This window comes from Streptomyces sp. ISL-99 (assembly GCF_018614005.1).
GTDB classification, from domain to species: domain Bacteria; phylum Actinomycetota; class Actinomycetes; order Streptomycetales; family Streptomycetaceae; genus Streptomyces; species Streptomyces flavidovirens.
On the sequence record NZ_JAGGPC010000038.1, the window covers coordinates 113595 to 228576 of the forward strand.

The window sequence follows — 114982 nt, forward strand, 5'->3', positions numbered from 1 at the left end:
GCGTGGAGATCCTCTACCCGGTGCAGGCCAACGCCGTCTTCGCGCGGCTGCCGCACGAGGTCAGCGAGCGGCTGCAGAAGCAGTACCGCTTCTACTTCTGGAACGAGGCCGCCGGCGACGTCCGCTGGATGTGCTCCTACGACACCACCGAGGACGACGTGGACGGCTTCGTGCAGGCGCTCAAGGAAGAGATGGCCAGGTAGCGCACAGCAGCGCTGGGCGCAAAGGTGCGGCCGACCGGAAAGTCACTTCCGGTCGGCCGCACCTTTGCGCTCTGCTGCCACCCGCTGACCCGCCAGGTCAGCCGGCCTCGCGCACCTGCGCCGGGGTCGGTGCCGTACCGCCGAGGTGCGCCGGGACCCACCAGGTGTCCTCGGCGTTCTTCGGGCGTACGGGATACGCGCGCTGGGCGGCTTCGAGCAGCTCCTGCACGTGGCCGCGCAGCCGGCGCGTGAGGGCGCCCGCGTACTCGTCCGTGGGCGCTTCCATCGGCTCGCCGACCCGTATCGTCACGGGGATGTGGTTGCGGCCGAAGTTGCGCGGCCTGCCCTTGGTCCAGATGCGCTGGGTGCCCCACAGCGCCATCGGGATCAGCGGAACGCCGGCCTCCTGGGCCATGCGCGCCGCACCCGACTTGAAGCTCTTGAGCGTGAACGACTCGGAGATCGTCGCCTCGGGGAAGACCCCGATGATCTCGCCGGAGCGCAGGGAGTCGAGGGCGTGCGCGTACGCCGCCTCACCGCGCTTGCGGTCCACGGGGATGTGCTTCATGCCGCGCATCAGCGGTCCGGAGATCTTGTGGCGGAAGACCGAGTCCTTCGCCATGAAACGCACCAGCCGCTTCTGCGGCAGTGCGCCGAGTCCCGAGAAGATGAAGTCCAGGTAGCTGATGTGATTGCTCACCAGTACGGCGCCACCGGTGCGGGGGATGTTCTCAGAACCCTGCGTGTCGATCTTCAGGTCCAGCGCCTTGAACAGGGTGAGTGCGGCACCGATGACCGGTCGATAGACGAGTTCTGCCATGTCAGGGGGACCCTTCTGTGCCCGGGGAGGGCTCTCCCGGCGGAGGTTACGCGGCCGTAGGTTTAGCCGCGTTGGGCAGATCGTGCCCCATGAGCGGCCGAGTAGCCAGTCCTGGCGGCGTTCATGCGCGAGATTCTCGTCACGTACGGAAACATAAGGAATCGTCTCTGTGTGGTGAACGCTGGAAACGAAGATGGAGGAAGCGGCGGAGATCAACGGGAGGACGAAGGTGTCAGGGCACGACGGCGGTACGCGACTGAGCGCGGAAGAACTGGGCGCGGAGCCGGGGGAGCGGGCGACGCTCGTGCAGTTCTCCAGCGCGTTCTGCCAGCCCTGCCGCGCGACCCGCAGAACCCTCGCCGAAGTGGCGGACATGGTCGACGGCGTCGCCCACGTGGAGATCGACGCGGAGGCGCGACTCGACCTCGTACGCGAACTCGGCATCCTCGCCACGCCCACCGTGCTCGTGCTCGACGGGAACGGCCGGGTCGTGCGCAGGGCCTCTGGCCAGCCGCGCCGGGCCGACGTCATCGCCGCCCTCGGCCGCGCCGTATGACCGGGGCGGTCCAGGTGGCCTCTCCGGAGCTGCTGCGCTCGGTCTTCAGGCAGCACGCCGCCGGCGTCGCGGTGATCACCGCGCACGGCCTGCGCCCCGTCGGCTTCACCGCCACCTCGCTCAACTCCGTCGCCGCCGATCCGCCGATGATCTCCTTCGGGGTGGGCACCGGCTCGTCCAGCTGGCCCGTGCTGGCCGAGGCCGAGCACATCGGCGTCCACATACTCGCCGAGGAACAGCGCGACCTGGCGGCCACGTTCGCCCGCAGTGGCGCCGACCGTTTCGCGCCGCCCACCCGGTGGCGTACGGGACCCGAGGGGGTGCCCGTGCTCGACGGCGTACTGGCGTGGCTGGTGTGCCGTGTGGTGGCGCGCGTGCCCGCGGGGGATCATCGGATCGTGCTCGGCCAGGTCGTCGCCGGAGACCCCGCGGGACAGGGCCGGCCGCTGCTCTATCACCAAGGACGCTTCAACGCGCTGAGGGACTGAGAGTTCCCGTGTCCGCCGATTACCGCTGATTACACAGAGTTGGCAAGGTCACAGTTCAAAGCGCTTGCTTACTGGGAACGCTCTGGATGTACTGACGAGTAATATTCCAGTCGGAGCGGGGTTGGCCCCGACCGGGATCCGCCCCTTCAGGCGCCTATGCTGCCTGCAACGAGGCAGTCAAGAAATAGACGATGCAGTAGGAGAGCCGGCGTGAGCTTGAGGATCGTTGTCTGTGTGAAGTACGTGCCCGACGCCACCGGCGACCGGCACTTCGCCGATGACCTGACCGTCGACCGCGACGACGTCGACGGCCTGCTGTCGGAGCTTGACGAGTACGCCGTCGAGCAGGCGCTGCAGATCGCCGACGAGGCCGACGACGCGGAGATCACCGTGCTGACCGTCGGCCCCGAGGACGCCAAGGACGCCCTGCGCAAGGCGCTGTCCATGGGCGCCGACAAGGCCGTCCACGTCGAGGACGACGACCTGCACGGCTCCGACGTCATGGGCACCTCGCTGGTGCTCGCCAAGGCCATCGAGAAGACCGGTTACGACCTGGTCATCTGCGGCATGGCGTCGACGGACGGCGCCATGGGCGTGCTCCCGGCGATCCTGGCCGAGCGCCTGGGCGTCCCGCAGGTGACGTTGCTCTCCGAGGTCTCCGTCGAGGACGGCACCGTCAAGGGCCGTCGTGACGGTGACGCCGCGAGCGAGCAGCTGGAGGCCTCCCTGCCGGCCGTCGTGTCCGTGACGGACCAGTCGGGCGAGGCCCGCTACCCGTCCTTCAAGGGCATCATGGCCGCCAAGAAGAAGCCGGTGGAGTCCCTGGACCTGGACGACCTGGAGATCGACGCCGACGAGGTCGGCCTCGAGGGCTCCTGGACGAAGGTCGACTCCGCCACCGAGCGCCCGGCGCGCACCGCGGGCACGATCGTCAAGGACGAGGGCGAGGGCGGCAAGCAGCTGGCCGAGTTCCTCGCGGGCCAGAAGTTCATCTGATCCCGCGCGCCCCCAGAGCTGCCCCCATTCGTCTTTTCGCACTCGCAGGAGAGCATTTCCATGGCTGAAGTTCTCGTCTACGTCGACCACGTGGACGGCGCCGTCCGCAAGCCCACCCTTGAGCTGCTGACGCTCGCCCGCCGCATCGGCGAGCCCGTCGCGGTCGCGCTCGGCAACGGCGCCGAGGCCACCGCCGGTGTGCTCGCCGAGCACGGCGCCGTCAAGGTCCTCACCGCCGACGCCCCCGAGTTCGCCGACTACCTCGTCGTACCGAAGGTCGACGCGCTCCAGGCCGCGTACGACGCCGTGTCCCCGGTCGCGGTGCTCGTGCCGTCCTCCGCCGAGGCCAAGGAGATCGCGGCCCGCCTCGCGGTCCGTATCGGCTCCGGCATCATCACGGACGCCGTCGACCTGGAAGCCGGTGAGGAGGGCCCGGTGGCCACGCAGGCCGTGTTCGCCGCCTCGTACACCACCAAGTCCCGCGTCTCCAAGGGCACCCCGGTCATCACCGTCAAGCCGAACTCGGCGCCGGTCGAGGCCGCTCCGGCCGCGGGCACCGTCGAGGCGCTCGCCGTCTCCTTCGGTGAGAACGCGACCGGCACCAAGGTCGTCTCCCGCACCCCGCGCGAGTCCACCGGCCGCCCCGAGCTGACCGAGGCCGCGATCGTGGTCTCCGGCGGCCGCGGCGTCAACGGCGCCGAGAACTTCCACGTCATCGAGGCGCTCGCCGACTCGCTCGGCGCGGCTGTCGGCGCCTCGCGCGCCGCGGTGGACGCCGGCTGGTACCCGCACTCCAACCAGGTCGGCCAGACCGGCAAGTCGGTCTCCCCGCAGCTGTACATCGCGTCCGGCATCTCCGGCGCGATCCAGCACCGGGCCGGCATGCAGACCTCGAAGACGATCGTCGCCATCAACAAGGACGCCGAGGCCCCGATCTTCGACCTCGTCGACTACGGCGTGGTCGGCGACCTCTTCGCGGTCGTCCCGCAGCTGACCGACGAGGTCAACGCGCGCAAGGGCTGACCTCCGCAGCGGCGAAGCCGTCGGGCGCCGGGGCCGTGTGGTGATCTTCACCGCGCGGCCCCGGCCGCTTTCCGGAGACCATTGACGCAGGTCACGACCGGCCGTTAACTTCGCCATGCGGATTGTTGATTCCGTGCAGCGGAAAACTGGAGGGTTGGAATGGGTCAGCAGGAGAAGGTGGCGACAAGCCTCACGGGCGCGGTCAGCGAGGACATCAGCGCCTCCCTCGTACCGGTCGACGAGGAGCTTGCCCGCCGCTACCCGGGAGACCCGGGCACCCGCCAGCCCGTACACACCGTCTACGTACCCGGTGACGCCTTCGCCGCCGACACCGTCCGCTCGTGGGGCGACCAGGCCCTGGCGGCGCTCGACGAGCACGCCCCGGACGCCAAGTCCTTCGCCTCGGTCCTCGGTCTGTCCGACGAGCTCGCGGACGACGTGTACGGCCGGGTGCGCGCCAAGCTGGAGCGCGAGCCGATCGAGGACCTGCGGGTCGACTTCGAGGACGGCTACAGCGGCAAGGACGAGGATGCCGACGCCGCCCGCGCCGCGCGGCTGATCTCGCAGGCGTACGCAGACGGCACGGCCGCCCCGTACATGGGCATCCGCATGAAGTGCATGGAGGCCGCCGTACGTGACCGCGGCATCCGCACCACCGACATCTTCCTGACCGGCCTCATGGAGCACGGCGGTCTGCCCGACGGACTGGTGCTGACGCTGCCGAAGGTCACCTACGCCGAGCAGGTCACGGCGTTCGTCCGGCTGCTCGAAGCGTTCGAGAAGGCGCGCGGCCTGGACGCCGGGCGGATCGGCTTCGAGATCCAGATCGAGACCAGCCAGTCCATCCTCGCCGCCGACGGCACCGCCGCCGTGGCCCGCATGATCGACGCCGCCGAGGGGCGCGCCACCGGACTGCACTACGGCACCTTCGACTACAGCGCCTGCCTCGGCGTCTCCGCCGCCTACCAGGCCAGCGACCACCCGGCGGCCGATCACGCGAAGGCGGTCATGCAGGTCGCCGCCGCGGGCACCGGCGTACGCGTCTCGGACGGCTCCACCAACGTCCTGCCCGTCGGTACGACGCGGAACGTGCACGAGGCCTGGCGGCTGCACTACGGCCTCACCCGCCGCGCCCTGGCCCGCGCCTACTACCAGGGCTGGGACATGCACCCCGGCCACCTGCCGACCCGTTACGCCGCCGTCTTCGCCTTCTACCGCGAGGGCTTCGAGCAGGCCGCGGCCCGTCTCGCCGCCTACGCCGGCCAGGCGGCCGGCGGCGACATCGCCGACGAGCCCGCCAGCGCCAAGGCGCTCGCCTCCTACCTGCTGCGCGGCATCGACTGCGGCGCCCTCGACACCACCGAGGTCGCCCGCCTCACCGGGCTGACCCGCGCGGACCTCGACGGCTTCGCGTCGCCGCGCCGGGGAGACCTCACGGCAACGGCCAAGTAACAGCCGAGGACAGCTCCGTCGCTGTCACCGTTGCCCCGTACTCTGTACCCGATCTCAGTCGGGAACACAGGGAACGGGGCAGCGGTGGCTACGGGGGAGAACGAGCGGCTGGCCGGCCGCTACCGGGTGGTCGAACAGCTCGGACGCGGCGGCATGGGCGTCGTCTGGCGCGCCGTCGACGAGGTGCTCGGCCGCGAGGTCGCGGTCAAGGAACTGCGTACGTACAACGACTCGTCGGGGCCCGAACTGGACGGCCTGCGGATCCGGATGCAGCGCGAGGCGCGGGCCGCCGCGCGCGTGCGCCACCCCGGAGTCGTCGCCGTGCACGACGTCACCGAGCACGACGGCCGCCCGGTCATCGTCATGGAACTCGTCGACGGCCCCTCCCTGGACGACGTACTGAGCGAGCGCGGACTTCTGGACCCGCGTGAAGCCGCGGCCATCGGCGCCAGGGTGCTCGAGGCGCTCGGCGCTGCGCACGCCGTCGGGGTGCTGCACCGCGACGTCAAGCCGGGCAATGTGCTGCTCGACCGCAACGGGCGGGTGGTTCTCACCGACTTCGGGATCGCCGCGATGGACGACCCGGGCGACGGCTCCACGACGCACCTCACACGCAGTGGCGAACTGGTCGGCTCCCTCGACTACTTGGCGCCCGAGCGCGCCCAGGGGCACGAACCGGGCCCGGCGTCGGACGTATGGGCGCTCGGCGCGACGCTGTACGCAGCGGTGGAGGGCGGCTCTCCGTTCCGCCGTACGTCGGCCTGGTCGACGCTTACCGCGATCGTCGTGGACCCGCTGCCGGAGCCGCGCCGGTCGGGGGCGCTGGGACCCGTACTCCAGCAGCTGATGGACAAGGACCCGGCGCGGCGGCCCGGCGCCCAGGAAGCGGCACGGCTGCTCGCGGCGGTCGCCGCCGGCGAGGACACGGCGGCGGGTGGCGGTGTCGGGGGCGGCGGTGCGCCCCGGGAGGCGACCGTGCGCGACGTGCTGCCGCACCGGCCGCAGGGGTTCGGCCCCGTGGTGAGCCCGCCGCCCGCACAGTTCGCGCCGCCCGCACAGTCCACACACCCGCCACAGCAGCCCGCCACGGCCGCGGTGCAGGCGGCCCCGCACGGGTCCGCGCCGGAGCGCAGGCCGGACCGGGGCAGGGCGGCCCTGGTGGCGGCCGGCGTCGCGGCGGTCCTGCTGGCCGGTGGCGGCGTGACGTACGTCCTCACCGACCGTACGGAAAAGACGTCCGGCGAGCTGGCGAAGGGGCCGGGGGAGAGCGCGTCGCCCCGTGGCCTCGACCGCACACCGGCGGCGGGCGAGCCGTCCACCACGAAGCAGCCTGACGGAACCAAGCCCTCCGGGCAGGGCCCAGAGAAGACCTCGCGACCGGACGCGAAGCCCGCGGCGGGCGGCAGCGACGGCGGCAAGGACGCGGGCGGCAAGGGGACCGGCGGCGAGGACTCCAGCGGCTCGGACGGCGGCGCTTCCGGTACGTCGGGCTCGTCCGGCGGTTCGGACGCGTCGGGTGTTCCGGGCGGTTCGGCAGCCGGCGGGTCAGGGAGCGGCGGCTCGACGACCACGGCCGGCGGCGGGAGCGGCCCCGGCGACCCGGCTCCCGAGCCCGCCTGCCACAGCATCGGCGGCGGCAAGTACAACTGCACGGTCTGGAAGACCGCGAAGTCGTACACGGCGTCCGGCGCCGAGGCCGGTGTGCTGAACGCGGGCACCAACTACTTCTACTGCCAGCAGAACCTGGGCCGCAGGGAGACGTCCGGCGAGTGGACGAACGTCTGGTGGGCCAAAACCGACGACGACAGCGGCAACACCGACGTCTTCGTCAGCGACGTCTACATCAAGGGCGGCGACAACGACCAGCCGGTGCCCGGCCTGCCCGTCTGCTGAGGCGGTGCGCCGGCCCTCAGCGCGTGTACGGCGGGATCTCGCCCGAGCCGCGCGCGATGAGACGGGTCGGCAGTTCCACGCGCGCGGGAGCGTCGTTCACGCCGTCGAGGCGGCGGAAGAGACGGTCGGCCGCGGCGCGGCCCAGCAGGGCGGCGTCCTGCGCGACGACGGTGAGACCGGGCTGGAGCAGGTCGGCGAGTTCGATGTCGTCGAACCCGACGAGCGCGACGGGGTGTTCCCGGCCCGCGAGGACCCGTACCACCGTCACCGTCACCCGGTTGTTGCCCGCGAAGATCGCGGTGACGGGCTCGGGAGCGTCCAGCATCGCGGTGACCGCCTCCCGCACCCGCTCGGGAGCCGTGCTGCCGAGCGACACCCAGGCGTCGTCGGCAGGCAGCCCGGCCGCCTCCATCGCGGCGTAGTAGCCGCGGAGGCGCTCGCCCGCCGTGTGGATGCTCGGCTGGTCACCGATGAAGCCGATACGCCGGTGGCCGTGCCCGATCAGATGCGCCACGCCCTCACGCGCGCCGCCGAAGCTGTCGGAGAGCACCACGTCGGCGTCGATCTTCCCGGCGGGGCGGTCCACGAAGACGGTGGCGACGCCCGCCGCGATCTCCGGCTCCAGATAGCGGTGGTCGTCCCCGGCCGGGATCACGATCAGCCCGTCGACGCGCCGGGCGCAGAGCGCGAGCACCAACTCCTGCTCACGGGCCGGGTCTTCGGCACTCGACCCGTTGATGAGGAGGGCGCCGTGGGCGCGGGCCACTTCCTCGACGGCGCGGTTCAGCGGCCCGTAGAACGGGTCCGCGAGGTCTTCCAGTACCAGGCCGATGCTGGCGGTGCGGCCCTTGCGCAGTACGCGCGCGCTGTCGTTGCGGCGGAAGCCCAGCGCCTCGATCGCCTCCTGGACACGCTGTTCGGTATCGGGAGTGACGCCCGGTTCGCCGTTCACGACGCGTGAGACCGTCTTGAGGCCGACCCCGGCGCGGGCGGCGACGTCCTTCATGGTCGGCCGGTTGCCGTAACGGAGCTCGGGGCGGCTTTCGGTCTCGGCCACAGTTGCGATGTCCTGTCGTAGTCGGGTGCGGTCGGTGTTCGAACGGTGTGGCGTCGAGCATAGGGCCTGGACAACGTTGTCAACTGAATAGAGACTGGCTCTGACCTGCTGCCCCCCTGCCCCGCCTGGAGATCCGACACCGATGCACACCGACCTCGTCGCCGCTCTCGACATCGGCGGCACCAAGATCGCCGGCGCGCTGGTGGACGGTGACGGCCGGATTCTCCTGCGCGCGCAGCGGCCGACGCCCGCCCGGGAGGACGGCGAGAGCGTGATGCGCGCCGTCGGCGCGGTCTTCGCGCAACTGACCGCCTCCCCTCTGTGGGAGCGCGCCACGGCCGTCGGCATCGGCAGCGCGGGCCCCGTGGACGCTTCCGCCGGCACGGTCAGCCCCGTCAACGTCCCCGGCTGGCGCGACTTTCCGCTCGTCGAGCGGGTGCACCGGGCAGCGGGCGGCCGACCGGTCACCCTCGTCGGAGACGGTGTGGCGATGACGGCCGCCGAGCACTGGCAGGGCGCGGCCCGCGGTTACGACAACGCGCTGTGCCTGGTCGTCTCCACGGGTGTCGGCGGCGGCCTGGTCCTGGACGGCCGGCTCCATCCGGGGCCGACGGGCAACGCGGGCCACATCGGTCACATCAGTGTCGACCTGGACGGCGACCCGTGCCCGTGCGGATCGCGGGGCTGCGTCGAACGGATCGCCAGCGGACCCAACATCGCGCGCCGGGCGCTCGACCAGGGCTGGCGCCCGGGACCGGACGGGGACGCCTCCGCCGCCGCGGTGGCGGCGGCCGCCCGCGCCGGGGACCCCGTCGCCGTCGCGTCGTACCGGCGGGCCGCCCAGGCCCTGGCCGCCGGCATCGCCGCCACCGCTACGCTCGTCGAGATCGAGATCGCCGTCATCGGCGGGGGAGTGGCGGGCGCGGGCGACGTACTTTTCACGCCACTGCGCCGCGCGCTGCGCGACTACGCCACGCTCTCCTTCGCGCAGCGCGTCAAGGTGGCCCCGGCCCTGACAGGAACCGACGCGGGCCTGGTCGGCGCGGCAGCCGCCGCCTCCCTCGGCGGGAAGCCGGACGAGGCGGCGACGTACGTCGGCCGGCCTCACGGCTGACGTCACGGCTGACCTCGCGTCAGGGGACTTGCGTACGGAGACACAGGACCTTGCCCGGGTCGTCCACGCCGTGCGAGCGTGTGCGCATGAACGGTGATCATGAGCGGGACGCGGCCCTGTCACAGGCCGTACGGCTGCGCGAGGACGGCCGGGCCGCCGAGGCCCGCGGACGCCTGGTGGCGCTGGCCGAGCGGTATCCGCAGGACGCCGAGATCGCCTACCAGACCGCGTGGGCGCACGACGTGCTCGGCCTGGAGAGTGAGGCCGTCCCCTTCTACGAACGCGCCCTGAGCGTCCCCGGCCTGCCCGCCGAGGACCGTCACGGCGTCTTCCTCGGCCTGGGCAGCACCTACCGCGTGCTGGGCCGCTACGAACCCGCTCTGCGGACCCTGCGCCGCGGCCTGGAGGAGTTCCCGCACGACCCGGCCCTGGAGGCCTTCCTGGCCATGGCCCTGTACAACACCGGCGAAGGCCGCGAAGCCGTACGGACGCTGCTCAGGGCACTCGCGGCCACCAGCGGCGACCCACGGGTGCGGGAATACCGCCGCGCGATCGAGCAGTACGCGGACGACCTCGACGCCATCGAGCAGCCCTAGCCAAAGCTAGCCCCGCCCCTGCGAGCCCGCTTCCGTCGCGCGCTGCACCACGACCACCAGGAAGGCGTCCGCCTCCAGGTCCATCACTACCTCCGCCGGGCACCCCTCCGCGCGCCGTGCCATGGCGAATTCCTCGGCCGGCCAGCTGCCCCTCGGGCCGCCGGCCGGGAACTGTTCCAACACCATGCGACTCATGCCGCACCCCGCTCCCATGCCTGTCGAACTCTTGCTCCCGTTGCCCCAACGAGACTCCGCGCACGGGCGTCACGGTTCCCGGATCCCGTCGGGGCACCCTCTCCTGTGGTTCGACGCCACCTGTGCCCCGCACCGTTGCCCCTGGCATGCAACAGCATCGGCACGGTTGTGTGCCCAAACGGTCGCGGGCACGATGCGGTGACCCCGGGTTTCCGCGGCAGGGTGTCGCGGGCAGGCCACAGGGGGCGACGGAAGAGGGGGAACCGTGATCGTCTGGATCAACGGTGCGTTCAGTGCGGGCAAGACCAGCGCCGCGCGCGAACTGATCGATCTGATCCCGAACAGCACCTTCTACGACCCCGAACTGATCGGCGGGGAACTGCGCAATCTGCTGCCGCAGAAGCGGCTCGCGGAGGTCACCGACTACCAGGACCTGCCCATCTGGCGCCGTCTGGTCGTGGACACCGCGGCCGCGCTGCTCGCGGAAGTGGGCGGCGTACTGGTGGTGCCCATGACGCTTCTGCGCCAGGAGTACCGGGACGAGATATTCGGCGGGCTCGCCGCGCGACGTATCCCGGTGTGCCATGTCCTGCTGTCGGCGGACGAAACGATCCTTCGCGGGCGGATCGACGCCCGCGAGGAGCTGCCTGACGACCCCGAAGGCAACGAGCGGGTACGGCAATGGGCGTACGAGCACATCGAGCCGTATCGCGCCGCGCTCTCCTGGCTCGCGGCCGACGCGCACGTCATCGACACCAGCGCGCTGACACCCGCCGAGACGGCCCTGCGGATCGCCGACGCCGCACGGGCGGGGGCCGCCGGCAGCTGCGAGATCGTGCAGACGCCCGAGCCGACCGCCGAGACCGTCGCGGCGGGTGTCCTGCTCTTCGACGAGGCCGACAGGGTGCTGCTCGTCGACCCCACCTACAAGCCGGGCTGGGAGTTCCCCGGCGGGGTCGTGGAGCAGGGGGAGGCGCCCGCGCGGGCGGGGATGCGTGAGGTGGAGGAGGAGACAGGGATAGAACTCGTCGATGTGCCGAGGCTGCTGGTCGTCGACTGGGAGCCGCCGCGGCCGCCCGCGTACGGCGGTCTGCGCCTGATCTTCGACGGCGGCAGGCTCGACAGCACGACGGCCGGCCGGCTGGTGCTGCCCGGCTCCGAACTGCGGGGCTGGCGGTTCGTCACCGAAGAGGAGGCCGCCGGGCTGCTGCCGCCGAACCGGTACGAACGGCTGCGCTGGGCGCTGCGGGCCCGCGAGCGGTCAGCCGTGCTCAACCTGGAGGCCGGAGTCCCGGTCGGCTGATGCCCGCAGAACGGCGGCCGTGCCGTCCGTCAGGGGATCACCGTGGCCGAAGCAGGCGATGGCGGGAGCGAGCGCCGCCAGCCGGCGGAACGTTTCCAGGGCGCGCTCACGGTCGGTGTTGAACACGCCCAGCATGACCTGGCCGACGCCCGCCACGCAGTCGCCCGTGAACAGCACACCGTGGCGCGGGAGATGGACGGCGATACTGCCGTCCGTGTGGCCGGGGGCGTGAACCACCCGCGCGCCGTCACCGAAGCCCAGCAGGTCGCCGTCCTCGGCCTCCCGGTCCACCCGGGTGGGCGGGGCCGGCGGCACGGTCAGCCCGTGGGCGTACAGCGGACGCTCCCAGTCCAGCAGCACGGGCTCGGGCACCGGCTGATCGCCGCGGATCACGGGCGCGTCGAGCCGGTGCGCGACCACTTCGGCGCCGTACCGCCCGGCCAGTTCCCCGGCGGCGCCGACGTGGTCGCGGTGGCAGTGGGTGAGAACGATCCGGCGGATGTTCTCCGGGCGCAGGCCCAGGCTCCGTATCGCCTCTTCGATGTCAGCGGCCGCATCCTTGTCGCCCGCGTCGATCAGGGTCAGCTCCTCACCGTCGCGCCAGAGATACGCCTGGCCGATGGGGAAGCGGAACATGTGCAGTCGTCCGGGAAGTACTTCCACGAGATCCATGCGGCGAACGTACGACGGGCCGGCCGCTCGCCGCCAACATCTACGCTGTCGGCGATCTCCGCTCAGCGCTTAACTTCCGTCGTACTACTCCTGCTTGGAGCGCGCGTAGTTGGCGAGGAACAGCGCCTCGGCGACGGACAGCCGCTCCAGCTCCTCGGGCGAGACGCTCTCGTTCACCGCGTGGATCTGCGCCTCGGGCTCGCTCAGCCCGATGAGAAGTATCTCGGCCTTCGGGTAGAGCGTGGCGAGCGTGTTGCACAGCGGGATCGAGCCGCCCATGCCGGACGTCTGCATCTCCTGGCCCGGGTACGCCACGCGCATCGCCTCGGCCATCGAGGTGTACGCCGGGCTGCTGACGTCCGCCTTGAACGGCTGGCCCTGGCCCACCTGCTCCACCGAAACCCGCGCCCCCCAGGGGGTGTGCGCCAGCAGGTGCGCGGTGAGCAGCTTCGTCGCCTCGGCGGCGTCCTGGCCCGGCGGCACCCGCAGGCTGATCTGCGCCCGCGCGCTCGCCTGGAGCGACGGCGTCGCGCCGACCACCGGCGGGCAGTCGATGCCGATGACGGTGACGGCGGGGCGGGCCCAGATGCGGTCGGCGACCGTGCCCCGGCCGATCAGGCCGACACCGTCGAGGACCCGCGCGTCCTTGCGGAACTCCTCCTCGGGGTACTGGAGGCCGTCCCACGAGGAGTCCGCCGTAAGCCCGTCCACGGTCGTCGAACCGTCTTCGGCGCGCAGCGAGGCCAGCAGCTGGATGAGCGCCGCCAGCGCGTCCGGGGCGGCGCCGCCGAACTGGCCGGAGTGCAGGTTGCCTTCCAGGGTGTCGACGCGCACGCGCAGCATGGTCATGCCGCGCAGCGTCGCGGTGACGGTCGGCAGGCCGACGCGGAAGTTTCCGGTGTCGCCGATGACGACCGTGTCGGCGGCGAGCAGCTCGGGGTGCGCCTCGGCGTACTGCTCCAGGCCACCCGTGCCCTGCTCCTCCGAGCCCTCGGCGATGACCTTCACCGAGACCGGGACGCCGCCGTTCGCCCTGAGGGCGCGCAGCGCGAGCAGGTGCATGATGAAGCCGCCCTTGCAGTCGGCGGCGCCGCGCCCGTACCAGCGGCCGTCGCGCTCGGTCAGCTCGAAGGGCGGCGAGAGCCACGCGGACTCGTCCAGCGGCGGCTGCACGTCGTAGTGCGCGTACAGCAGAACGGTCGGCGCGCCCACCGGTCCCGGCAGGAAGCCGTACACTGACTGGGTGCCGTCAGGAGTGTCGAGCAGCGCGACATCCTCGAACCCCTCCGCGCGCAGCGTGTCGGCGCACCAGAGCGCGGCCGCCTCGCACTCGCTCCTGGGGAACTGGGCGGGGTCCGCCACCGACTGGAAGGCCACCAGCTCGGCCAGCTCCGTCTTCGCGCGGGGCATCAGCGAGGCGATGGTCTCGGCGATCGGATGGGCGGTCATGGGCACGCTCCTCGTGAGTGCGACGTTGGGTTGTACGTGTACGTGCATGTGTTCGTACGGGGTGGCCGACAAGCACCGCCCGATCCTCCCACAGCGAGATCGGCGGCTCCTGCGCCGTAGGATGCGTCAGCAGTACGGACCACCGGGCGGATCAGGAGCAGAAGCACATCGTGAGCAGCGAGAACGCAGACGCCGGACGTGAGCGTGAAGAGCCGGTGTGGGACGTGGTCGTGGTCGGTGCCGGGCCCGCCGGGTCGTCGGCGGCATATGCGGCCGCGGTCGCGGGACGGCGTGTACTCCTCCTGGAGAAGGCGGAGCTGCCCCGCTACAAGACCTGTGGCGGCGGCATCATCGGGCCTTCGCGCGACGCGCTGCCGCCCGGTTTCGAACTGCCGTTCAGGGACCGGGTGCACGCCGTGACGTTCTCGCTGGGCGGGAAGCTGACGCGGACGCGCCGTTCGAAGCAGATGCTCTTCGGGCTCATCAACCGGCCGGAGTTCGACGCCGCGCTGGTCGAGGAGGCTCAGAAGGCGGGCGCCGTGGTCCGTACCGGAGTGACCGTGGCGCGCGTCGAGCAGCACGGCGCGGCCGTGCCGGACCGGCGCACGGTGGCCGTTGTCCTGGCGGGCGGCGAGACGGTGCTGGCGCGGGCGGTGGTCGGCGCGGACGGCAGCGCGAGCCGGATAGGGGCACATGTCGGCGTGAAGCTCGACCAGGTGGATCTCGGCCTGGAGGCCGAGATCCCGGTGCCGGAGACGGTCGCCGAGGACTGGGCGGGGCGGGTGCTCATCGACTGGGGGCCGATTCCGGGCAGTTACGGCTGGGTGTTCCCCAAGGGCGAGACGCTGACGGTCGGGGTGATCTCGGCGCGCGGCGACGGCGCGGCCACCAAGCGGTACCTGGAGGACTTCATCGCCCGGCTGGGGCTGGCCGGCTTCGAACCGGCGGTCTCCTCGGGGCATCTGACGCGCTGCCGCAGCGACGACTCGCCGCTGTCGCGCGGCCGGGTGCTGGTGTGCGGGGACGCGGCGGGTCTGCTGGAGCCGTGGACCCGCGAAGGGATTTCCTTCGCGCTGCGGTCCGGGCGGCTCGCGGGGGAGTGGGCGGTGCGGATCGCGGAGGCGCAGGACGCCGTGGACGCGCGTCGGCAGGCGCTGAACTACGCCTTCGCCATCAAGGCCGGACTGGGCGTGGAGATGGGTGTCGGGCGGCGGATGCTCGCGCTGTTCGAGCGGCGGCCGGGACTGTTGCATGCGGCCATAACCGGATTCCGGCCGGCCTGGAAGATGTTCGCCGGGATCACGCGCGGCTCGACGACGCTGGGCGAGATCGTACGTACGCGCCCTGTTGTCCAGCGCGCGCTCAGTGCGCTGGACAGGCCGTAGCCGGCCACTTCGCGCTCAGCCCTTGGCGGCGACGCTGATGCGGAAGACGGGGTGGTCGGGGGCGGCCGCCAGGAGTTCCTCGTCGGAGGATTTGGCGGTCACACCCTTGAAGTACTGGTTGACCTCCCAGCCCCAGCGCTCCAGGTAGGTGCGGAGCACCGGCAGCTTCTCGGTGTCGGGGATCTCCGTGGCGGTGAAGCTGCGGACCTGGCGGCCCACCTTGAGTTCGCCCCGGCCGGCGGCCCGCATGTTGCGGACCCACTGGGAGTGGCCGCGGGCGGAGACCAGGTACTGGGCGCCGTCGTGGGTGTGCGGGTTCACAGGGATGCGCTGCGTCCGGCCGCTCTTGCGGCCGCGGACGGACAGTTCGGCGGAGCCGAGCAGGCTGACGCCGTGGCGGGCGAGCCAGCCCACGGCGTTACGGCCTCCACCGGTCTGGGACTGGGACTGAGACTGAGATTGCGATTGCGAGAGCAGTGCTCTCGCTCGAGAGCAGTGTGCACGGAATCGGTGCTCCAAAGCAAGAGCAGTGCTCTCGTTGTTGGTCAGTGCTCTCCGACATGGCAAAATGCTCTTCCATGAGCACCACGCGCGGAGCCAGAGAACGAGCCCGGACCGAAGTGACGGCGGCCATCAAGGAAGAGGCCCGTCGGCAACTCGCCGCCGAAGGCGCCGCGAAGCTCTCGCTGCGCGCCGTCGCCCGCGAGCTCGGCATGGTCTCCTCCGCGCTCTACCGCTACTTCCCCAGCCGCGACGATCTCCTGACCGCCCTGATCGTCGACGCGTACGACGCCGTGGGCGCCGCCGCCGAGACCGCCCTCGCCCGCCGGCCCGCCCGAACCGTCGCCCACCCCGCCCGCTGGACTGCCGTCTGCCGGGCCGTACGGGCCTGGGCGCTGGCGCACCCCCACGAGTACGCCCTGATCTACGGCTCGCCCGTCCCCGGCTACACCGCCCCCACGACAACCGTCGGCCCCGCCTCCCGCGTCGGCCGGACCCTCATCTCCGTTGCACGCGACGCCCACCGGGACAACGGCCTCGCCGTCCCGCCCCTCGCCGCCGCCCTGCGCCCCGAGGCCGAGCGGCTCGCGGCCGATGTCGCCCCCGACCTGCCCCCACCCGTTGCCGCCGCCCTGGTCGCCGCCTGGTCGCAGCTCTTCGGGCTGATCTCCTTCGAGGTCTTCGGCCAGTTCAACCGGATCGTCGAGGACCGCGACAGGTTCTTCGACCACTCCGCCCTGACCCTCGCCCACGCCGTGGGCCTGATGGGCGGTCAGACCACGGGCGCCGTCCCCTTCGCCGCCCCCGACAGCAACGACGGATCCTGACGCAGCACCCGCTGGTGCGGTGAGCGCGGCGCCGGTCCCGGAGCTGGTCGTACCGGCCTACGCGTCGGAGCTGGTGCGTCCCGGCTGGCTGGGCCGAGTACCGGGCGCGCCGCGGTAACCCCACAGCACGTGCGCGACCCGCAGCACGAACACGACCGCCGCCAGTACGCAACCGGCCACCAGCATGACCTTGTTGAGGCCGGGCGGCGCGCCGAGGAGGTACCAGGGGGCGGCGACGGCGGCGAAGGTGACACCCGCGAGAACCGCCGCGCTCAGCACGGCGTAACCGATCTCGATCGTCATCGCGTCGCGCTGGGCCTGCGTCCTTGTCGCCATGCCACGAAGTGTCACAGCGTGTGCGGCCGACGGGCAAGAGACGACGGTCAGACGGCTGACTCCTCCCGCCACAGGCGGGCGAGCGCCTCGTCACCGGACACCGTGACCTCGGAGAGCGGGAGCCGGTTCCACAGCGCCAGATACAGCTGCTCGGCGGTGCCGCTCATCTCGCAGTCCGCGGTGTCGTGCGAGGTGCGGTCCGTGCGCGGCGGCCCGTCCGAGAGCCGCACCGTCCACACGTCGTCCGCGCCTGTCGCCCGTACGCGCAGGACGCGCGGCACCTCGGTGCGCACCCGGCTGCGGTCGCGGGCATGGAACCCGCGCAGCAGCTCGTCGATGCCGTCCGCCGCGAACTCCTGAGGCAGCGCCGAGAATCCGGTGCCGAGCGCCGACTCGGCGTCCACGCGGTGGATCGCCGTCTCGTGCGCCTGCCGCCGCGCCCAGAAGGCGAGCGGCGAGGGCGCGGGCATGAAGGTCCAGCACTCCAGATCCCCGGGTGCGGCCTTCAGCGCGGCCACCAGCAGGGCGTGCCCCTCCCGGAACCAGTGGAGCAGCGCGTCCGTGTCCAGGTCCGGCTCGCTGCCGAGGGCATGGGGCTCCACAAGCCCGCCCGCGATGTACGTCGTCGCCCACCGGTGGACCACGCCCGTGTGCCGCAGCAGGTCGCGCACGTGCCAGCCGGGGCAGGTCGGTACTTCGGCGCCGGTGCCCGCCTTTTCGGCGGCGGCGGCCATCAACTGGCCCTGTTCGTCGAGCGATTCAATGAATCCGGCTATCTCCATGCGGGAGATTGTGCCAGCCGCGTACGGCAACGGCCGGGCGCGTGCGGCGACGTATCAGGCCTGTACGGCGACGAGTCAGGCGTTACGGCGGCGGTCAGGCGCCCTTCGGGTGGGCGGGACCGGGCGACGCGCCGCGGAGCAGCCGGACGAACCAGCCGAGCGCGAAGGCCTGGATGAGCACGGAGAGCGGCAGGGCGGCGTACAGGAACCAGGCGGACTCGGTTACGCCCTCCCCGAACAGGTCGCCGCCGATGAAGAAGGCGAAGATCGTCGGCGCGCTGAGGAGGATCAGCCACAGCCCGGCGAACGAGGCGTCCTCGTGGGCCACGAAGAGGGTGTCGACCGTGACGAACACCGCGGCCGCCGCGACCAGTGCGAGGTAGACCAGTGAGGCGGGATTGCGGAACGTCAGGTGCGCGATGTCGCGCAGTCGTCGAGCGGTCATCGTGAACTCCCGTCCTGTGTGGTGCCTCCAGAGTGCGCCCGGGGAGCCGGGCGCCGCCTGAGTACGCCTACTCAGGTGCGTCCGTGGGACGACGCGTTGCGGGCCGAGTACCCCAGCAGCGCGGCGGCCGCGGCCAGCATCGCCACCGTCGTCAGCGCGACGGGCAGCGAGAGCCAGTCGGCGAGGAAGCCGATGGCGGGCGGCCCGATCAGCATGCCGCCGTAACCGAGCGTGGACGCCGCCGCGACACCGCTCGGGCCGGCCAGCGCGCCCGCCCTGGCGACCGCGACGGGGAAGATGTTCGCGAGGCCGAGCCCGGTCACGGCGAAGCCGAGGAGTGCGGCCCAGGTGGCGGGCGCGAGTGCCCCGAGCAGCATGCCCGCGGCCGCGAGCGAGCCGCCCGTGACGAGGGTGCGGGTCTGGCCGAGCCGTTCAAGCAGTGTGGTCCCGCTCAGCCGGCCCACCGCCATGGCCAGTGCGAAGAGGGAGTATCCGGTCGCGGCGACGCCCGGATGGGCGTGGAGGTCCTCCTGGAGGTGCAGGGTGCCCCACTCGGCGAGTGCCCCTTCGCCGTACGCCGTGCACAGCGCGATCGCGCCGAAGAGTGCGACGGCTTTACGTGCCGTTCCGGGGAGCGGTCGCGGACCGTTCCCCGGTGCCTCTGGGGAACGGTCCCGCGAACGTTCCGGGGTGGGCGCCGGGTGGCGGAGCAGCGTGGGACCCGCCGCGGCGGTGACGACGAGCCCGATGCCCGTCAGAGCCATCAGATGGGCGGGGGCGGGAAGGTGCGCCGCGACCAGGCCCCCGAGGCCGGCCCCCGTCATGCCGCCGAGGCTGAAGGCGGCGTGGAAACTCGGCATCACCGGGCGCCGCATGGCCCCGACCAGGTCCACGGCGGCGCTGTTCATCGCGACGTTGATGCCGCCGTACGCGACGCCGAACAACAGCAGCACGAGGCCGAGCGCGAGCGTCGAGTGTGTCTGTGCGGGCAGCGCGATGCTCAACGACAGCAGCACGCCGCAGGCCACGGTCACCGGGTGGCTGCCGAAGCGCCGGCACAACCGCCCGGTCAGCATCATCGTGATCACCGCGCCTCCGGACACCCCGAGCAGGGCGAGGCCGAGGTCGCTCGCGGAGGCCCCGGTCTGTTCCTTGATGGCGGGGATACGGACCACCCAGCCGGCGAAGAGGAAGCCGTCGAGGGCGAAGAACACGGTCAGCGCGGTGCGGAGGCGGGACAGGGAGGCTGCGGCGGTGTCTGCGCCCTGACCCCCCGGAACGGCCGTCCCTAGTTTGTTTAGTTGCGGCGCAAAGTCAGCATAGAGGCCACCCGGGATCCGTACAAGGCAGGTGGTCAGCGCCACGGGCGACCGGAGCCGGACCCGGACGATCTTCCCCGGCGTGGGAGACTCGGCCCCATGAACGGGAAGGCGACCACCATCAAAACGAGGCTGGAGAGGGGCCGGGGCGCGCTCGGGCCCGCCCTGGAACTGGTGCACACGGGACGGGCGCCCACCCGCGCCGTCCTCACCGCCGAGCTCGGCGTCACCAGGGCCACCGCCGGCGCGGTCGCCGCCGAACTGGAAGCCCTCGGGCTGATCCAGGTCGACTCCCGGCCGGGAGCGGCGGCCGGTTCGCAGGGCCGCCCCTCGCACCGGCTGGCCGTCAACGACTCGGGCCCCGTCGTCCTGGCCGCGCAGATCCACGCCGACGGTTACCGAGCGGCGCTGGTGGGCCTCGGCGGCCGTACCGTCGCGACCGCGCCCGGCTGTGAGACGGTCTCCGCCGACCCGGCGCAGGTCCTCGGAGCGGTGGTGGAGGCCGGCGCCGTACTGCTGCGCGAGAGCGGCCGCCGTTGCGTGGGCGCGGGTCTCGCCGTGCCGTCCGCCGTGGCAGAGCCGGAGGGCACGGCCCTCAACCCGCTACACGTCGCCTGGCCCGCCGGCTCCCCGGTCCGCGACATCTTCGCCGAGCAGGTACGCGCCGCCGGCATCGCGGGCCCCGCCTTCGCGGGCAACGATGTCAACCTCGCCGCACTCGCCGAGCACCGCCACGGCGCCGGCCGCGGCGCCCAGCACCTCCTCTGCGTCGCCACGGGCCACCGCGGCGTCGGCGGTGCACTGGTGGTCGACGGCCGCCTGCACACGGGCAGTTCGGGCCTCGCGCTCGAAGTCGGCCACCTCACGGTCAACCCCGACGGCCGCCCCTGCTACTGCGGCGGCCGCGGCTGCCTCGACGTCGAAACCGACCCGCTGGCCTTCCTCACCGCGGCCGGCCGCGACCCCGGCCCCGAGGTCTCGCTGCTCCAGCAGTCCCGCGAGCTGCTGCGCGGACAGTACGACGACCCTGCGATCCGGACCGCGGGCGAGGAGCTGATCGACCGCCTGGGCCTAGGCCTCGCCGGACTTGTGAACATCCTCAACCCCGACCGCATCATCCTCGGCGGCCTCCACCGCGAGCTGCTCGACGCCGACCCCGAACGGCTGCGCGCCGTCGTCGCCGACCGCAGCCTGTGGGGACGAAGTGGCGGCGTACCCATCCTGCCGTGCACGCTGGACCACAACAGCCTCGTGGGAGCAGCCGAGTTGGCCTGGCAGCCGGTACTCGACGACCCGCTCGGCGCGCTCGCGCTCTCGCAGGAGCCCGCATGACCGCGACGTACCCGCCCATCGAGCCCCGCGACGGCGCTCTCGCCCGGTTCACCCGGCCGCCGGTCAGCCGCTGAGCCACTGCACGCCGAACGCGCGCTCCGCGTAGCCCACGGCAATGCCATACCGCGCATCCCGTCGCGTGCTCTTGCGCCGTACGGGTGGGAACAGGTCCGCCGTTGCCTGCGGCTTGCGCCGCGGGCAACGGCCCCTGGTGGCGAGGCCCCCGCCTTCCCGTCAGCCCACTACGGCGGACCGGGCGGCGGTGGGCGCGTGCGTCTCCGGGATGACCTCGTGATCCGTCCCGGCGTGCGAGAACGGTCCGTCGGTCGTCGCTCCGTACACGGGGTACGGCGGCAGATCCGCGGCGGGAGCCGGCGTGGGCAGCGTGAACCACACGACCTTCCCGGCGTCGCCCTGCGGGCGTACACCCCAGCTCTCGCTGACCGCCTCGATCAGAGCGAGACCGCGCCCGCTCGTCTCGGACGCGCCGGCCGCACGGACTGTGGGCAGACGCGGATCGTGGTCGTGGACGGACACCGTCAGGCGGTCGAGCAGCAGCTCGATCTCCACGGTGCACATCTTGTCCGGCTCTGCGTGCCGGTGGACGTTGGTCAGCAATTCGGTGACGCCGAGCGCCGCCGGGTCTATCAAGGGATCCAAATGCCAGTAGCGCAATTGCGCCGAGATGATTCTGCGGACCTGACCGATCCGCGACGGCAGGGCCTGGAGCTCCACCGTGCAGTGCCTGCTTGGCTCGCTGATCACGGCTGCGACTCCCCGAATAGGTCCGGAAGAAGACGAAGAACGGATCCAGCAGTGGCTGTCTGCTGTTTGGTCCGGCGGGACTGGTTCTCAGCGTTACCGCCGGTGCACCCTGAGTGATGTGAGACCAGGGTCACCCGGCGAGTACGGCTCCGCAACTCGCATTCCATCAGTCCAGCGAATCCTGTACGCCGTGCACGTGGCGTACATCCTGTGCGCTGCGAACCGCTTCCAGGAACCGCCCGGCCAGTTCCTCGCCGTCCTTGCCGGGCCCGCGCTGACCCATGGTCAGCCGGTACCGGGTGCCATTGACCGTGGCCACCGTGCTGTCGTCCCCGGCGAACCACGGCCTCCCCGCGGTCACGGAGCCCAGGGGCGCACTGTCGATCTCCCGCCCGGTGCTCGTCAGCAGGACCAGCCTGCCGTCCTTGACCAGCACCTGGCCGGCCTTGGTCAGTGAGCGGGGCCAGCGCCCTATCCGTACGCCCGTAGCGCTGAACTCGGGCTCCGCCATTCCACTTCGCCCCCTTCGCGCAGGTGTCCTCTTCGCGCAGGTGTCCTGGTGGGCAGTCTGCACAAGGCCGGGCCCGCGCACCAGAGGCCCTCGATGATCGGCTGACGAGGCGGCGGGCCGCACCGCCCTCGGGTACCACCCCGTACCGCCCCGTCCCACAAGCGATCCCTATGGCTGCCCAAAGTCAACGTTTGTGCAGGTGAGAGGCTTAAGGTGGCAGCTGGGGGACCGGAGTCTCCGGGGCAGAACCAGACGGCTGCCCGGAGGCGCTACGACGAGGAGTGGCCCGCATGAGCACCACTGACCAGGCACGGACCGGCAGCAACGCCATGGCGACGATCGACGTGGACCGCAGCGATCCGGAATACCGGGCCTGGCTGAAGGAAGCCGTCCGCAAGGTCCAGGCGGACGCCAACCGCTCCGCCGACACGCACCTGCTGCGCTTCCCGCTGCCCGAGGCGTGGGGGATCGACCTGTACCTCAAGGACGAGTCCACCCACCCCACCGGTAGCCTCAAGCACCGGCTCGCCCGCTCGCTCTTCCTCTACGGCCTGTGCAACGGCTGGATCAGGCCCGGCAAGCCCGTGATCGAGGCGTCCAGCGGCTCGACCGCCGTCTCGGAGGCGTACTTCGCGATGCTGATCGGCGTGCCCTTCATCGCGGTGATGCCGCGCACCACCAGCCCCGAGAAGATCCGGCTGATCCAATTCCACGGCGGGCAGTGCCACTTCGTCGACGACTCCCGGAAGATGTACGAGGAGTCGGCCGCCCTCGCCGCCAGGACCGGCGGCCACTACATGGACCAGTTCACCTATGCGGAACGTGCCACCGACTGGCGCGGCAACAACAACATCGCCGAATCCGTCTACCAGCAGCTGAGGCTGGAGCGGTACCCGGAACCGGCCTGGATCGTCGCCACCGCCGGGACGGGAGGCACCTCGGCGACCATCGCGCGCTACGTCCATTACATGCAGTACGACACGCGCATCTGCGTACCCGACCCGGAGAACTCGTGTTTCTTCGACGGCTGGACCCGGAGCGACCCGGGTGCCACGAGCGATTGCGGTTCGCGCATCGAGGGCATCGGCAGGCCGCGCATGGAGCCGAGCTTCGTACCCGGCGCGGTCGACCGGATGATGAAGGTGCCGGACGCGGCGAGCGTGGCGGCCGTACGGGCGCTGGACCGGGCCATCGGCCGCAAGGCGGGCGGTTCCACCGGGACGGGGCTGTGGAGCGCGTTGAAGATCATCGCGGGCATGGTCGCGGAGGGGCACAAGGGCAGCGTCGTCACGCTGATCTGCGACCCGGGCGACCGCTACCTCGACAAGTACTACTCGGACGCCTGGCTCGCCGAACAGGGCCTGGACATCGCGCCGTACAGCGCCGCGATCGACCAGTTCCTGACGACCGGAGAATGGCCCTGCTGACTGTTACGCGGGCGTGGAAGCGAGCCGCCGGTCGAGGGCGCGCACCGCGTCGCGGAAGGCTCGTCCCAGGCCCGGCCGGCCGAGGCGCAGCGCCAGCCTGAGCGGCGCCGGTCCCGCCGCCGCGAAAGTCCACCGCACCCGTGTGCCCGGACCGGCAGGACCGGCCGGAGTGAGCCGCCACTCCTCCAGCAGCGCCCGTATCGCGGGAGCGTTGGTCACGTCGACACGGTAGGCGTACCGCTCGCCGGGCTCCGAGGCCAGGATCGTCTCCTGGAAGCGGACGCCGCCCTTGAGGCGCACTTCGCGCCCGGCGCCGCCCGCCGTGGGCCGGCACATCGTCACCGCGCCGAACCAGCCGGGCCAGCCGGTGACGTCCTCGGCGAGGGCCCGGTAGACGGCTTCCGGTGGGGCGGAGAGGCCGGCCGTGAAGACGAGGCGCGTCGGAGCGGTCCCGACGAAGTCGAGTTCCACAGGGCGGAGTCGGCGTGCCATGGGACGTGTACCCCCAGCGGTTCGGTGATGGACCGGGTCGTACACGGTAACTGACGCGCTGTCAGGTGTCTGCTGTCAGACGTCTGCGGAGCCGGCGTCCTCGGACCGGGACTCGCCCGCGACCACCAGGCCCGGCAGGTGTTCTGCCATCTCGTCACGGGCCTCGGCGGACAGCCCGCCGTCCGTCACCAGGGTGTCGACCTCGTCGAGCGTCGCGAACGAACTCAGGCCCACCGTGCCCCACTTGGTGTGATCCGCGACCACGACCACCCGCCGCGCGGACCGCACGAGACGACGGTTCGTCTCCGCCTCCGCCAGATTCGGGGTCGAGAGCCCCGCCTCGACCGAGATGCCGTGCACCCCCAGGAACAGCACATCGAAGTGGAGTGTGCGGATCGCCTGGTCGGCGACCGGACCCACCAGCGAGTCCGACGGTGTCCGTACGCCGCCGGTGAGCACCACCGTGGCCGCCCCGGGACGCGGCCCCTTCCCGCCGCCCGCCCGCTGCGCGGTGTGGAACACGTCGGCGACCCGCACCGAGTTGGTCACCACCGTCAGGTCCGGCACCTCCAGCAGGTGCTGGGCGAGCGCGTACGTCGTCGTACCGCCGGACAGTGCGATCGCGCTGCCCGGCACCGCCATCGCCGCGGCCGCCCGCGCGATGTCCTCCTTGGCGCTCAGCTCCAGGGCCGACTTCGCCTCGAAGCCGGGCTCGTGCGTACTCGCCTCGACCACCGGCACCGCGCCGCCGTGCACCTTCTCCACGACACCCTGCCGCGCCAGCGCGTCCAGGTCCCGGCGGACCGTCATGTCGGAGACGTTGAGCTGCCTGGTGAGCTCTTGGACCCTGACACCGCCGCGGCGTCTGACTTCGTCGAGGATCAAGGCACGACGCTGCTCCGCGAGCAGGTTCTGACTGTCGGTCACGGGCGGTCCGGTCCCTTCGTTCCGTGGTACGGGCCTGGGGATTGCTCATCCTCGCACGGGTGCGCGGAAGCCGGACCTCGGGGAGATTCCGTGAGATTCGGCGAGTGCCGTGTCGCGGCCGCCCATGATCCGGGATCCTTGAGCGGCCGCGCCGTGCGCGGAAGACGATTCTCCCGATCCTCCCACCACGAGAGCGAGCCACAGAAGTGCCCCCTGTCACACCGCCTCGCGACGACGACGGAGGAGCCGCGCTCGAACTTCTGGTCCACGGCGTCGGCGGCACCACCCCCCAGGACATGCTCGGCGATCCGCGTACGGTCCGGGTCACCGGCGACGAGACCGCTGCCGTGTACCGCCGTGCCGATGACGCCGAAGCGGAAGAAAACGCCGAGGGGGGCGGTGCCGAGCCCCGCGACCGGCCCGTCCCCGAGGCGTACGTCTGGTGCAACCTCACCTCCGGCAACGGCGCCCGCGCCCTGTGGCTGCTCCTGCTGCCCTTCATGGTCGCCAACCTCGCCCACTGGATGCAGCCCACCACCCGCGGCCTCACCAGGACCGTGCGCCTGTACGGAGTGCTGGTGCGGCTCCTCGCCCTCAGCCTCACCGTGCTGCTGATCGCCGCCGCCTGCGAGGTCGCGCTCGACCTCACCGCGTGGCAGTGCGCGGGCTCCCCCGGCTGCTCCGGCGACAGGTCGTGGCTCGGCTTCCTCTCCACCGCACAGGGCGGCTGGTGGGCCCAGCCGGGCCGGCGCCTCGCCCTGGCCGCCGTCGTACCCGCCGCGCTGACCGGCCTGCTCTGGTACCTGTCCAACCGCACCTGGAGCGCGTACGAGTCCCAGCGTCCCCTGCCCGCCGGCGCCGAGCCCGATCCCGACGAGCCGACGGCCCGCCCCGCCCTCGGCATGCCCGGCTTCTGGTACGGCCGCCGCCTCGTCGCCCGGCTGCGCGCCGCCCACACCGCCGCCGGGTTCCTCACCGTCGCCGCCGCCGTCGCCGTAGCGGTCGCCCGTTACGACCGGCGCGACTCGGGACCGCTCCCCGAAGCGATCGGCCGGCTGCTCGAACTGTCCCTGCTCGCCGGGGCCGCCCTGGTGGTGTGGGTGGTCTGCCGCAGGGGCCGCTGCGAAAGCCGCCTCGACGTGAAGCTCGACCGGGCCGTCACCACCCTGCTGCCCGGCTCCGCGTTCGCCCTGCTGGCCCTGACCTTGCTGTACGCCGCCTGGTCCCGCCCCGGCTGGGTCTCCGAAGGCCGGCTCCCGGGCGACCGTACCTTCGGCATCATCGCCCTCACCCAGGGCGGCCTGGTCGTCGCGCTCGCCGCCGTCGCGCTCGCCATGTACCGGAGGGTTCCCGACGCGCGTACGGCGATGCGCGGACTCGGCGGTCCCGCCACCGCCATGCTCGCCTGCGCGCTCGGCGGCGTCATGACCGGCGGCGTCGCCCAGCGCGTCGCCGACTGGCTCGACGGAGCGGGCACACCTGGGGAGCCCGGCGGCACCATCGCGGGGCCCCCGGTGCTGCTCACGTGGCAGGCCTCCGTCATCCCGCCCCTGCTCGTCGTCCTGCTGGTGATGGGAGCCTTCTTCGCCGTACGCACCTGGCGCTCCCGGCGGGCGATGGCCGACGACATCGAGGCGGAGTACCCGGACGCGGAGCCCGACATCGTACGCACGCGTCGTATCGCGAGGATCCGCGCCATGGCCGCACTCACCGACCGGGGGCCCGCGATCCTCGGTGTCACCTCGGGTGCCACCTTTCTGCTCGGAGCCGCCGCGCTCCTCGGTGCCTGGGTGACGGGGAAGGTGCCGGGCAGGGCCGCGTCGGGCACTGCCGACTTCGTCGCCTCGGCGGCGCAGGCCGCACAGGCGCTCGGCTCCTGGCTGATCGGCTTCGGCTTCATACTGTTCGTCACGTGGGGCCGCCGGGCCTACCGCGACCCCGCGGCCCGGCGGACCATCGGCATCCTCTGGGACGTCGGCACCTTCTGGCCGCGGGCCTCCCACCCCTTCGCGCCGCCCTGTTACGCCGAGCGGGCCGTGCCCGATCTGACCTGGCGGATGGCAAGCTGGACCGACCGTACCGGCGGACGGCTCGTCATCTCCGGCCACTCACAGGGCAGCGTGCTGTCGGCGGCAGCGGTCTGGCAGCTGCCGCAGCGCACCAGGCGCCGGGTCGCACTGCTCACGTACGGCTCACCGCTGGAGCGGCTGTACGGGCGGTGGTTTCCGGCGTTCTTCGGTCCCGCCTGTCTCGAAGCCCTGAGCCACGAGGTGCGGTGCTGGCGGAACCTGTGGCGCCGTACCGACCCCATAGGCGGACCCGTGCGCGTGAAGGGCACACAGGGGCCGGACGTGGACCGGGCGCCGCTCAAGGACCCGCTCGCTTACGGACGTACCAGGGAACAGCCGCTGCCCGCTCCCGTGCTCGGCCATTCCGAGTACCAGGCCGATCCCGCGTTCGACGAGGAAAGGACCGCGCTGCTCGACCGGCTGTCGCCGTGCGGGGTGCCCCGGCAGCGGCCCGACACGCCGCTTGATCAGGGAAGTTCCGGCAGGTCCTCGGGGTAGAGGAGGGTGAGGTCGTCCGTGTTCATCTCGGTGAGCCGGGCGACCCGTCCGGCATGCCGCTCCACCATCGACTCGAAGGTCTGGCGGGCGGTACGGCCGTTGCCGAACGCGGGTCCCTTGGGCAGCACGGTGAAGTACTTCAACAGCGCTTCGGCCGTTCCCGTACCGAGCCGGTACTCGTGCTCCTCGGCCTGCTGCTCGACGATCCGCAGCAGCTCCTCCGGCGCGTAGTCGGAGAACCTGATCGTGCGCGAGAAGCGCGAGGCGACACCGGGGTTCACGTTGAGGAAGCGCTCCATCTCCGCCGTGTACCCGGCGACGATGACGACGACCGCCTCCCGGTGGTCCTCCATCAGCTTCACCAGCGTGTCGATGGCCTCCCGGCCGAAGTCGCGCCCCGAGTCCTCCGGGGACAGGGCGTACGCCTCGTCGATGAACAGCACACCGCCGCGCGCCCGGTCGAACGCCTCCTGCGTACGGATGGCCGTCGAGCCGATGTGCTCGCCGACCAGGTCCACCCGGGACACCTCGACGAGATGACCGCGCTCCAGCACCGACAGCGAGGCGAGGATCTCGCCGTACAGCCGCGCGACCGTGGTCTTCCCGGTGCCGGGCGAACCGGTGAAGACCAGATGCCGGCGGACCGAGGCGGCCTTGAAGCCGGCTTCCTGGCGGCGCCGGCCGATCTCGATCATGTCGGTGAGGGCGCGCACCTCGCGCTTGACGCTCTCCAGGCCCACCAGAGCGTCCAGTTCGCCGAGCACGGCGTTCGGTGTACGGACCGGCTCCGCGTCCGGCAGAGGGGCCGTCACGGGCTCTGTGGCGCGTTGCCCGGGGACCGCGCCGAGCAGCCCGGTGGTCTGCGTCGCGGTCAGCACGGCGGCGGTCTGCGGAACCGACGCCCGTACGCCGCTCTCGTCGCTGGTGCAGTCCTCGACGAGCGGCCCGTCCTCGGCGAACTCGTAACCCCCGCGCGCGCAGCGCTCCGTACGGCAACGGGTGAGCGTCGTACGGCAGCCGTCGATCACATGGAAGCCGTAACCGCTGCTCCCCGTCACCCGGCAGCCGTGGAAGGTGCCGCGGCCCTCCGCGGAGACGTAGAAACCGGCCTCGGCGGGCGAGGTGACCGTGCAGCGTTCTATGCGCGGGTCGGCGCCCTTGGTGACGATGACACCGGTCTGCGCCCCGTCGATGGTGCAGCCGGAGAGTGTGCCGCCGCTGCCGTGGTCGCGGAACCACGCGCCGGTCGACGCCTCGCGGATCCGGCAGTCGTCGAGCTGCGCCGTCGCACCGTCGCTCACGGACACCGCCGTGTTGCGCACTTGGGACAGGTCGCTGTCGACGACATCGGCGCGCGAGCCCCGGTCGAGGACGAACAGCGCGTCCGGTACGTCGTGCACCCGGCAGCCCTCCAGAACCGCCGTCGCACCGTCGCTGATCCAGACGGCCGGATAGTCGCCCGTGCTGTCGTGGATCTCGCACTGGTTGGCGTCCACGCGCGTGCCGGGGTCCCACACGGACAGTCCGTTGCGGCCGAACCGGCGCACCGTGGAACGCGTGAGGGTGAGGACCGCACGCGAACGCAGGTCGATCGCGTTCTCCGGGATGTCGTGGATGTCGCAGTCGGAGAGCGTCAGTACGGCGTCGGTGTCGAGGGTGACACCGTCGGCCGAAGTGCGGTGCACGGAGCAGTCAGTGAGATGGGCCGAGGCCCGCGCGGCGACCTGTACGCCGGTGCCCTTGACCTCGTACACCTCGCAACCGATGGCCTCCAGGCCGCTGCCCTCGCCGTTCACGGACAGGCCCGCTCCCGAGGTGTGGTGGATACGGCACCGGTCCAGACGCGGGTGCGCGCCGCCGCGCACCGAGACGCCCGACTGGCCGGCCGCGACCACCTCGCACTCCTCGAACACCCCGCCCGCGCCCTCCAGTACGCCGATGCCGACGCCCGCCGGATTGTCGACGGTGCAGCGCCGCACGGTCGGCCGGGCCGCACCACGCACCTCGATGCCGACGGCGGAACGGGTCACGATGCGCAGATCGACGAGCTCGGGGGTGCCGTCCTCGACGAGCAGGGCGGGGGCGGCCGTGTCCTGTCCCTCGATGTGGAGGTCCTGGACCACGGCGGAGGCGCGCACGGTCAGCGCCACACCGTCGACGGGGGCGATCCGCACCGAGCCGGCCGTCCCCTCGGGGCCGCGCAGGGTCACGGCGCGCTCGACGACGAGGTTCTCCCGGTACGTACCAGGGGCGACGGTGAGCACATCACCGTCCCCCGCGGCCTCCAGGGCTGCGGCGAGGGAGGCGTACTCGCCTGTGCGGCGCCGCCACCGCGATGTGCCGGTGTGCGTCACCTGGACCGTGCCCTGTGCCATGGCGTTGCTGTGCCCCCACCCTGTGCAGACGTGCTGATGAACTGGCTGCTCCACCGTAGCGCGCGTGGGGCGGGGGAGTTGACCGGTCAGCCGTGCTCACGAACCTGCCGTGGACCCGCGCCGGGGCCGATTCCCCGACCGGGCTTTCAGCTCCCCGCGCCCGTACGTCCCCAGTCGGGGCCCGCCTTGGCCCATGCCTGGTCGAGCCGGGCGTACCGACGCAGTGTGAGCCGCCATACGACCAGGCGCCTGCCGCCCTCGAAGAGCGCCGCCGTCGCCGCTGCCGCACCGATGCCCGCGATGGCGGCGTGGGTGGAGGCCGTGGCGTCGTCCATGGGGCGGCTCACGACGGCGCCCCGTTCGTCGGTCCACACCTCGAAGCGGTCGCCGGGCCGTGCGGCCCGCTGGGTCGTCGTCACCGTCCCGGTGTGCCGCGTGCCGTCGTACGCCGTCCAGTTGGCCACGACCCGGGTGTGCGTCGCGCGCTCCGTGGAGATCTCGGGATCGGGAATCACGGTCGGCTCGGGAGCGGCCCGGACCACGAACGCCGTCGTCCGGTGGCGCTGCTCGTGCTGGACGCGCACCGACTCGCGCAGTGCCGCATGGGTGAGCGTGCCGCAGAGCCACCCCGCGGCCGGGGCGGCGAAGATGATCAGCAGCGCGACGGCGAAGGTCACCCACGCCTCGACAAGGTCGGTTGTGCGGCACAGGGGGCTGTGCCGTCGGCGCCACACCGCGACTGCCGTCCGCACCGTCCCGCACCCCCTTCCGCGTCAGCCTCTCCAACGCGTCGGCCGCCCCGGCGGGTTCCCACCGTCAGGAGGCCTATTCGAGGATTCTCACCGGATCGCCGACCTGGATGGTTCCGGTCGTCTCCGGTACGAGATTCTGTCCGAAGAGCAGCTTGTCGCCGGAGCGCCGGTGCCTGGCGAGCGTACGCAGAGGCTCCTTGCCGCGCTGGGCCGTCCGCTGATCGGTGGTGGTGACGACACAGCGGGCGCATGGCTCGGTGATCCGGAAGGTGACGTCGCCGATCGCGATCCGCTTCCAGCCGTCCTCCGCCCAGGGAGCCGTGCCGTCCAGGACGGCGTTCGGCCGGAAACGGGTCATCGGGAGCGGGCCCTCGTCGGCGTGGTCGCCCTGCGCGATGAGGGAGTTCAGGGCGTCGAGCGACGAGAGGGTGGTGACCAGCAGGGGATAGGCGTCGGCGAAGCTCACGGTCTCGCCGGGCCTGCCGTGCTTCGGGGCGACGGGACGGCGGCGCGCCGGGTCGTCGAGATGGACGAGACGCACCTCGGTGCCCAGAAAATCGCTGAACCAGGCGTGCGCTCCCGCGTCCGCCTCGACCGCCTCCACCTTGTCTTTCGGGAACTGCGCAACCGCCGTGCCCACCGGCTCGGGCACTGTCACGCTCCGCGGCTCGCGTCCGGGGGCGGACAGCCGTATCCCGCCGTCCGGCAGCGGCTCGGCGCGCGTGAGCGCGAGGCGCGGCTGCTGACGCTGCGTGACCACCTTGCCGGCCGGGTCGACCAGCATCCATCTGCGGTCCCCGGCCGGACCCCACGGCTCGACCCTCACCTCGCCCGGCGCGCACCCCGCCGCCGACTTGACCGGATAGACATGGACCGCGTGCAGCAGGTAATTCGGCATGCGGCCAATCCTGCCAGCCGGGTCGGACAGTCGTACGCCCGGTCAGTACCCCGGGCCCTGGTACTGCTGGTTGTACGGGTCGTCGTACGGGGTGGCCGCGGGCATCGGACGCGGCGCCGCGGGGCGCATCGCCTCGTACCCGGTGGCGGCGGCCTGGCGCGGCTGCTGCTGCTGGTACTGCTGCGGGCCGGGGTAGCCGCGCGGGCCCGATGCCTGCTGCGGGATGTACGGAGCGGGCGCGTGCTGGAGCGGCGCCGGCTGGGGCGCGGCCTGCTGCGGGTAGCCGTACGAAGGAGCGGGGGCGTAGTAGGAGGGCGCCGGGGGAAGTGCGGGAAGCGCCGCTGGGAGAGCCGGCAGATAGCTGTTTCCGGTGTCGTACGCCGCGGGCACCCGGATAGGAGCGATCTGGGGTGTGCCCCGCTCTGCGACGAGGGAGTCGTAGATCGGGGTGTCCGGGAAGGACGGGGCGGAGTAGTAACCGCCGCCGTAGGTGGCGCGGGGGGAGGTCATGGCACCTAAGTTAAGCCGAAGATGTTCTGGTTGGGGAGCCCGATAAGAGGGTTGTTTCACGAGTTAGGAGTGACGGCGGATCCCTAATCCGAGCGAACTTGGGAAAAACGGTCGCCGCGCGGCGTTGGGATCGTGTAAGGAGCGCGCTGGCCATGGGTTACCCGGGGTCGGTGGGTGATCTTGAGCCCGTCGTCGCGGGGCCCCGGAACGCGGGGGAATACGTTGGCCGTACACAAATCCTCGGACACCCGCAGTCGCGATGGGGGCGATCATGTCCATGCTTAAAGGAACCAATGTGCCGGTGCCGGCGCAGGCTGTGCGTATCGAATTGGGATGGCGTTCAGGTGCCGGTGTACCGGACGTCGACGCCTCCGCTCTCCTGCTGGTGTCGGGAAAGGTCCGTAACGACGCCGACTTCGTCTTCTACAACCAGCCCGCGCACGCGTCGGGCGCGGTACGGCACGACGGGAAGACGCCTGCCGGTGACGGTGTAACGGACACGCTTTCCGTCGACCTCGCGCGGGTGGAGGCCGCCGTGGAGACCGTGGTGGTGGCGGCCTCGGCGGACGGCGGCAACTTCGGGCAGGTGCCGGGCCTTTACGTCCGGGTGCTGGACGCGGCGAACGGCACGGAGATCGCACGCTTCGACAGCCAGGACGCGAGCGCCGAAACGGCCTTCGTCCTCGGCGAGCTCTACCGGCGGCAGGGCGCCTGGAAGTTCCGCGCCGTGGGGCAGGGCTACGACAGCGGACTCCAGGGGCTGGCCACGGACTTCGGCATCAGCGTCGACGAGCCCCAGCAGCAGGCTGCGGCAGCGGCACCGGCACCGCCCCCGGTCGCGGCTGCGGCGCCGGCCGCGCCCCCGGTCCCGCCGCCGTCCGCTCCCGTAAGCCTCAGCAAGATCACGCTCACCAAGGAAGCGCCGGCCGTCTCCCTGACCAAGCGGGGCGGCACCACGGGCATGATGCGCGTGAACCTCAACTGGGAGGTGCGCAAGCAGTTCAAGGGCTGGGCGGCCAAGCTCGGCAGGGCCGTCGCCATGCACGGCGACCTCGACCTCGACCTGTGCGCCCTCTACGAACTCACCGACGGGCGCAAGGGAGTCGTCCAGGCGCTCGGCAACGCCTTCGGCTCGCTGCAGCAGCCGCCGTACATCCAGCTCGACGGTGACGACCGCACCGGATCCGTGCGGACCGGCGAGAACCTGACCATCAACCTCGACCACCAGGACAAGCTCCGTCGCGTCGTCATCTTCGTCGCTGTCTACGAAGGGGCGCGTTCCTTCGCCGACCTGCACGCCACGGTCAACCTCACGCCGCAGAACGGAGCACCCATCGACTTCTCGCTCGACGAGTGCACCGTGCCGTCCACCGTCGCGGCGCTCGCCCTCATCACCAACGAGGGCGGCGATCTGACCGTGCGCCGCGAAGCGCGCTATCTCGTACCCGAACGCGGTGTCAGCCCCCAGCGCACCATCGACCACGCCTACGGGTGGGGCATGAACTGGTCGCCCGGCAGGAAGTGACCTCCGGCGGCCGGCTCAGCGCTCGGGCGCGGCTTCAGGACGTGCGTACGTACGCCCTTTCCAGGCCGCGCCCCGCCCCCGGTAGTGCTGTACGGCGGAATCGACAGTCATCAGCAGATAGAGGACAGCGGTGAACGGCAGCAGCGGAGCGAGCCACAGCGGCTGCCGGTAGTAGCGCAGCACAGGAAGGTACGTAGCGGTCATTACCGCCCATGCCAGGCCGCCCGCCCATGCCGCCACACCGTCAACCGACAGCACACCGGCGCAGAGCGTGAGTGGGGGCGCGAGATACACCAGCGCGAGCCCCACGACCGTTCCCGCGAGCAGCGGCGGGCTGTGCCGCAGTTGCGCGTACGCGCTGCGCGACACCATCCGCCACAGGTCGCCGAGCCGCGGATACGGGCGCACGCTGTCCACGCCTTCGGCGAGCCCCAGCCAGATCCTGCCCCCACTGCGCCGCACCGCTCCGGCGAGTGACACATCGTCGATCACCGCCTGGCGGATCGAGTCGGGCACGCGCGCGCGTACCGCGGCCTCCGTGCGCAGCAGCACACAGCCGCCGGCGGCCGCCGCGGTCCGTGCCCCTGTTCTGTTGACCCACCGGAAGGGATAGAGCTGCCCGAAGAAGTACACGAACGCGGGAACGACCAACCGCTCCCACGCGCTGACGACGCGCAGCCGCGCCATCTGGGAGACCAGGTCGAGGTGGTTGGTGCGGGCCGCGGCCACCAGTTCGCGCAGGCTCCCTGGCGCGTGCGCGATGTCGGCGTCCGTAAGGAGCAGGTACTCCGGTTCGCGCCCGTCCTCGCGGCCCCGCTCGCGGGCCAGCGCGATGCCGTGCCGCAGGGCCCAGAGCTTCCCGGTCCAGCCCGGCTCCGGATCGCCGGGGGAGATCACCGTCAGCGGCAGCCCGCCGCGCAGGCCGGCCAGCTCCCGCGCCAGTGCGCCCGTACCGTCCTCGCTGCCGTCGTCGACCAGAATGATCTCCGCACGGCCCGGATAGTCCTGTGCAAGCAGCGACGGCAGGCTCAGGGGAAGCACTTGCGCCTCGTCGCGCGCCGGGACGACCACGGCGACATCCGGCCATACATCCGGCTCCTCGCGGCGCGGCAGACGCTGGTCGGTACGCCAGAAGAACCCGTGGCCCAGCAGCAGCCACCCCCACGCGGCCAGCGATCCCACGGCAATCCACGCAACAGCGCTCATTCGCCGCAGTCTGCACCACCCCGGCGGCCGCGCGAGGCCGGTCGACTATGGTGACCGGGTGAAGATCGCGCTAATGGACTCGGGAATCGGCCTGCTGCCGACGGCCGCCGCGGTGCGCCGGCTGCGGCCCGACGCCGATCTGGTCCTCTCCTCCGACCCCGACAACATGCCCTGGGGGCCGCGTACGCCGGCCGATGTCACCGAGCGCGCGCTCACCGTGGCACGCGCCGCCGCCGCGCACCGGCCCGACGCGCTGATCGTGGCCTGCAACACCGCCTCCGTGCACGCACTGCCCGCGCTCCGCGCGGCGCTGGAGCCCGGCATCCCGGTCATCGGCACCGTGCCCGCGATCAAGCCGGCTGCCGCGGGCGGCGGGTCCGTCGCCATCTGGGCCACGCCTGTCACCACGGGCAGCCCCTACCAGCGCGGCCTCATCCGTGACTTCGCCGACGGCGCGGCCGTCACCGAGGTGCCCTGCCCCGGTCTCGCCGACGCCGTGCAGCACGCCGACGAGGAGGCCATCGACCGCGCCGTCGCTGCTGCCGCCGCCCTCACTCCGCGCGATGTAAGGGCCGTCGTCCTGGGCTGCACCCATTACGAACTGGTCGTCGAGCGCATCCGCGCCGCTGTCCAGCCGCACGGGCTGCCGCCCGTCGTGCTCCACGGCTCCGCCGAAGCCGTTGCCGCCCAGGCACTGCGCCGCATCGGCGCCCGGCCCGCCCCGGCGGCCGCACCCGGCGCCGGTCTCACCGTGCTGCTCAGCGGCCGGGACGCCGCGCTGCCCGCCGCCGCGCTCGCGTACGCCGAGGGCCGCCTGCTGGACACGGTCGACGCCGCGCGCTGATCACCGTCCGGCCGGGGGCGGCCCTGCCTGGCGCTGCCCGCCATGCGGAACGTGAGTACGCTGCTGCGCATGAGGGACCACCCCCACAGCGAGGGGCGTCGTACCACGGAGCCTCTTCCCGCGATCTGGACCGGGCGCGCGACCAACCGCGCACAGTGGCTGCTCGCAGCCGCCGGCGCCGGCTGCCTCGCGCTCGGTATCAAGCTGGCCGTCGACTCGACCTGGACCTCCGGCCTCGCGCCGCTGGTGATGTCGGTCGTCGGCTGCCTGGCGGCCGGCCTGCTCATCCTTTTCGGGACGCTCGCCTTCGTTCACGTGGCGGTCAAGCTGGACAGCGACGCGCTCGAGGTCCGCTGCGGCCACATGGGCCTGCCGCGTCGCCGCATCCCGCTGGCCCACGTGGTGCGGGCGGAGTTCGCGCCCAGCGTCACGCCACGGCAGTGGGGCGGCTGGGGCTATCGCTGGCGTCCCGGAAAAGGGATGGCCGTGATCGTGCGCAGAGGCGAGGGATTCGTCCTGCGTCTGGGCGACGGCCGGATCTTCACGGTGACCGTGGACGACGCCGAGACGGCGGTACGCATCATCCGCGCCCACCTGCACGCCGCCACAACGGGCCCAACCCCCGGAAGCTGATCCCCCGGCTGCGGGCACCCGCGTACGGTGGGCCTCTCGAACGGGTCGGCGTTTACGTACGGGTCCGTGCCCGCGTACGGGTCGGCGTTCGCGAACGGGTCCGTGCCCGCCGTACGGGCCCGCGCCCGCGTGCGGGTCGGCGCCCGCGTACGGGTCGGGGTCCGCCGTACGGGCCCGCGCACGTGCTGCGTGTCGCAGGACGCCACCGTGCTTACGGCGAATGCAGCCCGTCCGGCGTTTGAGGACCGGGGTCCGGGGCGGAGCCCCGGTTTCGGGAAGGGGCGGGGTGGGGAAAAGCCGTCGGCCGCACCGCTGGTCTAACGGCTGCGCACCCGCGCCCCCGTCTCCGCCTGGGAAGGGCCCACACCGCCGCCCACACCACCGCCACCCCCGTCGTCCGACAGCCGCCGCGCCGTGGCCAGCCCTGCCAGCACCCCTGCGCCCGCCGTCACCGCCGTGAAGCTGAGCGCGTTGCAGACGCCCGCCAGGGCCGCGACGGCCGTGAGCGCCGCCGCCGCGGTCAGGACCACCGGAGTGTCGCGGGGCGAGCGCCACAGCCCGTACAGCAGCCAGCCGAAGGCGGCGCCCAGCAGAGCGACCCCGGCAACGCCCTGCTCGGCGGCCAGCTGCAGCGGCGCCGAGTGGGGTTTGCCGTCGGACTGCGGCGTCTGCTGCGCGGTCGGGCTGAGCCTGCCGAACCGGTCGGGGCCCGCGCCGCGCGCCGGGTGCTCCTTGGCGAGGTCGAGCGCGTCCCGCCACAGCAGTACCCGGTTCACCGTCAGCTGCCCCTCCAGCGAGACGGTGAGACCGCGCGGCAGCGCGTCCTCGGTCACCGCCCACGAACCACCCACCACGAGCCCCGCCGCCAGGGCAAGGCCCGCCAGGCCCGCGCCCCGGCGGGGCACCCGGCCCGCCGCCAGCGAACACAGCAGTACACCCAGCGCCGCCGCGAACCCGGCGACGGAACCGAGCACCAGCGCCGTCACGGCGACCCCGAGCGCCAGCAGCCTGAGCGCGAGCCGCAGCGGATACGGCCGCGCCGCCCACGCCGCACAGCAGGCCGCGCCCGAGGCCAGCGCCAGAAGCGCGGCACTCGCGCCCGTACTCCCGAACCGCTGCCCGGCGGCGGCCGCGCCCGCCAAGTCCCCCGGTAAGCCATGGCCCGCACGCAGCGGGACCGCCAGGGCGAGCGCGGCGAGGGCGGCGGCCGAGGCGGCGGCGACCGGCAGCAGCGAGCCGCAGATCCGACCGCAGGCGTAAGCCCCGGCGACGGCGAGCACGGCCAGCAGGACGCCTTCGGGCCTGGCCTCCCGCCCCGCCGCGGCGACCAGCGACCAGACCGCGCAGCCGCCGAGGATCACGACTCCGGCGGCATCGGTGAGAGCGCCGCGTTCGCGCGCGCCGGACCGTACGGCCGGTACAGCCATCCCGTCGACCCCCCGACCTGAGACGGGCCCCGCCCACCACGGCCGGACCGGGCCGGGTGTCAGGGGCTGGCGCACACGGTAATGGCAGGGGCGATGATTTGTGTACAGATCGCGCAGGAACGTGCTTCAGACGCGCAGGAACGTGCTTCAGACGCCCGGACCGCCCTCTCGATACCCCGCCCGGCCACCGTAGACTCCGCCTGGTGAGCGCCACCCCCACTGCCATGAACCAGCCCGCAGAACAGCTGGCCCCGCACTCCGATGCCACCCCGCGCGGGAGAAGAATGCTGACCCGGCTCGTGGCCCCGGCCGCCGCCGCTCTCTCCGGTCTGCTCCTGTACGCGAGCTTCCCGCCCCGCCCGCTGTGGTGGCTGGCGCTGCCCGGCTTCGCGCTGCTCGCCTGGTGTCTTTACGGGCGCAGGGCGCGGGCCGCGTTCGCGCTGGGTCTCCTCGCGGGACTCGGCTTCCTGCTGCCGCTGCTCAGCTGGACCGGCGAAGAGGTCGGCCCGGTGCCCTGGCTGGCGCTCGCCGCCGCCGAGGCGCTGTTCGTCGCGGTGTGCTGTGCCGGCATCGCCATGGTGACGCGACTGCCGCTGTGGCCGGTGTGGGGCGCGGCCGTGTGGATCCTGGGTGAGGCGGTCCGGGCGCGCGTACCGTTCGGCGGGTTCCCCTGGGGCAAGATCGCTTTCGGGCAGGCGGACAGCGTTTTCCTGCCCCTCGCCGCGGTCGGTGGCACCCCGGTGCTCGGGTTCGCGGTCGTACTGTGCGGCTTCGGACTCTACGAAGCGGTGCGCCAGTTCCGCACGTACCGCTCGACCGGCGAACTGCCCCGCAGGGGTGCTGCCGTCGCCGCTCTGACGATCGTCGTGCCGGTCACGGCTGCCCTGGCCGCCCTGCCGCTCGTCGACGACTCCGCGCAGGACGGCACCGCGACGGCCGCCGCGATCCAGGGCAACGTGCCGCGCCTCGGCCTCGACTTCAACGCACAGCGCCGGGCCGTACTGGACAATCACGCACGCCGCACGGAACAGCTCGCCGCCGACGTCGAGGCCGGCAAGGTGTCCCGGCCGGACTTCGTCCTGTGGCCGGAGAACTCCTCCGACCTCGACCCCTACCGCAACAGCGACGCCCGCATGGTGATCGACCGGGCCGTTCGCGCGATCGGCGCACCGACGGTCGTGGGAGCGGTACTCACACCGGAGACGGGAAAGCTGCGTAACACGCTCATCGAGTGGGACCCGGAGCGCGGCCCTGTCGCGACGTACGACAAGCGGCATGTCCAGCCGTTCGGCGAGTACATCCCGATGCGTTCCTTCGTACGGCTCTTCAGCTCCGACGTCGACCGGGTACGCAGGGACTTCGGCCCGGGAAACAAGGTGGGTGTCTTCGACCTCGCGGGCACCAAGGTGGGGCTCGCCACCTGCTACGAGGCGGCCTTCGACTGGGCGGTGCGGGACACCGTCACGGGCGGGGCCCAGCTCATCGGCGTACCCAGCAACAACGCCACCTTCGGGCGCAGCGAGATGACGTACCAGCAGCTCGCGATGTCCAGGGTGCGGGCCGTCGAGCACAGCCGGGCCGTTGTCGTTCCCGTGACCAGTGGAGTCAGTGCCGTCATCCAGCCGGACGGCGAGGTCGTCCAGAAGACACGGATGTTCACGCCGGACGCACTGGTCGCCGAGGTGCCGCTGCGCTCCTCGCTGACCCCCGCGACGCGTCTCGGTACGATCCCCGAGGGCGTACTGGTGGTGCTCGCCGGGGCCGGTCTCGGGTGGGCCGTGTTCCGCGGTGTACGGGCCCGCCGGGGTACGTCCGTGTGAGCCCCCCCTGTGAGTTCCGGCTGAGTTCCGGGTGAGTTCTCCGTCAGGGAGGGCCCGTTAGGGTCGGGCCATGGCAACTCCCGAATTCATCCGCGAGCTCCGGGCCACCGCGGGTCACCAGCTCCTCTTCCTGCCGGGCGTCAGCGCCATCGTCTTCGACGAGGCGGGCAGAGTGCTGCTCGGCCGTCGCGCCGACACAGGCAAGTGGTCGGTCATCGGCGGCATCCCGGAGCCGGGGGAGCAGCCGGCGGCCGCGGTCGTGCGCGAGGTGTACGAGGAGACCGCCGTGGAGTGCGTGGCGGAACGCGTCGTTCTCGTACAGGCGCTGAAGCCGGTCGAGTACCCGAACGGCGACCGGTGCCAGTACATGGACATCACTTTCCGGTGCCGGGCGGTCGGCGGTGAGGCACGCGTCAACGACGACGAGTCGCTGGACGTGGCCTGGTTCTCGGTGGACTCCCTGCCGGACCTGCACGAGTTCGCTCTCCTGAGGATCAAGCAGGCCCTCACCGACGAACCCACATGGTTCGAGCCCACCGCTCAGGTCTGAAGTATGGGCTGCGACCACATCGGTGCCGGCGGGAGCGCTGCCTAGGGTCGTGGGCATGACCGCGCCCACCACACACTCCACCGCACACCCCGCGCACCACCCCGGACCCGACCTCGACGGCCGCACCGCGCTCGTCACCGGCGCGGCGGGCGGCATCGGCCGTGCCTGCGTGCTGCGGCTCGCCGCCGCCGGAGCCGAGGTCAGAGCCGTCGACCGGGACGCGGAAGGGCTCGAGGCCCTCACCGGGCAGGCCCAGGGCCTCGCCGGAGTGGTGGAGCCGCAGATCCTCGACCTCACCGACCTCGACGCGGCGGAGCAGGCGGCGGCGGGCACGGACATTCTGGTGAACAACGCGGGGCTGCAACTGGTCCGCCCCATCGAGGAATTCCCACCCGACGTCTTCCACACTGTCCTGACCGTGATGCTGGAGGCGCCGTTCCGGCTGATCCGGGGAGCGCTTCCGCACATGTACGGGCAGGGCTGGGGGCGTATCGTCAACATCTCCTCCGTGCACGGACTGCGCGCCTCCGCGTACAAGTCGGCGTACGTCGCCGCCAAGCACGGGCTCGAAGGGCTCTCCAAGACCGCCGCGCTCGAGGGCGCCGAGCACGGCGTCACATCGAACTGCGTCAATCCCGGATACGTCCGCACCCCGCTCGTGGAGCGCCAGATCGCCGACCAGGCGGCCGCCCACGGGCTGCCGGAGGAACGCGTACTGGCCGACGTACTGCTCAAGGACTCGGCGCTCAAGCGCCTCCTCGAACCGGACGAGGTCGCCGAGGCGGTCGCGTACCTGTGCGGCCCGCAGGCGTCGTTCATTACGGGAACTTCACTGCCCCTCGACGGCGGCTGGACCGCTCACTAGCTGGTTGAGTATGTCCATGTCCCACGATCAGCCACCCAGCGGCAGCGAAGTCCCGTACCTGGAACTTCTCGCGCGCGGGGCCGCCGCCGACGCCTACGAGCGGCCCGTGCTGGTCGCCCGCGCGGACGGCGCGCCGCCCGGGACGCTCGCCGCCCTGGAAACCGCGAAGACGCACGCCCTGCGGGTACGCGCCGAACTGGAGGGGCGCAGACGGCGCGAAGCCGAGCTGTCCGCGCTCTACGAGACCGCCCACGACCTTGCGGGGCTGCGCGACCTGGGCGCCGTACTGGCGGCGATCGTGCAGCGGGCGCGGTCACTGCTGGGCACGGAGGTCGCGTATCTGAGCCTCAACGACCCGGTCGCGGGCGACACGTACATGCGGGTCACCGAAGGGTCGGTGTCGGCGCGCTTCCAGCAGCTGAGGCTCGGCATGGGGGAGGGGCTCGGCGGACTCGTCGCCCAGACCGCCCGCCCCTACGCGACCGAGAGCTACTTCGACGACCCCCGCTTCCAGCACACCTGGACCATCGATTCGGGCGTACGCGACGAAGGCCTGGTCGCGATCCTCGGCGTACCGCTCACGCTCGGCAGCCAGGTCATCGGCGTCCTCTTCGCCGCCGACCGCCGCGCCCGCGTCTTCGAGCGCGAACAGATCGCGCTGCTCGGCTCGTTCGCCGCCCACGCGGCTGTCGCCATTGACACCGCGAACCTGCTGGCGGAGACGCGCTCGGCGCTCGCCGAACTGGAGAAGGCCAACGAGATCATCCGCGACCGCAGCGGCGTCATCGAGCGCGCCTCGGAGGTGCACGACAGGCTCACCGAACTGGTGCTGCGCGGCGGTGGCGTCCACGACGTGGCCGGCGCGGTGTCGGAAGTGCTGGACGGGAACGTCGAGTTCACGGAGGCCGACGGGGAACCCGCGGGCACGGACGGCCATGCGGTACGGCGCGGCGACGACTGGGTCGTCAGCGTCGCGGCCGGTGGTGAACTCCTCGGCGCGCTCGTCCTGCACGGCCACCCCGACCTGGACCCCGTCGATCAGCGAACGCTCGAACGTGCCGCCATGGTGACGTCATTGCTGCTGCTGGCCAGGCGCTCGGCGGGCGAGGCGGAGCAACGCGTACGGGGCGAACTCCTCGACGATCTCCTCGACGCCCCGGACCGCGACCCCCGCCTGCTGCGCGAACGCGCCGCCCGGCTGAGCGCCGACCTCGACGCCCCTCATGTGGTGCTCGCCGCCCGCATCGAAGCGCCTCGGGCGGCCACCGTGGAGCGGGAGAGCGCGGACCGCAGGCGGCTCTGGTCCGCGGCCTCGCACCTCGCGGCGACCGGGCACGGCCTCGCCGCGGCCCGCGGCGGCGGCACCGTGCTGCTGCTGCCGCTGGGCAGTGGCGACAGCGCCGCGGCCCTCGCGCGCCGGACGGCGAAGCACCTGGGCGGCGCCCTGCGCGAGCCGGTCACGGTCGGAGCCTCGGGGCCGGTGGACGCACCCGCGGCGCACCCCGGTGCGGTGGCGGGGGCGTACGAGGAAGCACGCCGTTGTGTCGACGCGCTGCGGCTGCTGGGCCGCTGCGGGGAAGGAGCGGCGGCGGAGGACTTCGGGTTCCTCGGCCTGCTGCTCGCGGACAGCCGGGACGGGCGTTCCGGAGGCGCCATCGAAGGGTTCGTACGCCGCACGATCGGCGAGGTGATCGAGTACGACCGGCGCCGGGGAACCGACCTGGTGCGCACCCTGGACGCGTACTTCGCGTGCGGCATGAGCCCCGCCCGAACGAAGGACGCACTGCACGTCCACGTCAACACGGTGGCGCAGCGCCTGGAGCGGATCGGCAGACTGCTCGGCGCGGACTGGCAGTCGCCGGAGCGCGCACTGGAGGTGCAGCTGGCGCTGCGGCTGCATGGACTGTCGGGGGCGATCACGCGCTGAAAAACGGCCGTGTACGGGAACGCTCTTCGGGCGTTCCCGTACACGGCCGTTCGCGTAGTACGTGCACGTGTACGTGCGCCTCCGCTCAGACGCTGCGAGTGCCGGCGGCCCGTACGGCAGCGTCTTCTTCCCCGCTCGGCTTCGCCTCGATGTCCCCCAGGTCCCGGTGCCGGGTCTCCTTGGCGCATCCGACCGCGACCACCGTGATGAGCGCGGCGGCGATGACATACAGGGCGATCGGCGTGGAGGAGCCGTAGTCGGCGAGGAGGGCGGTAGCGATCAGCGGCGCCGGGGCGCCGGCCGCCACGGAGGAGAACTGCGCGCCGATCGAAGCGCCGGAGTAACGCATACGGGTGGCGAACATCTCCGAGAAGAAGGCTGCCTGCGGTGCGTACATCGCGCCGTGGAAGACCAGTCCGACCGTCACGGCGAGGAGCAGGTTCCCGAAGGTCTTGGTGTCGATGAGCATGAAGAACGGGAACATCCACAGGCCGACGCCGACCGCACCGAGCAGATAGACGGGCCGGCGCCCGACCCGGTCCGACAGGGCGCCCCACGCGGGGATCACCGCGAAGTGGACGGCCGAGGCGATCAGTACCGCGTTGAGAGCGGTCTGCTTGCTGAGCTGTGCCTCTGTCGTCGCGTAGACGAGGATGAAGGCGGTGATGACGTAGTAGCTGATGTTCTCCGCCATGCGGGCACCCATCGCGACCAGCACATCGCGCCAGTGGTGACGAAGGACGGCGACCAGCGGCATCTTCTCGGCGACGGCCGACGCGCTCTTACGGGCCTCTGCCTGGGCCAACGCGGCCTTGAAGACCGGCGATTCATCGACAGAGAGACGAATCCACAGACCGACGATCACCAGCACACCGGACAGCAGGAAGGGTATGCGCCAGCCCCACGCGAGGAAGGCGGAGTCCGACAGCAGCGCGGTCAGAGCGGACAGCACCCCGGTGGCGAGCAACTGCCCGGCGGGCGCCCCGGTCTGCGGCCACGAAGCCCAGAAACCACGCCGCTCGGCGTCCCCGTGCTCCGACACCAGCAGAACCGCCCCGCCCCACTCGCCCCCGAGCGCGAAGCCCTGGACGAGCCGCAGCACGGTGAGCAGGACGGGCGCGGCGGAGCCGATGGCGGAGTGCGTCGGCAGCAGACCGATGGCGAAGGTGGCGCCCCCCATCAACAGCAGGCTCAGCACCAACAGCTTCTTGCGGCCGAGCCGGTCGCCGTAATGCCCGAAGACGAGCGCCCCGAGCGGCCTGGCCGCGAAGCCGACCGCGTAGGTCAGGAAGGAGAGCAGGGTCCCGACGAGGGGGTCGGAGTCGGGAAAGAACAGCTTGTTGAAGACCAGCGCGGCGGCAGATCCGTACAAGAAGAAGTCGTACCACTCGATGGTCGTGCCGATGAGGCTGGCTGCGACGATGCGCTTGAGCGAGCTCGGCGCTGGTGGAGCGGATGCGGGGGCGGCCATGAACACCACTTCCGGACGGTTGGCGGGGACGTTTCCGTGTCGCCATACCGTAGAAACGCGCAGGTCAGCGGCACATGTGGTGGGACACCATAGTTCCGGGGACGGCTGTGCGCCCGGCCACCATGACAGGCACCTGGGCGCTGCTCCGAGCACCTTGTGCAAGGCCGGCAGGCGCCTGCCTGAGTTTGCGCGCTTCACCGGATCAAGAGGTCGGCGCGCGCACTCGTTCGCGACTGTCTACGCGCCGCCGGGCGCCCGGTCTCTGCGGCGGCGTGGCAGCGACGAGTCCCGCACCACCAGCTCCGGCTGGAGCACGATCCGCTGGTGCTCGTGCGTGTCCGCCGCGTCGCCGGTCTCCTCGATGAGCAGGTCGGCGGCCATCCGCCCCATCTGGAAGGCCGGCTGGCGTACGGAGGTCAGCGGCACAGCGGCCGCCGAGGCGAACTCGATGTCGTCATAGCCGACCAGGGCGACGTCGTCGGGCACGCTCACCCCGGCCCCGTACAGCGCCTGCAGCACCCCCAGTGCGAGCAGATCGTTCGCGCAGAACACCGCGGTCGGGCGGGACGACATGCCCAGCAGCCGGGCACCCGAGTCGCGACCCGCCGCCACGTCGAGCCGCTCGGCCTCGATCAGCCGCAGCCGGTCGGCCGGCAGACCGGCCTCGGCCAGCGCCTGGAGGGCTCCGGCCTGCCGGTCCCGGCACTGGTCCAGGTGCAGAGGGCCGCTGACGTACGCGATCTCGGTGTGGCCCCCGGCGATGAGATGGCGTACGGCCAGGGCTCCGCCCGTGACGTCGTCGACGGAGACGGAACACCCCTCCGTGCTGGGGGCCACCCGGTCGACGAGCACGTACGGGATGCCCTGCCGTCTGAAGGCGCGCAGGTTACGGCCGGTGGGGTCCACCGGAGTGATCAGTACGCCCCGCACCCGCTGCTCACTGAAGAGGCCGAGGTACTCGCTCTCCTCCGTGGCACTCTGGCCGCTGTTGCACAGCATCACCCCGAGCCCGGCCTCCCGCGCGGACCGTTCGGCGCCGGAGGCGACGTCCACGAAGAACGGGTTGGCCATGTCGAGCACCAGCAGGGAGATGATCCGGCTGCGGCCCGCCCGCAACTGGCGGGCGGACTCGCTGCGTACATAGCCCAGCTGGTCGATGGTGGCCAGGACACGCGCCCGGGTCTCCTCGGTCACCGACTCCGGCCGGTTGATCACGTTCGAGACCGTGCCGACGGACACCCCGGCGAGCCGGGCGACGTCCTTGATACCCACCGACTGTGCCATCAGGCAGAGACCTCCACGAGCTCCAGTCCGGTCAGACCGGCCAGCGCGCGCAGGTCGGGCAGCAGGCTCCCCGTGGCGAGCGCCCAGTGGTGGGCGACACCGCTCGCACTCCACGCGTCGGTCCATTCACCGGGGTCGCAGCCGAAGTCGACGCGTGACGTCGTGTTGCCGATCTTCAGCAGCGGGCCGCCGACCACTTTACCTTCGGAGGCGACGAGCTTGTACCTTCCGTCCCGGGTCTGCCCCAGCCCGACCAGCGTCACCGGACCGTGCCTGACGTCGAACTCCACCGATACGCCCCAGCCGCGCTTGCCGTGGTAGGCGCCGAGTCCGCCTGCCACGAGCCCGATGCGGGGCTTGCGGGCGACGGCGGGGGTGCGTACGAAGGTCATGACGTCCTTCCTTCACGGATTCGGTCACTGAGGCAGGCTGAAGTCCACGACGCGGATCGGCGAGGGCGTCGTACCGCTCGACTTCTGCTGGTACATGATCGACAGCACGTTGTCCTGCTTGAGCCGCATCTCGTCGATGACGACCTCGCCGAAGGCGTTCAGGCCGCTGCCGTCGTACAGGGTCTTCCAGTCCGTGTAGTTGGAGGCCTTCGACGCGGCGGCGATACGGCCGAAGGGGAAGACCGCGTAGGCGTTGTCGTACTTGTCCAGGACCAGCTTGGTGCGCTGGCTGGAGTTCAGCGGCACCGGGATCTCGGTCTTCTTCCAGGCGCCGGTCGTGATGTCCTTGCGGACGTGGAAGACGCGGCCGTTGGCCGTGCGGTCGTTGACGTAGTTGGTGGTGCACGGGGTGAACCGGCCCGGGACGTAGCTGATGAGCGCGTGCGGGCGGCTCGCCGAGTCGGTGTCCTGGCTCTCCTGGTTCATCAGGGAGTGGTCGGGGCCGAGCGGATCGGCGACCAGCCCGGCGTCGGTGACGGCGACCTTGTCGCTGCCCCCGGTGGTGCCTACGACAGCGCCGGCGTTGTTGCGCCAGGTGCGGCCGCGGTCGGTGGAGTAGACGTAGCCGGTGTCGTGGTTGGTGATGCCTCCGCCGTTGCACATCACGGCGCCGTTCTGCTCCCGCCAGGTGAAGAAGGCGTGCAGCCTGCCGTCGGCGCTGTAGTCGATGCCGTGCAGGTACATGTTGCGGGCGGTGCTGGAGCCGTGCTCGCTGGTGTACGTGCCGGTGGAGCTGGACCACTCGCCGAGCGCCGTCCACTTCGTACCGTCGTATTCGGCGAGCGCGTTGCGCCCGTTGCCGGAGACGGCGACGCGGTAGCTGAGCTGGAGGCGCCCCTCGGGCGTGGCGACGAACTGCGGATAGGTGAACTGCGAGGTGAGGCCGAGTCCGTCGAGGGTGGTCTGCACGCCGCCGAACTCGGTTGCCGTCCAGGCCCGTCCGGCCGGGTTGTCGAGCAGACCGGCGGCCGACTTCACATAGAAGAAGCCGTCGCTGTGCGAGTCCATGTTGAGGTGCAGGCGGCCGTCTGTCTTCGACACGCCCATGGATATGACGTTGTGCGAGTCGTTGTAGCGCAGCTTGTGGGCGAGCTTGACGGTCTGCCAGCTCGACGAGCCGAGCGCCCGGCGGGCGACGACCGCACTGCGGTCGGCGGTGTACCAGGTGGCGTACTGGTAGCTCTTGTAGGTCAGCAGACCGTTCTTCTGGAAGGAGTTGTTGTTGACCAGGCCGTTGTACGACACGAAGTACAGGGCCTGGGAGTCGAGTGCGGTGTCGGCGACCTTACTGACCGCCGGGGCGGGATCGGCTGCCTGTGCCGCCGTACCGGGCAGGGACACAGCGGTGAACATGGCGGCGCCGAACACCGCGACGGCCAGGGGTCGTCTCATCGGGGTCTCTCCGTCTTCTCGGTTCTCTGACTTATCGGGGTTCTCTGACTTCTCGGGTTCTGCTGAGCAAGGTGGAACACTTCGGTGAGCGGTTTCATCGCCTCGTCCGGCCGGTCGCCGTCGAGCGCCTCGAAGAACTCACCCATCTCGGCCTGCCAGCGGGCGTTGACCTCGGTGGCGGCCATGGCGGCCTGGGCCCTGGCGAAGTCCTCGGTCTCCAGATAGCCGACGAGCAGACCGTCGTCGCGCAGGAAGAGCGAGTAGTTGTGCCAGCCGGTGGCCGAGAGAGCTTCGAGCATGTCGGGCTGGTTCATGGGGGACTCCTCAGCGGCCGCGGTCGATGACCAGCAATGCCGTGAAAGGTTTCAACGAGGTTTCACGGAAGCTAGGCGGCGTAACCCGGGTCAGTCAATGGTTCAACAGCTGAAGCTTGCACAGCTTGCCCTTTTCGCAATGTGCGCACGGCCGCCCCGCCTCGGCCCTTGACAGCGCCTGCGGCCCCCCATAGCTTCCCCTCGATGAAACGATTCACGAGCCGATCCATGCACCCGCATGGCATACAGGAGCGCTGACGATGACGAGCCGATCCGACGTCCCAGCCGTGAAGGCAGCTCTCGAGACCCAGGCCGTCGAGACGCCGTCCTGGGCCTACGGGAACTCGGGCACACGTTTCAAGGTGTTCGCCCAGCAGGGAGTCCCGCGCACGCCGCAGGAGAAGCTGGACGACGCCGCCCGCGTCCATGAGCACACGGGCGTCGCCCCGACCGTCGCCCTGCACATCCCCTGGGACAAGGTCGACGACTACGGGGCCCTCGCGACGTACGCGAAGGAGCGGGGCGTACGCCTCGGCACCATCAACTCCAACGTCTTCCAGGACGACGACTACAAGCTCGGCAGCGTCTGCCACCCCGACGCCGCAGTGCGCCGCAAGGCCGTGGCCCACCTGCTGGAGTGCGTCGACATCATGGACGCCACCGGCTCCCGCGATCTCAAACTCTGGTTCTCCGACGGCACCAACTACCCGGGCCAGGACGACATCCGCTCGCGCCAGGACCGGCTCGCGGAGGCCCTGGCCGCCGTCTACGAGCGGCTCGGCGACGACCAGCGGATGCTGCTGGAGTACAAGTTCTTCGAGCCCGCCTTCTACACCACGGACGTGCCCGACTGGGGAACCGCCTACGCGCACTGCCTGAAGCTCGGCGACAAGGCGCAGGTCGTCGTGGACACCGGGCACCACGCGCCCGGCACCAACATCGAGTTCATCGTGGCGCTGCTGCTGCGCGAGGGGAAGCTCGGCGGCTTCGACTTCAACTCCCGCTTCTACGCCGACGACGACCTGATGGTCGGCGCCGCTGACCCGTTCCAGCTGTTCCGCATCATGTACGAGGTGATCCGCGGCGGCGGTCTCGCGTCCGACGTGGCCTTCATGCTCGACCAGTGCCACAACATCGAGGCGAAGATCCCGGCGATCATCCGGTCCGTGATGAACGTCCAGGAAGCCACGGCCAAGGCGCTGCTGGTGGACGGTACGGCGCTGGCCGAGGCACAGGTCTCCGGCGATGTGCTGGCCGCCAACGCCGTCCTGATGGACGCGTACAACACCGATGTGCGGCCGCTGCTCGCCGAGGTGCGCGAGGAGATCGGCATCGACCCGGACCCGATCGCGGCGTACCACCGCTCGGGCTGGGCACAGAAGATCACCGAAGAGCGCGTGGGCGGGACCCAGGCCGGATGGGGAGCTTGATCGACATGGCACAGCACGAAGCGGTGGACGCGCTGCTGGAGCGTTCACACCGGCTGGGCGCCGACCCGCGCAACACCAACTACGCGGGCGGCAACACCTCGGCCAAGGGCACCGCTGTCGACCCGGTGACCGGCGACGGCGTGGAGCTGATGTGGGTCAAGGGGTCCGGCGGCGACCTGGGCACCCTCAAGGCGGAGGGCCTCGCCGCCCTGCGCCTGGACCGGCTGCGGGCGCTGACCGACGTCTACCCCGGGGTGGAGCGCGAGGACGAGATGGTCGCCGCGTTCGACTACTGCCTGCACGGCAAGGGCGGGGCTGCGCCTTCGATCGACACCGCCATGCACGGACTCGTGGACGCCGCCCACGTCGACCACCTCCACCCCGACTCGGGGATCGCGCTGGCCTGCGCGGCCGACGGCGAGAAGCTGACCGCCGAGTGCTTCGGCGACCGGGTGGTGTGGGTTCCCTGGCGGCGCCCCGGCTTCCAGCTGGGCCTGGACATCGCCGCGATCAAGGACGCCAACCCGCAGGCCATCGGCTGCGTCCTGGGCGGGCACGGCGTCACCGCGTGGGGCGCGACCTCCGAGGAGTGCGAGGCCAACTCGCTGCACATCATCCGTACCGCCGAGGCGTTCCTCGCCGAGCGCGGCCGCCCTGAGCCCTTCGGGCCGGTGCTGGAGGGGTACGAGCCGCCGGCCGAGACCGAGCGCCGCGCGCGGGCGGCCGCGCTCGCCCCCTTCATCCGGGGCCTGGCGTCCCAGGACCGGCCCCAGGTCGGGCACTTCAACGACTCCGACGCCGTCCTGGACTTCCTGGCCCGCGCCGAACACCCCCGGCTCGCCGCCCTGGGCACGTCCTGCCCGGACCATTTCCTGCGTACGAAGGTACGGCCGCTGGTCCTCGACCTTCCGCCGTCCGCGCCCCTGGAGGAGGCGGTGGCCCGGCTGAAGGAGCTGCACACCGCGTACCGCGAGGAGTACGCCGCCTACTACCAGCGGCACGCGGACACCGACTCGCCCGCGATGCGCGGCGCCGACCCGGCGATCGTCCTGGTGCCGGGCGTGGGGATGTTCTCCTTCGGCAAGGACAAGCAGACCGCGCGGGTCGCGGGCGAGTTCTACGTCAACGCCATCAACGTGATGCGCGGCGCCGAGGCCGTGTCGGTGTACGCGCCGATCGAGGAGCGCGAGAAGTTTGGAATCGAGTACTGGGCGCTGGAGGAGGCCAAGCTCCAGCGGATGCCCCGGCCCAAGCCGCTGGCGACGCGGGTGGCGCTGGTGACGGGCGCCGGCTCGGGCATCGGCAAGGCGATCGCACACCGGCTGGTAGCCGAGGGCGCCTGCGTGGTCGTCGCCGACCTGAACGCCGAGGCGGCCGCGGCCGTCGCCGAGGAACTGGGCGGCGCCGACAAGGCGGTGGCGGTCACCGTCGACGTGACCTCCGAAGAGCGGATCGCGGAGTCGTTCCAGGCCGCGCTGCTCGCCTTCGGCGGGGTCGACCTGGTCGTCAACAACGCCGGAATCTCCATCTCCAAGCCGCTCCTGGAGACCACGGCCAAGGACTGGGACCTCCAGCACGACATCATGGCCCGCGGCTCCTTCCTGGTCTCCCGGGAGGCCGCGCGCGTGATGACCGCCCAGGGCATGGGCGGCGACATCATCTACATCGCCTCGAAGAACGCCGTCTTCGCAGGCCCCAACAACATCGCGTACTCCGCCACCAAGGCCGACCAGGCCCACCAGGTGCGGCTGCTCGCCGCCGAACTGGGCGAGCACGGCATTCGCGTCAACGGCGTCAACCCGGACGGTGTGGTGCGCGGGTCCGGCATCTTCGCGGCCGGCTGGGGTGCGAAGCGGGCCGCGGTGTACGGGGTCGAGGAGGAGAAACTCGGTGAGTTCTACGCGCAGCGGACCCTGCTGAAGCGGGAGGTGCTGCCGGAGCACGTCGCGAACGCGGTGTTCGCGCTGACGGGTGGTGAGCTCACGCATACGACGGGGCTGCACGTGCCGGTGGACGCGGGCGTGGCGGCGGCGTTCCTGAGGTAGGGGGCGCGGTCGCCTGCGGGGCGGGGAGAAGCCCCGCAGGCGACCCACCCGCCCGCCCTCGCCCGTCACCACCCCACCCGACCCGCACCACTACGAGGACTCCATGCGCCCCACCCACACCTTCGCCGCCATCGACCTCGGCGCCTCCAGCGGACGCGTCATGGTCGCCAGGGTCGGCACTGAATCCCTGCACCTGGAAGAGGTGCACCGCTTCCCGAACAGACCCGTGAGGGTCGGCGGCACCCTGCACTGGGACATCCTCGCGCTGTACCGCGGCGTGCTGGACGGCCTGCGGGCGGCCGGGGCGGCGGCGGGCGGACGGCTCGCGGGGATCGGGATCGACAGCTGGGCCGTCGACTACGGGCTGCTCGACGCTGACGGCGCGCTGCTCGGCAACCCCGTGCACTACCGGGACACCCGTACGGAAGGCGCACCGGAGAAGGTCGCCGCCGTGCTGCCGCCCGAGGAGCTGTACGCCGCCACCGGGCTCCAGCACCTGCCCTTCAACACCGTCTACCAGCTCGTCGCCGCCCAGGGCACGCCCCTGCTCGCGGCGGCGGACCGGCTGTTGATGGTCCCCGACCTGATCTCGTACTGGCTCACGGGCCGAACCGGCACCGAGATCACCAACGCCTCCACCACCCAGCTCGTCGACCCGCGCACCCGTGACTGGTCACCGGTCGTCGCCGCCCGCCTCGGACTCGACCTCGGGCTGTTCCCGCCGCTGCGCAGCCCCGGCGACCCTGCCGGGCTCCTGCGGGCGGAGGTGCTGGCGGAGACGGGGCTGACCGGGCCGGTGCCGGTGACGGCCGTCGGGTCGCACGACACGGCCTCGGCGGTGGTCGGGGTACCGGCGGCGGGTGACGACTTCGCGTACATCGCCACCGGCACCTGGTCGCTGGCCGGCCTGGAACTCGACCGGCCCGTGCTCACCGAGGAGTCCAGGGCGGCGAACTTCACCAACGAGCTCGGCGTGGACGGCACCGTCCGCTACCTCCGCAACATCATGGGCCTGTGGCTCCTCCAGGAGTGCCTGCGCGCCTGGGAAGCGCAGGGCGACCCGCAGGATCTCCCCGCACTGCTCGACGATGCCGCACGGGCGGCGCCGCTGCGCTCCGTCGTGGACGCGGGCGATCCGGCGTTCCTCGCCCCGGACGACATGCCGCGCCGTATCGCGGACGCCTGCGCCCGCACCGGGCAGCCCGAGCCGCGTACGCCCGCCGAGATCACGCGCTGTGTGCTGGACTCCCTCGCGCTGGCCCACCGCCGGGCCGTCGAGGACGCCCGGGCGCTCTCGGGCCGGGAGGTCAACGCCGTACACATCGTCGGCGGGGGCGCGCACAACACTCTCCTGTGCCAGTTGACGGCGGACGCCATCGGGCTGCCGGTGGTCGCGGGCCCCGCGGAGGCCGCGGCTCTCGGCAACGTGCTGGTCCAGGCCCGCGCCGCCGGGTTGATCAGCGGCGGACTGGCCCGGTTGCGGGCGCTGCTGCGCGCCACCCAGACCCTGCGGTACTACGATCCGGCGGGCGACCGTACGGCCTGGGACGAGGCCGCGGACCGCATCGCCACAGGCCGAGGGAAGGAGGACGGGACATGCGCGTAGCTCTCTTCGTCACCTGCGTCAACGACACGCTCTATCCGCACACCGGGCAGGCCGTCGTACGGCTGCTGGAACGGCTGGGCGTGGAGGTCGGCTTCCCGCAGGCCCAGAGCTGTTGCGGGCAACCGCAGTTCAACACCGGCTACCGGCACGAGACCGAGCCGCTGGTACGGCGCTTCGACGCGGCCTTCCAGGAGTACGAGTACGTCGTCACCCCGTCCGGTTCGTGCGCCGCGATGGTGCGCGACAACTACCCGCGGATCGGGGCCAGGTCCGCCGCCGAGGGACGCGGCCAGGCGCTCGCGGAAGCTGCGGCACGGTCGGTGCCCAAGACGTACGAACTGACCGAGTTCCTGGTCGACGTGCTGGGCGTCACCGATGTCGGGGCGTACTTTCCGCACTCCGTGACCTATCACCCCACTTGTCACGGCCTGCGCATGCTGGGCCTGCGCGACCGGCCCCGCAGGCTGCTGGAACAGGTGAAAGGCCTCGAACTGCGCGAGCTGCCGGGCGCCGAGGAGTGCTGCGGCTTCGGCGGCACCTTCGCCGTGAAGAACCCCGCCGTATCGGCGGCGATGGGCGCGGACAAGGTACGCGACATCGAAGGCACCGGAGCCGAGGCGGTGTGCACGGTCGACAACTCCTGCCTGATGCACATCGGAGGCACGCTCGCCAAGCTGGGCTCCACGGTCCGGCCCGTGCACATCGCGGAGATTCTCGCCGCGACCGAGGAGGAGCCCTACGCATGAGCGGTACCTATCTGGGAATGCCCGCGTTCCCCAAGGCGGCCGAGGATGCCGTACGCAACGTGACGCTGCGCGGCAATCTCCGGCACGCCACGCACACCATCCGCGACAAGCGCGCCAAGGCCGTGGCCGAGCTGGAGGACTGGGACCGGCTGCGGACGGCGGGCAAGGACATCAAGGACCGGACGCTGCGTCACCTCGACGGCTACCTCCTTCAGTTGGAGGAGGCGGTCACGGCGGCGGGCGGGACCGTGCACTGGGCCGCCGACGCCGAGGAGGCCAACCGGATCGTCACCTATCTGGTGAAGGCGGCCGTCGGCAGTGACATCGAGAAGTGTGAGGTCGTCAAGGTCAAGTCGATGGCCACGCAGGAGATCGGGCTGAACGAGGCGCTGGAGGCCGAGGGCATCGCGGCGTACGAGACGGATCTCGCCGAGCTCATCGTGCAGCTCGGCGACGACCGGCCGTCGCACATCCTGGTGCCCGCCATCCACCGCAACCGGGGCGAGATCCGCGACATCTTCGAGGAGAAGATGGGGAGTTGGGGCAGGGCTGCCCCGGCCGGGCTGACCGACAACCCGTCCGAACTGGCCGAGGCGGCCCGCGTCCATCTGCGGGAGAAGTTCCTGCGTGCCAAGGTCGGCGTCTCCGGCGCCAACTTCATGGTGGCGGAGACCGGCACCCTCGTCGTGGTCGAGTCCGAGGGCAACGGGCGGATGTGCCTGACCCTCCCCGAGACGCTGATCTCTGTCGTGAGCATCGAGAAGGTTGTTCCGACCTGGCAGGACCTCGAAGTGTTTCTGCAGACCCTCCCGCGCTCCTCGACGGCGGAGCGGATGAACCCGTACACGAGCATGTGGACGGGTACGACGGACAGTGACGGGCCGCAGACCTTCCACCTGGTGCTGCTCGACAACGGCCGTACGGACACACTGGCCGACGAGGTCGGGCGGCAGGCGCTGCGCTGCATCCGCTGCTCGGCCTGCCTGAACGTGTGCCCGGTGTACGAGCGGGCGGGCGGCCACGCGTACGGCTCGGTCTACCCGGGGCCGATCGGCGCGATCCTGAGCCCGCAGCTGCGCGGCACGGGCAGCGAGGTCGACGCCTCGCTGCCGTACGCGTCCTCGCTGTGCGGGGCCTGCTACGACGTGTGCCCTGTCGCCATCGACATCCCGGAGGTGCTTGTGCATCTGCGGGAGCGGGTGGTGGAGGGCGGCGAGGTGACCAGGAACGGGGAGCGGGTCACCATCAAGCCGGCGAAGGGGCACGCGGTCGAGCGTGCGGCGATGCGCGCGGCACGCTGGACACTGGACCACCCGGGCGCGCTGCGGGCCGGGCAGCGGCTGGCGTCCCGTACCCGCCGCATCCATCCGAAGCGGCTGCCGGGACCGGGGCGCGCGTGGAGCGACACGCGCACGCTGCCCGAGATGCCCGCGGAATCGTTCAGGGACTGGTGGCAGCGCACGCGTGGAGGATCCCAGTGAGCAGCAGTAGCGGCAGCAGTAGCAGGGGTAACAGCGGTAGCAGGGAACGGGTGCTGGCGCGGGTACGCAGGGCGCTGACGGATGTGCCGCGCGACGAGCGGCCGCAGGATGTCCGGGTGGAGCGCGGCTATCTGCGCGTGCACGGCGACCGGACGACCGAGCAGACGGTCGAACTGCTCGCGGAGAACCTGGCGGACTACCGGGCTCTTGTGCACCGGGTGGACGCCGCAGGGCTGCCCCAGCTCCTGAAGCGGCTCCTGGCCGCACACGGCTCGCAGTCGGTGCTCGTACCGCCGGGGCTCCCGCCCCGTTGGTTGGCCGCCGCCGACCCGGCCCTGGTGCACGACCGGGAGGCGGACACGGCGTACGAACTCGACGCCGTGGACAGCGTGGTGACGGGCTGCGCGGTCGCGATCGCCGAGACCGGCACGATCGTCCTGGACGGCGGTCCCGATCAGGGCAGGCGCCGGATCACTCTGGTGCCCGACCACCACATCTGCGTCGTACGGGTGCCGGACCAGGTCGTCGGGTCCGTACCGGAAGCGCTCGAACGGCTGGACCCCCGGCGGCCGCAGACCTGGATTTCGGGTCCCTCCGCCACCAGCGACATCGAGCTGAACCGGGTCGAGGGCATCCACGGCCCGCGCATGCTTGAGGTGGTCCTGGTCGACGACAGGGCCGAGGGGCAGGCCCCTGCATGACGGCCCCGGCGCCTCCCGGCGCCGGGGCCGTCATCGGCAGTGGGCCGTCGGCCGGTCAGCGCCCGAGCAGGCGCTTCATCTTCTTGCCCTTGGGCGACTCGTCCAGCGTCTTCCACAGCTTGGCGGAGCCGGTGTAGGTGTAGACGCCCGGGGCTCCCTGCTCGGCGCAGCCGTCTCCGTACGACACGACGCCTATCTGATAGACGCCCTGACGGCCGGGCAGCTTGCGGAACAGCGGGCCGCCGCTGTCACCCTGGCACGAGTCCCTGCCCTCGACGCCGGCGCAGACGTTGACCTTCTTGTCGTAGCCGGGGTAACTGGCTTTGCACTCGATGTGCGAGAGCACCGGCACGTTCACCGCACGCAGCCGGTCGGGGTACTTGGGGACCTCGGTGTCGGTGTTGCCCCAGCCCGCGACCGTGGCCGAGGCGCCGGGCCGGATCAGGGCGTCGGTCCCGACGGTCGGCAGGTGGACCGGAGCCGTGCCCCGGACCGGCTTGTCCAGCGTCAGCAGCGCCATGTCGTACGCCTCGTCGCCCTTGGCGTACCGGGGGTGGACGACGATGTCGGCCACGTTGCGCAGCGATCCCTGACGCTTGTCCGACAGCAGGGTACGGCCGACCGTGACCTCGATGGTCTTGGCCTTGGTGCCCTCGACGCAGTGCGCGGCGGTCATCACGACGTCCTGCGAGAGCAGGCTGCCGCCGCAGAACTGCCGGTCCACGGCGCTGCCCCTGCCCTTGTTCAGCAGCGCGGTCATGAACGGGTACGAACCGTTGGGCTTCTCAACGCCGCCGATGATGTAGGCGCTGGGCCGGTCGCCGTCTTTCGCCACCGGCGCCGGCGCCGCCTGGGCCGTACTCGCGCCCGATATGAAAAGGGTGAGCGCCGTGCCGGCCGCGAGACCGGCGACGGTCGTCCGCCCGGAGCGGCGGAGGAATGGAATTCGCATGGGGGGTTTCTCCGATTCGGTGAAATGACACCACGCGGCATACGGGCGCATGACGACCGACGGGTCGTCAGAAGCCCTGCGCAGAGCGGGTGTTGTGACGCCGACCTACATTAGAAGCCCCATATGAGCACGTCAAAGAATCAGTGCGGAATTCGTCGACGACATCTCGCGCTCTGTTTCCCGCACATGTTCCCGTACATGGTTCCCGCCTCTCTCAGACGGAAAAAGGAAGGGCCGGGTTCACTCGTCGGCCAGATTTCTTATCTGCCGTGGTCGGTCATCGGCCGTGTCGGACTGCGCAACGACGGGCTCCTCGAATTCTTCGAGGCCGGAATGACCTGGGCCGGCTCTCGCTGCCCTACTCGTCAGCGTTCGCCGGTACCGGTCCGGTGGTCCGCTGGTAGATGTCGGGGATGCCGTCGTGGTCGTCGTCCCGGTTCTCTTCCTCGTACAGGCGGCGGTAGATCCCGTTGCGGCGCTTGATCAGCAATGCGGCCAGGCCCGCCGCGATGAGTGATCCGATGAGGACTGCGGCCTTGATGTGTTCAGCCGCGGACGGGTCGGGGAAGGCCAGTTCACCGATCAGCAGGGCGACGGTGAATCCGATCCCGGCGAGCACAGCGAGGGCGAAGACGTCGGCCCAGGCCAGGTCCGGGTTCAGCCGGGCTCGCGTGTAGCGGGCGGCCAGGTACGTGCCGGCGAAGATGCCCAGGGTCTTGCCGACGACCAGTCCCAGCACCACTCCGAGCGGCTCCGGCTGGGTGAAGACCTCTCCGAGCGACGCGGCGGAGACTCCGACGCCTGCGGCGAAGAGAGCGAACAGCGGCACCGCGACTCCCGCCGACACCGGGTGCAGGAGGTGGGAGGTCCGCTCGGCCGGCGTGGACGTCTCGTCCTTGTCGCGGGTGGTGCGCAGGATCAGGCCCATGGCGACACCGGCGACGGTGGCATGGACGCCGCCGTTGTACATCAGGGCCCAGGTGGTGATGCCGAGGGGGGCGTACCACCACCAGCCCCGCACGCGGTGGCGCTGGAGGAGGTAGAAGACGACCAGACCGGCGAGGGCTCCGCCGAGGGCCATGAAGTTCAGATCGCTGGTGAAGAAGATCGCGATGATGAGGATCGCACCCAGGTCGTCGACGACGGCAAGGGTGAGCAGGAAGGCCCGGAGTGCGGCGGGCAGGTGGGTGCTGAGGACCGCCAGGACGGCCAGTGCGAAGGCGATGTCGGTGGCCATGGGCACCGCCCAGCCTTCGAGGCTGCCTCCGCCGGACATGACCGTGGCGGCGTACAGGGCGGCCGGCACCACCATGCCGCACAGGGCGGCGACGACCGGCAGGGCTGCTGTGGCGGGGGTGCGCAGTTCACCGACGACGAATTCACGTTTCAGCTCGATGCCCGCGACGAGGAAGAAGATGGTGAGAAGTCCGTCGGCGGTCCAGTGCTGCACCGAGAGGTCCAGGCCGATGGCTGGTACGCCGAAGTGGAAGTCGCGTATCTGCTCGTAGACGTCGCTCCATGGGGTGTTCGCCCACACCAGCGCCACTACTGCGGCGGCCAGGAGCACCAGACCGCCGACCGTTTCCGTTCTCAGCGCCTGGGTTACGGCTGTGCGCTCAGGCAGTGGCAACAGGCCGAGAAAAGGGGAACGCTCGCGCGGGGCAGCGGCCATCAGGGAAATCCTCCGGGGCATCGGCACAAGGGCATGGAGCCCCTAGGACGCCGACCAGACTTCCCGGCACACCGCGCGTCCGATGCGGCCGCTTCGGGCGGGCCGTTGACGCGTTCTTCGCACCCTAACTGCCTTCTCCGAATCCCGCCAGACACCGTTTCACCTGCTGAAACCGCTGAAACGCAGAACGAGCGGGTCCGTACACACCAAGGCGCGAGATGTGTACGGACCCGCTCAGGAGCCGGGCCGCAGGGCGGTCAGACGGTGGTCTTCACCGGCTCCTCGTCTGTGTCGGCCTTTTCCGTCTCGCCGGCGTTGCGGGCGCGGACGTACTCCAGGAAGGAGTTCAGTTCGCGCTTGACGACCGGGGCGAGCAGGTACAGGCCGATGATGTTGATGACGGCGAGCATGAACAGCACGGCGTCGGCCATGGCGATCAGGGTCTCCAGCGTCAGCAGCGATCCGGCGATCACGAACACCGTGTAGACGATCTTGTACGTCGTCTCGCTGGCCCGGCTGCGGCCGAAGAGGTGCGTCCAGGCCTTGAGGCCGTAGTAACCCCAGGTCAGCACGGTGGAGATGGCGAACAGCATCACCGCGACGGTGAGGATGTACGGGAACCAGGGCATGACCGTGCCGAACGCGTCCGACGTGATGGTGACGCCGCCGATGGACTCGCCCTTGCGGGCCTCGGCCCAGCTGGCGGGGTTGGCGATGACGATGGTCAGTGCGGTCATCGTGCAGATGACGACGGTGTCGATGAACGGCTCCAGCAGGGCGACCAGGCCCTCGCTGGCGGGGTGCTTGGTCTTGACCGCGGAGTGGGCGATCGGCGCGGAGCCGAGACCGGCCTCGTTGGAGAACGCGGCCCGCATGAAGCCGATGATCAGCGCACCGATCACACCGCCGGCGACACCCTCGGCGTTGAAGGCGCCCTCGATGATCGTGCCGATCGCGGCCGGGACAGCGGTGACGTGGGTCACGATGACGACCAAGCAGGCGGCGATGTAGATGCCGGCCATGGCGGGCACGAGCTTGCTGGTGACGTTGGCGATCGAGCGGATGCCGCCGAGGAGCACGATGCCGACGAGCGCGGCGATGAGGATGCCGAAGAACAGGGCGCCGGCGGAGGAGCCCATCAGGCCGCCCTCGCCGCCGGTGACGGAGACCAGCTGCGCGTACGACTGGTTGACCTGGAAGAGATTGCCGCCGAAGAGGCCGAAGAACAGGATCATGAAGGAGGCGAGGACCCCGAGGACCTTGCCGAGGGTCTTGCCCTTCTTGCCGAAGCGCTCGGCCAGGCCCTTGGGCAGGTAGTGCATCGGTCCACCGGAGACCGTGCCGTCGGCGTGCACCTCGCGGTACTTCACACCGAGGGTGACCTCGACGAACTTGGTGGCCATGCCGAGCAGGCCGCACAGGATCATCCAGAAGGTGGCGCCGGGGCCACCGATGGAGACGGCCACCGCGACACCGGCGATGTTGCCCAGGCCGACGGTGCCGGAGACGGCGGCGGTCAGGGCCTGGAAGTGGTTGACCTCGCCGGTCGAACCCTTCTCGTCGTACTTGCCGCGCACCACATCGATGGCGAGGCGGAATTTGCGGACCTGTACGAAGCCGAACCAGCCGGTGAAGACGAGACCGGCGACGACGAGCCAGGCGACGATGAGGGGCAGGTCCGCCCCGCCGACGGACACGGAGTGGAAGACGATTTCCCCGAGCCAGGTGGCTATGGGCTCGAAGAAACCGCTGACGGCTTCGTCGATGTTCTGGGTGATGGAGTCGAGTGACACTGTGGCTACCTCGATGGCGCAGGGCCGGGGCACGGGAGGAGTGCTGCCGGTGGGTGTGCGGTATTTGAGCGAACGCCGTTGTCCGATCGGCGACCCTGGGCGCGGTCCGTGGACTCGGACCGTGATCACCCTGGTCGTGCTGCCGGTGCGTGCCGGCCACTCCGTACGGCGGCTGGGGGTGGTGCCACCTGCGGAGTTGCGCAGTTCTACCACGCCTTTACGGAATCTTTAGTGACTCAAGTCACATAACCGTAAGTGATGTTGGAAAGTCCCAGCGAGCGACATCAGACCGTTATCCGGGGACCATGGTCCGTTCATCGGACACGTATTCCTGTGTGCGATCCGTGCACCGGGCAGGTGCCGGCCGAGCGTGCTCAGCCGGTTCCGTTACTGCGCAGGGCGTGGCGCTGGGCGAGTCGGGAGATGTCGCGTGCGGTGATGATGCCTACCAGGCGCCGGCCGTCCATGACCAGGATTGTCATGCCGCTTCTGGGGTTGAGCTTTTCCAGTACGTCTTCCAAGAGGTCGTCCGGAGCGCATGTGCTGCACTGTGCCATCGGGGTCGCCACGTCACGCACGCGCAGTGTCTCCCGCTGCGGTGAGGGAACCTTCGCGAGCTGCGGCAGGTGAACCATGCCGCTGGGGCGCCCTTCGAAGTCGAGCAGCGGTAGCGTCGAGTGGCGGGTCCGCATCGCTTCTTCGTTGACGACGCGTTCCACGGTGAGCCAGTCCGGGCAGGTCTCCACGGGGCTCGACATGGCGTCAGCCGCTCGTACTCCGCTGAGTGCTGTGGCGAGCGTGGCGTGCTGCCGTTCCGCGTTGGCGACAATCATGACGAAGAAGCCGATGAGAGCCAGCCACAGACCGCCCAGTGCACCGCGCAGGAGCGATACCCATCCAACGGCAATCAGCAGGACGCCGAGGACCTGCCCGCTGCGTGCGGCTGCTCGTTCCGCCCGGTACCGGTCGCCCGTACGCCACCACATCACCGCCTGCACGACTCGTCCTCCGTCGAGAGGTGCGGCAGGCAGCAGATTGAACACTCCCAGCAACAGGTTCACCCACCCGAGCCACAGCAGGACGGCAGCGGGCATCGCCCAGCCGGTCAGCGCATGCAGCCCGATCCCTGCGCCGAACGTCGCTCCACCGAGAAGGAGGCTGGTCAGGGGCCCGCTCACGGCGATCTTGAAGGCCGCGCCTGCTGCACGGGGCTTGCCCATCTCGGTCATCCCGCCCAGAGCCCAGAGCGTGACGTTCTGGACGGTGACGCCCTTCCTCCGGGCCGTGACCGCGTGGGCGGCTTCATGGGCCAGCAGGCTCACGAGCAGCAGCAGGGCCCCGGCCAGACCCCCGATCGTGTAAACGCCGACCGAGTGTCCCGGAACCCAGGCGGGCAGGGTCTGGCTCCCCAGGCTGTAGCCGAAGAGCACCAGGAGCAGGGGCACAGTCCAGTGGATCCGCAGCGGGACCCCGAGAACTCGCCCCATCCGTACCGATCTGTTCATCACCATCTCCTGCGGGTTGCAGGTAGTCGTCCAGGAGGAGCCGGCACGCCATCGCGGCGCCCGCGCGACCGAACCAGTACGACGTCGCCCCACTGACAGTCTCGCGCCGCCTGGTCGTATCGCTGAGACAGCTGAGATCGCTGAGGCCTGGGGTTCACAGGCATGGTGCGTCACCTGTCGTGTGCGGATGAGTCGTCGGGGCCGCCGACGGCGTTCTCGTCGGCGGTCTCCGCCTCGTACAGCCTTCGGTATTTGTTGTTCCGCAGCTTCAGCAACAGGCACGCCAGAAGGGCCGAGGTCAGGGAGCCGAGCAGGATGCCGGCCTTGATTTGCTCAAGATCTGCCGGGTCGGAGTAGGCCAGTTCGCCGATCAGCAGGGACACGGTGAAGCCGATGCCGGCCAGCATGGCCACCGCTACGACATCTGCCCAGGCCAGTTCCGCGCTGAGTCGGGCCCGGGTGAACCGGACGGCCAGGTAGGAGCCGCCGACGACGCCCAGAGCCTTGCCGGCGGCCAGGCCCAGTGCCACGCCCAACGGTTCCGCGCGGCCGACGACATCCCCCAAAGTGTCGCCGGACACGCTCACTCCGGCCGCGAACAGTGCGAACAGCGGGACCGCCACTCCGGCGGACACCGGGCGGACCAGGTGCAAGATCCGCTCAGCGGGACGCCTGCCTCTCTCGCCGTCCTTCGTCACACGCAGCAGCAACCCCATGGCGACCCCCGCCACCGTGGCATGCACACCGCTGGCGTACGTCAATCCCCAGATCGCCAGCGCGAGCGGCACGTACCAGTACCAGCCGTGCACCCGTCTGCGGTCGTGCAGGTGGAAGAACAGACCCAGGCCGAGCATGGCGCCGATGAGCGCGGGGAGGTGGATCATCGACGTGTAGAAGATGGCGATGACGACGATCGCACCCAGGTCGTCGACCACCGCGAGCGTCAGCAGGAACGCGCGCAGCGCGGAGGGCAGGTGGGTGTCGATCACCGCGAGCACGCCGAGTGCGAAGGCGATGTCGGTGGCCATGGGGACGGCCCAGCCGTTCCACGTTCCCCCCATGGACGTGGCGACGAGTCCGTAGATCAGCGCCGGTACGACCATGCCGCTGATCGCTGCGACCACGGGCAGGAGGGCTGTTCCTGGGTGACGGAGTTTTCCGACCACCAGCTCGCGCTTGAGTTCGGCGCCGGCAACGAAGAAGAAGATGGCCAGCAGTCCGTCGGCCGTCCAGTGGGCCACGGAGAGATTCAGGCCCAGTGCCTCGATGCCGAAGTGAAAGTTCCGTACTGATTCGTAGACACCGCTCAGTGGCGTGTTGGCCCACACCAGCGCCACGGCTGCGGCGGCGAGCAGCACCATGCCCCCGACGGTCTCGGTGCGCAGAGCGTCCGCCACGAAGGTGCGCTCCGGCAGCGGGAGACGGTCGAGGAAGGTGCGGGTCCTGTTCTTGCGGTTGCCTGCGGGCATGCAGTCCACCTCTCGGTGGTCAGGACGGGGAGTTCTTGGGTGCTTCGAGCCGGCAGGCGCGTGGCCGTGACGGCGCCGGGCAACCGGCCTGGGTCCCCGTCACGCCGCTCGACGACTGCGACCAGCGGACTTCGAGTACGAGCCATCAGTCCGTGACGGGGCGCGGCGCTGCGTAAGTACGGACACGGCCGGCGCGAGGCCGTTCGGCGGGCCCTTGTTGTCGTCGGGCGAGGGCGGCCTGGTCAAGATCGCCGTGAGAATCATGGCCACCACCGCCACGATGGCGAACACCACAGCTGTCTTCCAGCGCCAGTCGTGCCGATCGCCGTCGTCGTTTGGACCGTCATCGGGACCGGTGGGGAATTGGCCGTTGAGGGCGTCCATCAGCGAGGCCAAGTCAGGGTCGTCCCGGGCCAGGCGCCGCTCCATCTCTGCGAGGATGCGCCGGTCGTCCATCGGAGGGTTCATCACGACCACCTGTCTGCTTACCGGACGGGGCTTCGCCGCGGAGCGCACAGCCCACTCGCCGGGGGCTCATGCCTGTGCGGGGCGGACGGTGCCCTGTGCGGCGTCGGGTTGCCGGAGCATGTCGACGAGGCGCAGCACCTCCATGGGCAGCGGATCAGCGGCTCATCCAGGTCCACCTGCCCGAGGACGCTGCGCAGCGTGGTCTGGGCCATCTGCGAGGTGCCTTTGATGACGTCCGGCGGCGGGATGTCCATGGTGATGGTCCGCAGCGAGACGCGGAACATACGGTCCACCACGGGAATGATGAAGAACAGTCCCGGTCCCTTGGCGCCGGTGATCCTTCCGAGGCGGAAGATCACCCCGCGCGCGTACTCGGGCACGATCTTCACGGCGGCCATCAGCAGCAGGAGCAGGACGGCTGCGCCGAGGACGATGCCGATCAGCCCTGAGTTCATGATCCATCCTCCTGTCCGGAGTGCCGGTCCTCCCAGGGGCCGGCGTTTTCGACGGTCAGGTCCAGGCCCTGGCGGCCCACCACGCGAATGCGCTCTCCTTCGGTGACAGGAGCGTCGCAGCCGCGGACGGACCGCCACGCGAACGCCACCGAGTCGTTGACGACTTTCTCGCTCGCCTCCTCGCCTTGTCCTGTTACGGGTGTGTCGGCGCCGAGGTGGCTCCCGTTCGGCGATGCGCAGCCCTTCCCTGAGGTGATCGGCAACCACGGGGGTGATGGCCCCGTCGACCTGTGTGACCAGCAGGGTCGGCGCCTGCGCCGCGCTCATGGCGGGGACGGCAAAAAGGCAGGTAAAGGCCACCAGGAGGACCTGAGCGAACCTCCGGATCGGCGCGAGGGAGCCACTTCGGCGCACAGCGCGGCAAACCCCCTTTGTCTCTGGGTCTGCGATGCGGGGTCTGCGATGCGGTTTTACTGCGGGGTACCCGATGCGCGTTGGCCGGACGCCTGCCGAGGGTGCACAGGCACGGCCGTCTCGGGCGGCCGTATGTTGCCGATGTCCGGCAAAATGGCACTATGCCGATGGGGAAGCGAGACCACGAACCCTCTGTGGACGCAGCCGCTGCCACGGCTCCGGCCGCAGCTACAGCCGCCAGAGCGAACGGACCCGCCGAGCTCCCCACTGCGGATGCCCTCAACCACTACCTGGAGCAGCTCGCCAGGATCTCCGTCAGTAAGCGGCGGCTGCGTGACAGTGACCTTGAGGGTTTGAGGGAGCTGGCCGCCGCCGCCGCGGACCGCGGCACCGCCCTCCGAGCCCTGATCGCCGAATACCTCACCTCCGCCTGCCGCGTCTGGGCGGACCTGCCCGGTGCGCGACAGGCACGGGACCACGAGGGCCTGGCAGAGGTGGTCTCCGCCCTCATGCGGGCGGTCGGCGATGCGACGGTCGCACTGACCGAGGGGTACGAGACCGCTCACCGGGCAGCCATCCGTGGGGAAGAGGCGACGCGGCGCGAGTTCGTCGACGACCTCCTCGACGGCCGTACCGATCTGGGCCGGCTTGCTGAGCGGGCCGAACGATTCGGGCTCCGGCTGGTCGGCCCGCATGCCGTCACCGTCGCGCGGGCCAAGAAGCCCTTCAGCGCAGGCGACGGAGCCACCCGCTATGTGGAGGAGGCGTTGACCGCCAGGTTCAGCGCGCGCGATGTGCTGATCACCACCAAGGACGGCCTGCTGGTGTGCGTGTCCCCCGGTCCGGTGGCCGGGGTCCCCCCGTTTTTCACCACCACGGTGCGGAACGCTGTCGATGAGCAGTACCAGGTCGCCGTCAGCCGGCTGCGGCCTGGCCCCAGTGGCATCGTCCGCTCCTACCAGGAGGCACGCAGCACTCTCGACCTCGCCGCCCGGCTCGGCCTGACCACCGAGGTCGTGGACGCCTCGGACGTGCTGGTCTTCCAGGTTCTCGGGAGGGACCGCGCAGCCATCACCGACCTTGTGGCCATCGTCCTCGGCGGGCTGGAGGCGGCGCGCGGCGGCCCGCAGACACTGCTGGAAACCCTCACCGCTTACTTCGCCAGCGGTTGCCTGAACACCACGACCGCGCGGCGACTGGGACTGAGCGTACGCACCGTCACATACCGGCTCAGCCGCATCCGGCAGCTCACCGGCTATGACCCTACCGATCCGGACCAGCGATACATCCTGCAGACCGCCGCGCTGGGCGCACGTCTCCTGGGCTGGCCGTCTCGTCCACTCCAGCCCGCTGACTGATCCTGCCCCGCAGCCAGCGGGTACAGGTTCAGCCCCTCAACGGGCGGAAGCCTGCCCACGTGATGTCATCACCTCATGCTGTTGGCGGACGCGAGCCGTTGGTGCCCGGGTTCCGCGCGTACCAGCAGCGCAGAACCGCTCTCGTCACCGCCGAGAGGCCCGGCTGCACCTGGACGAGTACCGGCCGCGCGTCATGTCCTCCTTCGTACGCAACCGCCTCGTCGACGAGCTGTACCTGCCCCTCATCGGCGACAACCTCGCCAAGCAGCTCGGCGCCACCGGTGACGGCAAGCGGACCGACAACAGCGGACTGCTCCTTCTCGTCTCGCCGCCCGGCTACGGCAGCAAGACCACGCTCATGGAGTACGTCGCCGACCGCCTCGGGCTGCTCCTGGTGAAGGTGGGCGGGCCGGCCCTCGGCCACAGCGTCACCTCGCTCGACCCGGCGGAAGCGCCGAACACCACCGCCCGCAAGGAGATGGAGAAGGTCAACTTCGCGCTGACGGCGGGCAACAACGTCCTGCTGTACCTGGACGACATCCAGCACACCTCACCGGAACTGCTCCAGAAGTGCGCCACCCGCTCACCGCCCGCGAGACGGTCCTGGCCGTGAACGAGGCGTACATCGCTTCCGCCGCCCAGTCCGGCGCCACCCCGCACCGAACCGCCCTTCCAACTCCAGGGCTCGTACCGCAACATGAGCAAGATCGCGTCGCGCATCTCCCGGGTCATGAATGACGACGAGCTGGCCGCCGTGATCGACGACCACTACACGGGCGAGGCCCAGGCCCTCACGACAGGAGCCGAGGTCAACCTGCTCAAGCTGGCAGCCCTGCGCGGCACGCTCGCCGAGGAAGAGGCGGCTCGCCGGAACGCCATCACGTCGGCGTACGTGCGCGTGCCGGTGGAGCGTCACCCCACTGCCCCGGGGTGGTCAGAACGGCCGGCGGGTGACGGCTTCCGTCACTCGCCAGATGAATCTTCGTCGTGAAGCCACCTCGTGAACGGCCAACCGCTTCATCAGAGCGATGCTCGGCGGCCCGAGAGCGACGCCCGCAGGATCCTCTTACGGAGCCGTTCAGCGGGGCGGCCGCCGGCATCCCGTTGATTACACGCTGGTGGCATTGCCAACGTCCGCCCCGGCCCACGTTTCTCGGCAGATGCGGTTCCAGTCGGGCCCCATTCCTCGACAGGAAGATCACCCCGCCCCATGTCGACCGAAACGATCCATCACAAGCCGAGTCACACAACCCGTCGGACAGGCCCTAAGGCCACCTTCCGCACCCCTGCTACGGCCGCGACCTGCCCGAATGCCACAGCACCGTCGCCGCCGTCCATGCCATCGAGATCGCCTGGCGCTCAGGATGAGAAGGTCACCGATTTCTGCCATTCGTACGAATCTACAAGAGGGGCCACCCCACCAGCCAACGCCTTCATGGTTTCGGTGACTGACCCTCGGCAGGGCCCGGCGGATGTACTTGCGCTATTCCGCATTAACAGCACGTGAACGAGTCACGGACGGGACAGTGGAGGCTGCCTGATGACCAACCAGAGTTCTCCCGCCCGTACCCCGCAAGATCTCAATGAGTCGATCACCGGTGGAATCGGCGACAGCCCGCTGCGGCCGGACGGAACGCTCAAGGTGCGTGGGGAGTTCGCCTACTCCTCGGATCTGTGGGCGGAGGACATGCTCTGGGGCGGAACACTGCGCAGCCCGCACCCCTATGCGCGGATCAGCTCGATCGACATCACCGAGGCCGTCAAGCACCCCGGCGTGTACGCGGTGCTGACCCACCAGGACGTCCCCGGCGAGAACATCTACGGCCTGAAGGTCGCCGATACGCCGGCGCTTGCCGCGGACATCGTGCGCTACAAGGGCGAGCCGGTTGCCCTTGTAGCCGCCGATCACCCGGAGACGGCCCGGCGCGCGCTGGCAAAGATCGTGGTCGACTACGAGGTACTCGAGCCGATCACCGACCCGGAGCTGGCCGCGCACGACGACACGCTGCCCAAGCTGCACCCCGAGCACCCCGGGGGCAACGTGGTGCGCTATCAGCCGATCATCCAGGGCAACCCGGAAGCCAAGGCCGACGTCGTGGTGTCCGATGTGTACACCATGGGCATGCAGGACCAGGCGTTCCTCGGGCCGGAGTCCGGTTTGGCCATCCCGGCCGAGGACGGCGGGGTCGACCTGTTCATCGCCACCCAGTGGCTGCACGTGGACCAGAAGCAGACGGCGCGGGCGCTCGGGCTCCCGGTCGAGAAGGTGCGCTTCACCATGTCCGGTGTCGGCGGTGCCTTCGGTGGCCGCGAGGACCTGTCCATGCAGATCCACGCCTGCATGCTGGCGCTGCACACCGGCAAGCCGGTGAAGATGGTCTACAACCGGGAAGAGTCCTTCTACGGCCACGTGCACCGGCACCCGGCGAAGATGTACTACGAGCACGGCGCGACCAAGGACGGCAAGCTCGTCTACATCAAGGCGAAGATGTACTTCGACGGCGGCGCGTACGCCTCCAAGACCCCGGTCGTGGTCAGCAACGCCACTTCGCTGGGCGTCGGGCCGTACGAGGTACCCAACGTCAGGATCGAGGGTTGGGGCCTGTACACGAACAACCCGCCGTGCGGCGCGATGCGCGGCCTCGGCGCCGTACAGCCCGCATACGCCTACGAGTCCCAGATGGACAAGTTCGCCAAGGCGTTGGACATGGACCCGGTGGAGCTGCGTCAGCTCAACGCCGTCTCGCAGGGCTCGACCTCCGACGGCCAGGCCGACGTCCGCGGCCTGCCGGGCGGTCTGTCGAACACCTCGCACGGCGAAGGAGTTGTTCGGGGCGTCGGCTACGCCGTGATCATCAAGAACGTCTCCTACGCGGAAGGCGTCGACGACTACTCCACGGCGCGGGTGCGGTTGGAGGTCATTGGCGGCGAACCGGTTGCGCTGGTGCACACCGCGGCGGCCGAGGTCGGGCAGGGCCTGATCACCATGAAGCAGCAGATCGTCCGCAGCGAACTCGGCGTGGCGCGGGTCACCGTCCACGCGGCCGACACCAACGTCGGCGACGCGGGGTCGAGCTCGGCTTCCCGGCAGACCTACATCACCGGCGGTGCCGTCAAGAACGCGTGTGAAGCCGTCCGCGAGGTGCTCTTCGACCGGGTCGCCCAGCGCTTCGGCGAAAACCCCGCGGATCTGTCGGTTGCCGGCGGCAAGGTTGTTTCCAAAACCACCGGTGTCCTTGCCGATCTGGTCGACGTACTCGGCGATGACGTGATCGAGGAAACCAGGGAGTACCACCACCTGCAGACCTACCCGATGGACCCGGAGACCGGACAGAGCCGGCGGGTGCACGTCCAGCACGCTTACGCCGCGCACCGCGCGGTGGTGGAAGTGGACACCGAGCTCGGCCTGGTCAAGGTCGTGCAGTTGGACTGTGCGCAGGACGTCGGCAAGGCGATCAACCCGGACGCCGTCGTCGGGCAGATCCAGGGTGGTTCCACACAGGGGCTCGGCCTTGCCGTGATGGAGGAGATCAAGGTCAAGGACGGCAAGATCCGTAACCCGTCGTTCACCGACTACCTGATCCCGACCATTCTGGACACGCCGCCGATGACGGTGGATGTGATCGAAAGGGCTGACCCGAACTCGCCGTACGGCGTGCGCGGTGTCGGCGAGCCGCCCACCATTTCCGCCACTCCGGCGGTAGTGAACGCCATCCGCAATGCGACGGGGTTGAACCTGACTCACACCCCGGTCTCACCGGAGCACATTGTCGGCGCCTGGCCGCGCTGATCTCCCGCGGGTGCCGCCGACCGAGCTGGTCTCAAGCGGCACCCGCGGAGCCCCACTTGTTGCCCGGGTGCTCTGCCCGTGCGGTTCTCGCACGGGCAGAGCATTCGGGGAGTCCTCACCGTCTGCGACAAAGGAGTGACCATGACCGCGCACACCCAAGAAACGAGCATCCAGGAACTCGAGCGCACCTGGATGGACGAGGCCATCGGCCTTGCCACCAACAGCGTGAAGAACGGCGGAGGTCCGTTCGGCGCACTGATCGCCAAGGATGGCGAGATTGTCGCGATCGGGAACAACAAGGTCACTTCGAACCTGGATCCGACGGCGCATGGCGAGGTGAGCGCGATCCGTGCCGCCTGCCTGAAGCTGGGCACCTTCTCACTCGAGGGCTGCGTCCTGGTCACCTCGTGTGAGCCGTGCCCGATGTGTCTTTCCTCCGCGCTGTGGGCGCGAGTCGACCGGATTGTCTTCGCCGCAGACCGGGATGACGCTGCGGTGGCCGGTTTCGACGACCGCAAGTTCTACGACCTGTTCGACAAGAAGCCCGCGGAGCTGTGGCCGATGGCGATCGAGCGAGTGGACATGCCGAACCGTACGGCGCCGTTCGACGCGTGGCTGGCCAGGACCGACCGCATCGACTACTGAAAACCCGGTCCCACCGCGCACTGGCCAACGCCCCACAAGTTGTAGAAGCCCCAGGACTCACTCGCCGTGACCTGGGGCTTCTGCCTTCTCTTGCCTCCTTGCCGGCCTGGGCGATCTCGATGCCGACGGGCGCGTAGGCGAGGTAATAGGCGAGCTCACCGGGGTCGGACAGGCTGTGGCGGGCGGCACGCGGGCCCCTTCACCCCGTCCCTGCACGACAGCCCCTGCTAGGCATGAACAGGTGCTTCTTCGATGAGCTGGTCAGCTGGTCAGCTGGTCGATGGGCCGGCTCCCGGCCAGAGACTTGAAATGACGGGCACAGTCGTGCCGAAAGGGTGCCCCGCATCTGTGCGTTCGCACGAGCGCGGGACACCCTTGTCGATACGGGTAGAGAGTCAGTTCCCCTCGGTTTCGAAGGTGCGCAGCAAATCGGCAGCGACGCTCACGGCGATGGTCGCGGGTTCCTTGCCGGTGATGTCGGCCAGCCCGATCGGGGTCTTGATCCGATCGATGGTGGCCTCGTCGTGACCGCCCTCGGTGGCGAGGCGTTTGCGGAACCGTACCCACTTGGCCGCCGACCCGATCAGCCCGATGGAGCCGAGATGGGTTGTACGCAAGGCGGCGTCGCACAGAGCGGCGTCCTCGGCGTGATCATGGGTCATGATCAGGACGTGGGTGCCGTGCGGCAGCTCTTCCAGCACCTCCTCGGGCAGCAGCGGCGTGTGATGCACGTGCACCTGCGCCACCGCGTCTGCCAGCACGTCGAGCCGCTCCTCGGTGAGGATGTCGGCGCGGGTGTCGATCAGATGGAGGTCGAGGTCCTGACGTGCCAGGATGCGCGCCAGTTCCAGCCCGACGTGCCCGACGCCGAAGACCGCGACTGCCCGTACCACCGGCAGCGGTTCGAGCAGCACCGAGACCGTGCCACCGCAGCACTGCACACCATGCTGGTTGGTCACCTTGTCGTTCAAAGCAAACTCAATCAGCTCCGGCTCGGGCTTTGACGCGGTGAACATCTCCCGGGCCCGATCGATCGCGACGGCCTCGACATTGCCGCCGCCGATCGAGCCCCACGTCTCGGTCTGCCCCACGACGAGTTTCGCACCGGCATCGCGCGGGGCATGGCCGCGTACGGTCGCAACGGTGACCAGCACGCCGGACTCCCGGCGTGCTCGCAACCGTGCGACCGCGGCGATCCACGTCATGTCAGGCACCGTTCAACGCTTTTGCGTCGGTTCGGATCCTGCCGTTGGCGGCGTTCCCGTTTCCGGTGTGGCCGTCGGCGGCAAACCCGTTACGGGCGTGACCGTTCCGGGAGGCATCGTCCTGGCGAGCCGCCTGGATCGCCCAGTACACCGCCTCCGGGGTCGCGGGCGAAGCCAACTCGACGCTGACCCCGCTCGGCCCGAACGCGGCGGCAGCCTGCCGCAACGCCTCTCGCACCGAGAACGCCAGCATCAGCGGAGGCTCGCCCACCGCCTTGGAGCCGTAGACCGCCCCCTCCTCGGTGGCGTTCTCCAGCAGCGTGACGTTGAACTCCTCGGGCATCTCCGAGAAGCTAGGCAACTTGTAGGTGCTCGCTGCCTGGGTCTGCAGCCGGCCGCGGTTCGGGCCGTCACTGGTGTCCCAGCGCAGGTCCTCCAGCGTCAGCCAGCCCGCGCCCTGCACGAAGCCGCCCTCGATCTGACCGATGTCGATCAGCGGGGACAGGCTGTCGCCGACGTCGTGCACGATGTCCACCCGCCGGATGCGGTAGGCGCCGGTGAAGCCGTCCACCTCCACCTCGGTCGCGGCGGCGCCGAGGGCGAAGTACTTGAACGGCGAACCCCGGAACGTCTTCGCGTCCCAGTGCAGCCCTTCGGTCCGGTAGAAACCGGCCGCCGACAGCTGGACCCGCTGGAAGTACGCGGTGCGCACCAGGTCGTCCCAGGCCAGCTCCTTGTCGCTGCCGAGGGTGCGCACGACGCCCTCGACGATGCGCACGTCCGACGCGTTCGCACCCAGCTGGGAGGCGGCCACCTGCAGCAGCCGCTCACGCAACTGCTCACAGGCGTTCTTGATCGCCCCGCCGTTGAGGTCCGCCCCGGAACTGGCGGCGGTGGCGGAGGTGTTGGGCACCTTGTCGGTACGCGTCGGGGCGAGCCGGACCTTGTGCAGTGGGATGCCCAGCGTGGTCGCGGCCACCTGCATCATCTTGGTGTGCAGGCCCTGGCCCATCTCGGTGCCACCGTGGTTGATCAGGACCGAGCCGTCCTTGTAGATCAGCACCAGCGCGCCGCCCTGGTTGAAGGCGGTGAGGTTGAACGAGATGCCGAACTTGATGGCAGTGAGGGCGAGCGCCCGCTTGGTGTGCGGGTGCGCGGCGTTGAAGGCGGCGATCTCACGCCTGCGATCGGCGAAGCCGGCGTCGTTCTGCACCTGCTGCCAGATGGTGGAGATCCGTTCGGCCTGCGTGACCGGCTGTCCGTACGGCGTCGTCTGGCCCTGGCCCGGCTGGTAGAAGTTGCGTTCGCGCAGCTCGATGGGGTCCAGACCGAGCTGCGGCGCGCAGCGGCCCAGGATGTCCTCGATCACCAGCATGCCCTGCGGTCCACCGAAGCCGCGGAAGGCGGTGTTGGACACCGTGTTGGTCTTGGCGATGCGACCGGCGACGCGCGCGTTGGGGATCCAGTACGTGTTGTCGATGTGGCACAGCGCCCGGGCAAGCACCGGCTCGGAGAGGTCCAGGCTCCAGCCACCGTCCGCGACCAAGGTGGCGTCCAGTGCCTGGATGCGGCCGTCCGCGTCGAAGCCGATCTTCCACGTGGCGTGGAACCCATGCCGCTTGCCGGACATGGTCAGGTCCTGAGTCCGGTTGAGCCGGAACCGGACCGGCCGACCGGTCAGCTTGGCGCCGAGCGCGGCGACGGCCGCGAACCCGTGCGGCTGCATCTCCTTGCCGCCGAAGCCGCCACCCATCCGCAGACACTGCACGGTCACCTCGTGCGAGGGCACGCCGAGCACGTGCGAGACGATTTCCTGCGTCTCCGACGGGTGCTGGGTGCTGCTCTGGATGAACAACTGCCCGTTCTCGTCGACCTGGGCCAGCGCGGCGTGCGTCTCCAGATAGAAGTGCTCCTGCCCGGAGAACTGGAACTCGCCGGTGAACACGTGCGCGGAGTCGGCGAAGCCCGCGTCGATGTCGCCGGTCTCCATCAGGGGCTGGGCACCGTGATAACTGCCGGCCGCGATCGCGTCCTGGAGCGTGACCAGGGAGGGCAGTTCCTCGAGTTCCACCTCGACGGCAGCCGCACCGAGCCGGGCCGCCTCCAGGGTCTCGCCGAGCACCCAGGCGACCGCGTGGCCGTGGAACATGACCTCGTCGGGGAACAGCGGCTCGTCGTGCTTCATGCCGGCGTCGTTGACGCCGGGCACGTCGGCGCCGGTCAGCACGCGGACCACGCCGGGCACGGCGAGCGCGGGCTCGGTGCGCAGCGCGGTGATCCGGCCGTGGGCCTTCATCACCTGGACCGGGTAGGCGTGCAGGACGTCCTTGGTGCGCTGGACCAGGTCGTCGGTGTAGAGCGCGGTGCCGGTGACGTGCTGGAAAGCACTCTCATGCGGCATCGAAACACCGACGACGGGCTTTTGGGGACGCTCGGACAAATGGCTCATGACGACACCGCCTCGGGGGTCTGTGCGTGCAGCTTCAGCAGGCTCTGGCCGAGCATTGCGGAACGGTAGAGGGAGCTGGCGCGATGGTCGTCCATCGGTGTGCCCTCACCCCGCAGCACCTTGGCCGCGGCCTCGACCGTCTCCGCCGCCCACGGCTTGCCCTCCAGGGCCGCCTCGGTGGCGAGGGAGCGGATCGGGGTGGCGGCCACGCCGCCCAGGCCGATGCGTGCCTTGCGGACGATCCCGTCCTCGATGTCGAGCGCGAAAGCGACTGCAACGCTGGAGATGTCGTCGAAGCGCCGCTTTGCGATCTTGTGGAAGGCCACGACCTGCGACAGAGGCAGCGGGATGCGCACCGAGCGGATCAGCTCGCCGGGACGGCGAACGCTCTGCCGGTAGCCGGTGAAGTAGTCCGCCAGCGGGACCTCGCGCTCACCGTCGGCGTCGGCGAGCACCACCGATGCCTCTAGCGCGAGCAGCACCGGCGGGCTGTCACCGATGGGGGAGCCGGTACCCAGGTTGCCGCCGAGGGTCGCACCGTTGCGGATGAGCCGGGATGCGAACTGCGGGAACAGCTCGGCCAGCAGCGGGACTTCGCCGTCGAGGCGGCGTTCGATCTCGGTGAGCGTCAGCGCCGCCCCGATCTCGATGTGGTCGGATTCGACTCGCAACTCCCGCATTTCGGGCAGCCGGTCGATGGCGACCACGCAATCCGCCCTACGGGAACGGATGTTCACCTCAACGCCCCAGTCGGTGGAGCCGGCGACCACCACCGCGTCGGGCCGCTCGCGCAGCAGCTCCAGCGTTTCGGCCAGGGTGCTCTTCCGCAGGAAAACACTGCCGTCCTGGGTGTATTCGGTGGCAGCCGCTGCGGGCGGGGACTGCTCGCGACGCTGCGCCAGCGGATCCTCATCGGCGGGCGTACCGACGGCGAACGCGGCATCCCGAATCGGACGGTAACCGGTGCAGCGGCACAGGTTTCCGCTCAGGGCGTGCAGGTCGAAACCGTTCGGACCGTGCTCGGCGTCAGTGCTGTCGTCCGAGCCCGTGCTGTCGTCCGAGTCCGCGTGTGCGCAGCGGTTGGGCCGGTAGTACTCGGCGGCCATGCTGCAGATGAATCCCGGCGTGCAGTAACCGCATTGGGAACCACCACGCACCGCCATCTCCTCCTGCACCGGGTGCAGGGTGGGCGGCTTGCCGGGTTCGCCGGCGGTGGCGAGACCTTCGGAGGTAATGATCTCCTGACCGTCGAGCGCCGCGACCGGGACCAGGCAGGCGTTGACCGCCACCCAGTCGGTGGGCTTGTTCACCCCGGGACGGGCCACCAGGACCGAGCAGGCGCCGCATTCACCCTCGGCGCAACCCTCCTTGGTTCCGGTGAGGCCACGCTCGCGCAGGAAATCCAGCGCTGTGGTGTGGGGCGCAGCCGGTGAAATCGGTGCTTCTTTCCCGTTGACCGTGATCCGGGCCGCTACCATGACAGGCCTTCGTTTCGGTGCGCGATCGGTCGATTCATCATGTTCGCCAATTTCAGGCAGCTTTCTGTGTTCAGACGCGCCACGTGAGAGGAGTGGGCGCAGAAAGGCACGCAAAGGTGACGTGCCGGAAGGTGGGGACGGGAAACCCGGAATGTGCCACGAACGGGCACATCAGAACGGCGTGCTCAGCAGCCGTGCGCGATCCGACCCGGAACCCAGGCTGTGCACTGGGCGAGGCGACCAAGATCAGAGCTGGTGTACATCTGCTGGTCGCCTCCTTCCGGTAGTTATGGGTCGACGATTACCGCAAACTAGTGGCTTGGGCCACAGAGGTCAAGAGGTTGACCCCGGTCTCTCGAGGACCGATCGGATTCGAGGCTGGAGCGCCACCGTTGGGTGGTCGAGCGCCCAGTGTCCTGGCCGGCCGGCTGCCGTCGCCTGCACGCCACTGGTCATTTATGCGAGCGGGGGGTGCTGTGGTCCTCGCGGTAGAGGCTGGCGGCAAGGGCGATCGCTGTGTGGGTGGCGGGGTGCGTGGTGTGGGCGCGCCAGATGAGGTGGACGGGGACCGGCTCGGCGTCGCGGAGGGGGCGGTAGATGATGCCGTCGGGGCGGTACTGGGCGGCGGTGGCCTGGGGGGTCAGTCCGATGCAGCGGCCGGTGGCGATGGCGGCGAGCCAGTCGTCGATGTCGTGGGTGTACTCGACCGCGGGCCGGTCCCCCTCGGGCCATAGATCCAAGGCAGTGGTGCCTGTTCGGCGGTCGATGGCCAGCGTACGGCCGGTGATCTCGTCCAGGCGGATACTCCGGCGGCGGGCCCAGGGGTCGTCGGACGCCAGAGCGACGTAACGGGCCTCGTCGCCGATCAGCGCGTGGGACCACGGTTTGAGGTCGATCGGGGCACGGATGACGGCGAGGTCGCACAGCCCTTCGGCCAGGCCGCCGGTGGGAGTGTTGTGGCGGATGAGGCGCAGGTCGGTCTCGGGGTGCTGTTCGTGCCAGCGGCGCTGGAACTCGGTGGTGTGCCGGCCGAAGGCGGACCAGGGGTGGCCGATGTGCAGGCGGGTATGGCCGGTGGTGGCTTCGCGGACGAGTTCGTCGGCGCCGGCGAGCAGCATGCGGGCGCGGGCCAGGGCCTGCACACCCGCGGCGGTCGGGGCGACGCTGCGGCTGGTGCGGTGCAGCAGCCGTAACCCGAGAAGGCTTTCGAGGCCGGCGAGGGTGCGGGAGACGGCGGCCTGGGAGATGCCCAGTTCGTGGGCGGCGTCGGTGAAGCTGCCGGTGTCAATGATGGCCACCAGGCACCGCAGGTGCTTCAGCTCCAGCTCAGCCGCCCTGTGCCGCATCTCATCCATACACCCAGCGTATAGGTGGGTGTGCAGATGCATTTTGCGTATACCGATGGTCTCTCATTGTGGGGGCCATGAAGCTCGATTCCTCCCCCGCTGCGATACCCCGAGCCACCGCAGCCGACGGGGCCGCCCCTGCCCGAGGCATGGGGCGCGGGATCGCGGTGGCGCTGATGCTGGGCAGCGGCCTGTCCAACCAGACGGGGGCTTCCATCGCGGCGCTGGCGTTTCCGGTGCTCGGGCCTGCCGGGGTGGTGGCGGTGCGACAGTGGGTGGCTGCCGTCGTGCTCGGGGCCGTCGGCAGGCCACGGCTGCGGCACTTCACCGCGGCGCAGTGGCGTCCTGTGCGGGCCTTGCGCTGGCGTTCGCGGTGATGAACCTGTCCCTGTACGCGGCGATCGAGCGGATCGGGCTCGGGCTGGCTGTCACGCTGGAGTTCCTCGGCCCGCTGACCGTAGCCCTGGCCGGCTCCCGCCGCCGTATCGACCTGGTCGCCGCGGTGGCGGCTGCGGGCGCGGTGGCCGTCCTCACGCGCCCCACACCCTCCACCGACTATCTGGGCGTCGGCCTGGCTCTGCTGGCCGCGACATGCTGGGCCTGCTACATCCTGCTCAACCGGACCGTCGGGGCCCGGCTGCCCGGCCTGGAAGGCTCGGCCGCCGCAGCGGCCGTCTCCGGCGCCCTCTACCTGCCCGTCGGCGCGTGGGTGCTGTGGCACCACCCGCCCACGCCCACCGCGCTGGCCTGCGCCCTCGCAGCCGGGGTGCTCTCCTCCGCGGTGCCGTTCCTGGCCGACCTGCTGGCGCTGCGCCGCCTTCCGGCGCACTTCTTCGGCGTTTTCATGAGCGTGAACCCGGTCTTCGCGGCGCTGGTCGGTCTCGCCGTCCTCGGGCAGCAGCTCGATATCGTCGCCTGGCTTGCCATCGCCGTGATCGTCGGAGCGAACACCGCCGCGGTCTCCACGACGCGGGTGCGGTGGGCGTCGCGGTGGTTCCAGTGGCGGGTGAGGACGCCGGTGGTGTCGGCGTAGATGATCTGCCCGGCTTGGGGTTCTCGATGGTGTCCGGTTCGCCGAGCGGGGTGAACGCCTCGGTGCCGTCCGCGTGGCGGATGTCCACGTCGCCGGTGACGTGGTCGAGGTCGAGGTCGAAGGTGCCGGTGGGCAGGCCGTGCCGGACGGAGACAGCGTGGTAGGAGTCGACGGCCGGGTTGATGCGCGGCAGGGTGCCCTTCTTGGCGAGACGGCGGCCGAGTGCGTCGACGCTGGGGCGGATGCGGCGGGGGTTGGTACCGAAGGAGCGGTACGCGGTGTGCCATGCCTCGATGCGGGTGCGGGCGGCCAGGTAGTGGGGTCCAGCTGTCGTTGGCGTATCTCACCCACGTCTCCGCGGTGGAGGGGTGGAGGCCCCGTCGACGGCCTCCTCGGAAGGGGCCTCGGGGCGAAGGTGCAGCAAGGGGCGGCTCCGTCAACGGCTTCTAGGTGGGAGAGTCCGGCCAGCACGAACAGTGCTCTGTGGAGCAGATCTTGGGGTGTTTGCACCGTGCACGGTCCGGATCTTGGTGCGGCCGGCGACGTCGCAGCGCTCTGCGGCCAGGCTTCCGCGATGCCCGTACGGCCCTTGCGGATTCGTATTCCACTCGCCTGCGTGTGCGCGGCGGAGGAATGGCTGGGCGTTTTATGGTTGCCTGATACAACTTGTGCCTAGGTGGGCCTTGCTTTCGTCGGGGTGTGCGCCTGTCCTGTTGGTCGGAGGCTGGACGATCGCGGCGCTGCTCGAAGGGCCCGCCTACGACCCTGTTACTCAGACGATCAGCGTCTTGGCGGCCTACGGGTCTGCGGGATTCTGGGTGATGACCGGAGCGTTCCTCGCCCTGGGCGCCTGCCACCTGCTTACCGCCTGGGGGCTGCGCGCGGCCGCGCTCGCCGGACGTGTGGCGTTGGGCGGCGAGGGAGTGTCAGCGTTGGTGGTGGCTTTCTTCCCGGCGCCGAGCAGTGGGGGTTCCTTGCGGCATGGTTCCGTTGCCGCGGTCGGCTTCGCTCTCCTGGCGGTGTGGCCACTTCTGGCCGCCGATCGCGGCGGAGCCGCACCATGGGGACTCCGGCCCGTGCCCTCAATCGTGGCGACTGCTTCTATGTGCGTCGGCGCGGCCTGGTTCATGATCGAGATGCATCAACACGGTGCCGCAGGTGTTGCTGAACGTCTCGTGACATCCATTCAGTCCCTGTGGCCCTTTGTGGTCGTCGCCTCCTGCCTCCGCCACTCTGACCATTACAGACCTTCGCATTGATCAAGGCCCATGGGCACTTGGTTGCTGCCGGGAGCAGATGAAGCTGAGAGGACTGGTGCCCAACGGTGAACTGCGCGATCAGCGGATCACGGGGCTGGCAACTCGATGTGATTGCTGAACTCGTCGCTTGAATGGGCCCGTTGTGGCATGAACGCCATCAGCTGCGCCCGGATCGTCAACAACGCCGAACATATAGCGGCACCCCCCCCGCACGGCCGCCGCCCATTCACAGGGACTCACAGGCTCTCCGCAGGTCTCTGACAGGTTCGGTCCCTAGCGTGCCGGATATGACAGACACCCAAGGACCCACGCACAAACGGGGCATGACGCGTCGCCGATTCGTTGTGGCAGGCGGTACGGCCGCAGCTGCGCTCGGGGTCGGCAGCGCGACTCGGACACCTGCAAGCCGCTGCGGGGCGCGGCCGTAGACGTCTGGCACTGCGACGCGTTGGGCCTCTACTCCGGGTACGAGAGCCTCAGCAATGGTGGCGGGGGCGGTACGCCTCCGAGCGGGGCGCCGGCTGGCGCTCCCCCGTCCGGTGCCCCCTCCGGTGGCCCGACCGGGTTCCCTCCGTCCGGCGGGCCGAGTGGAGGGGGCGGCGGCCACGAGGAACCGACCGACGACGAGCGCTACCTGCGCGGCACCCAGCTCACCGACAGGCACGGCTATGTGGAGTTCAGAACGATTTTCCCGGGCTGGTACCGGGGCCGCTGCGTGCACATCCACACCAAGGTGCATGTCGGAGGCAAGCTGACGGACGCCGGCTATGAGGGCGGGCATGCCTGCCACACCGGCCAGCTCTTCTTCGCCGAGGAGGCGGTACTGGACTCCGCAAAGGTCACTCCGTACTCCACCAACACCACGGAGCGGACAACCCTCGGCGACGACTCCACCTACCCCGGCAACGGGGCCCAGGGCGGACTACTCACGCTGAAGTACAAGAAGGGGCGGATGACACAGGGTGTCCGGGCGTCGCTGACACTCGGCGTCGCCCCGGACGAGACCCACACCGGCACCGGCTGACGGCACTCCATCCGTACAACAGGGACATGGAACCCAAAGGGCGGTTTCCATGTCAGCGTCCACAGGTGACCCGGGGGCCGTCATGCAGCGGTTACCCCGGCCCCCGGCTCGGTAGTCCGTCAGGTTCTCGGTGAGCAGGTCCATCGTTTCCGCCACTGTGCGGGTGTCGTGTTCGCGCTCGTAGGCGCGCTGGACGGCTGGTTCGTACGGTGTGGGGGTGGGGGCCCCGAGTGTCGGACAGTGCGCGTCGTACGCGGGCCAGCACGAGGTCTCGGCTGTTCATCAGGCACGTGGTCCTTTCCGCCGTCCGTGCGCAGTCACCAGTCGCGGATGGGTTCCGCCGGGACGGCCGGTAGGTCACGGGTGGCGCTCCACGCACGGCCGGGTCGCGGCAGGGGGGGGGCGGGTGGAGGCGCCGGATCCGCGAGGCCAGGTGCTGGCCCGCGCGCAGGGCGCCGGGGCGGGAGAGGACCCAGCGGGCGGCCCGCATGGCGGTGCGTTCGACCGCGTGCCCCTTCGCCGGTTTGAGGGCGACCCTGGTGCCGGGTCGGGTGGCCGTGCCGCCTTGGGCCGTACGTTCGCGCAGGTGCACCAGCACCTCGGGGATGTCGATGGCGGCGGGGCGCACCTCGTAGGGCCGACGTGCGCCGACGGCTGGGAGACGCAGGTCACATTCGTCCATGTCACAGGGCGTCGGGCTACCCCGTCTCAGGGGGTGTAGCCACTGACGACCACAGAGGAGCACACCATGGACGCGCGACTGAACTACTTCGCCGACCCGACCGCCGACAAGGTCCTCAAGCACTTCATGTCGGCGGGCAAGGTGCTCAAGGCCTCGCCGCTGCCGACCGCCACCCAGGAATTGGTGGCGCTTCGCGTAAGTCAGATCAACGGTTGCGCCGTCTGCATCGACATGCACACCAAGGAGGCCGCCGCTGCCGGCGAGACCTCGGTGCGGCTGCACCTGGTCGCGGCGTGGCGGGAGGCCACGGTCTTCACCGAGGCCGAGCGCGCCGCGCTGGAGCTGGCGGAGGAGGGGACCCGGGTCGCGGATGCGGCCGGTGGGGTCAGCGACGAGGTCTGGGCCAATGCCGCCAAGCACTACGACCAGGAGCAGCTCACCGCCCTGGTGATCCTGGTTTGCTTCATGAACACGGCGAACCGGCTGAACATCATCAACCAGCAGCCCGCCGGCAACTACGAGCCCGGGCAGTTCCACTGAACAGCATCAGCATCAGCATCAGCAACTGGCTCGGGGCCCGGCTGCGGGCTCCGAGCCCCCAGGCCCGGGGCGTTGCTCCGGCCTGCCGGTGGTCCGGGTGATCACCAGAGGACGCCTGCGCCGGGGGAGTACGGCCGGGTCGGAGGGCTTCAAGGGAAGGAGATTCGGCGTGAGCAAGGTCGAGGAGTTCGAGGAGCTGCGGCCGCTGCTGTTTTCGATCGCCTATCGGATCCTGGGCAGTGTGGGTGAGGCCGAGGACGCGGTACAGGAGACATGGCTGCGCTTTGACGGCTCGGCGACCCGGCCCACGTCGACCAAGGCTTTTCTGTCGGCCGCGGTGACACGGATCTCGATCGATGTGCTGCGTTCCGCGCGGGTGCGGCGGGAGGAGTACGTCGGTCCGTGGGTTCCCGAGCCGTTGCTGAGCGATCCGTATCAGGATCCGGCGCGGTCGGTGGAGCTGGCCGACTCGGTGTCGATGGCGGCGCTGCTGCTGCTGGAGCGGCTCAGCCCGCTGGAGCGGGCAGTGTTCGTGCTGCGGGAGGTGTTCGCCTTCGGGTTCGACGAGATCGCCGCGGCGGTGGGGCGTTCGGAGGCGGCATGCCGGCAGCTGCTCGTGCGGGCGCGGCGGCATATGGACGCCGGGCGGCCGCGGTTCGCAGCGGACCGTCAGGAGCGACAGGAGCTGGCGACGCGGTTCTTCGACGCGCTGAAGAACGGCGATGTGGGCGGGCTGCGGAATCTGCTGGCCGCCGACGTACAGCTGGTCGGGGACGGCGGCGGCAAGGCCCCGCAGCTGGCCAAGGCCGTCGTGGGCGCGGAGAACGTGGCCCGGCTGCTGGGCTCGGTCTTCCCCTGGCTGATCCGGGTCGACGTGACGTTCGAGCTGCACGAGATCAATGGCCAGCCCGGCGCGATCTCCCGCGACCGGAACGGCAAGGTGGTCCACATCCTGGCCCTCGAGGTGCTCGACGGGCAGATTCAGACCATCCGCGGGGTGATCAATCCCGACAAGCTCGGCCACCTCGGGCCGGTCGCCGACGCCTGGGCCATCGACCGCGAGGTGAAGCAGGCCCGTCGGCGGGTGAACTGACCTCGGGAGTGGTACGGGCCGGCTCGTTCACCGGCAGATCATGTCAGCGGCGCCGCAGGGTGCTCGTGATGAGACCTCAGCCTTCCCCACGCAGTCCGGCCCCGGCTCTCAACAGAAGCCGGGGCACGGGCGCGGGCGATTCAGGCACCCTCTGGGAAGTGGCAGGCCACCTCCCTGGACTCGCCCGGCGCGGCGATCCGCAGCAGCGGTGCCTCGGTGCGGCAGATCTCCTGCGCCTTGGGGCAGCGCGGGTGGAAGGTGCAGCCCGATGGCGGCGCCGCCGGGCTCGGCGGGTCGCCGAGCAGTGTGATGCGCTCGCGGGTCCGTTCGGCCGCCGGGTCGGGCAGCGGCACGGCGGACAGCAGTGCCCGGGTGTAGGGGTGGGCCGGGGCGGCGTACACCCGCTCCTTGGTGCCGATTTCGACGATCCGGCCCAGGTACATGACGGCGACCCGGTCGCAGACCCGTTTGACCACCGACAGGTCGTGGGCGATGAAGAGGTACGCGAGGCCGAGTTCGCGCTGCAGCCGCTCCATCAGGTTGACGATCTGGGCCTGTACGGAGACGTCGAGGGCGGAGACCGGTTCGTCGGCGACGACCAGCCGGGGGCTGGTGGCCAGCGAGCGGGCGATGCCGATGCGCTGGGCCTGGCCGCCGGAGAACTCGTGCGGATAGCGGTCGATGTGCTCGGGGATGAGCCCGACCAGGTCCATCAGCTCGGCCGCCCGCTTGCGTGCCCCGGCCGCCGAACTCCCCTGCACCATCAGCGGATCGGAGATGATCCGGGCCACGGTCTGGCGGGGGTTGAGGGAGGAGTGCGGGTCCTGGAAGACCATCTGCACGTCCTTGCGGAGCGGCTTCAGTTCGCGCGGGGAGAGGTGGCTGATGTCGCGGCCGTCGTACGTGATGGAGCCGGCGGTCGGCTCCAGAAGCCGGACGATCAGGCGTCCGGTGGTCGACTTCCCGCAGCCGGACTCGCCGACGAGGCCCAGCGTCTCGCCCGCCGCCACGTCGAAGCCGATGCCGTCGACGTGCCCGGATCGGAGCCGACGAGCGGCGCCTGCCGGGGAAGGTCATCGTCAAGTCCCGTACGGAGAGAAGTGGTTGGGGGGCCGTGGTGGTCATGAGGCGACGCCTTCGTGGGCGGGGGTTCGGTACGCGGGGAAGTGGCAGGCGGCCGGGTGCCCGGCCGGACCGTCGAGCAGGGGGCGTTCCGTCTCGCAGCGGGACCGCTCGTCGGCCGGCGCCCCGGCGAGCCGAGGGCACCGGGGCGCGAACGCGCAGCCGGGGGCCGGGGTGAGCAGCGACGGAGGGCTGCCGGGGATCGCCCGCAGCGGCTCGTCGTCGCTGTCGTCGAGGCGGGGCAGGGAGTCGAGCAGCCCCTGGGTGTAGGGGTGGGCGGGGGAGGCGAACAGGTCGTCCACCGGGGCCTGTTCGGTGGCCCGGCCCCCGTACATCACCAGCACGTCATGGGCGACGCGGGCGACCACTCCCAGGTCGTGCGTGATCAGGGCGACGGCGAGGCCACGCTGCTCCTGGAGCCGGGCGATCAGCTCCAGGATCTGGGCCTGGACGGTGACGTCCAGGGCGGTGGTCGGCTCGTCGGCGATGAGCAGCTCGGGTTCACAGGCCAGGGCCATCGCGATCATCACGCGCTGGCGCATGCCGCCGGAGAACTGGTGCGGGTATTCCCCGGCCCGGCGTCTCGGTTCGGGGATGCCGACCTCCGCGAGCGCTTCGACGGCCCGCTCGCGGGCGGCTCTTCTGCCGCTGCCGAAGTGCACCCGGTGGTGTTCGGCGATCTGCTCGCCCACGGTGTAGTACGGATGGAGGCTGGAGAGCGGGTCCTGGAAGATCATTGCCATCTTCCGGCCGCGCAGCCGGTTGAGTCCGCGCTCCGGGAGCCCCACGAGTTCGCGCCCGGCCAGGCGGATCGAGCCGGTGACCTCCGCGCCGGTGTGCAGGCCCAGCACGGCCATGGAGGTGACGGACTTGCCGGAGCCGGATTCGCCGACGATGCCCAGCGTCCGGCCCGGCCGCACGTCGAAGGAGAGGGAGTCCACGGCTCGTACCGCACCGTGTTTCGTCGGGAAGGTCACCGTCAGGTCCTTGACCGACAGCAGAGCCGACAGCAGAGGTTCGGTGTCGGACATCAGTGCCTCACTCGCGGGTCGACAACGGCGTAGAGCAGGTCGACGGCCAGGTTGGCGACGACGATGAAGGTGGCGGCGAGCAGCGTGACGCCGAGGATGACCGGCTGGTCGCCGGTGGACAGGGCGCCGTGGAAGAGCCGCCCGATGCCGGGAAGTCCGAAGATCGACTCGGTGATCACCGCACCGGCGAGCAGTCCACCCAGGTCCATTCCGAAGAGGGTGAGGACGGGTGTCATGCCGGCCCGCAGACCGTGCTTGACGACGACGGTCCGGCGCGGCAGGCCCTTGGCACGGGCGGTGCGGATGTACGGCTCCGCCATGGTCTCGATCATCGAACTGCGGCTCTGGCGGGCGTACATGGCCGCGTACAGGACGGCGAGCGCCAGCCAGGGCAGCAGCAGGTTGGAGGCCCAGTGGAGGGCGTCGGAGCCGAAGGGCACGTAACTCGGGTAGGGGAGGAGGCCGGCCACCCGGATCAGCCCGTAGATCAGCATCACCGAGGTGAAGTAGACGGGCATCGAGGCGGCGGCGACCGCGCCGACCATGAGGGCGCGGTCGGTGAGCGTGTCCTTGTGCAGGGCGGCGGCGACTCCCGCGGAGAGCCCGAGCGCCAGCCAGATCACCGCGGCGCCCAGCGCGAGCGAGGCGGAGACCGGGAGCCGGTCCATCAGCAGGTCCCACACGCCTTGGCTGCTCTCGTACGAGTAGCCGAGGCACGGGAAGTCGCAGTGCAGGGCGTACTGGCCGGTGCCCATGGTGCGGCCGGTGAAGATGCCGGTGACGAAGTCGCTGAACTGCCGCCACAGCGGCTGGTCCAGGCCCATGTGGGCGCGGATCGCCTCCAGCCGTTCGGCGCTGCACGCCTTGCCGCACGCCGCGGCGGCCGGGTCGGACGGCAGGACGTAGAAGATGGTGAAGGTGACGGCGGCGATGGCGATCAGGACGCCGGTGACGCCGAGCAGCCGGCGGCCGAGGTAGAGGATCACGTGCGGCTGCCTCTCGGGTCGAGGATGTCCCGCAGTGCGTCCCCGAGCAGGGTGAACGCGAGCACGGTGAGGAAGAGGCAGAGGCTCGGGATGACGAAGTACGTGGGGTCCGTGTCGTAGAAGGCGACGCTCTCGGCGATCATCTGGCCCCAGGACGGGGTGGGCGGCCGGACACCGACGCCCAGGTAGCTCAGGGCCGCCTCGGTGGCGATCATCCCCGGGATGATCAGGGTCGTGTACGCGATGACCGGCCCGGCGACGCCCGGCAGGATGTCGCGGGTGAGGATCCGCCAGGGCCCCGATCCGCCCACCCGCGCGGCGTCGACGTACTCGCGGTGCTTGAGCGAGAGGGTCTGCCCGCGCACGACGCGGGCGATGCCGGGCCAGCCGAACAGGCCGATGACGGCGGTCATCAGGACGACCCGGTTGACGTCCCTGGCCACCGACATCATCGCGATCATGAAGATGAGGGAGGGGAAGGACATGGTGAGGTCCATCAGGCGGGAGAGCACGGTGTCGGTGCGGCCGCCGAAGTAGCCGGCCGCGATGCCGGCCGCTGTCCCGGCGATGACGACGATCGCGGTGGCGGCGAAGGCGATGAGCAGGGAGACCTGCGCGCCGTGTACCACGCGGGCGAACAGGTCGCGGCCGGTGACGGGTTCGACGCCGAGCCAGTGCTCGGTCGAGATGCCGCCGAGTGGACCGAGGGGCTGCCCGCCCAGGTACGGGTCGACGGCGGACTTGTCGTACTCCTCGGGGGTCCAGCCGCCCAGCGCGCTGAGCAGCGGGGCGGCCACCGCCATGACAGCGAAGAGCGCGACCACGGCGAGGGAGATCTTCACGGAGGTGCGGCGGCGCAGTTCGGTGCGGGCGAGCTGCCAGGGGCCGCTGCCCGCGGGAACGGGCGGGGAGCTGGTGGACATGGTCTGACCTGGCATCAGTTCGCGCTGCGGGACGGGTTCTTGAGACCGACCGTCGCGTAGTCGATCTGGCCACCGAAGGAGGTGTGACCGAAGGCTCCCGCGATGTTGGTGCCGAGCAGCAGCGGCATGCGTTCGGTCACGGCGGGGGCAGTCGGGGCCTTCGCGAGGATCTCCCCGTCCAGCCGCTGCCACGCCTTGTTGGCCCGCGCGGCATCGGTCATGGCGGCGATGGCGTCCATGCGCTTCATCGTGGCTTTGTCGCGGAAGAGCGAGTGGTTGCCGGAGTTCCCCTTCTCCTTGATGTAACGGCCGTCGAAGACGAAGGGCAGGAAGGTGGATCCGGAGGGATAGTCGGGGCACCAGCCGGTGTAGACGAGGTCGGTGCGGTTCTTGGTGTCGCCGATGGTGTCGTAGAAGGCGGACGGGTCGACGGTCTCGATGACGACCCTGATGCCGGCCCGGCCGAGGGACTGCTGGATCGCTTCGCCGACTCCCTTGTCGCCGTTGGACACGGTGATGCTGGTGGCGAAGCCGTCCGGCTTGCCCGCTTCCTCGAGGAGCTGGTTGGCCTTCGTCACGTCACCGGTGACCGGGATCCTCAGGCTGTCGGGCTGCTTGCCGCCGAAGAGCGAGCCGGGCATGAGGGCGGTGGCCGGATCGTTGAGGGCGGGGCCGCCGGAGGCGGTCAGGACCGCCTCACGGTCCAGTGCGTACTGCACGGCCTGGCGGACCTTGACGTTGTCGAAGGGGGCGCGAGCCGTGTGCATCTGCACCATCTCGGTGCAGTTGCTGGACTCGGCGAGCAGTCGCGCCTTGACGTCGGCCTTGGTGAGCACCTTGGGGGTGCTTTCGGGGCGCAGCTTGCCCCAGGAGACGGCGGAGGCGTCCGGGCCCTGGGAGGCGATGAGCCGGTCGTCGATCTGGTTGGCCTTGAGTCCCATCACCACGACCAGCCTGTCCGGGTACGCCTTGCGCACTGCGTCCGTCGCCGGGTCCCAGTGGGTGTTGCGGACCAGCACGAGTCGCTTGTCGCGGGCGTACGACTCGATCTTGTACGGGCCCGAGGAGAACGGGCGGTTGTCGTACTGAGGGCCCCTGTCCCGTGACTTCGGCACCGGGGCGAAGGTGGGCAGCACCGTGGCGTACGGAAACTCCGCGAAGGGCTTGCGCAGTTCGAAGACGATCGTGTGGTCGTCGGGGGTCTTGACGGAAGCCAGGTGCTTGCCCTGGGCGGGGCCCTGGTATCCCTCGGCGCCGGCGAGATAGCGGGCCGCGTAATCGGGACCGCCGGGCAGGTCGGGGGAGAAGGACCGCTCGACGTTGTACTTGATGTCCTGGGCGGTGATCGGGGTCCCGTCCTCGTACTTGAGGCCCTTCTTGAGCTTGAAGGTCCAGGTCTTGGCGCCGTTGGAGGAGACGCCGAGGTCCTCGGCGAGGTCAGGGGTCAACTCCCCGCCCTTGGCGCCCGGTTCGGCTTTGTACGTCACCAGTGTGCGGTAGAGCAGCCGGGTGCCGAAGTCCATGTCGCCCATGACCCAGTTGCGGGCCGGGTCGAGGTGTGTGAAGTCCTGGTTGGACAGGACGGTCAGCGTGCCGCCCTTCTGCGGAGTTCCGCCGACTGCCGCACCGACGTTGCCCGTTGCCGGGTTAATCCCGTTGGCTCTGTCCTGGCCGCCGCCGGAGTGTTTGCCGCCGGAACAGCCGGCCGTGCCGAACGCGACGGTCGCCGCCAGAGCGGTGGCGACAGCGTGAAGAGTGCGCTTGTTCATCAGTGGTCACTCCGTGAACAGTCGGGCAGCCAGAGCGGCTGGAATGTGACCGGTAACATAGTAATGTGAAATTGTACTGACAACCCATCGGCACCTCCGTTATCGAGCTGTGTCCCAGCGGTGGTTGACCGGCGAGGGGTCTTGGCAAGCAGTAGTGCAATGTGAAATATTACTGACGTGCTCACGAGGAACTCGTCGGACGTCATCGTCATCGGAGCGGGTGTGGTCGGCGCCGCCTGCGCCTACTACGCCGCCCGGGCCGGTCTCACCGTCACCGTGCTCGACCGCGGCCCCGTGGCGGGTGGCACCACGGGTGCCGGTGAGGGCAACCTCCTGGTCTCCGACAAGGAGCCCGGCCCCGAACTCGAACTCGCGCTGCTCTCCTCGCAGTTGTGGTGCGAGCTCGCCGAACTGCTCCCACCCGCGACCGAGTACGAGCCCAAAGGCGGCCTCGTCGTCGCCTCCGGTGAGGCCGGCATGGCCGCACTGCGCGACTTCGCGGCCGGGCAGGAGAAGGCGGGGGTCACGGCCCACGAGATCCCGGCGGACCGGCTGCACGACCTGGAGCCCCACCTCGCCCCCGCCCTGGCGGGCGGCTTCCACTATCCGCAGGACGCCCAGGTCCAGCCCGCACTGGCGGCGGCCCATCTGCTGAAGGCGTCGGGGGAGCGGGTGCGGCTGCGGCTCGGCGAGGAGGTCACCGGCCTGCTCACCGGGGCCAGTGGCGAAATCCGGGGGGTGCGCACGGCGTCGGGGGAGGTGCACGGCCCGTACGTGGTCAACGCCGCCGGCACCTGGGGCGGTGAACTCGCCCGGCTCGCGGGGGTGGAGCTCCCCGTGCTGCCCCGCAGAGGGTTCGTGCTCGTCACCGAACCGCTGCCGCGCGTGGTGCGGCACAAGGTGTACGCGGCGGATTACGTCGCCGACGTGGCCAGTGGGTCCGCCGCGCTGCAGACCTCGGCGGTGGTCGAGGGCACGCCCGCCGGGCCGGTCCTGATCGGCGCCAGCCGTGAACGGGTGGGCTTCGACCGGTCCTTGTCGGTCGAGGTGCTGCGGCGCCTCGCGGCCGGGGCCACGGCTCTGTTCCCCGCGCTGGCCGGGGTGCGGGTGATGCGGACGTACGCGGGCTTCCGCCCGTACCTGCCGGACCACTTGCCCGCGATCGGTCCCGATCCACGCGTCCCCGGGCTGCTGCACGCCTGCGGCCACGAGGGCGCGGGAATCGGCCTCGCACCGGCCACCGGGCTGGTCATCGCCCGGTGTCTGACCGGCGGTGAACCGCCCCTCGACACCACGCCGTTCAGGCCTGACCGCTTCGCGGCCGCCGTCTGATCCACCCGCATCCGAGACCCGCACACGAGAGGAGGCCCGCAGTGGCCCGTACCCCCGCCGAACTGGTCGGGGCGCAGCCCGAGCCGCCGTTCGAGATCACTCTGGACGGACGTCCCGTGGCCGCCCTGACCGGACAGTCCGTCGCCGCCGCGCTGTGGGCAGCGGGCATCCTCGCCTGGCGCACCACCCGCGTCGGCGGCGGGCCGCGAGGCGCCTTCTGCGGCATCGGCCAGTGCTACGACTGCCTCGCCACCATCAACGGAGAGCCCAACCGGAGGGCCTGCCTGGTCCCGGCCCGCCCCGGTGACGCGATCACCACCCAGGAAGGACACGGCCGTGCCGGACTCAGCGTCTGAACCGTACGACCTCGCGGTCATCGGCGCGGGACCAGCCGGACTGTCCGGCGCCGTCACCGCCTCGGAATCCGGCCTGTCGGTCGCCCTTCTCGATACGTCCGGCCAGGTCGGCGGCCAGTTCTACCGGCATCCCGCACCCGCACTCGGAGCAGTCCGCCCCGAGGCCCTGCACCATGACTGGTCGGCCTTCGCCGAGCTGCGCCGACGCCAGGACGCGAGCGACATCACTCACCTGGCGGGGCATCACGTCTGGACGGTGACGCGGGAAGACGGGGGTGTGTGGGCGGTGCACGCCGTGACCGGGGCCGACGGCGACGGGGAGCGTCCCGTGTGTGTGCGGGCGCGAGCCGTCCTCCTCGCGACCGGGGCGTACGAACGTCAACTGCCCTTCCCCGGCTGGACTCTGCCGGGTGTGGTGGGTGCCGGGGGAGCCCAGGCCATGCTCAAGTCGGGGCTCGCGCTGCCCGGCAGGCGGGTCGTCGTCGCGGGCAGCGGCCCACTGCTGCTCGCGGTCGCCTCCTCGCTCGCCGCCGCCGGGGCACGCGTCCCCGCCGTGGTGGAGGCGTCAGGTTATCTGCGGTACGCCCGCCACCCCCGCGTCCTGGCCGCCAGTTCGCACAAACTCGCCGAAGCGGTGGCCCATGGCGCCGCGCTGCTCCGCCACGGCGTGCGGGTGCGCACGCGCAGCGCGGTCATCCAGGTGCACGGCACCGAACGAGTGGAGGCCGTTACGGTCGCCCGGCTCGACCCGAACTGGCGGCCCGTACAGGGGTCGGGCCGTCGGATCGAGTGCGACGCGCTCGCCGTGGGGCACGGACTCGCGCCCCAGATCGAGCTCGCCACCACAGTCGGCTGCGCCACCCGCCGTACCGCCGACGGAACCACCGCCCTCGTCCTGGACGACCTCCAGGAGACCTCGGTGTCCGGCCTGTGGGCGGCGGGGGAGACCGGAGGAGCCGGGGGCTCCCAACTGGCCCGTATCGAAGGGGAATTGGCGGGAACCGCCATCGCCGCCCGGCTGCTCGGGCGGCCCCGGCTCGCCCGGAGCGGGCGCGTGGACGAACTGCGCCGTCACCGCGACCGCATGCGCGACTTCGCCGATGTCATGGCCGCCGCTCACGCGCCCGGACCCGGATGGGCGCACTGGCTGACCGACGACACGGACGTGTGCCGCTGCGAGGAGGTCACCGCCGGACGCGTCCGCGAGGCGATCGACGACCTCGGCGCCCGTGACGCGCGGACCGTCAAGCTCCTCACCCGGGCGGGCATGGGGTGGTGTCAGGGGCGGATGTGCGGTGCGGCCGTGGCCTGCCTCGCGTCCGGCGGCGGCGCGGTGCCGCCGCCGGACGAGCGCCGCCCGCTCGCCGTTCCCGTGACGCTCGGGGTGCTCGGCGCCCTCGGCTCGCCCGACGAGGCGGCTGAGGCGGTCGAGGGGGCTGAGGGGGCTGAGGTGACCGATGTGGGCACCGTATCCGACGCCGCGCATTCCGCCGGGAAGGCCGACGGCTGAACCCCTGTGCCCCCGCGGCACCGCACCATCCAAAGTAAATGTCACACGCCATAGAAGGGCTCACCGGCATGACCGCCACCACCGCCACCACCTGGAACAACTCCCGCCCCTGGCGCGGCATCATGGTCGCCACCGCGCTCCCCCTGCGCGCGGACCTCTCCATCGACTACGACGCCTACGCCGAACACGTCCGCCGGGTCATCGAGAACGGCTGCGACGGCGTGGTCCCCAACGGCTCGCTCGGCGAGTACCAGACCCTGACCGACGAGGAGCGGGCCCGCGTGGTCCACACCGCGGTAGAGGCCGCGGGCGACGGGGCCCGGGTGATGCCCGGCGTCGCCGCGTACGGCAGTGCGGAGGCCCGGCGCTGGGCGGAGCAGGCGGCCGAGGCGGGCGCGGGCTCCGTACTGCTCCTGCCGCCGAACGCCTACCGCGCCGACGAGGGGGCCGTACGCGCACACTACGCCGACGTGGCCCGGGCCGGCCTCCCCGTGGTGGCGTACAACAACCCCATCGACACCAAGGTCGACCTGACCCCCGCCCTGCTCGCCCGGCTCCACGGCGACGGGCACATCGTGGCCGTCAAGGAGTTCACCGGCGATGTCCGCCGCGCGTACGAGATCGCCGAACTCGCCCCGGAGCTCGACCTGTTGGTTGGCGCGGACGACGTTCTGCTGGAACTCGCCGTGGCCGGTGCGGTCGGCTGGATCGCGGGTTACCCCAACGCCTTCCCGGCCGCCTGCGCCGCGCTTTACCACGCGGCGGTGGCCGGAGACCTGCGGACGGCGGTTCCCCTCTACAAGTCGCTGCACCCACTGCTGCGCTGGGACTCGAAGACCGAGTTCGTCCAGTCGATCAAGCTGTCCATGGACATCGTCGGGCGTCATGGCGGCCCGGTCCGCCCTCCGCGCGTCCCGCTCACGGGCCCGGTGGAGGCCGCCGTGCGGGAGGCGACCGAGAAGGCCGTCGCCGACGGTCACAGCTGACCACCTGACCACCTGACCACCTGATCGCCTGATCGCCTGATCGCCGAAAGGATCCTCCGTGCGCACGCGTCACGTCTTCCACGCAGTCGACTCGCACACCGAGGGCATGCCCACGCGCGTCATCACCGGTGGCGTCGGGGTGATCCCCGGCGCCACCATGGCCGAGCGCCGAATCCATTTCATGGAACACCTCGACCACGTACGGACGCTGCTGATGTACGAGCCGCGTGGCCACGCCGCCATGAGCGGCGCGATCCTGCAGCCGCCCACCCGCCCCGACGCCGACTACGGCGTTCTCTACATCGAGGTCTCCGGCCTGCTGCCCATGTGCGGACACGGCACCATCGGGGTGGCCACGGTCCTCGTCGAGACGGGCATGGTGCCGGTCACCGAACCCGTCACCACCGTCCGCCTCGACACCCCGGCCGGTCTGGTCACCGTAGACGTACACGTGACGGACGGTGCGGCCACCTCCGTCACGCTCACCAACGTGCCCGCGTTCTGTGCGGGGCTCGACCGCAAGGTGGACGTCCCCGGCCACGGGACGGTGACCTACGATCTCGCGTTCGGCGGCAACTTCTACGCCTTCGTGCGACTCGACGAACTCGGGCTGCCCTTCGACCGTACCCGCAAGGACGACCTGCTGGCCGCCGGCCTGTCCATCATGGAGGCGATCAACACGTCGCCGGACCGGCCGGTCCATCCGGAGCAACCGGAGATCGCCGGCGTCAAGCACGTCTACCTGGCGGCGCCCGGCTCCGACGCCGTCCGCTCCCGCCACGCGATGGCCATCCATCCCGGTTGGTTCGACCGCTCGCCGTGCGGCACCGGCACCTCCGCCCGCATGGCCCAGCTCCACGCCCGAGGCGACCTTCGCCTCGGCCGTGACTTCGTCAACGAGTCGTTCATCGGTACGGAGTTCACCGGCCGGCTGATCGGGGAGACGGAGGTCGGCGGTGTTCCCGCGGTCGTCCCCACCGTCACCGGCCGGGCCTGGATCACCGGTACCGCGCAGTACTTCCTCGATCCGACCGATCCGTTTCCCGGAGGCTTCCTCCTGTGACCGCAGACGTCACCTCCGTCGCCGCCGCCGTCGACCTCCACCCTGTCACCCGCAGAAGCAACGTGACATTGTACTCTGGTGATCTCGGCAGTACGAAGGGAACACCATGGGGCACTTGGCACAGCGCGACCTCAACGCCACCCGCGAGCGGCTGCGCGACCAGGTCGCCCACGCCCTGCGAGCCGCCCTGATCTCCGGCGAACTGCGGCCGGGCGCGGTGTACTCCGCACCCGCGCTCGCCGATGACTTCGGGATCTCGGCGACGCCCGTACGCGAGGCGATGCTCGACCTGGCCCGGGAGGGTCTGGTCGAGCCCGTCCGCAACAAGGGGTTCCGGGTCACCGAGGTCTCCGAGAGCGACCTCGACCAGTACACCGCGATCCGGGCCCTGATCGAGGTTCCGACGGTGGGGCAGGTCACCCGCAGCGCCACCCGCGAGGAGCTGGAGGCGCTGCGGCCGGTCGCCGAGGAGATCGTGCGGGCCGCCCGCGACCACGACCTGATCGGCTACCTGGAGGCCGACCGGCGCTTTCACCTCTCGCTGCTTGCGCTCTGCGGCAACGAGAGGCTGGTCGAAACCGTCGGCGACCTGCGCAAGCGGTCCCGCCTGTACGGGCTCACCGCCCTGGACGAGAGCGGCGAGCTGATTCCCTCGGCCGAGGAGCACCTGGAGCTGCTCGACCTGATGCTGGCGGGCGACGCGAAGGGTGCGGAGAAGTGCATGGCCCGGCACCTGGGCCATGTCCGCTCCCTGTGGGCCAGGGGTGAGAGCGCGCAGGGCTCCGCAGGCCGGCGATCCCGGCCGGCGAAGCGGGCCGCGACCGGCTGACAGGGGCGGCCTCCACAGGGCGCGTTATGCGCACGTAGGGGCTTCCCAATCCCCGTCGGTCGCACCAGGCCGAATCGTACCGAGTTAAGCAATGTCACACTGCACATCAGCGCGGCTACTCGACCGGGAAAGGGATCCATGAACCCCGCGTACGCGACCGTCGACCACGTCTTCACCACCCCCCTGGACCACTCGGCCCCGCACGGGCCGACCATCCAGCTCTTCGCCCGCGAGGTGGCGGATCCCGGCCGGGTGGGTGAGCAACTGCCCTGGCTGCTCTACTTGCAGGGCGGGCCGGGCGGCAAGTCACCTCGCCCGTACGCCGGTTCACCCGGCTGGCTGCCCCAGGCGCTCAAGACCCACCGTGTGCTCCTTCTCGACCAGCGCGGCACCGGCCGCTCCACACCCGTCACCGCGCGGGCGGCCTCCCGCTTCACCTCCCCGGCCCAACTCGCCGACCATCTCAGCCACTTTCGCGCGGACGCGATCGTCGCCGACGCCGAACTGATCCGCCGGCGCCTGTGCGGCGACGAACCGTGGGAGACGCTCGGCCAGAGCTACGGCGGCTTCATCACGCTCACCTATCTGTCGCAGGCACCCGAAGGACTACGCGCCTGCTACGTGACCGGAGGCATTCCCGGCCTGTCCGCCACAGCCGACGACGTGTACGCGCGCACCTACCCCCGGGTGCGGGACCGCGTCCTCGACTTCTACGCCCGCTACCCGGACGACGCCGACCGGCTGCGCGAGATCGCCCGCATCCTGACCGCCACCGACGTTCGCCTGCCCGACGGAGACCGGCTCACCACCCGCCGCCTGCGCACCCTCGGTCTCGCCCTCGGCATGGGGGGCGGCTTCGAGCGGGTCCACTGGCTGCTCGACGAATCCCTGGACGCGCGGGGCGAGTTGACCGACACCTTTCTCCACCAGGTGATGGATCTGACCGGCTTCACCGACAATCCGCTGTTCGCCGTCATGCAGGAGACGCTGTACGGGCAGGGGGACAAGCCCACCGGCTGGGCGGCGTCCCGCGCGATGACGGGCTTTCCGGAGTTCGCCGAGGACGCGGACCCCTTCCTCCTCACCGGCGAAATGATCTACCCCTGGATGTTCCGGGAGATCAAGGGCCTGCGCCCCTTCGCCGACGCCGCAGACCTCCTGGCCGAACGCACGGACTGGTCACCGCTGTACGACCCCCGCCGCCTCGCCGCCAACCGGGTGCCGCTCGCCGCGATCGTTTACCACGACGACATGTACGTGGACGCCGAGCTCTCGCTGCGCACCGCGCGCGACGTCGGCGCCACCCGCGTGTGGGTCACCAACGAATGGGAGCACGACGGCGTCACCGCCTCCGGTGACCGCGTGCTGTCACGCCTGATGGACCTGGCGGCGGGCCGCGCGTAACTCTCCGCACACCACTCCTCGACCTGCCTCCGACGGGAGAGACATGACCAACCTGCCCCGCCGCCTGCGGCCCCTTGCCGCAGCGCTCGTCCTCGCGTCCTGCCTGTCCGCCCCCGCCGCCGCGGCTGCTGCGACCGAAGCGCCCAAGCCGCCTGCCTCCGCGAGCGATTGCGCGCTTCCAGGAAGGACCGGCTGGACCGACGAGGGCCACAACACCGACCGGACGCAGTTCCAGCCGTCCACCGGGACCCGGCGCGTGCTGATGCTGTTCGTGGACTTCCCGGACGTCCCGGCCGCCGACTCCACCGAGCCCTACGCCGCCCAACTGGCCCCGGCCGCCGCCTGGATGCACCGTGCCAGCTACGGCCGCTTCCGGCTCAAGAACACCCCGCTGCACCGCTGGATCCGCATGCCCGCCGACTCGACCTCCTACGGATTCGCGCGCGGCCTCACCTTCGAGACCCACGAGAAGTACGTACGCGACGCGATCACGGCTGCCGACCCCTACGCGAACTTCTCCCGGTACGACATGGTCCATGTCGTACCCCCGAAGGCGGCGGCCGCCATCCCCTTCTCCCCGACCTACCTCTACGATCCGGCCGCGGCAGGGATCACCGCCGACGGCAAACGCCTCAAGTGGGCCGTCACCTTCGGGCAGGACATGTGGCGCTGGGGCCGCAAGGTCGTCGCCCACGAGACGTCCCACACCTTCGGCCTGCCAAACCTCTACTCCTTCACCGGCGCAACCCACCAGTACGTGGGTGGCTGGGACGTCATGGGCGACATCGCCGGCCCCGCCCCGCAGTACCTCGGCTGGCACTCCTGGAAGCTCGGCTGGACCCGCGACCGCCAGGTCGCCTGCCTGCCCGCGTCCGGCCACCGCACGGTACGGCTGACCGCGGTGGAACGACCCGGCGGAACCAAGATCGCCGTACTGCGCACCGGTGAGACGACGGCGTACGTCGCGGAGTCCCGTCGGGCCGAGGGCAACGACCGGGACGCCTGTTCCACCGGGGTCCTGATCTACAAGGTCGACTCCGCCGCCCGGACCGGCGAGGGACCGGTCAGGGTGATGAACGCGAACCCGACTGCTGCCCCCCCCCCGGGCTGCACCCAACTGGACCTGGCCGCGTACGCCCCCGGCCAGACCTTCACCGATCCCGGGACCGGCGCCCGCATCGATGTCCTGGCCGGCGGCAGAGCGGGGGACACGGTGCGGCTCAGCAAGGGATGAGCGTGTCCCGGGGCGGATGACCCATGGCAGCAGGTCACAAGCCCTGCACGGCAAAAGGCAGCCGGGCCCGCCCCCCGTACGGGTCGGCCCCGACCGGCACCGCGCCGCCTGCGGCGACGGACTCACACGGGAGGCAGCGTGCCCTGGCCGAAGAGCCGCCGCTCGCCGTGCAGCGTGTACGGGGTGGTGCGCAGGTCCACGATCCGGATGCCGAAGATCTTCAGCTGGAGCATCAGCTCGGTCCTGAGGTCGTATCCGGCGGTGAGCTCCCAGGCGGGCGCCGCCCCCGTCGCCGCGGCTGCGCGTCCGGTGAGCTGTACGGACAACTCGCCGCTGACGCCTGCCGTGTCGTACAGCGAGACGGACGCGCGGGCGCCGACGGTGGCTTTCGCGGTCGCGGCCCCCTCCACCCGCGGCTTGCCGCCCTCGGTGCGCTGCTCGGCGTGACGGACCGGCTGCCAGCCTTCCTTGCGGTCGTAACGGGCCCCGATGTCGAACGAACCGGCCGTGCGCTGCTCGGCGTCGAGGACGATGCGGCCGTCGGCGGTGAAGCGGTAGACGAAGACCACCTCGGTGTTGACGACCACGGGCACCGGGCCGACCCAGAAGGTGTGCTGACCGGTGACGGACGCGAGGGGAGTGGTGATCTCGCCGGAGTCGACCGCGCGGGTCACTTTTCCGTGCACCTGCCAGTCGTATCCGTACGAGCCGCCGAGCCCGACGGCGGCCCGTTCCGGCAGGACGGACAGCCCGGCCCGCTTCTCGTACTGGAAAAACACCTCGGGAGTGAAGCGCACCTCACCGGCCAGCCGTGCCGGGGAGCGGTCGGTCGCCTCGATGCCGGCGGGCAGCGGAACGTCGAGGCCCAGTCGCAGTGTCGTGAGCGGTGTCGCCGCGTCCCGGGGCAGGCCGGAGCTTTCCGGTGCCGGCGCCGGTGCCGAGTCAGTGGCCGGAGCCCCGGTGGACGCACCCGCGGCAGGTGCACCGAAGGCCGCACCGGCCCGCTCCGAGGCGGCCTGGGACGCGCCGTCCGCCGTGCCGTGCGGCGTCGCGGAAGCAGACGCGGACGCGGTCGCAGAGGCGGAAGGGGAGGCGGACGCGGATGCGTCGGGCAGGGCCGGGGACGGTGTCGCCGTGCCCCTGCCCGTGCTTTCGGGCCTTGGGGCGGCGGGAGTTCTCGAGGCGTCGGCGGGCCGCCCCGTCGTCGCGGTGACGCCCGACGACAGGGGCTTGACCCGCAGCCGGTCGGCCGCGACCGCGGCGCGCTGATTCACCGTGCGGTCGCCGAGGAGCTCCGGCAGGGTGGCGGGCGCGGTGGTCACGGTCACTTCGCCACCGGACGTCCCGGTCACCTCGGCGACTTTGAACAGCGCGCCCGTCGGAGCCGACCGGTTGGGGGCCGAAGCCACCACGTCCCCCGTCCGTACGGGTTCCTTCCCGGTCGTCGTCAGCACCGCTCGTCGCTGCCGCTGGTCGTACGAGGCGATCCGTACGGACGAGGCGTGCACCCGCCGGTCGGGCTTCGCAGTGGGCTGCGCGACCACGGCGTCACCCTCCGCGGTCTCCGCCCCCGCGAAAGCGGGGGCGGAGGCGCCGCTCCTGGGCCGGGACGCGGCGGCGTCCCTGCCCAGCGGGTCGACGGCACCGGACAGCAGCGCCTGCGCGCCGAAGCCGGCGGGCACGAGTATGCCGAGGACGGCGGCGGGCAGTGCCGCGCGTCGCCAGGAAACGGCCATGGAAATCCTTTGCTGAGTGGGGGGGGTGGGCGCCGCCTCGCGGCACCCCAAGTTCTGCCGCCCCCAGGACGCTTGGCGACCGGGAGCGGGGACGTCTGCACCTAGCATGACGATCGTCATACGTACGCACCATGGAGGAAGTCACCGAGCGATGAGGGGTGCAGTGGAGGTTTCCACAACGGTGGCGGCGGCGGTCACCGCCCTGCGAGCCGACATGGGGTCGGTCGTCAAAGAGGTGACGGACCGTTTGCGGGCCGAATTGCCGTCGTACGCGCGCGTGCCACCGGATCTGCTGACGCTGCGCGTGGCGAGAGCGATGGACCGCGGCCTGACGGTCGTGCACCGGCTGTGCGAACACCACTGCTGCGCCGGACCCGAGCTCCCGGTGCACGGCCCGGTGCACGGCCCTGGGCAGGCTGCTCAACAGCCGGCTCGTACCGGCACGATCGGTGACACCTTGCCGGTCGACGACGTCATCCGCGCGCACCGGATCGGCGTGGACGTCGTCTGGTCGCGTTTCAGCCGGGAGATGACCATGCGCCGGGCGACCCCCGAGGAACTGCTGGCCATCGGCGAACAAGTGTGGTCCTGGGCCGCCGCCATGACGGTACGGATCGTGCGCCGCAGAGCGGAGGACGCCTCGCCCGCAGGGCCCGGGTTGGAGGAGTACGTACGCATGCTGCTGCTCGCCCCCGTGGACGCGGCTGCGGTGCGAGGCTGGGCGGGCGGCTCGGCGCCCGCCGGAATGCCATTTCGCGCCAGGGCGGCCTCCGGCCCCACGGCCGTCGCGCATGTGGTCGAGATGCTGCGGCCCTGGGTCGCGGTGGGCCCGGCCGGGGGCCTCATGGTGACGACGGTCGACGGCGACGTGGCCGGGCTGCTGGCCGCACGCCCTCCGAAGCTGTTCCGCGACCTCGTGCTCGGACTGGGCGCCGCCGCCCACCCGTGCGACGTCGCCAGTGAGTTCGCTTCGGCCTCCCTGGCTCTGCGGGTCGCGGTGTCGTTCGACCTGTCCGGCGTGCACACCAGTGACGAACTCGGCCTGCGCACCGCTGTCGTACAGACCCCGGCAGTTGGCGAACGCCTCGTCCACCAACGACTGGCCCCGTTGCGCGAGCGCGGGGAGGACGGCGCGCAACTGGAGGAGGCGGTCACGGCCTTCCTCGAACACGGCCTGCGCCTGGAGGCCGCGGCGCGCAGCCTGTTCGTCCATCCGAACACCCTGCGCAACCGGCTGCGGCGCTTCGAGGAGGTCTCCGGGACGAGCTTGCGCGACCCGGCCGACCTGGCGGAGACGTGGTGGGCGCTGGCACACCAGCGCGTACACGGCCGCCCCGGCGCCCCCACCGACGCGTAGCGCCGAATGACAACCGGGCGGGCGCTGTTCGAGGCCAATCAAATCTCAGCTGCGCAGAGGCCCTTCGCAGGCGTAAGGAGCCGTGCCCGCACGGCCGTTGGGCCAGACCTCGACCGGTCCGAACGAGCAGTTCATGTCCTCGAAGTTGTCCCCGCCCCTCTCACTCCGCTCCAGGACGAAGTAGTCGACGGTCTCCGACATGTCCTTGAAGACGAGATCAGGACTGGTCGCGTCGCTGAGATTGGCAGTGATACGCCCGGTGCACACGAACCGGCGCTTGCCCGTGGTGTCCGCCGTGTCCTTGCACTCCGGCGTGGACTGCGTGGCGGAGACGAAGGCCGACCGGATCTGCTCGGCCGTCGAATGCCGCAGTGAAGCCGTCGGCAGAAACGAGGTGTTGGGCACGAACAGGTCGTCCACCTTGGCGATCTGCGCGTCCAGGAACGCGTCGTACGCCCGCTGCAGCGCCGCGTCCGAACCCAGCCGGGCCCGCCAGGCGTCGAAGGCCGCCGGATTGTCGGCGCGCAGGTGCCGGTACATCTCCTGGAGCAGCGCGGGCCGGTCGCGCCACAGGAACTCGAAGAAGGTGCCCGCGTAGGAGTAGAAGCGGAAGCCGTCTCCGTCGTACGTGGCGTGCAGCAACTGGTTGACGGTCATCCGGGGGCCGCCGCCGGCCGTGTCGTTGATGACGCTGCGGACCAGCGATTTGCGGACCGCGACGCCGTCGTCCCGCGTCGCACCGTCGAAGAACTCGGCCGTACCCTCGTCCATCGCGGTCGTACGGTCGCCGGTGTACCAGGCACCCTCGCCGAAGTAGTCGGGCACGGCGAACCGGCCGTTGAGGTAGTGCACGTACTCGTGCCGGAACAGCTCCTCCAGCGTGAGGGACGAGTCCTGCGGCACCCGGCGCTGGTAGGTGTAGAACGTCGCACCGCGCTCGATGTAGACGCCGCCGTTCGCCGTCCCCATGCCGGTGAGGATCGGGTGGTAGACCTCGTAGTCCTTTCGGGACGCGTACAGCGCGATGTTGAGCGTGGTGTTCGTGTCGCCGGTCAGCGGCTGCTCCGTGCCGAGGACCCGGTGGAACTGCGCCTTGACCTGCTTGCTGGCGTAGTACAGCTGGTCGACGGTGGTGCGGTCGAGAGCGGTGCGGACCTTGATGGCTCCGTTGTCGTAGGTGTAGGTGTACGGGAAGATCCGCCGCTCGATGTCCTCCGCGCACACCTTGTACGGCTTGCACGCCTCGTAGAAGTTGAGCCAGGAGACGGTCTTTCCCCAGGGCTCGCTGCCCAGACCGAAGTTGCGCTCGGTCGTACCCAGGAGCGCGCCGAGGTCGGGCACGATCGTCGGCTTGAGCGCCGCTATCTGCCCGAAGCGGCCGTACTCGCCGAGGGCGTCGCGCACGACCCACTCATTGGCGGTGCCCTTGAGATGGAGGTAACCGGCGAAGGCCTTGAACGCGTTGCGGTACGAGGCGTTCTGCGTGACCACGTTGTGGAAGGCGGTGTCCTTGTTGCCCGGGTAGACACCCAGGTAGTTCACGGAGAGCGCGGCCAGCGCCGCGTTGCCCCAGGCGGAGTCCTTGTTGGTGTCCGGGTGGTACTGGTCCATCGTGGCCAGCACCGTCTTGATCAGCCCCAGTTGCGAGTGGCGCAGGCCGGGGGCGCTGGCGGCGTAGAGCGCCTCGCGCAGGGTGTTGGCGTTGGCGCGCGTGACATCGAAGGTGCGGGTGGCCGTACCGAAGGCGTAGACGGCTCGGCGTATCGCCTCGACGGTCGGCGTGTCGGTGAGGTCGATCTCGTCACGCGAGAAGTCATGGAACGCCGCGGCATGCAGGAACGTGAACATCTCGTACAGGTGGCTGCCGTTCTTCCCGTCGTGCGAAGCGGCCAGCGCGGAGACGCGGCGGGCGACGGCTTGGACGTGGGCGTCCGACATGACCCGGGCGAGCCTGGGATCCCAGGTCCAGATGAGCGTGCGCAGGCAGCCGTCGGCGGTCACCGCAGGGTCGGCGAGGAAGTCGGCGAAGCGCTCGGGGCTCAGGCCGGCGACACCATCGAGCGTGCAGGGGACTCCGGCGGCATGAACGCCGGTACGGGGGGCGGCGCCAGGGGCGGTCTGCGGTCCTGGGATGCGGCCCGCGGCGTTGCGGCCGCCGCCGGGGGCCGGGGCGGGGCGTGCGACGGGCTTCGGGGCTTCGGCCAGTCGCTGGACCTCGTCGAACGGGTTGTCGCCGTGGGCGACGGGAGCGGCCGCCGCGGCGGCCGGTCGGCCGCCGAACGTGCCGGGGACGCTCCGTGGGTCTTCGAACGCCTGGACGGTCTGTGCGGCTGTGGCGAGGAGCGTCGCCGCGATGGCGCCGGCGAGCAGAGAGGTGCGCACGGTTCTGAACTGGGACACCGGTGACTCCTGTGTGGGAGGTGAAAGAAGGGGAGTGTGACAGCGGTGCGGAGCAGTGAAACGACGTAACACACGCGGGAGTTGAGAGAACCCACCTCTGCGATGTGACCCGTAACATAGTAATGTGAAATTGCACTGACAACCCTTGTGTACCTCTGAATCTTGGATCCGGTGGATCCGTAGCCGCTCCTCCCAGATGCTTCCGCTCGCTGAGGCTAGCGTGGTGGGACGGCTGTCCGCGCGGGCAGTGTGACCTGCGGTAGGAGGAGGCGTAGTGAAGGCTGCGGTGCGCAAGTGGGAGGCGGTGCGGGCGTTCGCTCTCGGGCTGCCGGGAGCCGGGGAAGAGTTCCCCTGGGGTCCCGAGGACTGCGTAGTGAAGGTCAACAAAAAGATCTTCGTCTTTCTCGGCAACGCGGACGGGCCCCAGCCTCCCGGACTGTCCGTCAAACTGAAGGACCCGGCGCTGCACGAGCACGCGATGACCGCGCCAGGGGCCGAGCCCACCGGTTACGGACTCGGCAAGGCCGGCTGGGTCTCCGTGCCACTGGGGGAGAAGGGAGCGCCTACGGCCGAGGTGCTGTGCGAGTGGGTTGAGGAGAGCTACCGGACCGTCGCCCTCAAGCAGCAGGTCAAGGAACTCGACGTGCGGATCGAGGCCAACGGCTAGACGAGCCGCACGTCCGGGGGACTGCCGGTCAGCGGGCTGACGACCGGCGAGGCCCTGGCCGCTCGCCACCCTCAGGTGGAGGTCGACCCGGACGTGCTCTACGCGGACAACGGCAGCGTACTCACGTCCGTCGGCAAGGCCGCAGCGCTGGACCGGTGTCTCGCGACCCGTACACCCGCGCCCTTGGCCGCCCGGGCCCTTCCTGGCAGGACGAGCCCGAGCGGCACAGCAACGCGCTACGGCTTCGTGACCGCGTCACCCGTACCGGCGCGGAGTCGGTCCCGTACCACCGAGATGGCCACGACCAGCGCCGCCACCAGCACGGAGAGAATCACCTGGTCGCGCCCCGCGTCGTCGGTGAGCATGTAGGCCAGCACGAAGGAGATCATCGCGATGGTTGCCCACGTCAGGTACGGGAAGAGCCACATCCGCACAACCAGCTGGTCCGGCGCCTCGCGCAGGATGATGCCGCGCATGCGCAGTTGCGTGAAGCAGATGACCAGCCAGACGAACAGTGCGACCGCGCCGGAGGAGTTCAGCAGGAACAGGAAAACGGTGTCCGGCCACTGGTAGTTGAAGAAGACCGCGACGAAGCCGAAGACGACCGAGCCGAGGATCGCCGCCGTTGGCACACCGCGGCTGTTCGTACGGGCGAAGCTCTTGGGCGCGTCACCGCGCTCGCCGAGTGAGAAGGCCATGCGCGACGCGGTGTACAGACCGGAGTTGAGGCAGGACAGTACAGCGGTCAGCACGATCACGTTCATGATCTGACCGGCGTGCGGGATGCCGATCGCGTCGAGCGCCGCGACGTACGAGCCCTTCTCGGTGATCGCCGGATCGTCCCATTTCAGCAGCGACACGACGACCAGGATCGAGCCCAGGTAGAAGACGCCGATCCGCCAGATCACGCTGTTCGTGGCCTTGGTGACCGCGCGCCGCGGGTCTTCGGACTCACCGGCGGCGAGGGTGACGATCTCGCTGCCCATGAAGGAGAAGACGACCATCAGTACGCCGGTGAGGATCGCCCCGGGCCCGTTCGGCAGGAAGCCGCCGTGGCCGGTCAGATTGGCCAGCCCCACCGCTTCGTGTCCGGAGCCGGGCAGCAGGCCGAAGACAGCCAGCCCGCCGATCACGATGAAGGCGGCGATGGCGACGACCTTGATTCCGGCGAACCAGAACTCGAACTCGCCGTACGAGGACACGGACGCCAGATTGGTCGCGGTGAGCACGACCATGACGATGAGCGCCCAGGCCCACTGCGGAACGGCCGGAACCCACCCCTCCAGGATCACGGCACCCGCCGTCGCCTCGACCGCCAGCACGACGACCCAGAAGAACCAGTACAGCCAGCCGATCGAGAATCCGGCCCAGCGGCCCAGCGCCTGGTCCGCATAGGCGGAGAACGACCCGGAGGTCGGCTGCGCCGCGGCCATCTCGCCCAGCATCCGCATGACGAAGACGACGATGGTGCCGACCAGGGCGTACGACAGCAGGATGCCGGGACCGGTTGCCACGATGCCGGAGCCGGATCCGACGAACAGGCCCGCACCGATCACACCGCCGATCGCGATCATGGACAGATGGCGGTTCTTGAGCCCGGCGTGGAGCCCGCCCGGGGGAGGCGTCTGCCCGGTCTCACGGGGTGGCGACACCACGTTGGTGCGTGTCGGTTGTGCGCTCATGCTCAGTCCTTACGGAGGGAAGGAAGTGGGGCGTATCCGTCCAGCGGGATGTGTCCAGGCACCGAGTGCGGTGGGGCGGCACTGTGGGCGAGCAGGCAGGGAAGCTGCCCCGTCGTAGCAGGTGGGCCGGGTTCGCGGCGTGCACGCCGAAGCCCTCGAATGCTGAACGGTCGCCCGGCCCGCGCAGCCTCGCCGGTATGGGTCGCCGGGGAGGGGTGCGGGGCGTACGGGGCGCTGGGGAGGGTGACCTGGCGCGGGAATCGGGGTACGCAGAAGGTAGGGCGACGCCGTCGGCACCACCATGGACAGATGTCATGCGTGACTGAGCGCTCTTCATACAGATGCTCAACAGGAGTCGCGGAGCCCACGTACACAGGTCGTATGCCGACGTACAGGAATGCCACCAACTCCGCCGGGAGGGGCGTCCGTACGGCATTCGTCAGGAGCTCGTGAGGATGACGAGTTGCTGGGTCGCTCGGGTCATCGCGACATAGCGGTCCACCGCTCCTTCGATGCCCGTGCCGAACGCCTCTGGGTCGATGAGGACGACCAGGTCGAACTCGAGCCCCTTCGACAGCTCCGGGGTCAGCGACCGGACGCGGGACGTCGTCCGGAATGTGCCCCCCTCAATCCCACCAGCGCCGATGACGCAGGCGATCCCGTCGGCATGTGCGGCGAGCCAGGTGTCGAGGACCGAGCTCAGATCCGAAGCAGATCCGTGTACGACGGGTACGTCGCTGCTGCGGATGGAGGTCGGCACGTTGGCGTCCGGGAGCACGGCCCGGATGACCGGCTCGGCCTCCGCCATGATTTCTTCCGGCGTCCGGTAGTTGATGCTCAGGGAGGCCAGGTTGATCCGGTCGAGCCCGATCCGCTCGAGCCGTTCCTGCCACGACTCCGTGAACCCGTGCCTGGCCTGGGCGCGGTCTCCGACGATGGTGAAGCTCCGGGACGGGCACCGGAGCAGCAGCATCTGCCACTCCGCGTCGGTCAGTTCCTGAGCCTCGTCCACGACGATGTGCGCGAACGGGCCGGCGAGGAGGTCCGGGGCAGCGGCGGGCGATGCGGTCGCGTCGACCAGGGTGTCCTTCATGTCCTGCCCGTACAGCATCGTCACCGCACCTTCCCCGTCGGCATCGGCCTCAAGCAGGGCGTCGATGACGTGGGCCATGTGCTCGCGTTCGGTGGCGACAAAGGCGTTGTGCCGACGCTTACGCCGCGACGCCTCCGGGTCGCCGAGCCGCTGCCGTGCCGCGTCCAGGAGCGGCAGGTCGGACACCGTCCAGGCCTGGGCGTCCCGGCGCTGCAGTTGCTGAACGTCGTCAGGGCTGAGCCAGGGAGCGCACTTGCGCAGGTAGGCGGGTACCGACCACAAATCTCCGACGAGGTCGGCCGCTTCGAGCAGCGGCCACGCGCGGTCGAAGGCCGTGAGCAACTCCCTGTTCTTCAGCAGCGACTTGCGCAGCAGGTCGGCCGAGGCGTCGCCGTCGTGCTTGTCCACCAGGATCGTGAGCAGCTCCTCCCAGATCTGGTCGCGCGCCTCGTTGTGCGGAGCGCCGGGTTCTGCTGCTTCGAACGCCACGGCCCAGTCGTCGGCGCTCAGCCAGATGTCGGACCAGTGGGTCGTGACCGTCATCCCCTGGGTGGGCGGCTCCTCGTAGAACCTGACGGCCGTCTCGATCGCCTTCACCAGGCTCGCGGACGACTTCAGGAGGGCCACCTTCGGGTCGTCCTCGATCGCTGCCGCGGCTCCCTCGGCTACGAGGTCCCGCAGGGTGCAGGTCTGCACGCCCTCCTCTCCGAGGCCGGGGAGGACATCGGCGACGTAACCCAGGTAGGGCCGGCTCGGACCGACGAACAGCACGCCGCCCCGGCGGTGACCGAGGCGAGGGTCGGAGTAGAGGAGGTAGGCGGAGCGGTGCAGAGCGACGACGGTCTTCCCCGTACCCGGACCGCCGTCGACGACGAGAGCGCCGCGGGATCCCGCGCGGATGATGGCGTCCTGGTCGGCCTGGATGGTGCCGAGCACGTCTCGCATCCGTGGCGACCGGTTGCTGCCCAGGCCGGCGATGAAGGCGGACTGGTCGTCGAGCGCGGCGTGCCCGGCAAACCCGTCCGAGGTGAACACCTCGTCCCAGTAGTCGCTGATCCGGCCGCGGGTCCAGCGGTACCTGCGGCGGCTTGCCAGGCCCATCGGGTTGGCGTGGGTGGCTCCGAAGAACGGCTCAGCCGCGGGGGAGCGCCAGTCGAGCAGCAGCCGACGGCCCGCGCTGTCCGTAAGGCCAAGTCGTCCGACGTACACCGGCTCGGGGTTGTCCGCGCTGACCATGTGTCCGAGGCACAGGTCCAGACAGAAGCGACGCAGTGCGCGCAGGCGGGCGGTCAGCCGGTGGATCTCCATGTCCCGGTCCATCGCCTGCCGGCCAATGCCGCCGGGCGCCTTGCGCTCGGCATCGAGGCGGTCGGACAGGTCGGCTACCGACTGTTCCAGGCACTCCGCGATGGCCGCGAAGTGCTGCTCATCGCCGGCGATCAGCGTCGGGTCGGCCTTGGGGGAGAGGTGGTCGGGAAGGTCAAACGCGCTGGTGGTCAGGGGTTTCACAGCATCAGCTCCGATATGAGGTCGCTTGCGACCATTGCGCACGGCAAGGCGTCTGGACCGGCGTGACGAACCTGGGGGCCATGGCGGGCAACGCTCCGCCTGACGTGGGCCCGTGGCCGTTGTCGGTTCAGCTCGCCAGGGTGTGCGGGTTCTCGTGTTCTGGGCCCTGGGCCCTGGGCCCTCGGTCCTGGCTCGGTGGTCCCGCGTGGTTCACACGGACACCGGCGGCCTTTCTCAGCCGGCCGCGTCGAGCAGCAGCTTCGCGGCCACCGTTGTCCCGTCGGTGCGGACCGTGCCGGCCACGGCGGTCGCTCGTGCGCGGGTTTCGGGGGTCAGGGCCGTCCCTGAGCGCGGCCGACAGGGACTCGGTGGTGGGAGTAGGGCCGTCGTGTGCCGCGCCAATGCCCAGGTCGGCCACCCGGCCGGCCCAGTACGGCTGGTCCGCCGCCTGGGGTACCACCACCTGGGGCGCGCCGGCCCGGGCGGCCGTCGTCGTGGTGCCCGCACCGCCGTGGTGCACGACGGCGGCCACCCGGCCGAACAGTGCCTGCTGGTTGACCTCGCCGACGGCGAAGCAGTCGCCCTGGTCGTCGATCAGGGCAAGGTCGGCCCAGCCGCGGGCCACGACCGCGCGGCGGCCCTGCGCGCGGACCGCCTCGATGGCTGCCCGGGCGACGTACTGCGAGTCGGGCATGGGCATGCTGCCGAAGCCCACGTACACCGGTGGTGCGCCGGCGTCCAGGAACGCCACCAACTCGGCGGGGAGCGGGCGTTCGTCGGGAAGGATCCACGCGCCGGTCTGTACGACGTCGAGGTCCGCCGGTTCCTGCCACGGGTCCAGGATCGGGTCTGTCGCCAGCCATGGCTGGTCACCGATGACGTAGTCGCGGATGTTGCCCACCGGTGGCAGGCCGATCGAGGCCCGGTTCGTGTTGAGCGCCGCGCCGAACAACGCGTTGATGCTCTGGGCGTCCAGGTCCCACAGCACCCGGTTGTCGGTCACCTCCGGCGGGAACGGTCGGCCCGGATACGCCAGCGGCGGGTGGTGCGGCGACGGCAGGGTGAGCTGCTGGAACGTCACGGACACGGAGCGGATGCCCAGTTTCTCGGCCACCGACAGCGCGCCGGCCGCGGCCGGCATCATGCCGGTCGCCACCAACGCGTCGCATCCCTCGGCCGCCGCGGTGACCGCGTCGAACTGGCTGGCTATCACCTCGGCCGCGCGGTGGGGCAGGTTCGCCGACGACGGCGGCGGCGCCCCGGTGGTCAACGCGCGCGCCGACTGCCCCACGGGCACCAGCGGCACGCCGACACCGGCCAGCCGCTGCGCGAAGTCCTCGTCCGGCGGCGCGCATACCCGCACCTCCGCGCCGAGTGCCCGCAACCGCACCGCGAGTCCCACCAGCGGTTCGACGTCCCCGCGCGACCCATACGTAGACAACAACACACGCACTTCGTGACTCCCCCATTTCCGCAGCTTCTGGCTTCGGCCGCCGATTCTGCGGCATGACCCGGGCCTTGCCGCAAGGCCCCCCATGCGCTATATGTTGAAAGTGGAAAGGAGTGTGTATTCCCCTTTCCCTTTCTCGTCCTTTGTGGACGGACAATCACCTCGCGAAGCCGCGCCGCGCCGCGTACGGCGGTACCGTCGGCTCAGGTCACAAGACGGTCCGAAATGGAGCGATAGGCCTGCTCATCATGGCGCTGGGGGAAATCAACGAGCGACGTTGCCGACGCGCCCCTTGGGCAGCTATATAGGGCGCTGTGTAGCGGTTTTCGTCATTTCTCCTGCGCTGCAATCCTTTACCGAGCCATTACGTTGGGGCCGGCTGTCATGCGGCCGAAGTGATCGGGGAGACATGGCTTGCAGCATCCGTGCCGTGAACCTGCCCGTCACCGAGACGGCCTGCTGCCTGCTCGCGCCACTCGCCTTCCGGTCCGTGCGCGTCGACAACGCCGCTCGCGACAGCGTGCCTGATACCAGCGGCACCAGCCGCCGCGTCTAACGCCCGCAACTGACCCTGGCGCGGCCCCGGCTGATCGTGGCGCGTGATGCAGAATCGCCTGTCGAACGGGCACTCGTGCACGCGCTGACAGGCTGTACTCGAGCGACCGACGTGAAACCCGCACGCCTGCACCCACGTTGTTTTGGAGCACGCCATGGAGCCCACGGCTCACACCCGTAAAACCGTCCTGCCCGGAGTCGGCACCCGCTACGACCTGGAAACCGAAGCCGGCCGCCATCTCTCGGTCGTCATCCACCAGGACGGGCGGCGGATCCTCGCCTTCCACGACCCCGAAGAGGACGACAACTGCCGGGACTCGGCCGCGCTCGCGCCGCACGAGTCGACGGCCCTGGGCAAGCTGCTGACCCCCGACCCGGTCGCACATCTCCATCAGCACATGGAGATCGACCTGGTCACCGAACACATCGAGGTCACCAAACGGTCGCCGTACGCGGGACGCACGCTCGGCTCGACCCGGGCCCGCACGCGCACCGGCGCCTCCATCGTCGCCGTCCTGCGCCGTACCGCGGCCGTACCGTCACCCACCCCCGACTTCCGCTTCGCCATCGGCGACACCCTCGTCGTCGTCGGCACCCGAGAAGGCGTCGACGCCGTCGCCGAACTGATCACCGGAGGATAGACGCCCGTGCACAACACCACCGCCATGCTCATCGAACTCGGGGCCGTCATCCTGGGTCTGGGAATCCTGGGGCGCCTCGCCGGCCGAGTCGGATTCTCACCCGTACCCCTCTACCTGCTCGCCGGCCTGGCCTTCGGCCACGGCGGCATACTCCCGCTCCAGGCCAGCGAGGAGTTCATCGCCACCGGCGCCGAAATAGGCGTCATCCTCCTGCTCCTCCTCCTCGGCCTGGAATACAGCGCCTCCGAACTCGTCACCAACCTCAAGACCCAATACCCCTCCGGGGCCGTCGACTTCGTCCTCAACGCCGTACCCGGCGCCGCCGCAGCCCTGATCCTCGGCTGGGGACCGGTCGCCGCCGTCGCGTTGGCCGGAGTCGCCTGGATCTCCTCCTCCGGGGTCATCGCCAAGGTCCTCGGCGACCTCGGCCGCCTCGGCAACCGGGAAACCCCCGTCGTCCTCGGTGTTCTGGTCATCGAAGACCTGGCCATGGCCGTCTACCTGCCCATCCTCACCGCCCTGCTCGCCGGAGTGAGCCTCGCCGGCGGCACGATCACCCTGCTGATCTCCCTGGGTACCGTCGGCGCCGTCCTGTACCTGGCCCTGCGCCACGGCCGCCTCAAACGCGTGGCCGCTGGCGCGCCGGAGGCACCCTCGTCGCCCGCGGCGAGTTCTCCATCGTCATCGCCGGCCTCGCCGTCGGTGTCGAGCCCCGCATCGGCCCCCTGGCCACCGCCTACGTACTGATCCTCGTCATCATCGGCCCGCTCGCCGCCCGCTGGACCGAACCCCTCGCCCGCCGCCTCACCCGCCGCCCGGCCGGCCCGGCGCCCGCCGCTGCCCCGGAGGCGGAACGAGCCGACGCCGTCCACACGGCCACCTGACGCGCACCCCTTCGAGCGGTGGCACGGGCAGCGGCGCCGAGCCCGTCTGTCCCTGAAACAGGAAATCGATGACGCGCGCGTAACGGAGAAAATAGGGCAAAATGCGCTATCAGTCCTTGTTCCAGAGCCGCTACGCCGATGGCACAGCCGTGCCCGACAGCTCCACCGTCCACCAGGCCCTCGGCCTGGTATGGGCCGCCCGGGAGACCACCGCCGGGCAACTCGCATGGGGCCTCGCCGATCTGCTGACCCACCCTCAATACCAGACCGCCCTCTTGGCTGAACAACGCGAGCACCTGCCCGCCAGGCAGCCGTTGACCATGGAAGCGATGCATGCCCTGACCCACCTCGACCACCTGGTGTACCAATCCGAACGGCTGCACCCCCTGGCTGCCGTCCTGATCGCCCGTAAAGCGATGCACCACCTGCACATCGGCCCTTGCGGGTCCGGTGTTGCCGGTCAGGTGGCCGCGGCGCCTCGTCCGCGGGGGTGGGTGTCGGCAGGCCGGGAGCCGACCGGTGGCTCCTCGGAGTCGAACACGTCCTCGCCGTAGAGGGCCTGCAGCCAGTTGGTCTGGTACAGGGTGTCGAGGTAACGCTCCCCGAGGTCCGCGGCGATGGCCACCGCGGTGAGGTCACGGGTGTCGTGCTGGTCGAGCCACCCCATCGCGCCGCTGACCACCGTTCCGGTGGAGCCGCCGAACAAGAATCCGCGTCTGGCCAGACGACGGCAGGCACGGATGGTGTTCGCCTCTTCGACGTGGATGACCTCGTCGACGTACGCCTCGTCGAGCAGCGGTGGACGGACGCTCATGCCCAGTCCCGGGATCATCCGGCGGCCGGGGGGCCCGCCGAACGACACCGAGCCGACGCTGTCGATCGCGACGATCCGCACCGGACGGTGCCACTCCTGGAAGTAACGCGCGCAGCCCATCAGGGTGCCCGTGGTGCCGGCCCCGACGAACAGCACGTCCAGACGCGGGAACCCGCGAGCGATCTCCGGCGCCGTCCTGCGGTAGTGCGCCTTCCAGTTGCTCGGATTGGTGTACTGGCTGAGCCACACATACCGGTCGTCGGAGTCGCACAGCGCGCGGACGTAGTCGAGCCGCGCGCCGAGGAAGCCCCGGGCGTTCTGGGCGGCGATGACGTGCACCTGGCTGCCCAACGCCTCCATCATCAGCCTGGTCGCCAGGTTGCAGCGGGAGTCGGTCACGCACAGAAACCGGTAGCCCTTGCTCGCGGCGATCACGCTCAGTGCCACGCCCAGGTTCCCGGACGAGGATTCGACGATGACCGACTCCGGCTTCAGGACGCCGTCCCGTTCGGCGGTCTCGACCATCTCGATCGCGGTCTTCAGCTTGATCGAGCCGGCGAAGTTGAAGCCCTCGCACTTCAGGAAGAGCGAGTGCCCGAAGATCGGCCGGAGGTCGACGTAGAGGTCTTCCTCGTTGAAGGCCTGGGGAACGGATATGACTGGCACGATGGCCTCCTCATCTGCTGCGGAGCGCTCTCGGACGTCTGTCGGCTCATCCGTGTCGCCGCAGTTCGTGGAAGAAATCGTCGACGACGTGCAGCCCTCCGGAACGGGCCACCTCGTCGTAGACGTACTTGCCCACCGCCAGATCGAGAACCCCGAGGCCGAACGGCGAGAACACGACCGGCCGGCCCCTCGGAACCGTGACCCGTCCCGCCATCACGTCGTCCAGCGTGCCGTGCAGGAAGTCCCGGTTGCCCGTGAGCTGTTCGGCCAGGTGGGGCGAGGTGTTGGCCTTGAGGCAGTGCTCGACGTCGTCGACGATGTTGAACGAGCCGAGGATGATCTCCGGTGCCAGGTCGCGCAGCGACACGTGCAGCACCAGCGGGTTGTGCTCGAACCACGACAGGTCGTTGACGTGCGGCTGCGCGGCGACGGTGGCGAAGACCGCCAGGTCGCTGTAACGGATCAGCTCTTCCGCGCTGTCGTGCACGGTGATCCGTCCGGTGGTACGCGACTGCTCCAGGTAGCAGCGGAGCCCGGCCGCGCTGTCGGCGGACACGTCGTGCACGCCGACCTCGTCGAACGACCAACCGGTGGCGGCGAGGAAGTCGTAGATGTAACGGGCGATCAGGCCCGCGCCGACGAACCCGACGCGCGTCGGACGCGGTCGGTCGTGGCTGAGCCACTGGGCCGCCAGGGCCGCCGAGGAGGCCGTCCGGGTGGCACTGATGATGGAGCCTTCCAGACAGGCGAACGGGTAGCCCGTGCCATGGTCGTTGAGGATCAGGACCGCCGAGGCCCTCGGGATGCCGGCCGTCACGTTGTCCGGGAAGCTGGAGATCCACTTCAGGCCGTCCACCCGCATCGGCTCCCCGATCGAGGCAGGCAGCGCGATGATCCGGGAGGACGGGCGGTCGGGGAACCGCAGAAAGTAGGACGGCGGGTTCACGCAGTCACCGGCGCTGTGCAGCCGGTACGTGGCTTCCACCAGCTCCACGATCTGTTTCTCGCGCCCGTGCAGCACGCCCTCGACCTGGGCGCCGGAGACGACGGCGAACGTCGGCACACCGACCGGCTCGCGCACGGCGAATTCCATCGCGGGGGAACGCCTGGGAGTCATGGCGTGGTCACCTCCACGGTCGGCGAGCAGTCGGCCAGGCGCAACGGGTCGGCCATCCCGACGAGCACCTCGCGGGGTCCGTCGTAGGGCTCCCTGCTGTGTGCGGTGCGTACGTTGTCGACGATCATCAGGTCGCCGGCCTGCCACGGCTCGCGTACGGTGTTGTCCTCGTAGATCTTGTTCAGCAGTTGTACGACGTCTTCGCCGATGGGATCGCCGCCGCCGAACCGGGTGTTGAACGGCAGACCGTCGGCGCCATAGACGTCCACGAGGTACTCGCGCACCTCGGGGGCCATCGTCCACTCGTTGAGGAACGCGATCTGGTTGAACCAGCAGCGTGCGCCGGTGACCGGGTGACGCACCACAGCGCTGCGGCGCTGCCTGGTGCGCAGGGACCCGTCCGGCTGCCGGTCGAATTCGATCGCGTTGGCGCGGCAGTAGCTCTCGACAGCGCCGAGGTCGTCCGTGCCGAACGACTCGGCCACGGATGCCCCGATCTCGTCGTTGTAGCTGCGGGTGAGCAGCCAGCCCTCCCGCTCGAACCGCTCGGTCAGCTCGGCGGGCAGTGCCTCCAGTACGGCCGACGAGTCGGCCACCGCGGTCGCCCCGCCCTCCGTGGGCGCGTCGAGGCACGCGAACAGCATCAGGCCGGGGAACTCGAGGGCGTAGCTCAGCTCGTGGTGCATGCACATTGGCTGGTTGGGCGGCCACTGGGACGAGGAGTACACGCCGGGGGCGTAGGTCCGCCGGGGCGCGAAGGCCTCCTTCTCGGTCATCAGGGCCGTGGCCAGCCGCCGGAAGACGGTGCCGGTCACGTCCGCGTCGCGCAGGCCGAGGCCGCGGACCAGGACGGCGCCGTGCTCGGCGACGTGGGCGTGCAGCAAGTCCCGGTGCTCGGCCACCCAGCGGGCCGGGTCGCCTGCGGTCCCGGTCCTCAACACCGGGGGTTTGCCTGATTCCAGCCCGAGGTCGAGCGGTGACGCCGGGGATGAGGTCGGCATCTCGTTCTCCTTTCGTCGTGCCGGTCAGTTCACGTCGGTCGGTTCATGTCCGTCAGTTCGTGTCCGTCACGTCAGGGAAGCCGGCCGTCGACGGCGCGCAGCACGGCCTTCGACGCTTCCGCCGGACGGGTGCGCGGGAAGTGGTGACCGCCGTCGGCGAGCTCGTGCAGGTCGACGTGTTCGGCCAGCAGTTGCCAGTCGCGGTGCCGCTCCCGGAACCCCGCGGTGATCGGGTCGTCGGCGGCCACCAACACCGTGACCGGTGCGGCCAGTTTCACCGCCGGGGGGCTGTCCAGAACGTCCGCGAAATAGCGGTGGGCGGACACCACGTCGTGCCGGTAGGCGGCGGCAATGTGCTCGACCTGCCCGGCATCGAGCCGACCGAGCCCGGCGTAGGCGCTGTCCGCGCTCAGTTCGGCGGCGATCCCGGCGTCGCTCCAACCGGTCAGCTCGGTGACGGCGGCGCGCCGGCCGGCGGCGTCACCGAGCAACTGGGCCGCCACGAACACCCGTTGGACATCTGCCCCTTGCTCCTGCAGTCTCCGCGC

The 114982-nt window shown here is 70.5% G+C and carries 93 protein-coding genes and 12 pseudogenes (2 of these 105 only partly in view); 52 read left to right on the forward strand and 53 right to left on the reverse strand.

Features of this window, described 5'->3' with window-relative positions:
* A protein-coding gene (locus J7E91_RS23270) for a low specificity L-threonine aldolase (RefSeq protein ID WP_308376988.1) crosses the window boundary here: on the forward strand, positions 1-203 show its final stretch. 883 nt of this gene lie to the left of the window's left edge; only the last 203 of its 1086 coding nucleotides appear in the window; its start codon lies beyond the left edge, outside the window; the stop codon is at positions 201-203.
* 97 nt (positions 204-300) lie between these two features.
* On the opposite strand, the gene J7E91_RS23275 is transcribed toward J7E91_RS23270, so the two are convergent.
* Complete coding sequence (locus J7E91_RS23275) at positions 301-1023, reverse strand: 1-acyl-sn-glycerol-3-phosphate acyltransferase (RefSeq protein WP_214907934.1); 723 nt, start codon at positions 1021-1023, stop codon at positions 301-303.
* A 193-nt stretch (positions 1024-1216) separates the two neighbouring features.
* Here J7E91_RS23275 and J7E91_RS23280 point away from each other — a divergent pair, with 193 nt between their 5' ends.
* From J7E91_RS23280 to J7E91_RS23305, 6 genes are all read left to right on the forward strand, one after another.
* Positions 1217-1579, forward strand: a complete 363-nt coding sequence (locus J7E91_RS23280) for a thioredoxin family protein (RefSeq protein ID WP_214907936.1) — start codon at positions 1217-1219, stop codon at positions 1577-1579.
* Positions 1576-2067 carry a flavin reductase family protein gene (locus J7E91_RS23285; protein ID WP_214907951.1) on the forward strand — a complete coding sequence of 164 codons (492 nt, stop codon included), beginning with the start codon at positions 1576-1578 and terminating at the stop codon, positions 2065-2067. Before J7E91_RS23280 ends, J7E91_RS23285 begins: the two co-directional genes overlap by 4 nt.
* A gap of 210 nt (positions 2068-2277) precedes the next feature.
* Complete coding sequence (locus J7E91_RS23290) at positions 2278-3063, forward strand: electron transfer flavoprotein subunit beta/FixA family protein (protein WP_214907953.1); 786 nt, start codon at positions 2278-2280, stop codon at positions 3061-3063.
* Positions 3064-3123: 60 nt separating this feature from the next.
* Positions 3124-4086: an electron transfer flavoprotein subunit alpha/FixB family protein gene (locus J7E91_RS23295; protein WP_214907955.1), complete on the forward strand. Its 963-nt coding sequence runs from the start codon at positions 3124-3126 to the stop codon at positions 4084-4086.
* A 159-nt stretch (positions 4087-4245) separates the two neighbouring features.
* A complete protein-coding gene (locus tag J7E91_RS23300) occupies positions 4246-5538 on the forward strand; it encodes an aldolase/citrate lyase family protein (RefSeq protein ID WP_214907957.1) in 1293 nt (430 codons plus the stop codon).
* A gap of 84 nt (positions 5539-5622) precedes the next feature.
* The gene (locus J7E91_RS23305; RefSeq protein WP_214907958.1) at positions 5623-7431 is read left to right on the forward strand and encodes a serine/threonine-protein kinase; all 1809 of its coding nucleotides are present in this window, start codon (positions 5623-5625) and stop codon (positions 7429-7431) included.
* 16 nt (positions 7432-7447) lie between these two features.
* On the opposite strand, the gene J7E91_RS23310 is transcribed toward J7E91_RS23305, so the two are convergent.
* A complete protein-coding gene (locus tag J7E91_RS23310) occupies positions 7448-8488 on the reverse strand; it encodes a LacI family DNA-binding transcriptional regulator (RefSeq protein WP_214907960.1) in 1041 nt (346 codons plus the stop codon).
* Positions 8489-8630: 142 nt separating this feature from the next.
* Here J7E91_RS23310 and J7E91_RS23315 point away from each other — a divergent pair, with 142 nt between their 5' ends.
* Together J7E91_RS23315 and J7E91_RS23320 are read left to right on the forward strand one after the other, a co-directional pair.
* Complete coding sequence (locus J7E91_RS23315) at positions 8631-9602, forward strand: ROK family protein (RefSeq protein ID WP_214907962.1); 972 nt, start codon at positions 8631-8633, stop codon at positions 9600-9602.
* Positions 9603-9688: 86 nt separating this feature from the next.
* Positions 9689-10198, forward strand: coding sequence for a tetratricopeptide repeat protein (locus tag J7E91_RS23320; protein WP_214907964.1), 510 nt, complete (start codon positions 9689-9691; stop codon positions 10196-10198).
* Between the two features lie 6 nt (positions 10199-10204).
* Here J7E91_RS23320 and J7E91_RS23325 read toward each other — a convergent pair whose 3' ends face one another.
* Positions 10205-10393 (reverse strand): hypothetical protein, encoded by a 189-nt coding sequence (locus J7E91_RS23325; protein WP_028811944.1) that lies wholly within the window; start codon positions 10391-10393, stop codon positions 10205-10207.
* A gap of 265 nt (positions 10394-10658) precedes the next feature.
* Here J7E91_RS23325 and J7E91_RS23330 point away from each other — a divergent pair, with 265 nt between their 5' ends.
* Positions 10659-11696, forward strand: coding sequence for an NUDIX hydrolase (locus J7E91_RS23330; RefSeq protein WP_214907967.1), 1038 nt, complete (start codon positions 10659-10661; stop codon positions 11694-11696).
* Here J7E91_RS23330 and J7E91_RS23335 read toward each other — a convergent pair.
* Positions 11655-12368 (reverse strand): MBL fold metallo-hydrolase, encoded by a 714-nt coding sequence (locus J7E91_RS23335; protein WP_214907969.1) that lies wholly within the window; start codon positions 12366-12368, stop codon positions 11655-11657. The two genes, J7E91_RS23330 and J7E91_RS23335, sit on opposite strands and share 42 nt — an antisense overlap.
* An 84-nt stretch (positions 12369-12452) precedes the next feature.
* Positions 12453-13817, reverse strand: coding sequence for a dipeptidase (locus J7E91_RS23340; RefSeq protein WP_214907971.1), 1365 nt, complete (start codon positions 13815-13817; stop codon positions 12453-12455).
* Between the two features lie 170 nt (positions 13818-13987).
* Here J7E91_RS23340 and J7E91_RS23345 point away from each other — a divergent pair, with 170 nt between their 5' ends.
* Positions 13988-15202, forward strand: a complete 1215-nt coding sequence (locus tag J7E91_RS23345; RefSeq protein WP_214907973.1) for a geranylgeranyl reductase family protein — start codon at positions 13988-13990, stop codon at positions 15200-15202.
* A 15-nt stretch (positions 15203-15217) separates the two neighbouring features.
* Here J7E91_RS23345 and J7E91_RS23350 read toward each other — a convergent pair whose 3' ends face one another.
* Positions 15218-15616 (reverse strand): nitroreductase family deazaflavin-dependent oxidoreductase, encoded by a 399-nt coding sequence (locus J7E91_RS23350; RefSeq protein ID WP_308376956.1) that lies wholly within the window; start codon positions 15614-15616, stop codon positions 15218-15220.
* 164 nt (positions 15617-15780) lie between these two features.
* Here J7E91_RS23350 and J7E91_RS23355 point away from each other — a divergent pair, with 164 nt between their 5' ends.
* Positions 15781-16530, forward strand: a complete 750-nt coding sequence (locus tag J7E91_RS23355; protein WP_214907975.1) for a TetR/AcrR family transcriptional regulator — start codon at positions 15781-15783, stop codon at positions 16528-16530.
* A gap of 57 nt (positions 16531-16587) precedes the next feature.
* Here the strand turns inward: J7E91_RS23355 and J7E91_RS23360 are convergent, their stop codons facing one another.
* The 4 genes from J7E91_RS23360 to J7E91_RS23375 all read right to left on the reverse strand — a co-directional run bounded on the left by J7E91_RS23360 (position 16588) and on the right by J7E91_RS23375 (position 19430).
* Positions 16588-16866 carry a DUF6332 family protein gene (locus J7E91_RS23360; RefSeq protein WP_214907977.1) on the reverse strand — a complete coding sequence of 93 codons (279 nt, stop codon included), beginning with the start codon at positions 16864-16866 and terminating at the stop codon, positions 16588-16590.
* A 47-nt stretch (positions 16867-16913) separates the two neighbouring features.
* Positions 16914-17648 (reverse strand): maleylpyruvate isomerase family mycothiol-dependent enzyme, encoded by a 735-nt coding sequence (locus J7E91_RS23365; protein WP_214907979.1) that lies wholly within the window; start codon positions 17646-17648, stop codon positions 16914-16916.
* A 94-nt stretch (positions 17649-17742) separates the two neighbouring features.
* Entirely contained in the window at positions 17743-18093 is a 351-nt protein-coding gene (locus tag J7E91_RS23370) for an SCO4225 family membrane protein (RefSeq protein WP_214907981.1), read from the reverse strand.
* 71 nt (positions 18094-18164) lie between these two features.
* Positions 18165-19430, reverse strand: a complete 1266-nt coding sequence (locus J7E91_RS23375) for an MFS transporter (protein ID WP_214908182.1) — start codon at positions 19428-19430, stop codon at positions 18165-18167.
* Positions 19431-19511: 81 nt separating this feature from the next.
* Between J7E91_RS23375 and J7E91_RS23380 the strand changes: the two genes are divergently transcribed.
* The gene (locus J7E91_RS23380) at positions 19512-20744 is read left to right on the forward strand and encodes an ROK family protein (protein WP_214907983.1); all 1233 of its coding nucleotides are present in this window, start codon (positions 19512-19514) and stop codon (positions 20742-20744) included.
* A 234-nt stretch (positions 20745-20978) separates the two neighbouring features.
* Here J7E91_RS23380 and J7E91_RS23385 read toward each other — a convergent pair whose 3' ends face one another.
* Positions 20979-21509, reverse strand: a complete 531-nt coding sequence (locus J7E91_RS23385; RefSeq protein WP_214907985.1) for an ATP-binding protein — start codon at positions 21507-21509, stop codon at positions 20979-20981.
* Between the two features lie 166 nt (positions 21510-21675).
* Positions 21676-22020, reverse strand: a complete 345-nt coding sequence (locus J7E91_RS23390; protein WP_214907987.1) for a hypothetical protein — start codon at positions 22018-22020, stop codon at positions 21676-21678.
* A gap of 290 nt (positions 22021-22310) precedes the next feature.
* On the opposite strand from J7E91_RS23390, the gene J7E91_RS23395 reads away from it, so the two are divergent.
* Positions 22311-23447 (forward strand): PLP-dependent cysteine synthase family protein, encoded by a 1137-nt coding sequence (locus J7E91_RS23395; RefSeq protein ID WP_214907989.1) that lies wholly within the window; start codon positions 22311-22313, stop codon positions 23445-23447.
* 3 nt (positions 23448-23450) lie between these two features.
* On the opposite strand, the gene J7E91_RS23400 is transcribed toward J7E91_RS23395, so the two are convergent.
* Together J7E91_RS23400 and J7E91_RS23405 are read right to left on the reverse strand one after the other, a co-directional pair.
* Positions 23451-23939 carry an SRPBCC family protein gene (locus J7E91_RS23400; RefSeq protein ID WP_214907991.1) on the reverse strand — a complete coding sequence of 163 codons (489 nt, stop codon included), beginning with the start codon at positions 23937-23939 and terminating at the stop codon, positions 23451-23453.
* A 75-nt stretch (positions 23940-24014) separates the two neighbouring features.
* Complete coding sequence (locus J7E91_RS23405; RefSeq protein WP_214907993.1) at positions 24015-24866, reverse strand: DeoR/GlpR family DNA-binding transcription regulator; 852 nt, start codon at positions 24864-24866, stop codon at positions 24015-24017.
* A 167-nt stretch (positions 24867-25033) separates the two neighbouring features.
* On the opposite strand from J7E91_RS23405, the gene J7E91_RS23410 reads away from it, so the two are divergent.
* Positions 25034-27433, forward strand: coding sequence for a hypothetical protein (locus J7E91_RS23410; protein ID WP_374224773.1), 2400 nt, complete (start codon positions 25034-25036; stop codon positions 27431-27433).
* On the opposite strand, the gene J7E91_RS23415 is transcribed toward J7E91_RS23410, so the two are convergent.
* From J7E91_RS23415 to J7E91_RS23430, 4 genes are all read right to left on the reverse strand, one after another.
* Positions 27403-29808, reverse strand: coding sequence for a right-handed parallel beta-helix repeat-containing protein (locus J7E91_RS23415; protein ID WP_214907997.1), 2406 nt, complete (start codon positions 29806-29808; stop codon positions 27403-27405). The genes J7E91_RS23410 and J7E91_RS23415 overlap by 31 nt on opposite strands.
* Positions 29809-29954: 146 nt before the next feature.
* Entirely contained in the window at positions 29955-30560 is a 606-nt protein-coding gene (locus tag J7E91_RS23420; protein ID WP_214907999.1) for a hypothetical protein, read from the reverse strand.
* 73 nt (positions 30561-30633) lie between these two features.
* Positions 30634-31458 (reverse strand): MOSC domain-containing protein, encoded by an 825-nt coding sequence (locus J7E91_RS23425; RefSeq protein WP_214908002.1) that lies wholly within the window; start codon positions 31456-31458, stop codon positions 30634-30636.
* 42 nt (positions 31459-31500) lie between these two features.
* Positions 31501-31968: a DUF6643 family protein gene (locus tag J7E91_RS23430; protein WP_214908004.1), complete on the reverse strand. Its 468-nt coding sequence runs from the start codon at positions 31966-31968 to the stop codon at positions 31501-31503.
* A gap of 271 nt (positions 31969-32239) precedes the next feature.
* Between J7E91_RS23430 and J7E91_RS23435 the strand changes: the two genes are divergently transcribed.
* Positions 32240-33493, forward strand: coding sequence for a TerD family protein (locus J7E91_RS23435; RefSeq protein WP_251016118.1), 1254 nt, complete (start codon positions 32240-32242; stop codon positions 33491-33493).
* Between the two features lie 15 nt (positions 33494-33508).
* Here J7E91_RS23435 and J7E91_RS23440 read toward each other — a convergent pair whose 3' ends face one another.
* Complete coding sequence (locus J7E91_RS23440) at positions 33509-34699, reverse strand: glycosyltransferase (protein ID WP_214908008.1); 1191 nt, start codon at positions 34697-34699, stop codon at positions 33509-33511.
* A gap of 58 nt (positions 34700-34757) precedes the next feature.
* Here J7E91_RS23440 and J7E91_RS23445 point away from each other — a divergent pair, with 58 nt between their 5' ends.
* Positions 34758-35543, forward strand: coding sequence for a glutamate racemase (locus J7E91_RS23445; protein ID WP_214908010.1), 786 nt, complete (start codon positions 34758-34760; stop codon positions 35541-35543).
* 69 nt (positions 35544-35612) lie between these two features.
* A complete protein-coding gene (locus tag J7E91_RS23450; RefSeq protein ID WP_214908011.1) occupies positions 35613-36176 on the forward strand; it encodes a hypothetical protein in 564 nt (187 codons plus the stop codon).
* 317 nt (positions 36177-36493) lie between these two features.
* Here J7E91_RS23450 and J7E91_RS23455 read toward each other — a convergent pair whose 3' ends face one another.
* A complete protein-coding gene (locus J7E91_RS23455) occupies positions 36494-37603 on the reverse strand; it encodes an O-antigen ligase (RefSeq protein WP_214908013.1) in 1110 nt (369 codons plus the stop codon).
* 203 nt (positions 37604-37806) lie between these two features.
* Here J7E91_RS23455 and lnt point away from each other — a divergent pair, with 203 nt between their 5' ends.
* From lnt to J7E91_RS23475, 4 genes are all read left to right on the forward strand, one after another.
* Entirely contained in the window at positions 37807-39423 is a 1617-nt protein-coding gene (gene lnt, locus J7E91_RS23460) for an apolipoprotein N-acyltransferase (RefSeq protein WP_374224769.1), read from the forward strand.
* 70 nt (positions 39424-39493) lie between these two features.
* Positions 39494-39973, forward strand: coding sequence for an NUDIX domain-containing protein (locus tag J7E91_RS23465; RefSeq protein ID WP_214908015.1), 480 nt, complete (start codon positions 39494-39496; stop codon positions 39971-39973).
* 55 nt (positions 39974-40028) lie between these two features.
* The gene (locus J7E91_RS23470; protein ID WP_214908017.1) at positions 40029-40838 is read left to right on the forward strand and encodes a 3-hydroxybutyrate dehydrogenase; all 810 of its coding nucleotides are present in this window, start codon (positions 40029-40031) and stop codon (positions 40836-40838) included.
* 10 nt (positions 40839-40848) lie between these two features.
* Entirely contained in the window at positions 40849-42765 is a 1917-nt protein-coding gene (locus J7E91_RS23475) for a GAF domain-containing protein (RefSeq protein ID WP_214908019.1), read from the forward strand.
* 85 nt (positions 42766-42850) lie between these two features.
* Here the strand turns inward: J7E91_RS23475 and J7E91_RS23480 are convergent, their stop codons facing one another.
* The 5 genes and pseudogenes from J7E91_RS23480 to J7E91_RS23500 form a co-directional block, all read right to left on the reverse strand.
* Positions 42851-44236, reverse strand: a complete 1386-nt coding sequence (locus tag J7E91_RS23480) for an MFS transporter (protein WP_214908021.1) — start codon at positions 44234-44236, stop codon at positions 42851-42853.
* A 237-nt stretch (positions 44237-44473) separates the two neighbouring features.
* Positions 44474-45520: a LacI family DNA-binding transcriptional regulator gene (locus J7E91_RS23485; RefSeq protein ID WP_214908023.1), complete on the reverse strand. Its 1047-nt coding sequence runs from the start codon at positions 45518-45520 to the stop codon at positions 44474-44476.
* Positions 45520-45852 (reverse strand): annotated as a pseudogene (locus J7E91_RS23490) (arabinose isomerase); the annotation flags it as partial. The pseudogene J7E91_RS23490 and the gene J7E91_RS23485, both read right to left, overlap by 1 nt.
* 84 nt (positions 45853-45936) lie before the next feature.
* Positions 45937-47364, reverse strand: coding sequence for a BNR repeat-containing protein (locus J7E91_RS23495; protein WP_214908024.1), 1428 nt, complete (start codon positions 47362-47364; stop codon positions 45937-45939).
* A 65-nt stretch (positions 47365-47429) separates the two neighbouring features.
* Positions 47430-47669, reverse strand: a pseudogene (locus tag J7E91_RS23500) (L-rhamnose mutarotase); the annotation flags it as partial.
* 269 nt (positions 47670-47938) lie between these two features.
* Between J7E91_RS23500 and rhaI the strand changes: the two are divergent.
* From rhaI to J7E91_RS23530, 6 genes are all read left to right on the forward strand, one after another.
* Entirely contained in the window at positions 47939-49108 is a 1170-nt protein-coding gene (gene rhaI, locus J7E91_RS23505) for an L-rhamnose isomerase (RefSeq protein ID WP_214908028.1), read from the forward strand.
* 5 nt (positions 49109-49113) lie between these two features.
* Positions 49114-51153 carry a bifunctional aldolase/short-chain dehydrogenase gene (locus J7E91_RS23510; RefSeq protein ID WP_214908030.1) on the forward strand — a complete coding sequence of 680 codons (2040 nt, stop codon included), beginning with the start codon at positions 49114-49116 and terminating at the stop codon, positions 51151-51153.
* Positions 51154-51256: 103 nt separating this feature from the next.
* Positions 51257-52759, forward strand: a complete 1503-nt coding sequence (locus tag J7E91_RS23515) for a rhamnulokinase family protein (RefSeq protein WP_214908032.1) — start codon at positions 51257-51259, stop codon at positions 52757-52759.
* The gene (locus J7E91_RS23520) at positions 52750-53505 is read left to right on the forward strand and encodes a (Fe-S)-binding protein (protein WP_214908034.1); all 756 of its coding nucleotides are present in this window, start codon (positions 52750-52752) and stop codon (positions 53503-53505) included. The genes J7E91_RS23515 and J7E91_RS23520 overlap by 10 nt, the downstream gene beginning before the upstream one ends.
* Complete coding sequence (locus tag J7E91_RS23525) at positions 53502-54986, forward strand: lactate utilization protein B (RefSeq protein ID WP_214908035.1); 1485 nt, start codon at positions 53502-53504, stop codon at positions 54984-54986. The genes J7E91_RS23520 and J7E91_RS23525 overlap by 4 nt, the downstream gene beginning before the upstream one ends.
* Positions 54983-55687, forward strand: a complete 705-nt coding sequence (locus tag J7E91_RS23530; protein WP_214908036.1) for a lactate utilization protein C — start codon at positions 54983-54985, stop codon at positions 55685-55687. Before J7E91_RS23525 ends, J7E91_RS23530 begins: the two co-directional genes overlap by 4 nt.
* Positions 55688-55742: 55 nt before the next feature.
* Here J7E91_RS23530 and J7E91_RS23535 read toward each other — a convergent pair whose 3' ends face one another.
* From J7E91_RS23535 to J7E91_RS23565, 7 genes are all read right to left on the reverse strand, one after another.
* Positions 55743-56639 (reverse strand): trypsin-like serine protease, encoded by an 897-nt coding sequence (locus tag J7E91_RS23535; protein ID WP_214908037.1) that lies wholly within the window; start codon positions 56637-56639, stop codon positions 55743-55745.
* Between the two features lie 358 nt (positions 56640-56997).
* Positions 56998-58311, reverse strand: coding sequence for a Na+/H+ antiporter NhaA (gene nhaA, locus J7E91_RS23540; RefSeq protein WP_214908038.1), 1314 nt, complete (start codon positions 58309-58311; stop codon positions 56998-57000).
* 257 nt (positions 58312-58568) lie between these two features.
* The gene (locus tag J7E91_RS23545; RefSeq protein WP_214908039.1) at positions 58569-60104 is read right to left on the reverse strand and encodes a sodium:alanine symporter family protein; all 1536 of its coding nucleotides are present in this window, start codon (positions 60102-60104) and stop codon (positions 58569-58571) included.
* Between the two features lie 374 nt (positions 60105-60478).
* Positions 60479-61609, reverse strand: a complete 1131-nt coding sequence (locus tag J7E91_RS23550; protein WP_214908040.1) for a site-2 protease family protein — start codon at positions 61607-61609, stop codon at positions 60479-60481.
* A 170-nt stretch (positions 61610-61779) separates the two neighbouring features.
* On the reverse strand, positions 61780-63078 hold the full coding sequence (gene nhaA, locus J7E91_RS23555) for a Na+/H+ antiporter NhaA (RefSeq protein ID WP_214908041.1): 1299 nt from the start codon (positions 63076-63078) through the stop codon (positions 61780-61782).
* Between the two features lie 99 nt (positions 63079-63177).
* Complete coding sequence (locus tag J7E91_RS23560) at positions 63178-63546, reverse strand: DUF3040 domain-containing protein (protein WP_214908042.1); 369 nt, start codon at positions 63544-63546, stop codon at positions 63178-63180.
* Between the two features lie 17 nt (positions 63547-63563).
* Positions 63564-64001, reverse strand: coding sequence for an SPFH domain-containing protein (locus J7E91_RS23565; RefSeq protein WP_251016119.1), 438 nt, complete (start codon positions 63999-64001; stop codon positions 63564-63566).
* A 704-nt stretch (positions 64002-64705) separates the two neighbouring features.
* Between J7E91_RS23565 and J7E91_RS23570 the strand changes: the two genes are divergently transcribed.
* Entirely contained in the window at positions 64706-65773 is a 1068-nt protein-coding gene (locus tag J7E91_RS23570; protein ID WP_251016156.1) for a helix-turn-helix domain-containing protein, read from the forward strand.
* An 89-nt stretch (positions 65774-65862) separates the two neighbouring features.
* Positions 65863-66764: pseudogene (locus J7E91_RS23575) on the forward strand (DNA repair ATPase); the annotation flags it as partial.
* On the opposite strand, the pseudogene J7E91_RS37370 reads toward J7E91_RS23575, so the two are convergent.
* Positions 66679-66985, reverse strand: a pseudogene (locus J7E91_RS37370) (hypothetical protein); the annotation flags it as partial. The pseudogenes J7E91_RS23575 and J7E91_RS37370 overlap by 86 nt on opposite strands.
* 328 nt (positions 66986-67313) lie before the next feature.
* Between J7E91_RS37370 and J7E91_RS23580 the strand changes: the two are divergent.
* Positions 67314-69563 (forward strand): xanthine dehydrogenase family protein molybdopterin-binding subunit, encoded by a 2250-nt coding sequence (locus J7E91_RS23580; RefSeq protein WP_214908043.1) that lies wholly within the window; start codon positions 67314-67316, stop codon positions 69561-69563.
* A gap of 141 nt (positions 69564-69704) precedes the next feature.
* A complete protein-coding gene (locus J7E91_RS23585; RefSeq protein ID WP_214908044.1) occupies positions 69705-70208 on the forward strand; it encodes a nucleoside deaminase in 504 nt (167 codons plus the stop codon).
* A gap of 395 nt (positions 70209-70603) precedes the next feature.
* Here J7E91_RS23585 and xdhC read toward each other — a convergent pair whose 3' ends face one another.
* The 4 genes from xdhC to J7E91_RS23605 form a co-directional block, all read right to left on the reverse strand.
* Positions 70604-71413: a xanthine dehydrogenase accessory protein XdhC gene (gene xdhC / locus J7E91_RS23590; protein WP_214908045.1), complete on the reverse strand. Its 810-nt coding sequence runs from the start codon at positions 71411-71413 to the stop codon at positions 70604-70606.
* Between the two features lies 1 nt (position 71414).
* Positions 71415-73862 carry a xanthine dehydrogenase molybdopterin binding subunit gene (xdhB, locus tag J7E91_RS23595; RefSeq protein ID WP_214908046.1) on the reverse strand — a complete coding sequence of 816 codons (2448 nt, stop codon included), beginning with the start codon at positions 73860-73862 and terminating at the stop codon, positions 71415-71417.
* Complete coding sequence (locus J7E91_RS23600) at positions 73859-75340, reverse strand: xanthine dehydrogenase small subunit (RefSeq protein WP_214908187.1); 1482 nt, start codon at positions 75338-75340, stop codon at positions 73859-73861. Before J7E91_RS23600 ends, xdhB begins: the two co-directional genes overlap by 4 nt.
* Before the next feature lie 452 nt (positions 75341-75792).
* The gene (locus tag J7E91_RS23605) at positions 75793-76695 is read right to left on the reverse strand and encodes a LysR family transcriptional regulator (protein ID WP_214908047.1); all 903 of its coding nucleotides are present in this window, start codon (positions 76693-76695) and stop codon (positions 75793-75795) included.
* 158 nt (positions 76696-76853) lie between these two features.
* Here J7E91_RS23605 and J7E91_RS23610 point away from each other — a divergent pair.
* Positions 76854-77719, forward strand: a pseudogene (locus tag J7E91_RS23610) (DMT family transporter).
* On the opposite strand, the pseudogene J7E91_RS23615 reads toward J7E91_RS23610, so the two are convergent.
* A pseudogene (locus J7E91_RS23615) lies at positions 77647-78017 on the reverse strand (B3/4 domain-containing protein); the annotation flags it as partial. The pseudogenes J7E91_RS23610 and J7E91_RS23615 sit on opposite strands and share 73 nt — an antisense overlap.
* Positions 78018-78378: 361 nt before the next feature.
* Here J7E91_RS23615 and J7E91_RS23620 point away from each other — a divergent pair.
* Both J7E91_RS23620 and J7E91_RS23625 read left to right on the forward strand, forming a co-directional pair.
* On the forward strand, positions 78379-78978 hold the full coding sequence (locus J7E91_RS23620) for a DUF998 domain-containing protein (RefSeq protein WP_214908189.1): 600 nt from the start codon (positions 78379-78381) through the stop codon (positions 78976-78978).
* Positions 78979-79366: 388 nt separating this feature from the next.
* Positions 79367-80002, forward strand: a pseudogene (locus J7E91_RS23625) (dioxygenase); the annotation flags it as partial.
* Positions 80003-80319: 317 nt separating this feature from the next.
* Here the strand turns inward: J7E91_RS23625 and J7E91_RS23630 are convergent.
* Positions 80320-80636: pseudogene (locus J7E91_RS23630) on the reverse strand (lactate utilisation protein LutB domain-containing protein); the annotation flags it as partial.
* Positions 80637-80750: 114 nt separating this feature from the next.
* Here J7E91_RS23630 and J7E91_RS23635 point away from each other — a divergent pair.
* Entirely contained in the window at positions 80751-81224 is a 474-nt protein-coding gene (locus J7E91_RS23635) for a carboxymuconolactone decarboxylase family protein (protein WP_214908048.1), read from the forward strand.
* 169 nt (positions 81225-81393) lie between these two features.
* Positions 81394-82317, forward strand: coding sequence for an RNA polymerase sigma-70 factor (locus tag J7E91_RS23640; RefSeq protein WP_214908049.1), 924 nt, complete (start codon positions 81394-81396; stop codon positions 82315-82317).
* 140 nt (positions 82318-82457) lie between these two features.
* Here J7E91_RS23640 and J7E91_RS23645 read toward each other — a convergent pair.
* The 5 genes and pseudogenes from J7E91_RS23645 to J7E91_RS23665 form a co-directional block, all read right to left on the reverse strand.
* Positions 82458-83442 (reverse strand): annotated as a pseudogene (locus J7E91_RS23645) (ABC transporter ATP-binding protein).
* Positions 83439-84470 (reverse strand): ABC transporter ATP-binding protein, encoded by a 1032-nt coding sequence (locus tag J7E91_RS23650; protein ID WP_214908050.1) that lies wholly within the window; start codon positions 84468-84470, stop codon positions 83439-83441. Before J7E91_RS23650 ends, J7E91_RS23645 begins: the two are co-directional and overlap by 4 nt.
* A complete protein-coding gene (locus J7E91_RS23655) occupies positions 84470-85456 on the reverse strand; it encodes an ABC transporter permease (protein ID WP_214908051.1) in 987 nt (328 codons plus the stop codon). Before J7E91_RS23655 ends, J7E91_RS23650 begins: the two co-directional genes overlap by 1 nt.
* Complete coding sequence (locus J7E91_RS23660) at positions 85453-86379, reverse strand: ABC transporter permease (protein ID WP_214908053.1); 927 nt, start codon at positions 86377-86379, stop codon at positions 85453-85455. Before J7E91_RS23660 ends, J7E91_RS23655 begins: the two co-directional genes overlap by 4 nt.
* A gap of 14 nt (positions 86380-86393) precedes the next feature.
* Entirely contained in the window at positions 86394-88148 is a 1755-nt protein-coding gene (locus J7E91_RS23665) for an ABC transporter substrate-binding protein (RefSeq protein ID WP_214908055.1), read from the reverse strand.
* 177 nt (positions 88149-88325) lie between these two features.
* Here J7E91_RS23665 and J7E91_RS23670 point away from each other — a divergent pair, with 177 nt between their 5' ends.
* The 8 genes from J7E91_RS23670 (at position 88326) to J7E91_RS23705 (ending at position 96862) form a co-directional block, all read left to right on the forward strand.
* Positions 88326-89480 carry an FAD-binding oxidoreductase gene (locus tag J7E91_RS23670; protein ID WP_214908057.1) on the forward strand — a complete coding sequence of 385 codons (1155 nt, stop codon included), beginning with the start codon at positions 88326-88328 and terminating at the stop codon, positions 89478-89480.
* Positions 89481-89521: 41 nt separating this feature from the next.
* Positions 89522-89836, forward strand: coding sequence for a (2Fe-2S)-binding protein (locus tag J7E91_RS23675; protein WP_214908059.1), 315 nt, complete (start codon positions 89522-89524; stop codon positions 89834-89836).
* Complete coding sequence (locus tag J7E91_RS23680; RefSeq protein WP_214908061.1) at positions 89817-91346, forward strand: NAD(P)/FAD-dependent oxidoreductase; 1530 nt, start codon at positions 89817-89819, stop codon at positions 91344-91346. Before J7E91_RS23675 ends, J7E91_RS23680 begins: the two co-directional genes overlap by 20 nt.
* 68 nt (positions 91347-91414) lie before the next feature.
* Positions 91415-92332 carry a dihydrodipicolinate synthase family protein gene (locus J7E91_RS23685; protein WP_214908193.1) on the forward strand — a complete coding sequence of 306 codons (918 nt, stop codon included), beginning with the start codon at positions 91415-91417 and terminating at the stop codon, positions 92330-92332.
* Positions 92333-92390: 58 nt separating this feature from the next.
* Positions 92391-93395: a proline racemase family protein gene (locus tag J7E91_RS23690; RefSeq protein ID WP_214908063.1), complete on the forward strand. Its 1005-nt coding sequence runs from the start codon at positions 92391-92393 to the stop codon at positions 93393-93395.
* Positions 93396-93501: 106 nt separating this feature from the next.
* Positions 93502-94224, forward strand: a complete 723-nt coding sequence (locus tag J7E91_RS23695) for a GntR family transcriptional regulator (protein ID WP_214908065.1) — start codon at positions 93502-93504, stop codon at positions 94222-94224.
* Between the two features lie 138 nt (positions 94225-94362).
* Positions 94363-95628, forward strand: coding sequence for an alpha/beta fold hydrolase (locus tag J7E91_RS23700; protein ID WP_214908067.1), 1266 nt, complete (start codon positions 94363-94365; stop codon positions 95626-95628).
* Between the two features lie 43 nt (positions 95629-95671).
* Positions 95672-96862, forward strand: a complete 1191-nt coding sequence (locus tag J7E91_RS23705) for a M6 family metalloprotease domain-containing protein (RefSeq protein ID WP_214908069.1) — start codon at positions 95672-95674, stop codon at positions 96860-96862.
* A 122-nt stretch (positions 96863-96984) separates the two neighbouring features.
* Here the strand turns inward: J7E91_RS23705 and J7E91_RS23710 are convergent, their stop codons facing one another.
* Positions 96985-98598, reverse strand: coding sequence for a hypothetical protein (locus J7E91_RS23710; protein ID WP_214908071.1), 1614 nt, complete (start codon positions 98596-98598; stop codon positions 96985-96987).
* Positions 98599-98761: 163 nt separating this feature from the next.
* Between J7E91_RS23710 and J7E91_RS23715 the strand changes: the two genes are divergently transcribed.
* A complete protein-coding gene (locus J7E91_RS23715) occupies positions 98762-99955 on the forward strand; it encodes a helix-turn-helix domain-containing protein (RefSeq protein WP_308376972.1) in 1194 nt (397 codons plus the stop codon).
* Between the two features lie 45 nt (positions 99956-100000).
* On the opposite strand, the gene J7E91_RS23720 is transcribed toward J7E91_RS23715, so the two are convergent.
* Positions 100001-102355 (reverse strand): collagenase, encoded by a 2355-nt coding sequence (locus J7E91_RS23720; protein WP_214908073.1) that lies wholly within the window; start codon positions 102353-102355, stop codon positions 100001-100003.
* A 274-nt stretch (positions 102356-102629) separates the two neighbouring features.
* Between J7E91_RS23720 and J7E91_RS23725 the strand changes: the two genes are divergently transcribed.
* Complete coding sequence (locus J7E91_RS23725) at positions 102630-103022, forward strand: MmcQ/YjbR family DNA-binding protein (protein WP_308376973.1); 393 nt, start codon at positions 102630-102632, stop codon at positions 103020-103022.
* Positions 103023-103070: 48 nt separating this feature from the next.
* A pseudogene (locus tag J7E91_RS36185) lies at positions 103071-103181 on the forward strand (AraC family transcriptional regulator); the annotation flags it as partial.
* A gap of 77 nt (positions 103182-103258) precedes the next feature.
* Here J7E91_RS36185 and J7E91_RS23730 read toward each other — a convergent pair.
* The 3 genes and pseudogenes from J7E91_RS23730 to J7E91_RS23740 all read right to left on the reverse strand — a co-directional run bounded on the left by J7E91_RS23730 (position 103259) and on the right by J7E91_RS23740 (position 108759).
* Positions 103259-104704, reverse strand: a complete 1446-nt coding sequence (locus J7E91_RS23730; protein ID WP_214908075.1) for an amino acid permease — start codon at positions 104702-104704, stop codon at positions 103259-103261.
* Positions 104705-105143: 439 nt separating this feature from the next.
* Entirely contained in the window at positions 105144-107306 is a 2163-nt protein-coding gene (gene helR / locus J7E91_RS23735) for an RNA polymerase recycling motor ATPase HelR (protein ID WP_214908076.1), read from the reverse strand.
* Between the two features lie 234 nt (positions 107307-107540).
* Positions 107541-108759: pseudogene (locus J7E91_RS23740) on the reverse strand (glycosyltransferase).
* Between the two features lie 406 nt (positions 108760-109165).
* Here J7E91_RS23740 and J7E91_RS23745 point away from each other — a divergent pair.
* From J7E91_RS23745 to J7E91_RS23760, 4 genes and pseudogenes are all read left to right on the forward strand, one after another.
* The gene (locus J7E91_RS23745; RefSeq protein ID WP_214908078.1) at positions 109166-109312 is read left to right on the forward strand and encodes a hypothetical protein; all 147 of its coding nucleotides are present in this window, start codon (positions 109166-109168) and stop codon (positions 109310-109312) included.
* A 154-nt stretch (positions 109313-109466) separates the two neighbouring features.
* Positions 109467-109952 (forward strand): cation:proton antiporter regulatory subunit, encoded by a 486-nt coding sequence (locus J7E91_RS23750; RefSeq protein ID WP_214908079.1) that lies wholly within the window; start codon positions 109467-109469, stop codon positions 109950-109952.
* Between the two features lie 6 nt (positions 109953-109958).
* A pseudogene (locus J7E91_RS23755) lies at positions 109959-110836 on the forward strand (cation:proton antiporter).
* Positions 110837-110937: 101 nt separating this feature from the next.
* Entirely contained in the window at positions 110938-111390 is a 453-nt protein-coding gene (locus J7E91_RS23760; RefSeq protein WP_214908081.1) for a cytochrome P450, read from the forward strand.
* Here the strand turns inward: J7E91_RS23760 and sbnA are convergent.
* From sbnA to J7E91_RS23780, 4 genes are all read right to left on the reverse strand, one after another.
* A complete protein-coding gene (gene sbnA / locus J7E91_RS23765) occupies positions 111297-112316 on the reverse strand; it encodes a 2,3-diaminopropionate biosynthesis protein SbnA (protein WP_214908083.1) in 1020 nt (339 codons plus the stop codon). The genes J7E91_RS23760 and sbnA overlap by 94 nt on opposite strands.
* 46 nt (positions 112317-112362) lie before the next feature.
* Complete coding sequence (gene sbnB, locus J7E91_RS23770) at positions 112363-113433, reverse strand: 2,3-diaminopropionate biosynthesis protein SbnB (RefSeq protein WP_214908085.1); 1071 nt, start codon at positions 113431-113433, stop codon at positions 112363-112365.
* Entirely contained in the window at positions 113430-114434 is a 1005-nt protein-coding gene (locus tag J7E91_RS23775; RefSeq protein ID WP_214908087.1) for a TauD/TfdA family dioxygenase, read from the reverse strand. The genes sbnB and J7E91_RS23775 overlap by 4 nt, the downstream gene beginning before the upstream one ends.
* A 71-nt stretch (positions 114435-114505) precedes the next feature.
* Positions 114506-114982, reverse strand: the 3' portion of a protein-coding gene (locus J7E91_RS23780; protein ID WP_214908089.1) for an amino acid adenylation domain-containing protein. Its footprint extends 2799 nt past the window's final position; only the last 477 of its 3276 coding nucleotides appear in the window; its start codon lies off the right edge, out of view; its stop codon occupies positions 114506-114508.

What these genes read in the sequence shown, in the direction of transcription:
- J7E91_RS23710 (WP_214908071.1), bottom strand. Translation starts at nt 98,598, where the DNA reads ATGGCCGTTTCCTGGCGACGCGCGGCACTGCCCGCCGCCGTCCTCGGC.
- J7E91_RS23485 (WP_214908023.1), bottom strand. Translation starts at nt 45,520, where the DNA reads ATGGCACAGTCGGTGGGTATCAAGGACGTCGCCCGGCTCGCCGGGGTG.
- J7E91_RS23600 (WP_214908187.1), bottom strand. Translation starts at nt 75,340, where the DNA reads ATGGTAGCGGCCCGGATCACGGTCAACGGGAAAGAAGCACCGATTTCA.
- J7E91_RS23430 (WP_214908004.1), bottom strand. Translation starts at nt 31,968, where the DNA reads ATGACCTCCCCCCGCGCCACCTACGGCGGCGGTTACTACTCCGCCCCG.
- J7E91_RS23525 (WP_214908035.1), top strand. Translation starts at nt 53,502, where the DNA reads ATGAGCGGTACCTATCTGGGAATGCCCGCGTTCCCCAAGGCGGCCGAG.
- J7E91_RS23335 (WP_214907969.1), bottom strand. Translation starts at nt 12,368, where the DNA reads ATGGATCTCGTGGAAGTACTTCCCGGACGACTGCACATGTTCCGCTTC.
- nhaA (WP_214908041.1), bottom strand. Translation starts at nt 63,078, where the DNA reads ATGCCCGCAGGCAACCGCAAGAACAGGACCCGCACCTTCCTCGACCGT.
- J7E91_RS23380 (WP_214907983.1), top strand. Translation starts at nt 19,512, where the DNA reads ATGAACGGGAAGGCGACCACCATCAAAACGAGGCTGGAGAGGGGCCGG.
- J7E91_RS23450 (WP_214908011.1), top strand. Translation starts at nt 35,613, where the DNA reads ATGAGGGACCACCCCCACAGCGAGGGGCGTCGTACCACGGAGCCTCTT.
- J7E91_RS23565 (WP_251016119.1), bottom strand. Translation starts at nt 64,001, where the DNA reads ATGAACTCAGGGCTGATCGGCATCGTCCTCGGCGCAGCCGTCCTGCTC.
- J7E91_RS23510 (WP_214908030.1), top strand. Translation starts at nt 49,114, where the DNA reads ATGGCACAGCACGAAGCGGTGGACGCGCTGCTGGAGCGTTCACACCGG.
- J7E91_RS23390 (WP_214907987.1), bottom strand. Translation starts at nt 22,020, where the DNA reads ATGGCGGAGCCCGAGTTCAGCGCTACGGGCGTACGGATAGGGCGCTGG.
- nhaA (WP_214908038.1), bottom strand. Translation starts at nt 58,311, where the DNA reads ATGGCCGCTGCCCCGCGCGAGCGTTCCCCTTTTCTCGGCCTGTTGCCA.
- J7E91_RS23360 (WP_214907977.1), bottom strand. Translation starts at nt 16,866, where the DNA reads ATGGCGACAAGGACGCAGGCCCAGCGCGACGCGATGACGATCGAGATC.
- J7E91_RS23775 (WP_214908087.1), bottom strand. Translation starts at nt 114,434, where the DNA reads ATGCCGACCTCATCCCCGGCGTCACCGCTCGACCTCGGGCTGGAATCA.
- J7E91_RS23685 (WP_214908193.1), top strand. Translation starts at nt 91,415, where the DNA reads ATGACCGCCACCACCGCCACCACCTGGAACAACTCCCGCCCCTGGCGC.
- J7E91_RS23535 (WP_214908037.1), bottom strand. Translation starts at nt 56,639, where the DNA reads ATGCGAATTCCATTCCTCCGCCGCTCCGGGCGGACGACCGTCGCCGGT.
- J7E91_RS23440 (WP_214908008.1), bottom strand. Translation starts at nt 34,699, where the DNA reads ATGAGCGCTGTTGCGTGGATTGCCGTGGGATCGCTGGCCGCGTGGGGG.
- J7E91_RS23760 (WP_214908081.1), top strand. Translation starts at nt 110,938, where the DNA reads ATGCGCTATCAGTCCTTGTTCCAGAGCCGCTACGCCGATGGCACAGCC.
- J7E91_RS23520 (WP_214908034.1), top strand. Translation starts at nt 52,750, where the DNA reads ATGCGCGTAGCTCTCTTCGTCACCTGCGTCAACGACACGCTCTATCCG.
- J7E91_RS23515 (WP_214908032.1), top strand. Translation starts at nt 51,257, where the DNA reads ATGCGCCCCACCCACACCTTCGCCGCCATCGACCTCGGCGCCTCCAGC.
- J7E91_RS23425 (WP_214908002.1), bottom strand. Translation starts at nt 31,458, where the DNA reads ATGCCGAATTACCTGCTGCACGCGGTCCATGTCTATCCGGTCAAGTCG.
- J7E91_RS23415 (WP_214907997.1), bottom strand. Translation starts at nt 29,808, where the DNA reads ATGGCACAGGGCACGGTCCAGGTGACGCACACCGGCACATCGCGGTGG.
- xdhB (WP_214908046.1), bottom strand. Translation starts at nt 73,862, where the DNA reads ATGAGCCATTTGTCCGAGCGTCCCCAAAAGCCCGTCGTCGGTGTTTCG.
- J7E91_RS23395 (WP_214907989.1), top strand. Translation starts at nt 22,311, where the DNA reads ATGAGCACCACTGACCAGGCACGGACCGGCAGCAACGCCATGGCGACG.
- J7E91_RS23605 (WP_214908047.1), bottom strand. Translation starts at nt 76,695, where the DNA reads ATGGATGAGATGCGGCACAGGGCGGCTGAGCTGGAGCTGAAGCACCTG.
- J7E91_RS23370 (WP_214907981.1), bottom strand. Translation starts at nt 18,093, where the DNA reads ATGACCGCTCGACGACTGCGCGACATCGCGCACCTGACGTTCCGCAAT.
- J7E91_RS23365 (WP_214907979.1), bottom strand. Translation starts at nt 17,648, where the DNA reads ATGGAGATAGCCGGATTCATTGAATCGCTCGACGAACAGGGCCAGTTG.
- J7E91_RS23315 (WP_214907962.1), top strand. Translation starts at nt 8,631, where the DNA reads ATGCACACCGACCTCGTCGCCGCTCTCGACATCGGCGGCACCAAGATC.
- J7E91_RS23320 (WP_214907964.1), top strand. Translation starts at nt 9,689, where the DNA reads ATGAACGGTGATCATGAGCGGGACGCGGCCCTGTCACAGGCCGTACGG.
- J7E91_RS23340 (WP_214907971.1), bottom strand. Translation starts at nt 13,817, where the DNA reads ATGACCGCCCATCCGATCGCCGAGACCATCGCCTCGCTGATGCCCCGC.
- J7E91_RS23745 (WP_214908078.1), top strand. Translation starts at nt 109,166, where the DNA reads ATGGCTTGCAGCATCCGTGCCGTGAACCTGCCCGTCACCGAGACGGCC.
- J7E91_RS23475 (WP_214908019.1), top strand. Translation starts at nt 40,849, where the DNA reads ATGTCCATGTCCCACGATCAGCCACCCAGCGGCAGCGAAGTCCCGTAC.
- J7E91_RS23275 (WP_214907934.1), bottom strand. Translation starts at nt 1,023, where the DNA reads ATGGCAGAACTCGTCTATCGACCGGTCATCGGTGCCGCACTCACCCTG.
- J7E91_RS23465 (WP_214908015.1), top strand. Translation starts at nt 39,494, where the DNA reads ATGGCAACTCCCGAATTCATCCGCGAGCTCCGGGCCACCGCGGGTCAC.
- J7E91_RS23280 (WP_214907936.1), top strand. Translation starts at nt 1,217, where the DNA reads ATGGAGGAAGCGGCGGAGATCAACGGGAGGACGAAGGTGTCAGGGCAC.
- J7E91_RS23295 (WP_214907955.1), top strand. Translation starts at nt 3,124, where the DNA reads ATGGCTGAAGTTCTCGTCTACGTCGACCACGTGGACGGCGCCGTCCGC.
- J7E91_RS23580 (WP_214908043.1), top strand. Translation starts at nt 67,314, where the DNA reads ATGACCAACCAGAGTTCTCCCGCCCGTACCCCGCAAGATCTCAATGAG.
- J7E91_RS23695 (WP_214908065.1), top strand. Translation starts at nt 93,502, where the DNA reads ATGGGGCACTTGGCACAGCGCGACCTCAACGCCACCCGCGAGCGGCTG.
- J7E91_RS23495 (WP_214908024.1), bottom strand. Translation starts at nt 47,364, where the DNA reads ATGAGACGACCCCTGGCCGTCGCGGTGTTCGGCGCCGCCATGTTCACC.
- J7E91_RS23455 (WP_214908013.1), bottom strand. Translation starts at nt 37,603, where the DNA reads ATGGCTGTACCGGCCGTACGGTCCGGCGCGCGCGAACGCGGCGCTCTC.
- J7E91_RS23325 (WP_028811944.1), bottom strand. Translation starts at nt 10,393, where the DNA reads ATGAGTCGCATGGTGTTGGAACAGTTCCCGGCCGGCGGCCCGAGGGGC.
- J7E91_RS23730 (WP_214908075.1), bottom strand. Translation starts at nt 104,704, where the DNA reads ATGAGCGCACAACCGACACGCACCAACGTGGTGTCGCCACCCCGTGAG.
- J7E91_RS23560 (WP_214908042.1), bottom strand. Translation starts at nt 63,546, where the DNA reads ATGAACCCTCCGATGGACGACCGGCGCATCCTCGCAGAGATGGAGCGG.
- xdhC (WP_214908045.1), bottom strand. Translation starts at nt 71,413, where the DNA reads ATGACGTGGATCGCCGCGGTCGCACGGTTGCGAGCACGCCGGGAGTCC.
- J7E91_RS23635 (WP_214908048.1), top strand. Translation starts at nt 80,751, where the DNA reads ATGGACGCGCGACTGAACTACTTCGCCGACCCGACCGCCGACAAGGTC.
- J7E91_RS23650 (WP_214908050.1), bottom strand. Translation starts at nt 84,470, where the DNA reads ATGTCCGACACCGAACCTCTGCTGTCGGCTCTGCTGTCGGTCAAGGAC.
- J7E91_RS23665 (WP_214908055.1), bottom strand. Translation starts at nt 88,148, where the DNA reads ATGAACAAGCGCACTCTTCACGCTGTCGCCACCGCTCTGGCGGCGACC.
- J7E91_RS23585 (WP_214908044.1), top strand. Translation starts at nt 69,705, where the DNA reads ATGACCGCGCACACCCAAGAAACGAGCATCCAGGAACTCGAGCGCACC.
- J7E91_RS23435 (WP_251016118.1), top strand. Translation starts at nt 32,240, where the DNA reads ATGTCCATGCTTAAAGGAACCAATGTGCCGGTGCCGGCGCAGGCTGTG.
- J7E91_RS23400 (WP_214907991.1), bottom strand. Translation starts at nt 23,939, where the DNA reads ATGGCACGCCGACTCCGCCCTGTGGAACTCGACTTCGTCGGGACCGCT.
- J7E91_RS23705 (WP_214908069.1), top strand. Translation starts at nt 95,672, where the DNA reads ATGACCAACCTGCCCCGCCGCCTGCGGCCCCTTGCCGCAGCGCTCGTC.
- J7E91_RS23550 (WP_214908040.1), bottom strand. Translation starts at nt 61,609, where the DNA reads ATGAACAGATCGGTACGGATGGGGCGAGTTCTCGGGGTCCCGCTGCGG.
- J7E91_RS23355 (WP_214907975.1), top strand. Translation starts at nt 15,781, where the DNA reads ATGAGCACCACGCGCGGAGCCAGAGAACGAGCCCGGACCGAAGTGACG.
- J7E91_RS23470 (WP_214908017.1), top strand. Translation starts at nt 40,029, where the DNA reads ATGACCGCGCCCACCACACACTCCACCGCACACCCCGCGCACCACCCC.
- J7E91_RS23700 (WP_214908067.1), top strand. Translation starts at nt 94,363, where the DNA reads ATGAACCCCGCGTACGCGACCGTCGACCACGTCTTCACCACCCCCCTG.
- rhaI (WP_214908028.1), top strand. Translation starts at nt 47,939, where the DNA reads ATGACGAGCCGATCCGACGTCCCAGCCGTGAAGGCAGCTCTCGAGACC.
- J7E91_RS23750 (WP_214908079.1), top strand. Translation starts at nt 109,467, where the DNA reads ATGGAGCCCACGGCTCACACCCGTAAAACCGTCCTGCCCGGAGTCGGC.
- J7E91_RS23300 (WP_214907957.1), top strand. Translation starts at nt 4,246, where the DNA reads ATGGGTCAGCAGGAGAAGGTGGCGACAAGCCTCACGGGCGCGGTCAGC.
- J7E91_RS23480 (WP_214908021.1), bottom strand. Translation starts at nt 44,236, where the DNA reads ATGGCCGCCCCCGCATCCGCTCCACCAGCGCCGAGCTCGCTCAAGCGC.
- J7E91_RS23285 (WP_214907951.1), top strand. Translation starts at nt 1,576, where the DNA reads ATGACCGGGGCGGTCCAGGTGGCCTCTCCGGAGCTGCTGCGCTCGGTC.
- sbnB (WP_214908085.1), bottom strand. Translation starts at nt 113,433, where the DNA reads ATGACTCCCAGGCGTTCCCCCGCGATGGAATTCGCCGTGCGCGAGCCG.
- J7E91_RS23660 (WP_214908053.1), bottom strand. Translation starts at nt 86,379, where the DNA reads ATGTCCACCAGCTCCCCGCCCGTTCCCGCGGGCAGCGGCCCCTGGCAG.